We start from the raw sequence: 115,343 nt of genomic DNA on the forward strand, positions 1-115,343 counted from the left end.
TTGTGGGCGGCAGACCACCGCCATCATATAGCCTCCCCATAATATAAGGCCCCATCACCCGTCCGGCTGCACCAATACCCCCTACTAACCCAATGTAAAAGGGTGCCCCCCGACCTCCGTGATCCGACAAAAATGCCGGAACCGCAGGTGCGATCAGCATTTCTCCTAGGGTTGCCAAAACCATGGCGAATATCATACCCGTATAGTTCTGTGTGCCTAGCATGACGATGTAGGCTGCCAAATAAAATCCCCCGGCCCACTTCATTTGAGCCGAAGCGTGCCGGGCGTAGAGACGCTTGAGCCAGAAAATAATCGGCTGTGCAGCAAAAATTAGCACACCGTTCAGTGTCCATAGTAGCCCGTACATCGTTTTAGGCAAGCCCTGCTCAATAATATATGGAGATACGCCCGTATTCCAGATCGAATTACCGAACCATAAAAAGAGCGAGCCCAACCCGACGAAGAGATACAGCCTAGTATCACGGAAGAGCAGCCGCGCTGGTATTTCCTCTGTTCTTTTCTTCACGGACTTGCTGAGATGAACTTCCCCCTCTTCCCGATCGACCCTGCTCAGATAGGACCAGAAAAACCCGGCAAATACCGCAGAGGTAATCCCGTTCATGACAAAGCTAAGCTGATAGGAGAGATCGGCCAGAACGCCGCTCAGTCCCGTACCCAACGCCACCCCTATATTATTGGCAACATAGATAATGTTGAATAGCTCTCCACGGCGGTCAGCAAAGCGAAAACCTACAAACGCCTGAATCGCGGGCACAGATACGACATTAAAAAAGCCGATAAAGCCCATCATAATAACAAACGCAATCCAGTGACCGCTGGTAAAAGGAAGTGTGAGAAGTCCCAGCGCGTTCATTGCCAGCGAGCAGACAATCAGTTTTTTGGCCCCAATGCGGTGATAAAGGGCTCCTCCTAACACCTGACCAAAAATCCCGCCCAGAGACTGCACCAAAATCGCAATTCCCGCATCTCCCATGCTGCGGTGCAGCTCGTCAAACACATACATGCTAACCAACGGCCACATAAGAGAGCTCCCGGCGGAATTAATGAGACTGGCGACAAGAAACACTTTTACTTCCTTCGGATAAGAATCCAACCATTTCATATATTTTGTTTCTCCTTTAGCATCTGACACCATAACAAGACATTATCTCATTGACGCTTCACATTCACCACCGTTGAAAAGAAAGTAGCCCCCCGCCCCATATCCGACAGTCGGTCAGAGGTTAATACATTAGCACGCTGTCTGCGTCCTTTACCTTCCCACCATAACCCTTGGCTAATCACCGTACCAGGCAGCATCAGATCCGTGACTTTGGCTTTCAGCTCATACGTTCCCCGGTCGTTCCATACCGTAACCGGATCACCGTCCGCGATGTCTCTTGCCTGAGCATCCTCCGGATGAATTTGCAGCAAAGGCTCTCGTTCCAGCCGCTGATGCTTGGGTAAGTTTGCGAACGTGGAATTCAGAAAATTATGATTCGGTGGCGAAATAAACATCAGCGGGAACCGCTCGTCCGCTTGCGGCCGATGCTCTCCGTCGTATCCTTCGATCAGCGGCACATACGAAGGCATCGCGGGCAGACCCGCTTGCTTCATCTTTTCCGAATACAGCTCAATCTTGCCCGAAGGCGTAGTCAGACGATCCAGATAGGTAGCCTTCGGCGTCATGTCCAGTTTGACAAAAGGTGACTTTTTTAAGGCTTCTAAAGTCACACCGTTGAGATAAGGATTCGTCGGGTTATCAAGTGCACCCGCGATCATGTCCTCTTCACTTTCCGTGAAAGCAGCCTCATCAAAGCCCATGGCTCGTCCGAGCAGGCTAAACAGCTCATAGTTGCTTTTGCTTTCTCCGAGCGGAGCAATGACTGGCTTCTGCATCTGGACATAGTGATGCCAGTAGGATTTGTACAGGTCTGTACCTTCAAAAGAAGACGCAGCAGGCAGGACAATATCCGCATAGCGGGCCGTATCGGTGAGGAACAGGTCGTGAACGACCGTGAACAAATCCTCCCGTTCAAACCCCTGCGTCACCCGATCAGCATCGGGTGCTACGACAACCGGATTGCTGCAATACACGAACAGCGCCTTGATCGGCACGTCCTTCTGTAGCAGCGCTTCGCCGATTTGGTTCATGTTGATCACCCGGGCATCCGGGTTTTTACGCAAATCAGGACGGGCCAGATTGGCGCCGTTGAATTTGCCGTAAGCGCCGTTGGAGCGTGATGCTCCCCCGCCGTGCTTTAGCCATTGCCCGGTGAGCGCGGGCAAGCATGTAACCGCGCGTACATTCATGCCGCCATTATCATGATGCTGAAGCCCGTTGCCAATGTTGATATACGCCGCTCGCGCCTGTCCGTACATCTCCGCGAGACGGATAATATCTGCCTCCGGCACACCTGTAATACGTGAGACGCGCTGCGGGGTATATGCCCTCACATGCTCGCGCAGTTCCTCATGACCGACCGTATAGCGGCGCAAAAATTCATCGTCCGTCAGCCCTTGCTCGAACAGTACATGCATAACACCCAGCGCAAGCGCGGTATCCGTTCCCGGGTAGAGCGGAATGAACCAATCCGCCCATTGCGCTGTCCGGTTGCGGTGGACATCAATGACGATCACCTTGGCACCTTTTTTGCGTGCCTTCTCGGCCAACACCACCTGATGCATATTGGTGCTGATGACATTTCCACCCCATACAATAATGAGGTCAGCATCCTCTGTATCCTCTGGACTGGTGCCGCCCTTAAAACCCATGACGGATGCCCAGCCTTCATTCCCGGCCACACTGCAAATCGTCTGGTCCAGTTGGCTTGAACCCAGCGCATTGAAAAAACGGCGATCCATCCCGTCCACACTCAACACGCCCATATTGCCGTAAAAGCTGTAGGGGAGAATAGATTCCGGGCCATCCGTGCGAATCAGTTCCTTGAAGCGGCCAGTAATGGTATCGACTGCCTCCTCCCAGCTAATTCGTTCGAACTCCCCTTTCCCCTTGGGGCCTACACGCTTCAACGGATAGAGCAGCCGCTCGGGGTCATACACCCGCTCCGTCATATTGCGAACTTTGTTGCAAATAGCCCCTTTTGTAATGGGATGATCCGGGTTACCAGTCACCTTGACGATCTTTCCATCTTCCTTGTGAAGCAGGAGCCCGCACGTATCCGGGCAATCCAGCGGACATACAGCTGGGAAAATACCGTCCGTACGCTCCGTCATTCGCTGCTCCCTTTGCAAGTCTTGCTGAAGCACGTCCTCAGGAGGGGCGCTGTTGCGATGATCCATGGTGTTGATGCTCCTTTCCGTTACCGTTTCCAAAAATTACACTGTTCTTATCATATATACAGCTATGTCCTATGGCAAGAGAAGGATTTTGCCAACCCAAATCCGTCCAAAAGATTAAAAAATCCGCTTGCTGCTCACAGCAAAACGGATTTCAAATATTCTATATTATTTTTTTATCATACCTGTTTCAATATTGAATACCAAGGGTAAAAGAGATCAAGGCATTATGGACGAGAGCACACTCATCCTCCATGCCAAACCTTGGACCACTCCCAAAAGAATCCGCCATGACAGGTTTCGTTCCCCCGGACCTGCCATGGCGGATTTGCTTTGTTCCCATTTTTCTAAGCCCTGCTTAATCAGGCATGGTCACTCAACGGAGTCGTTGCAGTAGACGAGGGTGCCTGAGGTGATTCATTCACAGAATGTACAGCGGAATGAGGCTTTTTCAAATATGCCAACCAGTAAGCTCCAGCTACGAACATGCTTCCTCCCACCAAATTCCCCAGCCAAACCGGGATGAAGTTCATAATATAATCTGCCCATGAAAAATGACCTGCGAAAATAGCCGCTGGGATCAGAAACATATTGGCTACAACGTGCTGAAATCCGATAGCTACAAAGGCCATCGTCGGGAACCAGATCCCCATAATTTTGCCGCCGATCGAATCCGTGCTATACGCCAACCAGACAGCCAACGCTACCAGCCAGTTACATCCAATACCGGATATAAACGATTGCAAAAAGCTTTCATGCAGCTTGTGTCCCGCCATATCCACCACTTTGTCCAAATAAGGTCCTGTCTCGGTTAAACCCAGCACATGACCAAAGAAAAAGGCAACAAACAACGCACCCGCAAAATTACTAAGCGTAATAATTGCTAAATTACGGAACATCGCCCCGGTCTTGATCCGTCCTGCCCATCTCGCTAGAGGGACTGCCATCATATTACCGGTCAGCAATTCTCCGCCTCCGATCAATACCAATACCAGACCTACAGGGAACACGGCTGCTCCAATAAAAGTAGCAATACTCCCCCATTCTTTGGGCGCGCTTGCGATAACTCGTATATCTAGCAAAAAACCAAGCGCAATAAATGCACCTGCTAAAAATCCCAATACCACTGCCACAGTCCATGGATTGTTCGCTTTGGCCACTCCTGTTTCCACCGTCTTTTCAGCAATCTGCCCCGGTTTATAACTTGCCATATATTCCGCTCCTTTAACATCTTTTTACTACAACATTCTCTCACATATTTTATTTAAAATCAGTGGTTTTGTTTGTGAAAAAAATCACTTTAATGAATATTAAAAAACAGCCCTTGGATAAAGGACTGTTTTTCATGTATTATTACGTCTACTGCGCTACTATGCGCTTTACATTTAGTTGTATTCTTCCTTTTCAACTGCTCTTAAGAACCAAATAACTCCACCTAGGCCTACCAGCGCCACGGCTACAAGAAAAAGGATATAAAACAAATCCATAAGCTACTTACCCCCTAATCCTTATGCTACTCTATATTGTACTATAAGGATTCGTCCATACGTCTCAGATTGTTGACAAACTTATGAACAATGTCACAGACAAAATGAATTATACGGTAACTGGCTTCCGTTCAGATATCGGCGGCAATGCTTGCAAACCCGCTGCATTCAGGAAATTCCAAGGCTTGTTATAATGCGGCTGGAAGAAGAAATCCACAAAGGCCAGTTGGTCAATGGTCATATGATTTTGGATCGCCACCGACAGGGTATTAATCGATTGGGTCAAATCTACCTTCGACATAATTTGTGCTCCGACAATTCTCCGTGTCTCCTGCTCATATACAACTTTCAGCAGCACCTTTTCCGACGTTGGCATAAATTCAGGACGGTAGCTGTCCTCAATGGTTACAGCCTCTACGGCCATACCTTCGTCCGCTGCTGCCGCTTCCGTCAAACCTGTTCCTGCAATATTATCTTCATAAATTTTAATACCCGAAGTTCCCTGTGTTCCCATATAGGCAATGGTCGGTTGGACCAAATTGCGTGCCACCAGCGTGCCCATACGAACAGCGTTGGTTGCCAACGGAATATACGCTGTTTGGCCTGTCGGGTTATAGCGGATTGCACAGCTATCGCCTGCAGCAAATACGTCCGGGCAGCTGCTTTGCATAAAATTGTCCACAATGATCGCGCCGTTAGGCAGCATGTCTACCTGACCTTTAAGCAGATCCGTTTGAGGACGGAAGCCGATGCAGAGAATAACAAGCTCTGTTTCATATTCTCCTTGGGATGTCACCACTTTATTCACCTTGCCGTTATTTCCTTCAAAACGGCTTACTGTTTCTCCCAGCACCAGCTTGATGCCATGTTCCTTCAAGGAATCTTCAATTCGGTCTGTATATTCCGGGTCCAAATATTTATTCAAAATACGATCAGCGCTGTCAATCAGCGTTACGTTCTTGCCGTTCATTTGAAAAGCTTCCACCAGCTCAACACCGATATATCCGGCTCCAACAACTGTAATATTCTGTACATGCTTGGCTTTCTCAATGATGTCATTGGAATGATTATAGTTTTTGCAGAGCAGGATATGATCAAGCTCAATACCTTCCAGCTTCGGAATAATAGGCCACGAGCCCGTAGTAACAATCAATTTATCAAAGGTGTCCGTAAATTCTTCTCCTGTTTGGAGATTGCGTGCTTGCAGCGTTTTGCCTGCTGTATCGACATTCGTTACCTCATGAAGCATCTTGGTCACGACACCCAGCTCCGCCAGTTCATTCGGGGAAGAATAAAACAATCCGTGCGGATCTTTGACGACACCACCTACGTACAGTGCAATACCACAGGATAAAAACGAAATATTGTCATTACGCTCGTAAACGGTAATTTCTGCATCTGGATAACATTTGGCTGTGTTGACGATGGCTGCCGTACCTGCGTGTGTACATCCGATAACTGCTACTTTCATGTTGAATTCCTCCTTGGTGTGTGGGCATAAAATATATGATATTTGTGAATAGTTTCACGTAACCGCATTGTTGATTGTGATTTATTTCACTTCTTGTGCTTATTATAGTGTGATATTTTTCACATTACAATAGCTTTTTATGATATTCACAATTTGTCCACATTTTTAAAGTCAGGAAGATACAACGTCAACCGTTTGCTGCAACGCCACTTTGCTTCATTTAGCTTTTCCCATATGGGCCTTGGCTATGCCTTTATATCAGGCTTCCAAATGCTACTGCAACGAACGATACCACATGTAAAATACAGAAAGCACAAAAAGGCCGAATCTCGAAAAACAACGGAGATTCGACCTTATGTAAACGTATATTCCTAACTAAGTGGAGGCTATTATAGCAGTTGCTCGATGGCCGCTTTCATCGCCTCTGGTGATTCTTTAGGTTCAAAACGACCCACAGGTACACCTTCACGATTCACAATGAATTTCGTAAAATTCCATTGAATCGTACCATCTTCCTGCTCTCCAGGCTGCTGCTTTTTCAAATATTCAAACAGAGATGCCGTATCCGGGCCGTTAACGTCCACTTTAGCGAATACCGGGAAATTCACCCCGTAATTCAGTTGGCAAAATTCAGCCGCTTCCTCGCTGCTGCCCGGCTCCTGACCGCCAAATTGGTTGCAAGGAAAGCCTAATACAACCAGTCCCCGATCCTTATATTCATCATATAGCTTTTGCAAATCCCCATATTGTGGGGTGAGTCCGCATTTGCTGGCGGTGTTCGCGATTACCAGCACCTTACCGGTGTAGGTATCCAGAGGAACCTCCTGATTCGCTGGTGTTACAGCATGATGTGAATAGACGGACATATAGCATCCTCCTTTGTTTCGCTTGGTTTAAGTTTCATCACCTATTTTACCCAAAACGAGACGGACATGCCAATTTCCCTCGATACTAGCGAGACGCCACCACTTCGAGTCTGCGTTCTTTACGTTCTGAGGCGGACATCCTTGGACACGCAAAACAATACCGCTGGCCTCCGCCTGTTTTGTAATATTGGCAGCAGGACGGTTTCATATATGCCTTCTCACCGGGACGGTAAGGGTTATCCAGCTCAACGAGACGGACCGTAAACGGGTTTCTTTTCCGCCCGAACACCTCTCCCTCCAGCTCCCGCGTCACATAATAATAATCTTGTTCCAAACGCTCCACATCCTGTGGATCGGTTAGCGATGGCTGTACCCTGTCCTTAAAATACAGCAAAGTCAGCGGGAACTGTCCCCACATCTGTCCAACAGATGCACCTCCTGCCGAAGCCATCGCCTCCAGTATCGGTCTGATCTGCAAGCTGTAAAAGTCGCGCAGCACCTGCTGCGCTTGCCCGGATGAATGATGCTCGTCTTGCCTGTTGCTGTCCAGCTCTGTTTGGTCGATGACCTGAAAGCTGATGGCGGGATATTTCCCTTGATAGCAAATATGAAATCTGAGATTGGAAACCGACAGATCGAGACGGCGTTCACACAAAGACACCATAAAATGCTGGGCAAATACAAGACCACGCAACTGGTTCACAAAATAAACAGCTGTGGTCAAGCTGTCTTCCGCACACAGCAACTCACCATAATACTCCAGCACAGTGCGAAGCTTATCCGGTTCAAGCCATTCAGCCACGGGCCCGGAGTATACTGCATCTTCTGGTGTGTCTGTCACTATTCGCGCCAATTGCTCAAGCTGCTCATAATCCAATGGTTTCATTACGTCTCCTTTATCCTCTTGCCGCTACCTGTGGTCTGGCTTCACGCCGCTCGGAAACGGAGCCAGCTACATGATTCTCCTCCAGCTTCAATCCCTTTACGGCCTGGCTTACCGCTGGTTGTCCGGCCAAAGCATATGGAAGACACAGCGGTACACCTGTACGAGGATCTGTTACGATATCTGCTTCAATTCCGAACACCTCGCGCAGCACGTCAGGGGACATGACCTCGGTCGGCGTTCCTACAGCCTCGGCCTTCCCTTTTTTGATCGCAATCATATGCTGGGCGTACCGGGCAGCATGGTTCAAATCATGCACGACCATGACAATGGTACGTTCGGCCGAAGTGTTCAAATATTCTAGCAAATGCAACACTTCCAATTGATGCGCCATATCCAAAAAGGTAGTCGGTTCATCCAGAAACAAAATATCCGTATCCTGCGCAAGCGCCATGGCAATCCATGCACGCTGACGCTGCCCGCCAGAAAGCTGGTCGATCGGGCGATCGTGGAATTCGCTCATACCTGTCACCTGAATGGCCCACTCTACCATTTTACGATCATCTGCTTTCATGGAGCCAAAGCCTTTTTGATAGGGAAAACGTCCGTAAGATACCAGTTCCGTCACGGTCAACCCTTCTGGTGCAGTCGGATTTTGAGGCAAAATAGCCAACTGCTTCGCTACCTCCCGGGTAGATTGCTTATGAATGGATTTACCGTCGAGCAGAACGCTGCCGCCTTTAGGATTCATGATGCGAGCCATCGTCTTCAGAATGGTGGACTTGCCGGAGCCATTTGCGCCCACCAATGCTGTGATTTTCCCTTGCGGTATTTCAACGTTCAGATCCTCCACAATCAACCGATCTTCATAAGCAATATCCAGATTAGCCGTTTTCAGACGAAACATTCGGAATCATTCCTTTCCCTTATCTAATATATAGTTACGGGCTTAACGCACGTGATTCATCAAAACTTCATGCTATCTTTATATAATAAAGATATTGATAATCATTATCAAGTATTGATTGGCATATTCCCTTAGCATAGGAATCATTTCACGGAAAATGACCCCGAAAATTCACAAAAGAAGACCACAGCTCCTCAAAGCTATGGTCTTCCAATATCCGGCAGACAACATCAAGACTGTACAGAACGCAGCCCAAATGCTTCAGCCATGAGACGTATGGATTTCAACTTGGCGTCAAAGTCATGAATAATACTTGCGACCATGATTTCCTGTGTATGATAAGCCTCACTTAATTGCTCAATTTGGTGCTTCACTTGCTCAGGTGAGCCAACTACCATGCGCTTGCGATTTTCACGGATGCGCATCCGGTCATATGGCGTATAAGGATAGGCCAATGCCTTTTCTACGGAAGGTGTGCCAGCGGAACGCATTCCCTGCTCCAGCAACACCAGGGACAGATCCATACTGGAAGCCAACCGATTGGCTTCCTCTTCGGTATCCGCACAGATAGCAAATACAGCGACAAGTGAACGCGGCTGATCACTGTGCTGCGAAGGCTTGAAATGCTCCTGATACTCTTGCATCGCTCCTGTGCCGCCTTCGCCGTTGATGAACTGCGCAAATGCAAAGCCCACGCCACGTTCGGCTGCAAGTCCCGCACTGTCGCCGCTGGAGCCGAGCAGCCACATTTCTGGCACGGTTTCTACGAGCGGCATCGCCTGTAATGAGCCGAAGCGATGATCACTGCCCGTACTGTCATGCAAATAGGCTAGCAGGTCATCCAACTGCTCGGGGTACAGATCGACACCACCTCGCATTTTACCCTCCTGCAAGGCTCTGGTAGCGATTGGCATTCCTCCCGGCGCTCGTCCCAGACCCAAATCCATGCGCCCCGGGTACAAGCCCTCCAATACACGGAAGTTTTCCGCTACTTTATAAGCGCTGTAATGCGGCAGCATCACACCGCCTGATCCCACTCGAATGGTTGAGGTACGAGCGGCCAGATGCGAAATCAATACCTCCGGGCTGGAACCAGCAAGATTAGAGGCAGCATGATGCTCTGATACCCAAAAGCGATGATACCCCAAGCGCTCCGCCTCTATAGCAAGCTCAGCGGTCTTTTGTAATGCTTGCGCATGCGTCATGCCTTCCGATACCGGAGATTGGTCAAGAATGCTGAGTTTTATCATATAAAGTCTGACCTTTCTGTTTGGGAATAAGAATAGGCATTAATTATAGCACGCGAAGCCACAGTTACCCAAGAGGGGCCAATTTGATTTATACTGGAAAATTGATTTTACACCGGAATTGGAAATGTTTATTTTTCGTTGAGGCTCGCCTTCACTTTATCCGCTTCATAAAGATGTGAACGCTTTTTAAAGAAACTAAACAGATGTGTGACGATAACCTTCAATACAGCATAGCCCGGAACCGCCAGTATAATCCCTACCACTCCAAACAGATTGCCCGCCGTCAGAATGACAAAGATAATGGTGATCGGATGCACCCGGAGAGACTTGCCCATAATTTGCGGAGAAATAAATTTACCCTCAATGAGCTGTACGACTGTCCATACAATGACCATTTTGAGCAGCATAACCGGAGATGTTACCAAAGCTACAATTAATGCAGGCGTAATGGCAATCACAGGTCCCAAATAAGGAACAACGCTCGTAAAGGACGCAATGACAGCAAGCGTCAGAGAATAGTCCAGTCCGATGATCAAGTAGCCGATATACAACAGCACCCCGATACAGAAGCTGACAATAATCTGCCCCCGTATATATGAGCTGACCTGATGATTCATTTCGGTCATAATGCGATCAGTCTCTTTACGCAGCATAGGCGGGAACATTTTCAGAATCGTCTGTGGCAGCTTATGTCCATCTTTCAGCAAGTAAAACAAAATAAATGGAACCGTAGCGATCGCAAGCACCGTTTCTGTGACTACACCCAAAAAGCTTCCCAAACTTGCCCAGGCATTATTAATAAAGGCAGATAACTTTTCAGAAGCCTTGGAGGCCAGCTCCGACGGATTAATTTGAATAGTATTCTGGAACTGATTCACAAAGTCACTGCCAATTAATTTCTCAAACTGTTGTTGTACTTGCTCGCTGTATGCAGGTACATTTTGAATCAATCCCTGAATCTGATCGCGTATCACAGGCACTACCGATGTAATCACGACGGTAATAATCCCTATGATAAGCAAATAAAGCACAATAATGGAGTAAATCCGTTTGACCTTGTTGCGCTCCAGCACATCAACCAGCGGATTGAACAGATAGTACAAAACACCGGACAAAATGACAGGAAGAATGATCGTTTTGAGCAGCACAATAACGGGGGTAAATATGTACGAAATTTTGGTAAGCACCAATACGTTTAAGCCGATCAGCAGCAGTACCAGCAGGAATAACACAAACTTGTTGTTCAGAAAAAACTTTTTGAATCGGTCTTTCCATGCTGGAGTTGTTTCCACATGACATTCCCCTTCTCTTTAAGCAAATGAGTGTAAAGATCCTACATATTGTTAGGATATATTTTTAGATTAATATATACAAGGTTATACCCATATAACACAAAAGCAAACAAAGTCGTACGACAGCATACAGACTTTGCTTGCTTTGGAATGTTATGGAGTATCGTTTGTCTTGGTTGCAGCAGAATCCGTCGTTGTGGTCACAGGTTTGTTTTCTTGCTCAAACATATTTTGTACAAAGCTCTTAAGCTTTCTCTGGTCCACACCCAATACCTGTGCCCCCTTAACCGTTGTCTCTCGCACCAGCTCATTCGGTGGAATTTGCTGTTTCGCGATGGTTTTGGCGTCGATATTAAAGCCTAATGAAGCCAGTTGCAGCATTTCCGTTGTGCTCAGATTCGTTTCAATATATGGAGAGATGCTGTTTAAAATACTTGGCAGCTTAATCAGAGACGAGGTCGACTGGATTTTGCCACCCAGCTCGGTAATAAATTTGCGTTGCCGCTCCGTACGCGTAAAATCGGAAGTGGCATCATGACGAAAACGTACATATTGCAAGGCCGTTTTGCCGTCCATGTGCTGCATTCCCTTTTTCAGATCAATATCAAACTGGTGCTTGTCTGCTTTGGAAGTGTAGTACATATCCTTTTCGACATCCAGATCAATACCGCCCACAGAATCCACCAGCGCAATAAAGCCGTTAAAATCCGTGTATACATAGTATTGGATCGGTATGCCGAGCAGGTCGCTCACCGTTTGTCTGGTCAGGTCAGGCCCGCCGTAAGAAAATGCGGCATTCAATCGACCTTGCCCATGGCCCGGAATATCAACGTACGTATCACGCAGGATCGACATAAGCGTAGCCTTCTTCGTGACCGGATCAACAGAAGCAACCATAACAGAGTCAGAGCGTCCTGAATCCTCCCCGCGTGAATCGCCGCCCAGCAGCAAAATATTCACTCTCTCTTTTCCATCCCACTCCGGGGGAAGAGACACTTCTACGGGCTGTACATTTGTTGGGGACTGGCTTTGTGCTTGCGGCTTAAATTTCGAATCCTGACCAGTAGCGACCGAAATTTGATTTGTAAAATGATATATAGAGTAAGCATAATATCCGCCCACCAAAAGAACTGCCGCAGTCACAGAAATACCCAGCCATTTTAATATTTTTCGCATATTTTCGGGTAACCTCGCTTTTATTCAACATCTTTCAGCTTATAAAAGCATACCCTCCCTGCAAGTTATCTGTCAATTCGGGTCGTCTGTTCAGCATAGCACGATTGACCTGCGGCTAATGATTGTTTTCCTTGTCTGTCACGCTGTTATTCTTATGTTCTTGCGGCGCCAGGTTAGCATTGTCAGGGGTGTCCGCGTACCATGGATTAAGATGCACAAGCACCTCGTAAACCCTCGGCTCCTGCTTCATCACAGCCCCTTTGATCAGCCGGATAATATCATGTCCCTGCTGAATCGTCAGGGAAGCATCCACAGAAGCGCGGATGTCCACAATAATGTAATGACCGTGCTCACGGGCACGAATGCGGTCAATTCGCTGAACGTCGTCTACACTTAGGGCTGCTTCCGCATAGCTTTCGATTTCCTCGGTTGCGATCGCCTTTTCCATCAGTATATCTATGGATTCACGGCCCATTTCCCACGCCAGCCTCAGAACCAGCAATGCGACCACAAACCCTGCAATCGGGTCACCGTAGGATAAAATAGGAATGCTCCAATGCTCCCCGATCAGACCTAAACCAATACCTAGTACAGCAGCAGCGGAGGCGTACACATCCGCCAAATGATCCTTGGCCGTAGCTATAAGCCCCTGGCTGTTGGCTGCCCTTCCGATACGGATGGTATATATATACAGCCATTGCTTCCAGAGCAGGGAGATGATTGCCGCCACCAGTGCCAGTATATGTTCCTTCGGCATAGGCTCAAACAGCGCCATAATGGAATGATAGCCAATAAATATGCCGGCTGCGAATAAAATGACCGCCACCACGCTGGCCCCAATGACCTCTGCCTTGCCGTGACCATAAGGATGATCCTCATCCGGCGGAAGACTCGATATACGCATCGCTCCCAGTGCCGTTGCCGAGGCGATTACGTCCCCGGCGTTATGCACACCATCAGCAACCAGCACCTTGCTGTTGAACATGACGCCTGTAATGATTTTAATGCCGGTTAATAGGATGTTGCTGATCAGGCTGATCCACGCTGACAGCATAGCACGTTTGCCCATATCCTGTTCCTGCATGATGTATAACCTCCGTATCTATCTTAAAAACAACTGTTATCGCCAAGTTAATCAGTTGTTTTTAAGGCAGCTATGCTGCTGGTTTTTCTTCAGTTGCTCAAGGCAGCTATGCCGCTGGTTTACTTTGTTAGCTCAGCGCAGTAATGCTGCTTGTGTCATCATATGATGCTGCCGCATCAGCGGCATGGGTGGAGATTACAATAGCCCCGGAAGATGAGCCTCTCCGGGGCTATTATCATAACCATAGTTGAGCGTTCTATGAGAACGCTCTTGCTTTATCTGGACCGTCCGCGACGGCCCCCCTGTCCTTGAGCCCCGCGCGGGCCGCCTTTGGCCTGTCCACCGCGACCACCTTGGCCTGCGCGGGCGGAGCCGCCACTGCTGCGGTCATACCCGCCGCGTTCGCTGCTTTGCCCTGCGGAGCGACCTTGGCCCCCGCGCGCGGAACCACCGCTGCTGCGGTCATATCCGCTGCGTTCGCTGCTTTGCCCTGCGGAGCGACCTTGGCCTGCGCGAGCAGAACCGCCGCTGCTGCGGTCATATCCGCCGCGTTCGCTGCTGCGGCTAGAGCGACGTTCGCCGCCTGCGGAGGCTGAGCGTCCTTCGCGCGGCTGTTCCCGCTCGGTGCGGCCACGGCCTGCCTGTTCACGGCCGCTGCCCCGGCGTCCGCCGCCGGAACCGTTGCCGCCAAAGGAACGGCGGTCGTTTCTGCCTGAGCGGCGTTCTCCATCCTGCCGCTCAGATGTACCGGTAGCAGGTCTACGCTGCCCACCGCCCTCGCTGCTGGTGAATGTGACACCAGCAACCTTCTGGATGTTCCGAAGCTCTGGAACATCCCGTGGCGTGGCGAGCGTTACCGCCACACCTTTTCCTCCGGCGCGGCCAGTACGACCGATGCGGTGGATGTAGCTTTCGGCATCCTGCGGCATGTCATAGTTGAAGACATGCGTTACGCCTTCCACATCCAGGCCGCGTGCGGCTACATCGGTCGCTACAAGCAATTGAAGCTTCGCTTCACGGAACGCCTTCATTACTTGCTCACGCTTGTTCTGGGACAAATCCCCGTGAAGCTCGCCGCTCTCAAAGCCCATCTCTTGCAACTGCTCATTTAACGCAGCAGCGCGGCGCTTCGTACGGCAGAAAATAACAGCCAAATACGGACGATCCGCATTCAGCATATCCACTAATGCTTGCTGCTTGCCCCGATCCGTCGTCTGTACAACGACCTGACGGATTTGGGTCACCGGAACGGAAGAAGCAGACTTCACTTTTACATCCACGGGTTCGTTCATATATACACGAGCCAGTTTGCGGATCCCTGCTGGCATTGTAGCCGAGAACAGCATCGTCTGTCTCCGGTACGGAACTTCCTGAAGAATCGTCTCTACATCGTTCAGAAAGCCCATGTGCAGCATTTGGTCCGCTTCATCCAGCACCAGCATTTTAACACCGCTCAGATCCAGCGTGCCGCGTCTCAGGTGATCCAGCAGTCGTCCGGGTGTACCGATAATCAACTGTGCGCCACCCTTCAGCTTGCGAAGCTGACGCTCTACATCCTGGCCTCCATAAACAGCCAGCAACGACAAGCTTGGCTCCGTAGCAGCCAACACGTTCGCTTCCTGTGTAATCTGGAGCGCCAGCTCACGCGTTGGAGCAATCACAAGCGCCTGCGGATGGCGCTTGTCCAAATTCATTTTTTGCAAAATCGGCAGTAAAAACGCAAGCGTTTTACCTGTTCCCGTATGCGCCTCGGCAATAACGTCCTGGCCTTCCATCAACAGCGGAATGGATTCCCGTTGCACAGGTGTTGGTACTGTAATTCCCTGCTCTTTCAAGGCGTCTACCCAATGCTGCTCTACGCCTAATGCTGCAAAATTCTTCAAGTGATATTCACTTCCCTTATCTTTATTCAATATGTGTCACGTAAAATAGGTTCATGTGCCATATGACATCCATCGTTCCATAGTTCAGAATTCCCATTTTTGTATCGGTTCTCATTCAACCCTTTTCAGGAAGGGAGCTTATCCGTTATCGTTGATTCTGTTCATGTAACCCAAACATACGGCCGCAATGCGGCTCAGGCCGTTCCATATATGACTTTCCTAGTATACGCGAAGTTGAACGGGTTTCCAAACCATTTTAATGAACGGATGCAAAAGGTGAATTTAGTTGCCATGTCAGATATTATGAAATAGGAAATGCTCGAACAGAACACCCAGACATAAATTATGTTTTCCAGTCATGGACTTGTTTTTCTTTACCACAACCTTGAAAAATCCATTATACTAAACATCAGGAGGTTGAAACTTATGCATATTCAGGTTCAAAACGTTGAAAAAATAGAAAACGATTATCTCATTCATTACAAAGCAGGGGGCGCACTGCCGTTCGTTCCGCATGATATTGTTCTGATTCATGGCAAGCAATATTTTATCGGCACGATTGTGGAGGTAGGGGCGGAACAGGCTCTTGTACGGATCAATCCGCAATATGAGAGCCAGTTGGCAGGCTCCATCGGGCTTGAACTGGCTTTCTCACCGACCGTCTCCATTCAAGGAGCAGATAAAATCGTGGAAAAGCTCGGATATTTCCCTCCCTTTCATTATGACCACATTACAGCAGCCGATATCACAAAGGACCAGATAACATTGACGATTGAACTATCACCACCTACCGTACTGATACCCAAATCACCCGATCTGACGCCTTCCGCTGAGCAACCCTTACTTACTATGTCTTCAACGGAAAATGTATCCCGTTACGCGGTGACCTTTACTTTTTTAGAAACAAAGGAACATGAGTTGACGGCTATGGAAACGGAAAATATCATTTTACAGCTTGATTTCCGTTATGAAGAAGCGGACATGGTCATTGATATTGATGCAATAACCGGTCTGTCAGGCAGCTTCCTGTGCAGAGGCATCCGTACGGAGATTGCAGAGTTGAATGAATACACTGGAGGCTCGGTAGCTGATCCAGAGTGATGCATACATATAAGTCAAGGAAGCTGCCTTTGCGCTGCTATGCTCACATAAGCACCTGCCCTACGCACAACATGCCCTGAAGCAATTGCTGCAACATGAGCGTGTCTGCCCAGCGGGAACTGTCAAGATAATCGACATCCAAAGGAGAATCAACCTACTCATGCGAGTCAAAATATTTATATTCATACTTATTATCGGGGTAATATGTGTTCCCGCCTATTTCATCATGAGCAGCTTCGGGTTATTCCAAAATGAAAAGGTACTTGTACAGTACAAGGTTGCCGTGGACCTGGAGGGTGAAAAGTATGATGCCTGGCCAGTCATCAGCAGCTTTACCGCTATAGACAAAAAAGGCGACGACCGTCAGCTCTACTACCAGGCGGAAGGCGCGGGCTTGGAATACTTGTTTCAGTTAGCCTATGGACAATATGAACTCAAGCCCTCCAAAGAAAATCCTTTTATGGACGGAAGAATTCACTACACCATGGATCATCCCGATTACGTCCGGCAAGAGAAGAAATATAAGAACGCCAACGATTATAGTCAGTTGCAGCATTATTATAACCAGCAGGAACAGGTCATCTATACTTATAACCCCGAAGGCAGGCTTGACAAGACATATGTTCGCTCCATTATCACTACAGGTATGACTCGCAGCTCTGGTAGATCAAGCAGTCTTGTGAAAGATAACTACATCAATATCAGTAAACTGTTCAAGGACAAGCTGGGAATTACCATAAAATTAGACGTGGACGAGGACAATAAAATCGTTACTCTATCCATGATATGAAAAATAACCGTGAGAAAGGAAGGGGCTACTTATGACAGAACGTTTGGGACCTGCTTATTTGGAGGGATGGGCTGTACTTGGGATGATGAATTTTCAGACGATGTGAATGAGGATGGTCAGCTTGATTGAGCTGATCAACGGCAAGCTATGCGATTTTGAAGAGGCCAAGCGAAATGGCTTTGATTCGATTAGTATTACAATGACAAGCGCCAAAGGTCTGAAAACAGAAATCATTCAGGAAGAGCTGGCCTGACGAGGATGCGAAGAAGCGCCAGGCCATTTAAAAATATTACAAAATCTACAGCATAAGCAGGCATCGGAAGGAGGAATCTCTGAGCGTGAGCATACAAGCCTTTGATAGTCTCGAAGCGTTAGTTCAAGCGGTTAGCCACATGGATATGAATGAATGGGTATTCACCAATCTGGAACGTTTTCAGAGCAATCCTGTCAATACCACCTATTATATCATTCCGGAGGCAGAACTATGGGAGCTGGAGGATGCAGGTCTCACCGTCACCAATCACCGCGACGAAAGTATTCCCGCTTCCCTTCCCGATCACCACGCACAGACATGGCTGGAGATAGCGACCGTGCAGGATGTCATCGAAGTGCTACGCCGCAGCGGCAACGAGCCGGACATCCACCGCATCGCACAGGGACTTCAGTATTACCATAAATACGATGCTTTTATGGAATAAGAGAATCCAGCAGTGCTTTTACCTCAGGATCAGCCTGTTTCAGACTGCTTTTCAGCTTTTTCTCGCCGCCCCAAATTCGGTAAACGAGCAGCTCTTTGTCGTACTCCTCCAGCTTTTCAAGTTCCTCCACCAGCACCTGGGCCTGCTCTACGCTTTCGATTCCAGACGACTTCAACGGTTTGGCACTTTGGTTGCCTGCCAGAAGAATCGTCGTCCAAACTGGAATAGTGTCTGGCGTCAGTCCATGCGCTTCAGCAAAAACAGCCGCGTAGCCGTCCTGTACCGACTGATGCTCCGTGTCCACCAGCTTCATATAGCGAATTACCCACGGAAAATAGTCTGTTCCTTTCAGGCCCAGTCCCATCACCGCATAGGTGCCTGGCATCGCCGATTTTTCTCCCGGCTCCACATCGTTGTACCACTTGAACTCTTCCATCACGATATCTGCATATTCAGCCAATAGCGGGTAAAGTGCGGGATATTCCAGTGCATTGGCAAAAAAACGATGCAGCGCGGATTTAGCCAGCTTGGGCACAGGCAGTATATTTTTCACCTTGCTCTTGAGCTTCATACGATATTCCTTGGTAAAGCCCTTCTGTAAAATATCGCATACATATACGAGCGCTTCCCTGTAGCTCTCTTCTTCTTCTGAACGAATGTGAACCTCTAGCGTTTGCAAAATATCATTCGCTTTACAGGTGACACGCTCGCTAGTATATAGCGCTGGAATGCTACCTGATCCGCTCTTGAGCCACTGGGCGGCCTGCTCCGAGCCTAGCTGTGAAGCGATCTCCAAATATTTCTGCCGTGCATCGGCATCGGTCGAACCCACTCGCATGGCGGTGAGCAGGAACATCTCCATGGCTGGTGCAGGAATATCTGAAGGACGAATATCAGGCTTCACCGTATAATCCAACCCGTAGCTTTTTTCACGATCCGCATACCTCGCCAAAAATTCATCTTCGGCCCAACGCTTCAAGTCACCGTTAAGCTGATGTCTCCATGCTTCCTCACGATTTCGGCTCACCTTCACTTTTGCATCCATTCGATCCAGAAGGTCACCTACCCGTTCGGCATCTATAGGGTACAAATGACGATCGAGCAAGTGCCTCACAAAGAAAAAATCATCCTTTTCCTTCGGCACAGCTTTAGTGGCGGGGTTCAGCTTCTGTTCCACAAACTGTTGGATAGAGGCTAATAAATGCTGTCGTTTATCTTCGTTTAGAAGTGAAAATGTAAAATGGCTGGATTGCTTCTCCAAGACCACTTCCAGATGAAATTCCAGCCGATAACGAAAGAACATGGAACTAAATTTTTCAGACTTAAACAGCGTCTCTATCCGTTCCCTGATCACAGGCATCCATTCGTCCTGCACCTGCTGGAGCGTTACACCCTCCGTAAAATCAGGGATCTTCGTATCCGGTTTACGACTGTCCCAATCAAATAGCTCATAGATATCTACCCGTAGTCCGTTCTTGTTACACATGACGTTTAAGTATTCATGAATTCCTTCGTGAAGGACACTTTTGGTCTGGAATTCGGCGATTCGTTTTTGCTCAGAAGCGTATACCTTATCAATTGCCTCGAAAATCAGATTTATATGTGCTTGTACTCCTGATGCCATTATGATGTGTTCCTCCTCCATGCCTTCACAAATTGTAGTTCCTACGTAATTAAGATAGACTAATCTAAAACTATTTTATTTCCTGATTATAGCATATCTCTCATTTACTTTTGGACTCTATGAACAGAAAGTGAGAGCAATGAAGGTTTGTGATAAGATTCTAACATTCTTGCAGAAGCAGCATTGCCGGGTTTTAAAGTAAGAGGAGGACGAATGAAATGACGGCATATTTTGGGCAAATCCTTGATAGGCTGGGCAACGCTCTTCGCCCACTCCCATCCTACAACTAAACAGTTGCTTGAATGGCTATCCGATAGCGAGCTTTATCAGAAAATCACAACCGAAGCATTGAATATCATGATTCAACGGGATCTTCTTCTTCCTCTGGAAGCAGACACTTGGGCTAACATCTCAGACCTGCTTCATGCTTCTTTGCAGCTTCTTATGCTCAAAAAAGATAAACGCCGTATTGAAGCAGTGTTGGAGCAGCTTTCTGATTTGGGGCTTTGCTAAGCCTTTTGGAGTCGCTGCATCAGCAGCTTAACCCCTTGAAAAAGGTATCTATAGTGAATGAAATTAATTCATCATTCAAATTTGCTGTTGGGAAATCAAAACTCAGGAGCAGGGAAGTCAAGCCGTGCAGCATGCTTCACTTGGCGAATATTCGATCTGATCCGCAATTTTGCGCATAGAAACTTCGGCATACCCTTTCATATTCCAAAAAAAACCAGTATTGTAGCGCTTTCACTTGTCAAATTCCAATGAAGATGCTATCCTGCAAGTGGGATTGTTACTGAAAAGGCAAAACCCGAGTACATTAATGTACCCGGAGTTTGCCTTTTTTTGATTTATATCGATGCAGCATTATACAGTCAACCATCCCAAGCATGTGTAAGCGCTTTAAAAAATGACACCAAAGGAGATCAATTTCATGCAAAGAAGACGTTTCGCCCTTGTTTTACTATCTTTCGTGTTCCTGCTCACGATCGTTTTCCCGTCCTCCAGCTCTGCCGCAGCATCCGATGTACCAGCACCACAGGCTACCCTGCTTACTCAGGTACAGCCTTTGGGTGAAGTCGTTTCTGCCGTTGTACTGAAATACAGCACCAATATTGACGGGGCATCCTTATCCACTTCCAGCTTTCAGGTGCAATCTGTACTCAATGATGTATATACAGACAGAACCGTGACCGGTGTATATACCAATGATACTGGAGCTATTACCAACCGCAGTACTCATGGTAAATATGTCGTGATTGAGCTGGATAAGCAAGATAAAAATGCAAGTACCCTTACTTACGATGCAACGAGTGCAGTCAACCGCATCAACACGTTGAATTATTACATTAGTCAGAAGAAAGACATTGCAACTCAAAAGAAAGCAGTCATTCCTGCCTCTGCACAGACTGTAAAAGCAACCGATAAAGTTACACCTATCGTGGACGATTTTCAAAAAAACACCTTTGAAAATAAAGACGGCTTCAAGCTGAACTACTTTACGTTTGAGCCTAAAGTAGAGTCTGGCAAAACCTACCCGCTGGTTGTGTTCCTGCACGGAAACGGCGAGCGTGGTGACGGAAACGGAGTGAACCTGCTGGCAAATGCTGGTGCTGTTACTTGGGCTTCTCCTGAGCAGCAAGCCAAACACCCTTCCTTCGTAATCGCTCCACAAAGCCCGATTGATCTGGAACATAAATTCATTTGGGCGGATGAGCCGCGCAACAGCGCTGTAGCTGATCTGGTACGTGAAACGGCGTTAAAATATCCGATCGACACGAACCGAATCTATATCGTTGGTATTTCTCAAGGAGCTATGGGAACGTGGAGATTGTTGGAGAAAAATCTTGACTTGTTTGCCGCAGGTGTACCGATTGCCGGTTTGACCAACTATGAAAAAGCCGTTAACATGTATGCACCTGTTGATCCTAAACACGTCGAAGTGTTGAAAAACGTACCTATTTGGGCCTTCCATGCTGCAGACGACACTACGGTAAGTCCTAAAAACTCGCAAGAAATGGTAGCTGCTATTCAAGCGCAAAACGGAAATCTCATTCATTTTACTGAATATGAGGCAGGCATTATCAAACCTGTAGGACACTTCTCATGGGTTCCTGCTTTGCAAAATCAGGATATGATTGAGTGGCTATTTGCACAAAAGAAATAAAATGATGTTTGTATACCTCTAAAAATAAAGCGCCAGGCGGTTCGATACCCGTCTGGCGCTATTTTTCTATCTAAAAAAAGGCACCTGCCTTCCTGTGTACCACCATCAGGAGAGCAGGTGCAATATGAAATGAGGAGAACTGAAAAACTTGACACTGGTATTGCCATTTGCAGTTAAAGTTGAACCTACTACCTCGCTCGCTTCGCAGCTTTGATTGTTCTCAAAACTCGTCTGCGAGTTACCTTGTTCGGGCTTCTAAGCTCGCATGCACCTAAAGGATATTAGTAAATATGTAGCTTGCGTATGGTGGAGTTTATTTCACCCTTTTACGCTTCTGTGTTACATTATATAAGTAAAGCGAGAACAAAAATTCGAATCAGAATTTACGTTCGCCATTTTTTCATAGTCCTTTATTCCGAACTAAATCAAAGTCTATATCTTCCCGACATGTATTCCATAACAGTTCGTCTGTAAGAAAACTTAATGCATCCATGTTGCGCAATCGTTCGACCAATTCAGTAATCACATCTATGTCCTCACGTTGTACATGCCTTGCAAGAGTGATGCCACCTGTATCGCCGTAAACATATAGATGGGAATGATGTCTTTCCTTTTTTACATGTCGAAGGGTAAGCACGCTATTGTCGATCATCATGACGTAACGGTCCTTGATCAGATAACCCTCAAAAAGCTCATACATATGCGGAAGATCGCAGGGACCAAGAATGAGACTTACTTTTTCAAAATTACTTTTGTTCATTAGAATTTAGCTCCCTCTTTATGAAATTAGAGTATTACCATTAGGGCAGACCTATTAACAATTCATTAAAAAAGATATTCTTAAAAACAATAGTAAAACTTCTGAAGTTCATTTAATGTACTTTTATAATAATACTTCTGTAGTAAAACTTCAATGATTTTCGTGATTATTTTATTATAACGCGATCAAATTCATACTTTAGATACACAAGAGGAGAATTCAAATTATGGATGTTAAAAATAGATACCATTTTAAACTTGGCGACATCTTGGAAGAACTTGATATTACACGTAACAGACTGGCCGTAGAAGCGAAAATACGTCCGGCTACCGTCATTGACATGGTAAATGGAAAAACCAAAAGACTTGAACTGGAAACACTCGTCCACATACTTGATGCTCTGAACAAATTTGCCCGCCAACGGAGATTTACACGAACTATTACTCTTGCTGATATCGTAGAATACATTCCTGAGGATGAAATTGAGAAGCATTGATTCTGTCTGTGATATTAATATCAAAGTAGACAAATATAAAAAAACAAAAAGGCACTGTCCCAATACAGTGTCTTTTTGCGAATACGTCAGATCGTTCTTAAACGGGCCCCGTAACCTCTTCTCTACATACAGCATCCTCAATCAGTCCACTTTGCCGCCTTCTACGACCAATTGGTCTGTGAAGCCCTCTCCGTAAACAGGGGTCAGTGTGTCCTTGTAGGCTTGATGGACAAAGTTCTCTTTACCCAGCGTATCCAACTCGTTGTTGATCCAGTCCAGCAGCTCTTTATTTCCCTTCGCTACTGCGGGGGCAATGGTATCCTGGCCGCCAAAGGCCGGAATGGTTACGGTGAAGCCGGGGTTGGCTTTCGCCCAGGCGATCAGCTCTGTATTATCGTTAGCGATGGCAGCGCCACGTTTGTCTTTGAGGGCTGAGAAAATTTCCGTGTATTGATCGAATTTGAGCAACTTGATGTCAGGATAATTTTTCGTAAAATAGGTCTCAGCCGTCGTTCCTTTTGCGACAATCAGCTTCTGATCCGAATTTTTCAATTGATCAATTGTAGTGATCGGAGCGCTGTCCGGTGATACAATGCCAAAGGATAATTTCATGTACGGGTTGGAAAAATCGACCTTTTCTTTACGCTCGTCCGTTACGGTAAAGTTAGCCATGATGATGTCTACCTTGTTGGATTGCAAATAAGCGACCCGGCTCGCGGCATCCACCAGCACGAACTCTACCTTGGACTCATCGCCCAGAAGATCCTTTGCAAATCGTTTCGCAATATATACGTCAAAGCCCTGATTCTTCCCTTCCGAATCCACGTAGCCAAACGGTGGCTTATCCGCGAAAACACCAATTCGGATTTTGCCGTTCTTTTTAATGTCCTCAATTGAGGCAAATTTTGCCGAGCCAGAACTGCCATTGGCATTGCCGCCTGCTCCCGCGCAGCCCGTCATTCCGATAAGCAACAAGCTTACTGCCAGCAATAATACCGTTAACTTCAACCCTTTTTTCATCGTATTCATCCCCCTGTTTATGTAGTTTCATACTGAAATATATCCAGAAAGTGCTGGGCACGCTCTGTTTCCGGTTGGGTAAAAAATTGCTGTGGCGTGGTCATTTCGCATATTTGTCCTTGATCCATAAACACGATGCGATCCCCCACCGACTTGGCGAATCCCATCTCATGCGTCACGATAATCATCGTCATTCCCTGTCGCGCCAGTTCTCGCATCACATCCAGCACCTCCCTGACCATTTCCGGGTCCAAGGATGCCGTGACTTCGTCAAAGAGCATAATTTCAGGGTTCATACACAATGCGCGTACAATCGCAATCCGCTGCTTTTGTCCGCCTGATAACTCTCTCGGATACGCATCCTTGCGATCCAACAAACCGATCCGTTCCAATAATTGCTCCGCTTGCTTGAGCGCTTCCTGCTTGTTTCTCCGCTGCACTTTAAGCGGGCCTAGCAATATATTTTCCAAGACGGTCATATGGGGAAACAGCTCATAGTTCTGGAATACCATCCCGATATGCTGCCGTATCTCCCGCCAATTCACTTTGTTGTCCGTAAGATCCTGCCCTCTATATCGAATTTCTCCGCCTTGGACTGGCTCCAGACCATTGAGGCATCGCAGAAGTGTACTTTTTCCACAGCCCGAGGGGCCAAGAACAACTACGACCTCCCCCTTCGTTACCTCCAGATCAATCTGTTGGAGTACCTTTCGATCACCGAAGCTTTTATCAAGCCCTCGAATCTCCAGCAAAACCTCCACAGCCTCTGCCATTGCGCTCACCCCATCCTGCTAATTTTGCCATCTGCGTTCGAATCTTTTGGAAAGTCTGGACAACGGATAGCATACGAGAAAATATAGTATAAAAATAAAGCCGTACACCCAAAAGGATGCCGCTGGCGCTTTAATTACGCCAAGCTCAATAATCTGCTGTCCGACCTTTACCACCTCTACCACGCCAATCAGCACCACCAATGATGTTGTTTTGATCATCCGTGTTGCCAAATTAATAGAACCCGGCAGCATTCGGCGCACCGCCTGAGGAATGAGCACATGACGGTATAACTGTCCATACGTTAGACCGAGTGCTTGCCCGGATTCCACTTGATGCTTGGGCAACGATTCGAGCGCACCACGAACAATGTCACCGATCTCCGCCGCACCCCATAGGCTAAACACGATAATTGCCGTTAGCTCCCCGCTAATGTTCACATTCAGCAAAGGCGTGAAGCCGAAGTACACGACATACAGCCAAACCAAAATCGGAATGATACGAAACGTCTCCAGATAAAACCGTAATACGAATCGAATCGGTCCCGACTTTAAAGTGCGCAATAACCCCATCACGATGCCCAGCACTGTGCCGATCACTATCGAAATAAATGCAATTTCCATCGTAACGAGTAATCCACCTAACAGACGCTCAAAATTGGAACCTTCAAAAAGCACATTAATTCCCGAATTCTGCATATCGCACCTTCCTTTCCACCCATGTCAGCAGCATCGACAAAGGCAAAAGCAGGATAAGATAAGCCAGCACCAGCAAAATCAGCGATTCCGCCGTTTTGTAGTACATGCCGATCAGGTCTTTTGCCACATTCATAATATCTAGCAAGGCAATGGCGCCAACAATGGAGGTTTCCTTGAGCAGAAAAATCGCATTCGCACCCAACGATGGAACACTGATAGCAAAGGCCTGTGGCAAAATAACATACCGCGCCAGTTGCACCTTGGACAGTCCCAAGCTAAGCCCGGATTCCGTCTGAGTTTTACTTACCGCTTCAATCCCGCCACGGAACGCCTCTGCCATATACCCTCCGCCCAAAAAGGTCATACCGACGATGGCACAAGTCATTTCACTCATATGCAGACCTATTTTGGTAAAGCCATAATACAGAAAATACAGTTGTACCAGCAATGGTGTATTGCGGGAAAGCTCGATATACGCTGTAATAATGCCGCTAATTCCCTTCACCTTGTAATACAACACAATACTGCACAACAAACCGACGATCAGCGAAAAGAGGATGGCCCAAAAAGCAATCTTCAATGTAAGCCACATCGCCTCACCATACAGTGGTAAGCTCTCTACGATAAACTCCCAGTCTAGATTCATATGTACATACCTTTCAATTTTCGATTAATCCTATGTATTTTGTAAGTTTAATAACAATGATTGTATTCCAGCCCAATTATTACGTCAATACTTTGACAAAAATTTGTCATATTTATCTATGATTTAGGAAGAAAACCTTTATTTCATTTCAGAAATGCATGCAAAAAAGCCTGAAATGGTTAAATTCCATTCCAGGCTTTGATTTATTCTATACGATTTATCACACCAGTGGCTCCGTAACTACAGGACCGCCGAGCTTTTCCACAATCAAGCGGCTTTCCTCATTTAGTCCCCGTAGAGTAATCAATTTACCGGACTTCGTGTACTTTTGCAACACCTTTCCAATAGCCGTTACCGCAGAATGATCCCAAATATGCGATTGGCTGAAATCCACCACCACGCGTTTCGGATCATCCGAAGGTTCAAAATGATCGACAAAATGAGTCGTCGAAGCGAAAAACATCGGACCTCTAACATGGTACACCTTTTCATCGTCGTCCTCTGTTGCGCTGATGCGGATTTTAGCCATTTTCCAGCCAAAATGCAGGGCACTCAGCAGCACGCCCACAATAACACCCTTGGACAAATCATGCGTAGCCACCACAATGACGACCGTCGTAACCATGATAAATGTGTCCGCTTTGGGAACCCTGGCGATATTTCGGAGCGAATTCCAGTCCACTGTCCCGATACACACCATAAACATAACTCCCACCAGTGCGCCCATCGGTACTTCCTTCACAACCCCGCCGAGCACCAGCAGCAGAAAGGCCAGAAACACCCCTGCCGTGAAGGTGGACAAACGCCCTCTGCCTCCCGAGCTAACATTAATAACGGATTGTCCGATCATGGCACAGCCACCCATACCGCCGAAAAAACCATTTACAAAGTTGGCAATTCCTTGCCCACGGGCTTCCCGGTTTTTATTGCTTTTCGTTTCGGTCATTTCATCCAAAATACTGGCTGTCAGCAGTGATTCCAGCAGTCCCACCAGCGCCATCGTAAAGGAATATGGCAGCAAAATCCACAAGGTATGCAACGACCACTCAATCTGCGGCAAATGAAATGAAGGCAGTGAGCTGGTCAGCGTGCCGATATCGCCTACGGTTTTGACATTTAACCCGAGCGTATACGTGATGATCGTCATGATGACGATTGCCGTCAATGGAGCGGGAATGCTTTTCACAAACTTCGGCAAAATATACACAATGAGCAATGTAGCCGCCACCATCGCGTACATGATCCAATTGGCTCCGTGAAAGTGAGTGAGCTGCGCCATAAAGACGAGGATCGCCAGCGCATTCACAAACCCGGTCATAACCGGTTGGGAAATAAAGCTTATAAAGCGCCCTATTTTCAAAACACCCAGCAGCACCTGAATAATACCTGCCAAAATAGTAGCCGCAAACAGATATTCCACGCCATGATCCTTCACCAAACCGACGACCAATACCGCTACAGCCCCGGTTGCTGCCGAGATCATCGCCGGACGTCCGCCTGCAAAAGAAATAACAATTGCCATTGAGATGGAGGCGTACAGTCCGACCATCGGATTGACACCGGCAATGATCGAGAAGGCAATCGCCTCCGGGATCAGCGCCAGCGCCACGGTCATGCCCGCAAGTATATCGGCCCGGATATTACCGAACCATTGTTGTCTAAGATTCATACAGTATCTTTCCAGCCTCCTATATTAAAAGAGAACAGCGTGTTGGCTCGCAGCCCGGTGTCGTTCCGGGTCTCCGTCCAGCGGCCAATCGCATAGGCTCTCCTATGATTCAGTTCGTTTCTCTCACACGAACCCACCCGTTACATTCAGTCCATCATTATAACGTAAGGAGTTCGCAGAAACGAGTCAGGTAAGAGGCTGTTTAGAAAAAGAAAATAGGCGTTTCCTTGGAATATCGCCTGTTTTCTTCGTTTGATTCGTTTTCTTATATTTGAAATTTTCGCAATTCCTGTACAAGCTCCATTAGGGAGTCAGAGTTATCCGCTTCGGAGCTATGCTGGAGCATGCTCTCAAAGTCAGGCAATGCACGCTTCAATAAACGGTAGCTATAATCGTAATGTATCTAAAATCTTCCCGATTTAAAAATAGAATACAGTAAAAAGGCAACCATTAAGAGAGCGACGACAAAGCCAATCTCAATCGCAGGCACATTCCACAGCACAGTCGCCTGATGATTCAGCGATGAACCAATAATCAGGCCGACCATAATAATGCTGAACGCCAGCAGTACGATGCTGAACGACAGGCGATTACTGATTTGGTCCAGCCTGCGCAAGAGCATTTCCAGCTCCGGCACGGTGACCTCCAGCTTGAGCTTGCCTTTGCTGATAATCGAAGCCAGATGCCTTGCCTGCCCTGGGAGCTCCATCAGCGTCTCCACCAGTTCGGTCGCACCGCCCAGCAGCTTGCCCCGGATACGACGGCCGCTAAAGCGCTCCTTTAACAGCTTGTTGCCAAAAGGCTCCGCCAGCGCAAGAATGCTAAGATCAGGGTCGAGATGCTCAATGACCCCTTCCAGCGTCAGCAGCGACTTGCCGAGCAGCAAGACATCTGAAGGCAGTCCGATCCGGTGCCGCTGTGCTGCGCCGAACAGGTCGTTCAGGGCATCCCCGATGCTGACCTGTGAGAACGGAACGTCCGAGTAATCTTCGCGCATCTTATCCAGATCGGCACGCAGCGCGTTCATATCGGTATCTGGCTCAACCAGCCCCAGCCGTTCGATTGCCCGAACCATGGCATCGGTATTTTTGCGCATCAGCGCAATAATGAGCGAGGCCAGATGATTCTTCATCTCTTCGCTCAGCCGTCCGGTCATGCCGAAGTCCAAATAAGCAAGACTGCCATTTTTCAGGACAAGCAAATTTCCCGGATGAGGATCGGCGTGAAAAAAACCTTCAATAAATATTTGATGCAGCATACTGTTTACCAGCCGCTGCGCCAGATCTTTCAAATCATATCCACGACGTAATAGCTCTTCGCGATTGCCCAGATGGGTACCATCCAAAAACTCCATGGTTAACACACGTGAAGAGGTATGGTCCCAATATATTTTCGGAATTTGGATATGCGGGTCCTGCTCGAACTGGAGCGAGATTTTCTCCGTATTGCGGGCTTCATGGTTGTAATCCAGTTCCTGAATGAGCGATCTGCCCAGCTCCTCCACCATCTGGCTAAGCTGATAGCGTCCCACCCATTCCCAGCGTTTGACTGCTATTGCAGTCAGCTCCCGCAAAATATCCAGATCCCGACGAATGATGCGGTTCACGCCGGGGCGTTGGATTTTAATGGCGACCAGTTCTCCGCTGTGCAGCTTACCCAGATGCACCTGACCAATGGAAGCAGCAGCCAGCGGAACATCGTCAAAACGGATCATAATATCCTCCAATGACGTGTCCAGCTCCTGTTCCAAAATGCCGCGTGCTGTTTCAGCAGAAAAAGGCGGCACCTGATCCTGAAGCTTGACCAGCTCACGGATAATCGGCTCTGGCAACAGGTCTGCGCGCGTGCTTGCCAACTGTCCAAGCTTAATAAACGCAGGCCCCAGATCCTCCAGCACCAGCCGAATCCGTTCGCCCAGCGTTTTGGACTCTGGCGTTTCTCTCATCAGCCACTTACGGGGCAGCGATAATAGCTGGAACAGGCCCATTTCCTCCACCATATAGCCAAAGCCATGACGCACCAACGCCATGGCAATTTCCCGGTAACGACCGGCGTGCTTTATACGAACCGCCATTTTAATCCAGTTGGTTCCCTTCTTCAGCATCGCTCGAACCCGTAAGCGCCGCCTTTTCTTTTTCCAGCTCCGCTACCTGTTTTTCCAGGGATGCCACACGTTGCTCCAAACTTGCGACATCATTTTCAGTAGGTACGTCCAGCTCCTGCAAAATGCGGCTGACCTGCTCGCGGATCACCGTTTTGAATTGTCCCTGTTCCTCTGCGCCTCGTTCGATCAGACGATCAACCAGCGCTTTGGATTCCGATGGTGCAAGTTCTCCCCGGTTTACAAGATCCTCGACGGCTTTTTCCACCTTTTCTTTGCTGACAATGGTGAGGCCCCATCCCAATGAGATGGCTTTTTTGAACAAATCGCTCATGATATATCCTCCCCTACCTGTGATTTCCTATAGTATAACCCGAAAAGGGGAACCGCATAAAGTCCGCAGCTCCCCTTCCCTAATTTGACGTCATCAGTTATGCTAGCCTGGCAAGCGTCCGGCCCACTTGGCAGCCTGAAGAATCAACTTTCGATACCCTTCATGCTGGAAGCTTGGCTGATTGTGTCCAGGCATCAAGTAGACAACCCGGCCCAAGCCATAGGACAACGACCACGCTGCTGGCCACCATTGGCCCTCGTGTTCGTATTCCATCAACAGTGTTTTTTCAGTAAACGGATCAAAATCAAACCGATACGGCTCCTCCTCAATCTCAAACGGTTCAATCCCCTCCATAATCGGGTGGTCCGGCTCCGTCACCTTGAAGGACAACTGACCCGCAGCAGGATGCCGCAAAAAACGCGCCCCCATGAGCTGTGCAATTTCATATCGGCCTTGCAACGTAATTCCGTTATGCAGCACGAGCAGCCCACCCCCGCCACTGACGTAGGACAGCAACCCTGCTGTTTGTTGGGGAGACAGAACCTCCTTGCGGCTATCGCAGTAAGAGATGCACAAATCAAAAGAGGCCAGGTTTTCCTTGAGCAGCATTTTACGATTTTCGCTGCATTGTACCGTCATCCAATCCTGTAAAATATGGCTAATCTCTCCGTCCACCCCTTGTAGCGGGTGAAACTCCGGATACGTATAATCTCCTAACAACAATGCTTTTCTTCTTTCCATGATGAATCCTCCTTGCCTAATCTGTATATAAGGACTTTAAAGGCGATGTCCCGTGTCATTTTTTCTTAATTTGTGTGGTTTCTGGGCTCAAAAATTCCAACTAGCCCTCACCCGTTGCGCATAACACCGCCATCATCATCCGAGCTACGGCATATATAAATAATTCTACAAACGGGCTATTAAATCCTTTAGCAGAAGATTATAGCATATATATTCGATCGGAATAAACATATCCAAAAATTTATATGCGTGAACACTGGCGAATTCATCGGTTTATGGTATACTCGTAAGAAAAAAAGCGTGTTCATGTGTTTTCTAAAAAAGGCTGGATCGCTTTTTAGTAAGAAGTTTATGCTTGCGGTTATAGAATTGTTAAGCTCTTCTTAAAACTTATACATTCTATGAATCTTAAAAACCGGGGAGGTTGCATGAATGAAGAGGACTGGAATGACCCGGCCTTTGGACAGCTTGGGACGAATTGTGCTTCCTAAAGAGTTGCGCATGACGATGGAGATTGACATCGGCGATCCATTAGAGTTTTTTATCGAAGACCAGACACTCATGCTCCGTAAGTACAAATCAACCAATTGCATATTTTGCGGTGCGGTCGATACAAACACTTATTTTAAAGACCAGTTTATATGCGACGAATGTGCAGCAGCGATGAAAACGGAAGATTTGCTTCCGGTCACGGTGGCAGAAACCAATTTGGCCCCAATCAAGCAAAATATGCATATGAAAAAGATTTATCAGCGTACAGATGTTATTCTGGAAAAAATGCGAGAGCTTATGGAAGAGCATCCAGCATCCTCACAAAAACAACTTGCTTCTATGCTAGGCGTGAGTCAGGGAAGGATTTCCCAGTTGAAGAAGCTCATGTGAGCGAATCACCATAAAGTAATGAATACGCTTCCATGTCATGTAAGGTTGATTCTTGTCTAAGTTTAGAAAGGCTGGACCCTTGTCAGCAAGGGTCCAGCCTTTTTTGCGTACCTATGAAGTTGTTCTTCTATCCTGTTAGGAACTACAGTTGCGATGGTTGCCAGATGGCAGATTACTGACCGTATGCCCTACACTTTTCCACCCAGCGTGCTGCCGCCTTGGGAAGAGAGGCAAGGTGAATATGCGTGTAGGCTGCCAACAGGTTACCCTTCGCATAGCCTTCGCTCTGGAGCCCGCGCATCCCCTTGGTTTGATAGGCATAAGGGTACGGGCAGACCGATTCATCATAGGCCATCACGGAATAATGAAACTCATGTCCCCGAATGTTCTCACCGGCTTCCAGCAGCAAACAATCCTGTAATGCAGTTGCTTCCCGATATCCGAGCGCGGCCCGCTTTTCCTGCATTCGCACATCGGACGGTATTACCCCCGCCATGACATGTACGGTACCGGAACGATCTGTAAGCGTGCGCGCCAGTACCATGTAACCACCACATTCGGCGAATACAGGCATATCCCGGCTCACCGCGTTGCGGATATCTTCCAAAAAGCCCGTATTCGCAGCGATATCTGCAGCGAACTCTTCAGGGAAACCACCGCCCAGGTATAGGCCGCTTGCCTGCTCAGGTACACGTTCTCCCGCCAGCGGACTGAAAAAGGAAAGTACCGCTCCCGACTGACGCAGCAAATCCAAATTTTCCGGGTAGTAAAAGTTGAACGCCGCATCTCTGGCAACGGCAATGATCGGACGTTCTCCAATGTCAGCTTGTGTCTCCGACGAAAGCCGATCCGAGGCAAATAGCTGCTGCGCTGGCAAAGACAACGGCGGAGCCGAGTCCGCCAGTGCCCGCAGCGCGGCCAAATCCGTGCCTGTGCGGATTAGCTCTGCTGCCCGTTGAAAAAGCGGCTCCAGCTCGCCGCGCTCGACAGCCGGGACCAAGCCCAGATGACGCTCGGGGATGTCCAGCCCATCGTCGCGTTGGAGCCAGCCAAGCACGGGGAGACCACACTCCTGCTCGATTGCCTTTTTGACGATGCCGTAATGCCCTTGGCTTCCGCAGCGGTTCACGATCACACCCGCAATGCGCAGCTTCGGCTCCAGACGCTGGAAGCCAAGTACAATAGCGGCTGCGCTTCGTGCCATACTGCGTACGTCAACGACCAGCAGCACAGGGCTATCCGTCAGCATGGCGATTTCGGCGGTGGACCCGGTGTTGCTGAGCGGGTCCTTGCCGTCATACAGCCCCATGACGCCTTCGATCACGGAAATATCCGCACCCTCGGAGGCGCGGATAAAGGTTTCACGCACCGTGTCCGGCGAGGTCATCCATGAGTCGAGATTACGCGAAGGCGTTCCGGTCGCGGCGGTATGATAGGTCGGATCAATATAATCCGGCCCGCACTTAAAGCCCTGCACCCGCAGGCCGCTATCGGCAAAAGCTTTCATCAGCCCAAGGGTAACGGTCGTCTTGCCCGCGCCGCTGCCTGTTCCAGCCACGACGATACGGCTTCTCCGCGCGCCAGCGGCTTGATCCGTCTGCACATCCTGCTTATTGCGGTCAGTCATAAGATACCCGTGCTACGGAAATGGTCATGTTACCGCTTTTCTTCTTCTCCAGCAGCCAATGATCTGCACCGGAAGACAAGAGAGCTGAAGGCTCACTAACGCCATACGCTCCTGTGTACTTGAAGACCGTTTCCGATGGATCGGGAAGCTTCACAGTGTTTAGCTCTGATGGCGTGTACGTCACCAGCTCCCAGCCGTATTTGGCGCAAAGGGCAAGCAAGCCCTCTTCATCCTTTTTCAGATCAATGGTCGCAATATTGCGGACGCTTTTCACAGACAAGCGAAGCTCATTCAAGGTGTCCAGCACGCCAGCCTCCAGCTCCTCCACAGCAGTCCCCCGATTACAGCCGATGCCGAGCACCAGACTTTTCGGACGATACAGCACGCCATTAGCCAGAAACCGTTCCTCTTCCTCAGTCTCCAGCAGACGGTCGCTAACGACCAATGCGGCATTGAACGGCTCTTGTGAAGCTTCTGCCATCGAACCATATACCTTGATATGGGCAGGCACAGGCTTGTCATAACGCCACCAGTTCCGTTCGCCTGTCTCTTGCACGAGCGCCACAGGCTCCTCATTCACAACAGCCGCACTCACCGGAGTTGCCTTGTCGAAGCTGTCGACCACCCAACCCAATTCCCGACCGAACATGTCCACCGGAATCGTGCCCTGCACATCCGATGCAGTCGTAATTACCGGGCGTGCGCCGAGTACAGAAGCCACATGACGGGTCAGTTCATTGGCACCGCCCAAATGCCCCGACAGTACGCTAATGACATGCTCCCCACGATCATCAATCACAACCACCGCCGGGTCTACCTTTTTATCCACCAAAATCGGCGCAATCATACGGACGACCGCACCGAGGGAAATAAATAAAATAATACCGTTATATTGCTTAAATAAATCCGGCAAAATCAGCTTAACCGAGCCTTCAAACAATTGAATGCCGCGCTCCTGCTCGTCGCCGCGCTCAAACTTGGACATGTAATACACATCCGTTCCCGGAAAGCTGGCTCCTAAATTACGAACCATCTCTACTCCGTGCTTCGTGATCGCCACAGCGGCAAATGGATTACTCACCAGGCTTCACTCCCTTCCGGTAGCCGTGGGTGAACGACTTATCATACAGCTTGGAACGATGCGCGTCCTTGTCCACCAGCCCCGGATCGAGCGCCCAGCCTGCCAAAATCATGGCATGCATCGTAATTCCCGCTGCGCGCAGATCGGCAGGCAACTGAGCAAGCGTCGTGCGCACGATCTTTTGGTCCGGCCAGGTTGCACGTTGTACAACCGCTACAGGTGTGTCCTCGCTCCAGCCAGCCGCCAGAAACTCGACAACGACCTTCTTCGCCAACGTTGCACTAAGGAACAACGCCACTGTACAGTGATGGGATGCCAAGTCGCGCAGCTTTTCCCGATCCGGTACAGGTGTGCGGCCTTCGGCACGCGTCAGGATGACGGTCTGCGTCAGGTCAGGCACAGTCAGCTCTGCGCCAAGCACGGCAGCAGAAGCGAAGACTGAGCTGACACCCGGCACGATTTCGTAAGCAACTCCGCGCTGCTTCAGCAGCACCATTTGTTCCAAAATCGCGCCGTACACTGCCGGGTCCCCCGTATGTACACGAGCTACACTGCGTCCAGCCTGCACAGCTTCGCTCATAATTTCGACCTGCCGCTCCAGATCCATGCCTGAGCTTTGCAGTACCTGCGCCGCCGGCTTGGCCGTGGCAATCAGCTCGTCGTTCACAAGTGAATCCGTATACAGAACCACATCTGCTGTACGTAAAATTCTTGAGCCCTTGACGGTAATCAGCTCGGGATCGCCGGGCCCCGCTCCTACGATATATACTTTCGGCTCCAAATTCATTTGCTCACCACCATCAGACTCAAATATTCAAGCTCCTGTCCGCGCAGCTCACGTGCGTTACGCCATACCATTTCATAAGGAGAAGTGACCTTGGTAATGACAGACGCACGATCCCCCAGATTCAGTTCATCCAGCACATCCAAAATCAGATCCAGCACCTTGGCAACCTTGATGAACACGACCGTATCGTGATTTTCAATCGCCCGCTTCATCGCTTCTTTATCATGGGTAGCGGGAATAATACCGACCTGCTGATCTCCGTCTGCCAAAGGCAACTCCAGCGCCGCCGCTGCTCCCAACACGGAAGAAATGCCTGGAATGGATACAATCGGCACCTCGGGATGAAGCTCCTTCATGAGACGCGCCAAGTGAATAAAAGTACTGTACAAATTCGGGTCCCCCTCGGTGACAAAGGCTACATCCTTGCCTTGACTCAGAGCCTCCCAGCAGGCAACCACCGTTTTGTTCCACTCCCGTTCCAGTACAACCGGGTCCTTGGTCATCGGGAAAATGAGCCCCAGCATTTCTTTTTCCTCCGGGTTTACGTACAGCTCCACGATTTCATGGGCATACGATTTGCCTCCCCGACGTTTCTTCGGATAAGCCACAACTGCGCATTCTTGAAGCATGCGGTACGCCTTGACCGTAATCAGCTCGGGATCACCCGGCCCCACGCCTACGCCGTAAAGTGTTCCTGTTGCCGCCGTATTCATGCTGTCTCTCCCCCTCTTGATCTACCAAATTACTCCCCTGCTGCCTCGTCAGTCGCTTCCACCGACGGCCGCCCTGTAATAACATATATCGGATTTAGTCCATCAAAACGCGTCATATTCAAAATCGGCTTGCTACGCGCTGTTTGCAGTAACGTCACCGAGGTTTCCAGCCCCGCTTCTTGCATCGCCTTCATGCCGTCATGCAGCGTCTCAATCGTTGCGGCATTCACTACAATTCGTCCATCCGTACGCAGACGGGAAGCGCACAGCCGAATCAGCTCCGCCAGCTCTCCCCCGCTCCCGCCGATAAACACCGCATCCGGGTCTGGCAGCTCTTCCAGTCCGGCAGGCGCTTTGGCGTGAATGACCGGAAAATCGGTGCGGAATTTGATCTTGTTCGCTTCCACATTGGCAAGATCGCCTTCATTCTTCTCAATGGCAAATACTTGCCCGTACTTCGCCAGCCGTGCACACTCCACAGCTACAGAGCCGGACCCTGCGCCAATGTCCCATACGATGCTTCGCTCTGTCAGACGCAGCTCGGACAGGCTGAACACGCGCACTTCACGCTTCGTAATCAGCCCTTTTTCCGGCTTGCGCTGGTGAAATTCCGCATCCTCAAAACCAAATCCCCGACGAATCGCAAGCACGTCCGCACCCTTACGGCGGCGCAAAATAACCACATTCAGTGGTTGGAACGTTCCCTGCGCCATCTCTTCCAGCGTATAATGCCGATACGTCTCATCCGGTCCGCCCAAATGCTCGCCAACAAAGGCATCATATTCCGTCATGCCGTAATGCAGCAGATAGGCAGCGACTGCGGCGGGATGATTCCGGTCGTCCGTCAGCAGCGCGACCTTGTGCTGTCCGTCGATCCGCTGTGCCAGTCCGGTTATCGGACGGCCATGTATGCTTTCCAGCACCGCATCCTGCCAGCTCTCTCCCAGACGTGCAAATGCCAACTGAACCGAGCTGAGATGCGGCAAAATATCCAGATGCTCAGCCCCCAGCTTGGCGGACAAATACCCTGCGATGCCAAAAAAAAGCGGATCGCCTGACGCAAGCACGACAATATCCTTGTCCTCACGCAAACGTCCCAATTCTTCCACCACGGCGGAAAAGCCGCTCTTTAATGTCCGTTTTTCCCCTGCGGCTGTCTTGAAAAAGGCCAGTTGGCGCTCTCCGCCAACCAGCACGTCCGCACGCTCGATTCGCTCCAGCGTCTCCTGCGACAGACCTGCCGCTCCATTTTCACCGATACCAATGACACGGATCACTCTACTCACCGACTCTCGCCCTCCCCAGCACATTCCCTTTCATCGTTACCAGTACCATTTCTACGACGATTCCACCATCTGCATGCTCCAGACAATGCTGACATCCATAGGTGCACAGCTTTTCAAAAAAGCTCAGCGCATTCGCCTCGGTCATCATATCCGCCACCTGAGTAGCTGTATTTGCCTCGGCCACCGCTGCTGCAAGCGACTCGTCCACACCCGCTTCACGCGCGACCTCCGCCAAAAAGCCAAAATCCACCGGGGCGCTCTTGGAATGAACCATCATGACACCTTGAGCGACCTTCGACAGCTTGCCGGGCATACCGACGAGAATAATTTTCTTCATGCCTAACCGTTTTCCGTGCTTGATCGCAAAGCCGACAAAATCGCCCATCTGAATAAAGGCTTCTTCCGTGAGCTGATCGTACATTTGCATTGCATATTTTTCACTGCTGCCGCCTGTGGTTAGGACAATTTCCTTGCAATCCATCGCTTGCGCAACCGATATGGCCTGCACGACACTGGCTTTATAAGCTGATGTGGAAAATGGAACCACCACACCTCGCGTACCCAGTATGGAGATACCCCCAAGAATACCAAGCCGCCCATTCAGCGTCTTCTTGGCGATTTCTTCGCCGTCCGGCACGCTGATAACGACACGGACACCTTTGGCCGATCCATGCTCCTCAAGCACGCCTGTGACGACCTCCGTAATCATTCGACGCGGCACAGGATTGATCGCTGCTTCGCCGACAGGCACAGGCAGACCGGGCTTCGTCACCCGGCCCACGCCGATGCCGCCGTCGAGTTCAATGCCCGGCTCCTCCCGCCAACTGACGGACGCGATAATTCTCGCCTGATGCGTCGCATCCGGGTCATCGCCGCCGTCCTTGATCGTCGTGCAGGAAGCTTCGTCCGCGTTCAGCACCGGCTCGATCAGTTCGAACGCATGATCGAAGCCCGCTGGCAGCGATATGACCGCTTCCTTCGGCGGAATGCCCGTGATGAGCAGTTGCACCGCTCCCTTGGCAACCGCAGCCGCGCAGGCTCCAGTTGTAAAGCCTGACCGCATCGGCTTGTCCGGCGCGGGAGCTTCACCGCTTTTCATCCGTTTGGGCCTGTCGGCGGACGCCGCTTCCTTTTCCATACCCATTCCTCCTTAACCTCTCATGCTGTTCATGTTCCAATTCATTTCATGATACAGCAAACGGGCAACCGCATCTAGCGGACAGCCATTAAGGAGATTGCATTCAATGCCGCCACGACAATCGTACTGCCGCCCTTGCGCCCAATGTTCGTAATGAACGGAATATCCAGCTTGCGAAGCTCGTCCTTCGATTCTGCCGCCGATACGAAGCCGACTGGCATCCCGATAATCAGGCCGGGCTTGGCCGCTCCTTCTTTCACCAGACGAATCAGCTCCAGCAGGGCTGTCGGCGCATTTCCAATCGCATAAATACCGCCTTCGCCTGCCTGAATCGCTTTGCGCATCGAAATAATGGCGCGAGTCGTATTCAGCCTTTTCGCTTCCTCCATCACGTCCGGGTCCGAAATGTACACATGCACATCTCCGCCAAACTGACGGATACGATCCTTGCTCAGACCCGCCTGTATCATTTGCACGTCCGCAACGACCTGCTGCCCTGCGCGAATGGCTGCAACCCCCGCATCAATCGCTTTCGGATGAAACACCATGCTGCGGCCCAGCTCAAAATCAGCAGACGCGTGAATAACGCGCTGTACCACTGGATATTGCGCTTCTGTAAAAGGATGCTCTCCCAGCTCCTCGGTGATCATCTCGAAGCTTTTACCCTCAATCTCCTGCGGCTGCACCGTTAACGGTTTAAAATCTGTTTTAAAATCCATCGTTTCGACCACTCCTTTAGGGAAAATTAGTTTTGAACATTCAAAGTTACCGACTGTGCCACCACACAGTGGGATGGTACTTCCCATCGCCACCGCTGCGCTTGCACAACACCATTCAGACTACTCCGTTTTGATGTGAATTTTTAAAATTCAGCTTATATACGTATTTTAAGATGACTATATTTTAAATACACGCCAGAAAAAGCTCTGTATTTATCGGATTGACTAGGCTGTTAATTACCCGATCGACCAGATTCACAGGGTCATCTTTTAGATCGAAGGGGCCACTTTGGTTGTACGCAGTGCGTCGATCACTCCGTTGAAATGATCAAATACGGTGCCAAATTCCACTTCTGGTCTGGAAATCAAAATCACATGAATGCCCAGCTCCAGCGCAGATTGAACCTTTTCATCCACCGCTCCCGTGCGTCCGCTTTCCTTGGTCACCATCACTGTCGTGCTGAAGTGCTTGTACAATGCTTCGTTCATCTCGCGGGAAAAAGGTCCCTGCATGGCGATAATATTTTTTTGCTCCATGCCTAGCTCGCCGCATTTCTCCATATTGTCCAGACGTGGGAGCATACGTGCAACCAAACGAATCTCCGGGTCTTCGAGCAAATGCTTGGTGAACGTGCCGAGCGTCTTGCTGCCTGTGGTAAGCATGATAGAGCCTTTAAGCTGCTTCGCTTCCAATGCGGCTTCCTCATAGGAGGGTACGATGTGAAGCAACGGATGATTGTCATACACCAGCCCTGCCCGCTCATAGCGAACATAAGGAACCCCGGACTCGCGTGCGGCTGTCATGGCATTCGCATGAGCTTCTTCTGCAAAAGGATGACTGGCATCAACGATAGCCTGTACTCCCTGTTCCCGAACCACTGCTGCCATTTCATCGGCTGTCATTCGGCCTGTGCGTACGTCCAGACCTACTTCGGACAAGCTGTTTGCCGCGCTCTCTGTTACGACGGAGGCCAATACTTTGAAACCATTGTCCCGGATTTGCAGCGCCAATTCCCGAGCATCGCTCGTTCCACATAGCATGAAAATCATGAGCCACTCACCTGCCCGCTACCTGAAATCCCGTTTCCGTTCACAACAGACGGCGTATGTGCATGATCGTGGTGATGTTCATGATCATGGTCATCATGGCTGTGTGCATGTACATGCTCATGCTTGTGGTCATGGTCGTGGTCGTGGTCGTGGTCATTCTCATGCTCGTGCTTGTGATCATGCAAGTGATCCTCATGATGATGCTCGTGTCCATGTGCATGGTGGTCATGGTCGTGATGATCATGATGGTGATCATGATGGTGATCATGATGGTGATCATGATGGTGATCATGATGGTGATCGTGATGATCGTGGTTATGTCCGTGATCATGGTCGTGGTGATGATGGTGATGCTCCTGCGCCTCCAGACGGAACTGGCAGTTATCGCAATTGGCCATAACCTTGCCGACTAAACCTTCATTGGCACGCTCCAGCACAAGCTCAACCAATTGCGGATGGAAACCAAAGTACCCTCCAATTTCCACTTGCAAATCAGGATGGGCCTCGGCAAATTCCTCTGTCATTTCTCCAATGCGCTTAATCAGCACACCTGTGAACAGAAAGTATGGAAGCACGATGATTTTTTTGGCCCCCAGGCGCAGGCAGCGTTCCAAGCCATCTGGAAAAGAAGGCTGAGTCACACCGATAAAGCTGCTCTCCACCCACGTATACGGAAGTTTTTCCCACAGCATACGGGTAATTTTGAAAAAGTCGCTGTTCGCATCCGGATCGCTGCTTCCGCGTCCCAGCACCAGCACAGCCGTTTCTTCGTCCGTCACCTCGGCAGAAGACTGCGCATCGCTATCCATACCCGCTGGAACCGCAACCGGACGGGCCTCTTTCAAGCGGCTTTGCAGAATGCTGACAATTTTTTCGTGAACGCCAATCGGACGTCCATATACAAATTCAACCTGAGGATACTTAGCCTTCGCACGATCAATCGCCATCGGAATATCAATTTTGGCATGTCCCGCTGCGAACAAAATAATCGGAACAAGCACGACCCGCGTCGCCCCTCGCTCCACACATGTCTGCACACCTTCAGCAATGCTGGGCCGTGTCAGCTCCAAAAAACAGGTTTCCACACACATATCCGGCACCCGATCTGCCACCGCCTGTGCAAATTCCAGCAACTCCCGGTTTCCCTCCGGATCCCGACTCCCATGTCCAACCAACAATATTGCATTCACTGCTATATTTTCCTCCTCATAAATAGGTATAATATACCAATAAAACCTATTTTATCTATATGCATGCATCTATAAAAACAGGCTTTCTAGCCTATTAATCACCGCAGATGGCATTCACTTCTACTGTTGCAGGTGCATCTTCATGCCGAAAACCTGCCACAACGCCCACACGTTTGAAAAATTTATGAAAACGCTCGTTTGGATGCCCTTTTTCCTTATATTCAGCAATGACATGCTCAACGATATCCGTAATCTGATCCCCCGGAATGCCCTCTGCCACAGGTTGTGCAGCATGAGCGTTACGGCCAAATTTTTTGCCGCCTAGAAACAAATCGTATCCTCCCTTGCGGTACACAATCCCGATATCTTCCAGCACCGCTCCATAGCAGGCCATACCGCAGCCGTTCAAAGCAATGCTCGTTTCCTTAGGTGCCTGCAATCCGCCCAGTACAACCTGTAGATGCTCCGCCACAGGCACAGCGTCATCCTTCTCCATATTGCAGAAGTCGCACGCCTTCACCTTAAACACATCGCCTATCGGCATCACGATGAATCGTTCATCCCGTAGCCGCCCTACCAGCTCCTCCGGGTCCGCGCACGGCACGCGCAGCACGATCTGGTGATCCGGCGTATACTCCAGCTCGCCTTCATCACCCGCTACCTCCGCGAGCAGCGCCATCTGGCGAGCGGTGAACTTCTTGTTTCCCACGCCGGGGGAAACGCCCACCTCAAACAGCGCAGGCTTGCCAAAGCTGCCTATCGCTGTCCCGGCCGTAGCTGCCGTTCCGGCGGCGCTCACGGCGGGCGCTTGCCCGTTCCAGCGCGCGCTGGCTTCGCCCGGCAGCTTGCCGCCCGCAGCGAGGCGGCTCAGCGCCTCCGCTGCCAGCGATGCCGGGGCCGCACCGGCTTGCGCCGCAGGCGCGGCCTGCACGGCAGCCACCGCTTGCGGGCGTGCCTGCGTTGCCACCGCAGCAGCACCGCTCGCGGAAGGCGCGGTCCCGCCAGCTCCCGCAGGGGCTGGTACTGCGGGAGCTGCGCCTGCCTGCGACGCATTAAGCGCGCGATCCTCTTGCGCGCCCAGCGACCACGGCTCCGCTTCCGTACGGAGCCGCTGATGCGGCTTGAGCGCCTGCTCGGACGCATCCAGCGTATACTTGCGCTGATACCCGCGCGGCGTCACGATCAGACCGTCATACACCATCGTCGAGGAATTACCGATGATGACGGTCGTCAGCATACCGATATCATGGTTCAGCATGTCCTCCAGCGTCGTCACTACGACTTGCTGACGGTCACGATAAGCACTCTTGACCAGCCCTACCGGAGTCTGTGGATCACGGTAGCGCAGCAAAATGGACTGCGTCTCAACTATCTGGCGTGTACGCCGACCACTGCGCGGATTGTACAGTGCAATGACAAAATCCGCCGAAGCTGCCGCTTCTACACGTTTCACAATCGTTTCCCAAGGGGTTAAATGGTCACTCAGACTGATCGTGCATGCATCATGCATGACGGGCGCACCCAACAGCGAAGCACAGGACTGAATCGCCGATATTCCCGGCACGACTTCTACCTCAACCCCGTCCTCACGACGCCAGCCCTTTTGCATCAGCACTTCGTACACTAGCCCGGCCATGCCATATACGCCTGCGTCTCCACTGGAAATGACGGCTACCTTCTTGCCCATCTCCGCCTGTCGAACCGCCTCCTGCGCACGGCTCACTTCCTCTGTCATGCCTGTGCGCACAATCTCCTGTCCGTTCAACAACGGACGGATCAGGTCCACATAGGTGTTGTAGCCGATAATGACCTCACTCTCGGCCAGCGCGTCCAGCGCTCGTTTTGTGATATGTTCCATATCCCCCGGTCCGAATCCAATCACGAGCAATTTTCCTAATGGGCTCATCGTTATCCTCCTTCTTAAATCTAGGCTATGTTTTCCACGCTTCTATCTATTTCACTTATATATGGACATCCTGTAACTCAAAAAAACCCATCCTGCCCGGATGGGTTTCCTATGTACGCATCGTATTATCAGACAACACAACATAAGAAGACACTTCTTGTCTTCCGCCATCATGCCGCTGCTTTCCATCTGCCTGTTCACGCTTGAAACGCTTCTGCACGTTCAGCTCCACGCAAACCTGTAACCAACATGGAAAAAGCAGCGTGCGCCTGATTTCCTGATTTCGTACACCCATCCTCTCCGCGAAGGTTAACGGTGCATACAGATCAAGGTAGGTCTCCTGGCTCGGCATCAACAGATTTTTTCGTCTTCCCCGGTTTCTCACGAGTGACATCTGAAAAAATCCTCTTCCTTACAGTGGCGGGACCGCTCGGGACTTGCACCCGATTCCCTGTTACCCTTCGCTATCACAAAGGCACCTTGTCTGTTCGCTATTTGATTATGGGTCTTATCATAACCTTGGCTCAATCAGTTGCGCAAGCATGAAAAACGCTTTATTTCAAGTTCTCCGCCTTATTTTTTAGCATATGCAACAATTCGTCCGGGTCCGCAGAGATACTCAGCAGCGTTGGATGGTCAACTCCGGTAAAGCCCTCCTGCACACTATGACGCACCATTTCCGCCAACGGGTCAAAATATCCGTTCACATTCAGCAGCCCGATAGGCTTGCGATGAATGCCGATTTGCGCCCAGCACAGTGCCTCAAATAGCTCCTCAAAGGTTCCCAATCCGCCTGGAAGGGCAATAAATGCGTCAGCCTTTTCGCTCATCACCGCTTTGCGTTCATGCATGCTCGCCACCTCAATAAATTCAGTAACTCCCCGGTGAATAATCTCTGCATCGAATAACAGGGTCGGCATAATCCCGGTGACCTGACCGCCCCCTGCCAGCATCGCATCCGCGACCTCGCCCATCAGCCCCTTGCTGGAGCCTCCATAGATTAAACGGACATGGTGTCTCACCATAGCCTCTCCAAGCTTACCTGCCTCCTGAAGATATACCGATGAATGTCCGGGTCTGGACCCGGCAAAGACACAAATGGAATTCATAACGTCTCAGCTCCTGTTCTGGTATCCGCATCGAGGCTTTTTCATTATATTAAATAAATATTTTCGCTATAACAAAAACTTCTGTCGATGCATATCCAACAAAAAAAGATAAAGACCTTGTAGGCCCTTATCTTCATTTTACCCTTTATCGCAAGGATATGGGTTAGTTTTCAGTTCACAACTTCCAGGCCGCAGCCGTGCGCCGAAGCGCTATGCTCAAAATATCTTCCCAGCTCCACCATCATGGCGCCCATACGTTCCTCCACTGGAAAGACAATCCGTTCAATCCCTTCCTCCAAAATGGACTGCGCCGTCACCTTGCCTACCGACACAGCGATCACATCCTGGCGAAAAGCTTCCAGCACGTCTTCCATCTGCTTCTGTTCCCTCGCATATTGAGCCAAAAAGCGGATTTGCGGACCGCTGGTGAACGTAACTGCATCCACATCGCGGTTCAGGATATCCTGCAGCAATGCTTGCAAATTTGCTGCCTCCGGCGGAATATGCTTATAGGGAAGCACCTGCCGGGTAACTGCGCCTTGCTCGTCCAGCCACTTCACCAGCCGGGGAGCCGGATCACCATGTAGCTGCAACAGCACTTCCTTCCCCTTCAGATCATACGGGGCAAATGCCTGCGTCAACCCGATCAAGCTTCCGTCCTCGTCCCGTACAACTGGCGTAAAGCCACGCTTTTTGAGTCCATTGACCGTTTTGTAGCCCCGTGCTGCAATGTTCGAGGAATGTAATAGCTCCATAATCTGTTCTGCTACTTCCATATCCTCCGCCATATCGAATAGCGCGTCCAGCCCCATGCCTGTCGTGAAAATGTTCCAGTCCGGCGGCTGCTTCACCCACGATACAATAGCGTTACGCAGCTCGATATCGTCCAGAAAAACCGTGCCCTGGGCTGGACGCAGCACCGGCTCGCCCCCCATTTTTGTAACCAGCAGCGCCATTTCGTCTGCTTTACGAGGGCCGGCAAGGGCGACTCGCTTGCCTGCCATGCGTTGGGCCATCTTGTTCCCCCCCCTTGTAGAAGTCGTACTCCTTTCTACCAAGTATACAATCAAGGGACTAAAAGACAAATAAGAATTACTTTTCCGATGAATATAGTGAGCTTATAAATCGACTTGCCTTGACTTACTTTCCCTCTGGTTTTCCTGCTGACTCGTGCTATCCTGTTTCTCTTCCGATGGCTTAGGATCGCCGCTATCTTTTTTAGGCTTGGGTCGGAGTAGCAGCCATAGCACCAAGGGCATGAAAACAAAGAAAACGATCATCACCACGGTCCACTCCCGGCTGAAATCATAAATTTGGATGATATTAGAAAACAGCATAAAGGAACAGACGTAACCCAACAGACCGACAGGCCATACAATTAAACTCCCCCAGGCAGGAGCAAACATACGCTTTACAGTCAAACTGATAACGTACAGATCGAACCCCATCTTTGTAAGCAGGGTTGGCACGGTAAGAGCGACTATAAACAAATCAAACCGATCGAGAAAGTCCGTTATCCGCAACTGACGCGCCAGTTCATAAGATGGATAAAGCAGCCTTGACATGATAGGAACACCAATAACCAACTCCTCTAGCAGCACCAGCATGATCATAAAAGCGGTTCCGATACAATGTCCAAGCCACACACTGCGGCCATTAAAGCTCCGTCCAGAAATCGCCAAGGGCAGCAGCAAGATATCTGCCATATAACCAAGCATACGCCAGCTACCCTGGATAACTCCCCCTATATTCGGGTGCAACAGCGGTCTCATTACAGAAAAATCCATATTATTCCCGAAAAAAAGCGGCATGGTCAGCAACGTCAAAAGCAACCACGGTACAAAAAGCTCCGCCATGTTCACTATGGTATTGATCCCCCCTTTAGCCATAAACGTCAAGGTCAGCAGCAAAATAAGGGATACGACGACAATCGGAGTTATCGGCAAAAGAACGATCTCTACAAAATCAGTCATAATTCTCAAATCCCTCGCAAAAAGGATTAGGAATAAAATAAGATAAGCCACAAGCAGCATACGCCCCAGCACGGGATGGGAGCTGACTATGGTCTGCAGCAGGTCCTGATCGGGAAAACGCTGCTTAAGCCTCAGCATCGCCCAGATCGGCAAGCATATTACGATGGCCGCTATCGCACAGGTCCAATAGGCATGCTGATGTGCGTAATCTGCTGCCTGCGCCGGAGCATGTACAAGGGTAATACTGATCTCCATCAGCACACCAAGCATTATGATTTGTCTGGTTGTGAATTGCTTCATGCAGGTACATCCTCCTTTTGCCCGCAAGCACTCATTACATACGCCACAATACAGCCCGCATGTACATATTAATGAACCGGATCATTTCCAAGTCTTGCTTTATTCTCCATTCCCTGCTCCTTACCTTTATTGTTGGGCCGTAGCAGCAGGCATAGCACCAAGGGCATAATGATAAAGAACATAATCATCACCATCGTCCACTCCCGGCTGAAATCATAAATTTGAATACTGTTTGAAAAAATAATAAAGGAGCTGACATATCCCAGCAAACCCACAGGCCAAACCATCAAAGCACCCTGTACATGAGGAAATAAGCGTTTAATTGCCATGCTGAGAACATACAAATCCATTGCTAATTTAATCAGCGAGGCAGGTATCATTAATCCCCCTACAAAAATATCAAACCGATCAAGAAAATCTGTTAAATACAGCTGACGTGCAAGCTCATAGGAGGGATAAAATAATCGCATCAGAATCGGAACACCTATGACAACCTGCATGAGCGTAACCATCAGAATCATGAAGGCAGTCCCTATCAAATGCCCCCACCATGCACCAGAAGGGCGATAGTTTTTCCCTTGAAGTACAAAAGGGATCATCAGAATGTCCGCCATATAAGAAAACATATACCAGCCCCCTTTCATGATTCCGGTCATGTTCGGATGCAAGAACGGTCTGAGCTCTGAAAATTCCATATTGTTGCCAAAGAAAAACGGCATCGTCAGCAGTGTCAATATGGATATCGGCATAAAAGTCTCACTCAGGTTCATGATGGTGTTAATACCACCCTTGGCCATAAAAACAATACTTAACATCACGATCAGTGAAATTATAAAAAAGGGTGTTAGCTGTAATAAGATTGTCTTCGTCAAGTCAGTAATAATCCACAAGTCTCGGCTAAACAAGATCAAAAAGAGGACGAAGTAGGTTAGCAGCAGCATTCGCCCTATCAATGGGTTAGAGCTAACCATGGTCTGAAACAGATCTTGATTGGGAAACCGCTGCCCCAGCTTCAAATATGCCCATATGGGCAGGCATAACACGATGGCTGCAACTATACAGGTACAATAGGCATGTTGTCCTGCGAACGCCCCCGCCTGGGAAGGAGTATGTACAAAGGTTATGTTAACCTCCAGTAACACACTGAGCAGTATGAGTTGTCTGGTTGTAAACTGGTTCATGCAGAATATCTCCTTTTTCCACAGACATCTTACTCTACAACGCAGGAGGGAGCCACATATCAATGAAACGGCTTAGCCATGCAGCTACATACACAGAACTCTTCGTCAATGTCCCGTAGATCCAGATGCCAATGCTAATGACATACAATGTGAGTGAGACCCAGCGATTGACAGCAGGTGCAGCCTTCAGGCTTTTGCGGTCGATCAGATACATGAAAAGCATAGCCAGCATCAAGGGAAACAAAAATACTTTATTCATTCTGGATTTGCTCCTTTTCGATCCCGAATGGTTTGGTGACCGAACCGATATTCTCAATATGCACATTCGGATTTATGGTGACCTCCACCTTGGGATACATTTGGTCCCATTGAGGCTTCATTCGTTCCCATTCATTCGGAAGATTCATCATGATCGTCCGGCCGAAACCAAGCACGTCTGAATGATACTTTTGCTGAATAACCCGTACAGCCTCACCCAGTTCCTTTCTGATCCTTTCTTCAACCTGCTGCTCCAGCCACTTCAAATTTCTCTCATTGGATATATCAAAAGTGGTTTCATTCTCCCTTACATTCCCGTTGCAGCTCATACGAATGGTCATTCGAATGTCATTCCCTCGAACATAGGGCTTGATATGGACATTATTTTGGATGAGATCTACAGACAGATAACCAGTGCCCTTAGGAGGAGTGATAAATATCTCCGTCTCCTTGGCCTCCTCCATACCCATTAGCAGAAACCGGCTTAGATGGTTATCAATAATTCCCGTTAATCTGTCTTTATGAAATACAGCCAGCCCATCTACCTGAATATTTGTCTTCTTATCCTTTATATTCGCGGGACCATTTTTCACCAGGGACATCAACGGCACAGCCGCGTCCATGCCGTCAGCTAGAATTGAATTCACCAGCAGCTTAATGGAGAGAGGTTTTCTCATATAAGAATAGTTGAGCTCGCGCACCATCTCTGCCGGATATTGCTCAATCGGGGCATCTGCCTGAAGCAGATCCAAGGTTGATCCCTTCGTAATGACAACCAGCGAAGACAGGCGGTTCTGCGGAATACGCGCCAATACATCCATCATTTTGCTGACCCCCTCCCTTGCCAGTTCCTCGCTGAACAACAGCACCCGTCGATGGGAGTAATTCAGCGTTCGTGACACTCCCCGCTGTTCCTCGATGCTTGCGGCACGGAAACTTGGACCTATCTTGGACTCCAGATAATAGGATTTCGTTCCCCTAGTGCCTCCCCCGCCTCCTGTGCTTCCCGAAGAACCGAGCTGCCCGGGAAGAGCAATCTGCATCGTTATCCGGTATTGATCGCCTTCCTTATCCAGCCCGGTTCCCATCACAAAGGCAACATCGTTCACCTCACGGCGATCCCAGCATCCCCCTAAAAGTACAGAACAGAGCACCAGACAGCTAAGTACAGCCGCTTTACGCATTTTCCCTGCATCAGACCATTGGGGCTTCATCACCATCCCTCCTCGGTTGTCGGCGATCCATTCATCTTTTCTTTCGCTCGTTTGTTGTTACCTTTTCCAATCCAGGAAGGACGTTTGGTCATTTTCCACCAAGGCGCACGAACGACGAGATCCTTTTGGTCCATGTGATTGTATGGGCTATACCCGCTCATGTAAGGCACACCAAACGACGTTAGCTTGGTTAAATGTGTAGCGAGCAGTGTGGTCGCGATAATGATTCCAAACAGTCCGAACACCCCCGCCATCAGCATGATCGGAAACCGCAGCAGACGAACCGTAATCGCAAAGTTAAAACGCGGAATGGTGAACGAAGCAATACCTGTGAGCGATACGATAATAACCACAGGTGCCGATACAATTCCCGCCTGTACAGATGCTTGCCCGATAACGAGCGCACCGAGGATACTGACAGCCTGGCCGACCGTTTTGGGGAGACGAATCCCCGCTTCTCGTAACGCCTCGAAGGAAATCTCCATCATCAATGCTTCAACCAAGGCGGGGAAAGGGATCGATTCACGCGCCGCAGCAATACTTAAGATAAGTGTCGTCGGCAGCATATCCTGATGATAGGTCGTGACCGCCACATATAATGCAGGCAGGAAAAGAGCCAGGATGAGAAAAAGGTAACGAATCCAGCGCACTACATTACTGATGAAAAAACGCTCGTAATAGTCTTCGCTCGCTTGCATCATCTGCCACATCGTGACTGGCCCAATCAGGGCGAAGGGCGTACCGTCCACAAAAATGGCAAACCGTCCTTCCAGCAATTGCGCGGTGACCGTATCCGGACGTTCCGTATATTCCATTTCCGGAAACGGTGAATACGGGTGGTCCTCAATCAGTTCCTCAATGTACCCCGTCTCCAGCACACCATCTATTTTGATATCGCTGAGCCTTTTTTTTACATCCTCCACCAGCTTCGGATCTATGATGCCCTCGATATAGGTAAGTACGACGCTCGTTTGGGTTTCTGTCCCGATGGTCATGCTTTGCATCTTGAGCCTGGGGGTCTTCAGCTTGAATCGCAGCAAGGCCGTATTCACGCGAAGCGTCTCGGTAAATCCTTCACGCGGCCCGCGAATAACCGCTTCGGTCTGCGGTTCCTCCACTCCACGGCGGACGCCTCCCTTAGCGCTGAAAATATACGCACGAGGCGTACCGTCTACGAACAAGGCCGCATTGCCGTCCAGTATCGCCGCCGAGACCATTTTCCATTGATTCATCGTTTTGGTCTGGGACATGGAAATCCGAGTTTCATCCAGCGGATCTAATGTTCCGTTTACCTCGGGGTCCTTAAGCATCATGCCCAAAATGAAAGGTCGCAGGATATGATCCTGCAAATCCTCCGATTTCACCGTGCCTTCAATATAAGCCAATAGCCCTTTTCGTTCAGGGGAAATCATCAGCTCCCGATAGACAACATCAGAGCAATCCTTGAAAATATCACGCAAAGCAGTCAAATTGTCTTCCAGACTGCTCCGCAGCGGCTGTTCCAACCATGATGATTCAGGCAGTCCTTTAAGAGCATCGTAATTTCGTGTCTTGCGATCTGCAGCCGGAATCGTGCGCCGGCTCCACGGTAATCTCGGCAGCTTGGGAAAGTGTACTTTCTTCATCGTTATCCCCCTCTACGAATGGCCGATCAGGTATATGACATGTAGGATGTACCAGCCTGCACAGGATTATGTATCCAATAAGCACAAAAAGAAGACTCCAGTTCCACTTTAAGGTGGTTTTGAAGTCTTCTTTTAATCCGAGCTTAAAAGTTATCTATTGCGCCACTGCGCAGTCGGATGGTGCTTCCCATCGCCACCGCCCTGCTCTGCCGATCAATTTAGGTTAGCAGAGCTTTTTTTATTTCTCTCGTTTTGACAATGTAAAATTGATTATCTCTCCAGTTACAGTTCCAGTGAAAATAATATAAAACATCATAGCATTCAGCTTATATCCCAGTGCATAAAAAATTCCTATGCCTATTGTATAGCCTAGCAAAATACCCGCATAACGTTTTAAAAATTTGTTCATGGAGTACACCCGATAGGGACAACAGTAGTTATTCGATGGGTGTCGTTTTTAAAGTTTGTTGTTATAGTTACTTCTCCACGGTCGGTCTGAGTAACTTCGGTTTGAATCTGATTTTCCTCTGACTCAGTCAATTGCTCCGCACTACTTACTGAAGGTAAAATAGTTGCGCAGAGTAATACCGATGCCAAAGTGGGTACGAATACTTTATTGAAAATTCCCATAAATAAATCTCCACCTATACAAATATTTCAAACTTGAGTCTGCGAAAACAAAAAATGTGCTAAATGGCAACCATTTAGAGGGGAATAAATGAAGAATATATTTAAAATTGCCATGTAACCGTAAACGAGAGCATCTCGGATGTTGGGCAGTCACTCACCCCCCCAGAATCAATTTCAGACGGAACAAAATGACCGTTCCCCCAGTAGAATACCGGGAAACGGCCGCAGCTTAAAGTTGTCTGTTTTGTTCTGTCTAATTGACAGGAGTTTGATCAGATTGGCGACTTCTCATTTAGCACAAAGGTTGGTTTCCATTGTTATAGGAATTCACCGTTGCTCTCAATAACTTGTTTATACCAGGCAAACGAGTCTTTGCGGTATCTTTGCAGTGTTCCGTTCCCGGCATTGTCCTGGTCTACGAAAATGAAACCATACCGTTTCTCCATTTCGGATGTGGAGCAGCTAATGATATCGATCGGTCCCCAACTGGTGAAGCCCATCAATTCTACGCCATCTGCTACCGCTTCCTTCATTTGCTCGATATGGCGACGCAGATAGTCGATTCGATAGGTGTCATGAATGGAGCCGTCTTCCTCCAGCTTGTCGGTAGCCCCCAGGCCATTCTCAACGATGAACAATGGCATCCGGTAGCGGTCGTACAAACGGTTCAGCGCAATGCGAAGACCGATTGGATCAATAGGCCAGCCCCATTCGCTCAGCTCCAAGTGAGGGTTTTTCACTTGACTTACCAGTATGCCGGAATTGCTGTTGTCATTCGGATCGTATTTTCCGATATAGGTCATATAATAGCTGAATGCAATGAAATCGACCGTGTTGTCTTTAATAATCGCATCATCCTCAGGTTCCTTCACCAGCTCGATTCCATTTTCTTTAAAATATCTTTGCATGTAAGATGGATATTCGCCTCGTGCCTGAACCTCCGGATAGAACAGATTCATTTGATCTTCCTTCATGGTTTGCAGCACGTCCTCAGGCTTGCTGGAGGCAGCGTAGGTTTCCAAACGGCAAATCATGCAGCCGATTTTGGCGTTTGGCATCTTCTCCTTACCGCTTTTTACAGCCAGCGCGCTCGCCACAAATTGGTGATGAGTCGCTTGATAAGCAACCTGTTCCTTGCTGCCCTTGATTTTATCTTCAAGGATGCCGCCACCTGTATACAGGCTCGTAAGCATCATGTTCATCTCATTAAACGTAATCCAGTATTTCACTTTATTTTTATAGCGGTCAAACAGCGTGTTGGCGAATTTCAAATACAGATCAATCAGTCTGCGGTCTTCCCAGCCATTGTATTTTCGAGACAGCTCCACAGGCATTTCGTAATGGGAAATGGTCACCAATGGCTCAATGTTGTATTTCAAAAGCTCATCCAGCACATTGTCATAGAAGGTCAGTCCCGCTTCATTCGGAACCTCTTCTACCCCTGTAGGGAAAATGCGCGTCCAGGCGATGGAGATCCGAAGCACTTTGAATCCCATCTCGGCAAATAAGGCGATGTCTTCCTTGTAGCGACGGTAAAAATCCACTCCGTTGCGTTTCGGAAAATAAACTTCCGTGTCTCCGCTCAGGTATTCCTCAAGCTGAACAGAATCGACGTCAAAGGTAAAATCTTTGCCGTTGCGGAGCTCCTTGGGTACGAATGGAGCCATGTCCGAGGTGGACAGCCCTTTCCCGTCGGCATCAAAAGCTCCCTCCAACTGATTGGCCGCTGTTGCTCCACCCCATAAGAAGCCTGCTGGAAATGCTTGTTTTTTTTGTTGTTTTGTCATGATTGTTGTGCTCCTTTTTTTATAAAATATATTGAATTTGTGTTGAGTTCACTTCATATGATAAATTTGAAGATCATTTAGCGAACGGTGACGAGAAGCATTTCTTTCATTGAAATCACCCCCTTCACATGCACTGGCACGACATCCAGGTAATCCGGTGTATTTGTCACAATGACGGGAGAAACGATATCCAGCCCCGCTGCCTTGATGTTCTCCAGGTCGAATTCAACGAGCAGATCGCCCAAGCGCACTTCCTGACCCAGCTCCACTTTGACATCAAAGAATTTTCCTTTGAGCGAGACGGTATTCAGCCCGACGTGGATGAGAATGTCAATGCCGTCCGTGGAACGAAGCATCACTGCATGCTTGCTTTTGGCGACCATGGTGACTGTTCCTTCGAAAGGCGCGGTAACTTTGCCTTCGGTCGGTCTGATTGCGATTCCTTTGCCTGCCAACTCGTCCGCGAATGTTTTGTCCGGAAGATCTGCTAATGGAACAAGCTCGCCTGTCAGCGGACTCTTCACTTCGCCCTTCTTCCCTTCGATGGAACGAATCGTTATTGGCAACTCGTTCTCTTTGGACGAGGATTCAGGCTTGCCTTCCGAAGGCTCAGAGTCTGGTGCAGCCGATGGCTGGGGCTCCGAATCATCCCATTTCAGCATCATGGTCAAGACAAACGAAACAATAAAGCTGATAGCGACACCGATCAACGCATACCATAAGTTCGACATTCCTCCATTCGGGTCAATATATAACGGCAGTGACAGTAGACCAGGAACGGCAAAGCCGAAACTTTTCAGACCGACAGCTGTAATAAATCCTCCGCCTGCGGCTCCCCCAACAAGCGATGCGTAAAACGGTTTTTTCAACTTGAGGCTAACCCCGTACAATGCAGGTTCTGTAATGCCCAGAAAAGCGGAAACCCCGCTCGACAGAGCAATCGACTTCATGCTCCGGTTTTTCGTTTTGAGGAAGACTGCCATCACAGCACCGGCCTGGCTCAAGTTCGTAACCAAGTTAATAGGCAGCAAAAGGACGTCATAGCCAAGTTTGCTCAAGTTTTGCAGCGTACTCGGGAAGAAAGCATAGTGCATCCCCGTCATGACGATTAATGGCATCAATCCACCAAGAATAATCCCCGTTAAAGGCCCGGAATGGGCAAAGAGCCACGATGTGCCAATTTCCAAATAAATGCCGATGTAATTGCCGAGCGGCCCTATAGCAATCAGCAGAACCGGAACCGTAATCACAAGAACGATCATGGATGTGAAAATGACTTTAACCGGACCTGGAATCACTCGGTCAACCCAGCGATACACGTAGCTTAGCAGCCACACACCCAAAATAATGGGAATGACGGACTGCGTGTAATTCACGATCGACACGGGAAGAGAGAGAAAACGAATCGGTTCAAGATGGTTGGCATTGTAAGCATCCAGAATGGTTGGATACAACAAGGTTCCTGCCAACGTCAAAGCGATATACTCGTTTACCTTGAATTTGCGTGCAGATGACACCGCCAGCAGGAAAGGCAAGAAATAAAAAGCAGCATTGCCGATGGACGCCAAGACCTGATATTCGCCGCTTTTTTCGTGCAACAGCCCCAATGTCACCAGCAGTGCCAGAATCCCTTTGAGCATTCCGGTGCCCACAATAGCCGGCAGAATCGGTGTGAATATGCCGGAGATGGTATCCAAAACTGCGTTGATGCCTCTGGAACGGGATTCCTGTTTGTTTGGTTCCACCGAGTTGCGCTGCTTCAGTTGTTCCTCAATTTCCTCATACACCGCAGCTACATGATTCCCGATGACAACCTGGAATTGATCGTTCTGAAACTGGGCGCCGAGGACGCCATTCAGCTTCTTGATTTGTTCCAGTTGAACCTTCTTCTCATCTTTAACGTTGAAGCGGAGCCTGGTGATACAGTGCCAGGCTTGGCTGATGTTCTCTTCCCCTCCTGTTAATTGGATGATCTCCTTGGACAACTCCCCGTGGTTCATGCTGACTCCTCCTCTGTTTTGGGCGAAAAAAAAACCAAATGCTAAACCGGTCCGCCGCAAGTGCAAAGTCGGTAACATTTGGTGGTGCCTGATCGAATCAGTAACACTCCATATTTAAATCATATTCAAACGCGATGTTCAGTCCGCATCGGAATGCGACGTCACTCTCTCGATATGAATCATTAGATAAACCATCTCGTCAGGAGTAATGATGAACTCATGCTGCTGTTCCATAAACACCTTTATTTTTTGAGCACATTGGAAGCTGGAGGGATACCGTTCCGACAACATGTCATACAAAAAATGCTGATCCTTGAACGAGATAACTTCCCGGTTCAATTGACGAACGATGAAGTAGCGCAAATGGGTGACAAATCTGGAATAGTTCACAGCTTCCTGATCCAGCGCAATCCCGAAATGAACGGACATGATCTCCAGGATGTCATTGATGATTTTCGTAATTCTGATCGTTTGGTTCATGCTGCCTGAATCGAACTGCGAATTGACGAAGTGAAGTGCGATGGAGCTTGCTTCGCCATGGGACATGGTCACATGAAAAACTTCGTTAATGCGGTTCACGGCTTGTTCACCCACACGGTATTCGACAGGATACAAATGACGAATGTCCCAGTGAAGAGGATTCTGAACGTCCAAACCACTTTTAAGGCGTTCCAGTGCAAAATGGATATGATCCGCAAGGGTCAACAAAAGCGAATCGTTAAGCTCTTTCCCAATCATTTCTTGACCCATTTCAATAATCTGATCGGTGATATCTATGACTTGCAGAGGAATGTCGTTGAAAAATTGCTCAATCCGCTGGTATTTGTCATTCTCTCCAATGCGGAACGTTTTTTGGATATGGTCTCGATCAATCCATTGCCCTCTAGCCTTTTTGAAACCAACCCCCGTGCCAATGACAATGACCTCGCAACCATCTTGATCCTCCGCAAGGGCGATGTTGTTATTCAGCGATTTTTTGAATTTCATGCTCTCGTTCACCCCCTGTAGGCAAAAAGCACCACCATAGCTTTCAGTCACAAGTGTACAACTTGTGAAATCCAGACTGTGGTGGTGCCTGATCGAATCAGTGACACTCCTTATTTATCTGCATTTTACAACATTCATGTAATCGCTGTCAAATAAATAATATATGTGACTTTAATCATCATCTATATGTTCTGCGAGCGGGAAAGAAATCCAATGACTCAATCATGAACGTCATAGTCATGCCTAAGAAGCCTTATAGGAAAGTGTGTGTGAAGGTACAAACAGAGAGCCTTTTTCATCTGCTGCACCGGCCCCGAAATAATCCAGCACAGATATGTTGTTGATCGGGTATTGCTCTGGAAAATGGATGCCGGATGCAGGGACGCATACAACCAATGCTTCGTTATCCAGTTCGTACTCGATGGAAACCATAAACCTTCGTGGTCCGCTTCTTTCCTGTTCGATGCCATGCTCGGCATTGTCCAGTTCAAGGTCCTCGGAAGTGTGGCCGATCCACAAATGTACATATGTGGGGTAATGCGACAGTCAACACCCTTTCCAAGCCTTTTTCGACAAATTTCGAGGTGCGAAGGACCCGGGGTTTTTATGTGAGCTTCACATTCGCACCTTACTTGGACAGCCACTTCAAAAATTCAATATAAAATGGTGTTAATCTCCCCAATACTCCTCGGGATGATATTCAATTTCAGAACCGGCTTGAAATGTAAGCTCCCCGGTTTGCTCATCGTATTGTACGCTTTCCGCGGTGACGTAATACCAATGCTTCACAATGGTTCCGTCCTCCGGCGTTACAAATCGGAATACATTCAGTTCCCTGCTATAACGCACAATCTCCTTCGCTGCCTCATGCGGCAGCTCTTGAAACGTGAAGCGAAACACGCCGTCTGCCGATGCCAAACGGCAATCGAAAATCTGTTTGCGGCTGTCAGCAAAGCTGCGACCCGTGACGGCATGCTTGATCAGCCATGTTTCCTGCTGCGCCATTGCGCGCACCTCCTTATTAGGGCAAATCAATCAGCATATAAAAGACAGGCTCCTGCGCCTCCAGCGACAGCTTCGGCTCTTGCTCAATACGGGCCGAATCACGCACGTCTAGCCTATGTTCACCATTCACACGCAGCGAGCCTTCGATAACAAGCAAGAACACGCGTCGCCCTTCAGACTGTGCGAATTCCACACGCTCGCCGGGCTGAAGCTTGCTTAGATAAATCGTTAAATCCTGATGGATCGCAGCTATTTCACCCTCCGTGCCTGGAACACGCTTCCCGGCAACGACAGGCAGAAGCTGACCGTGCAGACGCTCAGGGTTGAACGCTGTAGCTTCATAAGATGGTTCCAGTCCTCTCGTAATCGGGCTAAACCACAATTGAAGTAAACTGACATCCTCCGTTTGCGAAGCGTTGTGCTCCGTATGGATGATCCCGTGGCCCGCAGACATCCGCTGGATACCTCCAAAATTCGTCACCGCCACATGCCCACGGTTGTCCTCATGACGCAGCTCGCCGTACAGTACGATGGAGACAATCTCCATATCACTGTGAGGATGCGCCCCAAAGCCCCGGCCCGGTGCGATCACGTCGTCATTACAGACACGCATGGGACCAAAAGCTGTATTGTTCTCATCCTGATATTCCGCGAATGAAAAGCTGTGGCTGCCCCGCAGCCATCCCTTGTCGAAGCTGAAGCGGGAAGCAGCCGGATATATTGTGAACATAGTAGCCCTCCTTCAGGAAGAAAAATGAGATCAAATCTTTGTTTCATTGTACCCGAGCCACAACGATAAAGCTATGCCCCTGTCTGAGCGATAATTTCGTCCATAAAAGACTGCAAGGTACTGGTTACATAGGCTTCCTTGCGGCGGATAAACACCGTTGTCACTTCATTGTACGGCTCAGGCATTACGTGACAATGCACCAGACCTTGGGCCGCCAGCCCGCTGATCGAGGATTCGGGGAAAACCGTCATTCCAATGCCAGCCGCCACGCTGCCGATAATCGTCTCGAATGTCCCAAATTCCATAATCTGCTTGGGGATAATACCCTCCATCTTGAGCCAGGCTTCCAGTCGCCCACGGTAGCCGCAGCCTTTTTTATATAAAAGGAGCGGACGGGTTGTTACATCCTCAACGGAAAAATCATCCCCTTGGGAAACAAGGACCAGCTTTTCCTGAAACACATCCAATTGTTCAATAAGAGGATGCTTCACTGGCCCGGTCACAAACGCTCCATCCAACCTCATCTCCGCAACCTCCTGTACCAAGTGCTCGGTAACCCCTGCCTTGAGGGACAGCTCGACATCCGGGTACTTGCTATAATAAGCATGTAAAATCGCCGGGAGCGCAATCACCGTCTCCACAATGCCAATCTCCAGCACTCCCGAAGGCGCAGAGGTACTCTGAAACGCAAGTTTCATTTCCTCAAATTGGGACAAAATGCTTTTCGTATATTGCAGCAGACGCTTGCCCTCCGCGTTGAGGATCATGCCCCGCTTATGTCTATAAAATAAAGGCGTTTGCAGCTCCTTTTCCAGCAGCTTGATTCTGGCCGTTACATTGGACTGGACATAGCTAAGCTCGGCTGCCGCCTTGCTGACACTGCCCTGAGCAGCCACCGTCTGGAAAATGTTTAAATCGTTCAGATCCAATACTGCTCCCCCTTATCGTGAAGGGCAAGGCTATCAAAATTGACGAGCCTTGTCACTTATCATCATTTTAAATGATGTTAACGTTTATTTTCAATCATTTTACCAACAGCTCCCTGTCCATTATGATGTGTCCATAAGATATGTCCGCTGTGGTCGGCAAGGGGGAGCTTTTTTTCACCATGAATAGACAAATCATGACCGGATCTTTATTGTGCCTGATCGCCAGTATGTCCTGGGGGGCCATGTTTCCGGTTTCGCACATTGCATTGCAACAAGTCAATCCGCTGTACTTTTCATTTTTACGTTATTTTTCGGTTACGCTCATATTAATTGTGCTATTGTGGCTCAAGGAGGGACGGGCTGCTTTTCGCTTTGAGGGCAAGGGCAAGACATTGCTGTTCTTTGGTACGATGGGATTTACCATTTATAATATGGCCGTTTTCCAGGGTCAGCACGCGATGGGTGCAGCAGGTACCATTGTTGCGTCAATTATGGAAGTGCTGATGCCGATGATTTCCATTGCGATGATATGGGTCATGACCCGTAAAATGCCGCCAAAATACACATTGATCAGTATGATGATCGCACTGGCTGGAGCTATACTCGTGATTACGAACGGAAAATGGACCTTCTTCACACTCGCCGGACAGCACTTGCTGCCGCTGCTGCTCATTTTCGCAGGGGTGATTGGATGGGTCGTGTATTCCATGGGAGGCAGCCATTTTGCAGGCTGGTCCACCCTTCGCTACTCTACCTTAACCTGCCTGCTCGGAACCCTGGTTTCCTTCGTAGTCGTCACGACGGCCTCCGCCTTCAACTGGGTTGCGGTGCCTGATTGGCAGCATGTATGGTCAGTCAAGTACGAAATGAGCTTTATGATCCTGCTTCCGGGGCTGGCGGCCTTGCTGAGCTGGAACGCGGGAATCCGAATGCTGTCACCGTTGAACGGAATTTTATTTATTAACTTTGTACCAATTACCACGCTGGTGCTTATGTATTTCCAAGGCTATACCATCAGCCGATTTGAGCTGTACGGGACAGTGCTGGTCATCTTCGCGCTACTGCTTAACAATATGGTTCAAAGAAGCTCTCTACGCCCTTCCAGCAATCCGCGCCGCCTCCGTTTCCGCTTGGATCGGCGTAAATCATTTCAAAGATAGTACCTATATACAAGCCATACAATGTGTGGCAAAAAGCATAAAAGCGCATAGACAAGGAGGTAAACTCCTGAATCTGTGCGCTTTTATCCGTTTATTATTTCTCTCCGACCTGGAATCGTCCAACTAGCCCACGCAGTTCCTCAGCCATTTGGCTCAGATCCGCTGAGGAAGAAGCAATTTCCTCAATAGAGGCGAGCTGCTGCTCAGCGGCAGCTGAGATTGACTCCGTGTTGCCCGCTGACTCGTTGGAAATATGGGAAATATCGCTCATAATACTCACGACACCTGACGCACCCCGAGCCATTTCCTGTGTCACTCCGGTAATGTCATTGATATGCCCCATCGCTCGTTCGACAGCCTGGCTAATTTCCGCAAAGGATTGCTCAGACGTGCTTACTGAATCAATGCCTTCTGTAACCCGCGTCCGCGCTTGATGCATAGCCGTCAAAGCGTGGTCCATATCCGCCTGCATCGCTTCAATACGCTCTGAAATCAAGGTCGCCGATTTGGCCGATTCCTCGGCCAGCTTGCGTACCTCCGTAGCAACCACGGCAAATCCTTTACCATGCTCACCAGCGCGTGCCGCCTCAATGGATGCATTTAGCGCCAGCATATTCGTTTGTTTGGCAATACCGGATATAACGCTGATGATACTTTCAATTTCGCCGGAGCGTTCACTCAGGGAATCCATCGCATGTCCAAGCTCGTTAACAGTCTCGTCGATATCATGCATCTTCTGTACTGCTCGCGTAGCTGCCTTGCTACCTGCCTGTGCGGACTCAGCGTTTCTCTTCACATGCTCAGATACGCCCACCATACGCTCGGATACGTTCACTGCCTGCTGAGCAAGCTCCTCCATACTTACGGAGCCATGTTTGACGCTTTGAACCTGCTGCTCGCTGCCCACCGCTACTTCCTGAATAGCTATGGTGACATGCTCAATGGCTTTGGTCGTCTGATCTGCACCCGCAGCCAATTCCTCTGCCGAAGAGCTTACCCGATCTGTAGTTTCGTGTACGCTTCGAATCATCGTGCGCAAACTATCCACCATGGTTTGGAAGTGAGCAGACAACTGACCAACCTCATCGGTTTTTCCCGTTTCCAAATCGCCTGTCAAATCTCCTTCACTGATCTGCTCTGCCGATTTTTGCAGTCTGCGAATCGGCACCAGAACGGAACGGGTAATCAGGATAATGGCAACAAGCGCAATTATCAACGAGGCTACCAGCACGAGAATAGTTACGTAACGCATAGCAGCGGTGGCATCGTTAATTTCGGATTGAAAGAAGGTTCCTGCAATTTTCCAGCCGGTATCCTTATTTGTTACATAGGTCAGATACTTCTCTTGACCTTCATACACATGTGTATACTGCCCGCTCGGCGCAGCATACATATCATTAACAAAGCTTGCATCAAGAGATGTACCCGGCTTAGCGGTAGGGTGGACCACAATTTTTTTCGTATGATCCAAAATAATGATATATCCCTCTTGCCCCACTTTAATGGAAGCCAGCTTACGTACACTGTCCAGATTTAGAGAGATCCCGAGAACACCGGACTGGTCGGAGAGCGTTTGAGATACCACGACAACAGGAATACCCGAAGAATTGATGATGACAGGGGTGATTGCCACCTTGCCAGGCTGCTTCATTGCTTCGATATACCAGTCCCGCTTGCGGGGATCATATGTACCTTCGTCCTCTTTAGGCACCCCCCGGATCATCAAGCCCTCTGTTGTACCGACAAAAATATCGGTCGCATCCTCGTGCAAACCTATGTATTGAAACAGCTTGGGCTGAATCAGCGGACTGTTTCGACCATCAATCATGGAGCTGTCGAGTACCTTAGCTAAATAACCCACATCTTTGATTTTACTGGCAAGTGCATATTCAATAACCGAATTAGCCGTCACTACTCCCTGATTTGCACTGCTGTAGAGCTGTTTCTCCATAGCATTAAATGATGATTTATAGGTCGCGATAGATATACTTAAGCTCGGGACCAATAGAATAAGCAGAAAACCTAGAATAAGCTTGTTCCTGAGTGTCCAAATGGTTTTTCTCTTTCGTATTTTTCCCATGTGTTTTTCCCCTTTACTGAAAAGCTATGTTTTTGAAATTACACTCGATGGTAGTTATATCGGTTAAATAAAGCAAATGATTCACATCCAATTTTCGTAAATGAGCAAAACAAAAAAAACGCGCCCTGAGACTAAGGACGCGGTTAATATGATCATTTAGACCTGTACGTTACTGCCTTCATGCTTTTTACGGCTGAACAACTGATCGAGCGAAAGAAAACGTGCGCCGACCAACGCTTGCTGAAGACTGGCGAACAGAACCAAAAGATCGAATTCAATTGAGCCAAAAGGTTGTCCTTTTTTAGCAGTTAACAGAACACCGATCATGACGATCGTCAATGCTGCTCCGGCGATTCTTGTTCCGATACCCAGAACCAGTGCAATACCTCCAACCAGCTCAACCGCAGCGACCACAGGGGCCAACCAGCCGGGAAGCCCGATACTTTGGAAGAAACCCGAGGTTCCGTCTAATCCCTGAAATTTTTGTGACCCGTGAACAATAAAAATAACCCCTGTAAAGATTCGTACCAACAGTAATCCAATATTCGTAAGTGTTTGATTCATATGCTCATCTCCTTTTAATTTGTGTACAGATTAGATAACCAACACTACAAAATGTAGTGTACTATGCATCAATAATCGGTAGCGCATAAAGCGCCACCCATTAGGATATATCTTGACAAACTACATTAACGCCAGGGCAAACATAAGCGTCAGCATCACTAGCACATAGCTGGATAACATAATCGAACGCCAGGGCAGTCGGATTACCGGCTCTTGCTGAGGGTCTAGAATACGCGAGATCCGATAATTAATGGACGTTTCTGCAAAAGAGGAACAAGCGGCGGAATTAACCAAATGGGCATTCGCGGGCGTCATACTCAGCAGTTTGAGCAATGCACTTCCAATTCCCATTGGTGAACCTGTGCGTTTAATTGCTTCATTGTCAGCCAAAATTTCACGGGCTATCTTATAATGGTTGGTAATATGACGTAGCACCGGCAAGTAGAACAGCAGTGTGGCGCACATTTGCAGCAACCATGTCTTTAATGGATCATAATGCTTCATATGATACGCTTCATGGTATATGACCGCCTCTTCCTCGTACTTGTCCAGTAGGGACAGCAATGAGGAGGATAATACAATGCGAGGCTTCCATAATCCCATGGTGAATGCGGCAGGCTTGGCATAATCAATGACCCAAATCCGGTCGGCTCCCAGTTCACGATATCGTTCACCCAGTGCCTCCGTCAGCGGCAGGTCACGCATCCGGCGCAGTCTGCGGAAAGCCGCCCTTGTGGCCATACACTGCCGTATCGCTTCTACACCAGCAATGCCGAAGGTAAGGAAGACCAATCCACTGAGTGCATCCACCATGTAACCAATCCCGTAGTTTTGCAACAGACTTCTACAAATCTGAAACACGTTAAAATCCAATTTCCAGCCGAAAATATGCTGCCCGGCGTACATACCCATTTGTATAAGGGCGAAACCCGAAATAAAGGCGCCTGCTGTAAACAGTAATTTAGAACGTGTTTTCCACATCGTCTATATATCCTTTTTCCATTGTTTAATTTTTTGTTCCAGACGTTCGATCAGCATAGGATCAGCCACCTCCAGAGCATCAATCATATGATTTACAGCGAGTGGACCGAATTCATCCACCAGTTCGTGGCTTAACTCCTTGGACTGTTCATCCCTGAATTCTTCCCTGCTCAAAACCGGTCGATACAAAGACGTTCTCCCACGTATACTCTTACTCAGTATTCCCTTTTCCACCAGACGATTCATCACGGTCATCACCGTATTGAAATTAAAGTCCCGATCCCCCTCCAACGCGGTCTGCACTTCTTTAATGCTCTGATCCGAAGTGGACCATAAAATATCCATAATTTTGGCTTCCAGAGGTCCGAAAAATCGGTTGAGTCCGGTTTCGCCAGTTTTAAAATTCAGTCGTTTCATAAGAAGCACCTCACACTACCGATTGTAGTGTACACTTCCTGATAAAGTCAACCGTCACACGTTATGTCAGTTTCTTTAAAGGGATTTATCTTCATCCGCCGAGTGTCTCCATCCGGCGGCAATTCATGGCCTGATCCGCTTCAGCTCAATCCGCCAATCTGTAGCCTACACCTCTTACCGTTGCAATATATTCAGGCTCCGCAGGCCGGTCGCCCAGCTTCTTGCGCAAGCTTTTGACATGCACATCCACGACATTGCTGCCACCTACAAAATCCGTCTCCCAGATATCATGCATCATCTGTTCACGAGAAATAACTTTGCCTTGAGCATCCAGTAGCTTCAAGAGCAAGTCGTATTCCGTTTTGGTCAGATTTAATTGATTCTCTTCTTTATATACTAACATTTTATCACGGTCAATCCAGATGTCCTTGAACACCGTACGACGGCTACCTTGCGTTGCCTGACGGGAAGTTGCTGGATGACGTACAATCATCCGTTCAATATCATGCACCATATGATTGGAAGCCGCTGGCCATACCAGCACCTCTTCCGAAGGAAGCAGCTCATGCGCACGCACAGCCATCCGATCCTGTATCACATACATGACCGGTGTATCTTTCATCTGTTCCGCCTCAAGACGATTACGGATATCCAGTAATTCACTCCGTGTATCGGTAGCGGTCAAATCATAAATCAGCAGATCGCTTCCCAGATGACGTTGTACTTCAGGCTCCCAGCGGTGGAACACCATCACATCAAAGCACGCATCTGACAACGTACGCACCAAGCCGTGAACGACACCTGGAACCGAGCTGATCAGAACGATGCGACGCGTCGTTGGACAGTATAAAGGCTCATTGGAAGGAACCGTCTGTAACGCAGGGGCAGAAGGAGCTGACAGCATAGATGTCCAGATGCCCTTTACCCGTCTCGGCATATCTGCCGCTTTGAGCCGACTCGTTACCTGATTCGCTTGCTTTGGCATTCCTTACACACTCCTCCGAATACGACATGGGCATGGGCAATGGTATACCCCGTTTCATGCGCAACCGTCTCAATCCATTCGTGTGGAACCTCGCTCATCACTTCATCTACCCGGCCGCATACCTCACAAATAATATGCTGATGATCGTCCATCCGACCGTCATAACGACTGGCAGCTTCCCCCAGTTTCAATTCCCGGATTAATTCCTTATCCGTCAAATAACGCAGTGAATTATAGACCGTTCCATAGGCCAGATTATATCCGCGCTCCATCAACCGATTCATAACATCGGCCGCAGTAGGATGATCGTGGGCCTCACGAACCACATCATACACCGCCTGGCGCTGCGAAGTTAAATTTAAAGTTCTCATACCGCATCTCCCTTAACGAACGCAGATTATATTTATTCTCAACTTATAATTACAACAATAAATTAATTTAGAATAAGTATAAATCCTAATTCATTTCAAGTCAATGGGATCGGATAAATTGAGCCACTTTGCAACACAATGTAAACAAGATATACGTTCAGCTCATACACACGGGGAGGATATGTTATGAAAATACTATGGATATTCACACTCTTTATGCTACTCATGCTCGGAAACAACCTGCTGATCAACTGGATATTTGGTGTCCGTATTCCTTGGCAGCCTATGTTACTAGCTCTTCGCACCATGCGTCCATCCGAATATATTGTCTTGGTAGGCATGCTACTGTTATTCTTGTTATCCGTCGGCAAAAAGCAAATTGGACATGCAATTCGCTTCTTTTTTTCACAATGGTCACGTTTTCTGAGAGTTCCCGCTTCTTCCTCTGTCTCCACCTCTGCTTCTACGCCTGAGAGCGATCAGAAAGAGCAGAAAGGGGACAATGTAAACAAATAATGGATGGATAAATATTAAGGACTGTCGCCCAAATTCAAAATGCTCGCTCAAGTTGGACGTTTCGATTTGGGACCATAGTAAAATAATGATACCGCAGGAAAACAGCGTTTTTCGGTATGGTAAACCAAATATATCGGAGATCCCTATCGCAGTTGCATAAAAGAATAGTGCCACTTTAAAAAAATCCCCGATGATAACGGACATCAGTATAATGACATCGGGACGCTGCACGTATTCTGAAAGCTGTACGTTAGCAAACGTGCTTAATAATGGAAAAATAGAACGTTCTGTAATATCTGCACCCAAGACGGTTACGTTTAATATTGCTGCTTCAACCAAAACGATGCCCCCAACTAAAATGCCCACATAACCTGCTCTGGTGATCTGCGAAGGCTTGCGTACACAAGGGATAAACATCATGAAACAGATCATTTCCCCATAAGGAAAGGCCAAATGTTCTCTAATCACTGCGTGGAGTATAGGCTTAAAGCCCTCATTCATTACGGGCATCAGCTCTTCCAGATGAATGCTGCCTGACAAGATTAATAATGTATTTCCAAAGAAAATAACGAGCACCACCACCATAAGAAATATCTGCCCGGTGCGAGCCAACACTTCAAATCCAAGCCAGAGGACATAAATCACACATATAACCATCAGAAAAGCAACGATCAGACTCGGCGTTTTTTCCAATACGTTGACACGAACCAGTTCAGTCTCGTCACGCAGATTTCGGCTGGTCAAATACATAAAAAACAGAATATACATCATCCCAATCACTGTACCACCCGTATTACCGACCAATTCACGAGCATAGGTGGTCAACGATTGGCCGGGAAACATCTCGGCCGTGTAAGTGTACATTCGAAACAACATCATCCCGGCAACCATGGCAATGAGCTGGACAATCCATGTATTCCGTTCAACTTCACTATCCAAGTTAATAATGACCGCATTTCCCAAGAGAAAATGGAACATGAGAATGAGTATCTGCCCAGTACTGACAAGCCTTACGTGCCCAAGACCGTTATTCACGAAGCATTTTCCTTCCCTTTTTTGTTTTCGGGCTTTCTGAACCAAGACATCATAAGCAACAGGAGCGGAAAAAATATAGAAAATATGGGGAATATCCATTTCAACACGAAATCTCCTATTTTAATATGCTCCTGATAGCTTTGAGCCATCAGCACCGAAGATATGAGCATAATTATTCCGAATGGCAGCAGCAACTTGCGGCTAGAAATGTTAAATACGTCTTCTGCTGCCTTTATCGCCGCATAATAGAAAATAAAGATCTTAAAAAAATCAAAGATAATGACGGTCATGACCCCAATAACATCCACCCTGTCGATGAAATTCGATATTTCCACCTTGCTGATCGTGGATAGTATCGGGTACGTGGCGCGCTGGAACACGTCCTCTCCGAGTGAAAGGACGTTTACCATTGCAACTATGGTCAGGATGATGCCTCCCAGCAGTACAGCAGAAATACCAACGCCGTTGGCACGATAGTCTTTCTTTAATGTGGGAAGAATCATCGTAAAGGAAACCATCTCACCAAACGGCAGCATCAAGGCCTGTGAATAAATCACCCGCCATATCGGCTGCCAGCCATGCTGGGCAATAGGCAGCAGATTACCCCAATCCAAAATGCCGGACAACACGAGCATTACATTCGTTGCGAGCCCTAGTACCAACATAAAGGCCAGCAGCCAAATTGCTGTTCGCCCTGCCACTTCAAGCCCTAAATGCATCACATACATTACAAGCGCGATCATCAGAGCACTGATGATGATTAACGGTGTATGCGGGAGTGTCCGATTGGCAATTAGCGTCCCCGTATCTTGAAGATCACGTGCCCCACCGTACATAAAAAAAACAATATATAAAAAAGCAATCACGCCTCCTGCCTTTCTGCCCATGATAACTTTGCTGTATTGCGTCATAAGCAAATTGGGGAAGCGCCTGTGAAGGCTGCCGTAGCACAGAAAAAGCAGAGCCCCAAGCCCTGTTGCGCTGAGGATAGCCAACCATGCATCCTTGCCCGCTTCCCTCCCTGGAATGGACATCACAGACGTTCCCAATTCAAATAGAATCATGAGGGAAATCACCTCAATCGCATCCATTTGTATTTTTTTCATCGCCTTCCCTCCTCCCCCTATTCAACTACTCGGATTCACCCCTTGAGTACGGGTTGGTCCGTGTCTGCGTATGCTTCAGTACCGAAGTGACCTGAACACGAACAGTGCCTTCTGCAAAATAACGGTCCCATTGACTAGAAAGCCTTTTCCATTGCGCAGGATGGCTTCTCTCCAGCTCAAGGCCGAAACCGAGTACATCGCTACGGGTACGCTGAACCTCTCTAACCGTTGATGAAACCAATTTTTTCGTTTCCTCTGCCCATTGCCCCTGCAAGCTTTTCATCACCTCTGGATTTTTCAAGTCAATCGAACACTCAACCTCCTGTATCGCTCCGGCTTGCTTTAAGTCAATTACAAAAACAGGCTCTCCTTGCTCCATCAGGGTGCGTACTTTTGCCTTAGAGAACAAGGTTTCGATCCCGATGACTTTGCCTTTCTTGCCGCAGCTCAATGTTGATTGAGCACTTTTCACTTTGTTGTTCACGATAGACATTCCAATCGCCTGGCCATCTTCCAACCAGTGTATGAGACGTTCCTTTCGGAACACTCCCATCCCAGTAATGTGCACGAGCGCTTCCGGTAAAATATTGTCCACATTGTTCTTACGGGGAGCCTGCTCTAGATTCCCTTCCACTTTTACACCCGTAAGAACTGGGCCCCCGCCCTTATTGGACATGCTGCGAATGACATCGTCGAGACTCACGGCGTAATCCCCAGCGTACAGACGCTCAGATGTTTCCAGCTTTCCTGCAATATCATTAGCGGGAATACGACCGATCGCAGTCATGGTTGCCAGTACATCCTTCCCAGTCTCACCGCGCGCTACCAGCATTTTCATCGTGAGCCGGGTTTCCGTATACCTTTCCAGAAAATCCAGTGTATCTCCGATTCCACGCCGCGCCAGATCTTCTCCAATGACAACCAATCTTGTATGGGCCAGGGAAATTTCGCGTGGAACCTTCTGTGAAGCTTTACGGATGGCTTGAAAAAGACTGTTCCCCTTTTCCTGAAACAACACGATAGGGGTATCTCCTCTAGCTTTAGCCCCGGCGATTTCGTCTGCCACGATAACCTGCAGGGAAACCTCATAATCCGTCTCTCCAGCTACATCAATGCCTATTGCCGCTACAACTGCTCTCTGATTTAGCTCTACTGAATCCCAGCAACCAGATAGAAGGGACATCAATAGTAGCCCCACCAGACTCAGAGCCCACATTCTTCCCTTGAAGGTTACTGTGTTCCGCTCATTCCCCTTTCCCTGATACACCTTCGGCTCCCCCCTCCTGCATCGGTGTCGTTTTATCGGAAGAGGAAATTCCACTTCCATCCTTCATTCGTGTCTGGTTAGTAGATGTAATACTTTTAGGACGTGTCCGCATCATCCAGAATGGGAGACGCAATACAGCATCCTTTTGACTCTTCAGTACAAAGGGGCTGAAAGGGGCCATGTAGGGCACCCCAAAAGAACGTATGCTGTTCATATGGGCAATCAGCGCAATCAGCCCCAATGTAATGCCATACAGTCCCATAAACGCTGACAGTATCATAAAAACAAATCGGAACAGTCTCCCGGCCACCGCCATGTTATAGGCTGGAATGGCAAAGCTGGCAATCCCCGTCAGGGCTACCACAATCGTGAGCAGCGGGGTGACGATCCCGGCCTCCACAGCCGCTTGTCCCAAAACAAGCGCACCAATAACGGATACCGTTTGTCCACCCACACGTGGCATTCGAATACCTGCTTCACGCAAGATCTCGAAGGTAACCTCCAAAAGAAGCGCCTCCAGAAATGCTGGAAAAGGAACGGATTCCCGCTGAGCCAGTATGCTGATCAGCAGCGGGGTCGGTATCATTTCATAATGGTAGGTGGTTAAGGCAATGTAGAGAGAGGGTCCCAGAATTAGAATGATAAAGCTGATATATCGAATGAGTCGGACGACAGTCGCCATATCGTAACGTTCCTCATAATCCGAAGCACTCTGAAAGAATTGGGCAAATACGGTAGGCATCACCAGTACAAACGGATTTCCATCTATGATGAGCGCCACTCGGCCCTCCATAATATTGCTACTGATCGTATCGGGTCTTTCCGTGTTATAGATCGTTGGGAATGGTGTAAAATTATGGTCCTGTATCATTTCCTCTACCATACCGGATTCAAATACGGCGTCGATATTGATGTTTTTTACCCGTTGACGAACTTCATCTACGACACTTGGATCTGCAATATTCTTCATATACAGCATGGCTACATTTGTGAGGGACGTGCTCCCTACTTTGAACATCTCCATCGTAAGATCGGAGCTTTTAATTCGTCGTCGGACAAGAGAGAGATTCGTGAACAGGGATTCCACAAATCCCTCTTTCGGCCCCCTGACGACAGACTGTGTGCTAGGTTCGTTGACCGCACGCGTCTCTCCTCCACGTGTACCGCACGCAATGGCCTTTTTACAGCCTTCCAGTAAAATGATCGTATCTCCCATCAATAGCTGTTCCATCATGGAATTCCAATCATCGCATTCCTTCACTTCACCAAGTTCAAGTGCATGGCCCTGTATCTGACTGAATAGCCTTTCTGCACTTTCTACCTCAGCAGCCACCTCGGCGGACGGTCGGCCAAGCAACGATTTCATGACAAGTTCATTCACCGTGTCCGTCTTGACCATACTATCCAAAAATACAATGGCGGCAGGAATGTCCGCTTTCAGTCCCACACTAAAGCGACGAATCAGGAAGTCCGGGCTGTCTGACGTCAACTCCTTGATCTGTTGTAAGTTGGCTTCCACATTAACTTCAATCTTGAAAGAACGTGAAGACTTTCCATTATTCTTGTCCGCACCCGCCTTTTTATTATGTTTGCGATAGGGATAACGAATCATGAGCAAACCTCATCTCCAGAAAGGTAGCAATAGACACCACCTGTTTTTCCTAATTCTTGTATGTTTGGAGTATGCTCAATCTATTCCCAGTTATGCACTACATGCAAGGACGAAACGTTATAAGTCACACTAGCGTATTAAATTTCAAATAATTCTGCATTTTCAAGCCTAACATTCGTTTTTTTGATAATATGAAGTAATATGCCTCTCGGGAGGGTTAGCATCTTGTTTAGTACGTTTTTTGTAAATACCTGTATCCTTGTTACCTTTCTGTACATAACCGGTGTCATATCGCAAAGATATAAAATACGTCTCCAAAATTTAAAACGTAAAGCTCATTGGATCGGAGGCGCTCTTTTTGGGTGCTATGGCATTGTCTTGATGTGCTATTCGATCCCAGTTGGTTTTAATACCATTGCCGATCTTCGTCATCTGGCTATCGTAGCTACGGCGGCTTACATTGGCGGCCCGGCAACACTCATGGCTACCCTATTTATATGCTTAGGCAGATTATTGCTGTTTGGTGTCACCACTCAAGCCATTGTGGGGGCTTTTTTTATGATGCTCGTGGGCCTGGGTTGCGCTTTGCTGTCAAATCTGTCCTGGTCACGTTTAACGAAGCTGATGATGATGAACGTTTTCGCTTTGGGCATTATTTTCTGCTCTCTCTCAATTAATTTGAATGATATTGATGATGTTCTGAACGTTTATCCGCTCCATTTCGTTATTTCTATGGCAGGTGGATTTCTCCTGTATCTCATAGCCGAGTCCATCAACACGTCCAATGAGCTGTTGCTTCGTCTGGAGCATACCTCCTTTACAGACTATCTCACGAATCTGAGCAACAGAAGACAGCTTGAATTTTCACTGGAAGAGAAGCTTCCCCAAGCTCGTCAACGCCATGAGCATCTATCTATACTTGTATTGGATATTGATCATTTTAAAGAAGTGAACGATACCTACGGTCATGCGGCGGGGGATGCGGTGCTGCGCCAGCTAGGTCAGATTTTGAGGAAAAAATGTCGCTCCTTTGATGTGGTAACCCGCAGCGGCGGGGAGGAATTCACCGTACTTCTGCCGAATTGTGCTTTCCGGCAAGCGTTACGTATAGCGAATCAGATCCTTGGCGGGGTAGATCAGTACGAGTTCGTTGTATCAGACGGGCTTATACTCAAAGTCACAGTGTCTATCGGCGTAACGACCTTTCCCGATAACGGGGAGGATATGTCCGGAGCGGCTCTGCTGGAACAGGCGGATAGAGCACTATACGAAGCTAAAAATGCAGGGCGTAATCGGGTCTGCTCCTATCAGGCATAAAGCTCGGCATTCTTTTCATTTACGATTTCGCATCATATGAGTACCCTGCAGAAATAGCCGATACATCCCTCTCTTGGAAGAGTCGTATCGGCTATTATCCGTTTTGAAAAAAATGTGTTAATCCCCTTTGGAAGAAGCCTTGGCATCCTCGCCTTCATTACGGATGCTGCCGCCCACCACCAGCGTTGTACGCTTGGCGAGTGAAGCCAGCGTATGAGACTCCCATACCTCCAGCATACGTCGTTCGCTCTCGACCAAGATTTCGGATACGGCGGTTGCAAGCTCCCCACAAAAGGGGTTCGTCTCTGGTTCATGCATCATACCTGGAAAAATCGGATCACATATTTCAATGGCGTGGTATATATCGGCAAGTGTAATATGCTCCGCCGAACGGGTAAGCACATAGCCTCCCTCACGGCCTTCACGTGCTGCTATTAATTCTGCCTGTACAAGTCGCGTCAGCACCCTGCGCACCAAGGTGACCTCACAGTCGATAGAGCGGGCAATAGATCCGCTGGCACAGAGCTCTCCATGCTTTTCCAAATAGACAAGCGCCTTTACCGCCACCCCAAGCCATCTGGGCGTTGCGGTGCGTAGTCTTTTTTCACTATTCAAATGAAATGACACCCCTAAGCTGTAGAAACTTCGTTGAATGCATTGTACGTGAAGTCAGAAGTAAGTTCAACCCTGAAGGCTTGAATCTCCTGTAGCACAAGCGCTCAAAGTAAAATAACTTAGCCGCACTTCGCCACTCAACCACAGGTACACATCATGTGTACCCGAGACTGGACCCAGTGCTTCTGAGAGCGTCATCCATGCTTGCGCTCCTCCCGTATGACCAACGCTTATACGTGCTGCAACTTCGCTGTCCGGCGTATCCAAACGAAGCTCAATTGCTGCATCGTGGCTATTGCCTGACACTCGGCATTGAAGTTTAACCACGCTCATCGTATCTAATTCTACGCCATGAAAGGCAATCCAGCCGGGACGTTGAGGTGAACGCGGACGTACACAAGCCTCCTTTTGCTCCTTGCTTTCATCCAGCAGGACATGGGAACAATCATCAAAGTTTTCAGCGCGAATGCTTTGTCTGGCTTGCCGGGGCGGGATAACTTCGCCTAGAACGTTCACAGGGTGCTCCAGCCGGATATCCGCTGAAGAGGCACCTGCCAGCAAGGTGTACTCGCCAGCTTCAACGCAATAGCGATCCCGTGTAACATCCCAAATCGCCCAATCCCTCACTCGCATTGTAAAAGAAATCGTTCGCGTCTCCCCCGGCTGTAAGCAGATGCGTTGAAATCCACACAATGTCTTCAGCGCTCGTTTTACTCGCGAAGCTCCGGGCCGTACATATAGCTGTACAACCTCCTCCCCGGCAGCTATGCCCCGATTCGTAATGTCCACCGATACATTCAGGGTATCCGTAGCATCTAGAGCACCCAAAAAGTTCACACTACCTTCGGGGACGGACCTATCGTTGGGATTGGGCCCTTGGGCATCTGTGCGCAGATGGCTGTACTCAAATGGCGAATACGTCAAACCGTGGCCGAACGCGTACAAAGGTTCACCTTCAAAATATTGATAGGTACGTCCGCCGCGAATAATATCGTAATCTTTGATATCACCCAATTGCTCCTCCGCCTGGTACCATGTCATATTCAAACGACCCGCTGGCGCATAATCCCCAAACAGCACATCCGCTACTGCCGTGCCATGCTCTTGTCCGGCATGAGACGTGTACACGATCGCCGGAATATGCTCCTGTACCCAAGGGATGGCAAACGGATAGCTGCCCGTCAGAACCACGATCGTATTAGGGTTAACCCGATACACTTCCTCGATGAGCCGCTGCTGGGAGGCTGCCAGCTCCAAGCCTGGACGGTCATTCTCTTCCTTGCCGTTAATCAGCGGGTGATTGCCGACGAATACAATCACTGTATCTGCTGCTTGCGCAGTGGCTATCGCTTCCACTAAACCGTCCGACACCGTCTCTAACCGGAATGTTGTATGGTCTTGGTTAACAGCTTCCGTTACCTTCAATGAACCCTCTGTCCCTGTGATCACAGGCTTGCCGTTCCATGTCGTCCAGAGACACTCCCCCTTGTCAACAGGGGTCAGTCCAAAGACTTCTTTGACATACCAGCCATACGCTTCCTTAGCTGTCACACGAAGCGTTTCCTCATCGCTCGTCACATAGGTACCCAGGCGCTCGTCGGTCAACGTGACGCTGCCGTAGCCCCAATCGTTCATGGTCAAAACCGTTGGTTCGGCATCATGGGACAACCGCATGTCACCGGAGGAATCAACCGTAAGCCTCGCTCCGTCATTCGCCGCCGCGAAGGTCACGCGATCCTTGGCATCGCGGTATACGACGCGCTCCTGCGCGTCTTTGCTTTCCAGCTTGGCGCGAATCGCTTCAAGCGGTGTCACAAAATATGGAAGCGTGCCGGAATACCAGTCGCGGTACACCTCATTGCCAAGCGCCCCGATCACCGCCACCTTGCCGCATCCCGCAGGGTCGAGCGGCAGGAGCGAACGCTCATTTTTCAACAGTACGATCTGCTCTCTCGCTGCACGCAACGACAGTTCACGGGCTTGCTCTGTCATCAGAGCCTCTTCCCCGATCAGGGCATAGGGATTGTCTGCCGCCGGATCAAATTCCCCCAGTCTAAATCGAACACGAAATGTATGGAACAACGCCTGATCCAGGTCCGTTTCTTGCAGCGTTCCTTGCGCCAAGGCATCACGAATGGCCTGCTTGGACAAATCCGCATCATCCGTAATGCTGTCGATCCCCGCGCGAATGGATTCAGCCACACCCGGTGTGTGGGAGTCATAATACTGATGGTCCTTTACGATTCCCATCACATCACCAGCATCACTGACGACAAAGCCGTCCATTCCCCATTCGCCCCTGACAATATCATTAACACCGTGATACAACGTAGCGGGCGTTCCATTAATCAGGTTATAAGAGGTCATCATGGATTGGGCTTTGCCTTCCGTAAAAGGCTTCTCAAAGGCTTTCAGATAGTATTCACGAAGGTTTCGCGGGTCTATGCTGGAGGAATCACTTCCCCGGTCCACCTCGTTATTGTTTCCGAGGAAATGTTTCAATGTCGCAACCGCTTTCAAATATATCGGATGATCGCCCTGTATGCCTTTAACCAATTCCTTCGCCAGTTCTCCCGTTAAATACGGGTCTTCTCCATACGCTTCCTCATTACGCCCCCAGCGCGGATCACGTTCCATATCTACGGTTGGTGCCCATAACGTCAGTCCGTTTAGCGCCGGGTCACGGCGGTAGTATACACGCGCTTCATCTGAAATAACCGAGCCGACTTGTCGCATCAGTTCCGTATCCCACGTACAAGCCAACCCCACAGGCTGTGGAAAGGAAGTCGCCTCACCTAACCAGGCTATACCATGTGCTGCTTCCGTACCATGCTTGTATGCGGCGACTCCCAATCGTTCAATGGCAGGCTGGTATTGCAGCATAGATTCAATCTTTTCCTCCAAGGTTAGGCGGGACACCAAATCCCATACACGCTCGTCCAGATGAATCTTCGGATTTTGAAAAAAATATTCTAAATCCGTTGTTTCATGACTCATATCCATCATCTCCTTCTCTCCATTTAAAATATCATAAAAGGCTGTTATGAAAGCGTTTTAATATATCATAGCGAAAAAGGAGTACCCCGGCAACAATTGCCGCTGCTCACCATTTGGCTCCGTTTCTTCATTCAATACTGGATAGAGCAGCGTCGCCAATGGCGTGGATATCGGATGTTTGTTAGGACATGAGCGTACAATCACGAATTGTAGCTTCGTCTGCGTCTTCTTGCATAACCACTCAGGAAGCTTTTAGCCAATGTGCCTGGTTAGTAGCAGTGTGCAAATTAAAAAAAATGTATATTTTCTTCAATAAACAAAGCAAAAAATAATATTTTTTGGTATAATCAGGATATATAATCGAAGGAGGAAGGGTTTATGAAAAATACCGGAATGACACGGCCTCTGGATCAATTGGGGCGAATCGTGCTTCCCAAGGAAATGCGCACCACGATGGATATCAATATTGGTGATTCGCTCGAATTTTTCGTGAATGAAGAAGGATTTGTATTAAGGAAATATACAGGTGTATCCTGCAAATTTTGCGGCGCAGTTGATCATTTGACTTATTTTCGTGATAGCTTTATTTGCGCCGATTGCATTCAGGTATTAAAGACAGAGGAAAATGTACACCCCACCAGCACCGAAGCCATCCAGGCTCAGGAACATACCAAGCCGGTTCGTAAGCATACAACCTCGCAGCCTAAACAATCCAGAGTACAGCAAGGAGAAATGGTAAAAAAGCTCCGAAAGCTGATTCAAGAACATCCCAACCTGCCACAAAAGGTATATGCTCAAATGCTCGATATCTCGCAAGGTCGGGTGTCCCAACTGAAAAAGCTGCTTTAAATGATCCCGTAATTTATTACAAAATATACTTAGATCCAATGGATTGCCATCCTATTGTTTTCCGTCAAATATTCATTCGTCAGGTGTAGAGCAAGGAGCGTATTCGTTAATGTGTTCCTGACTTTTCATCTGACTTTTTTGTCGTTCTCCTCCCCTATCAACGTGACAATAATCACATACTCTCCATCCATCCATATATACAATATATAGACTGAAACAATTGTTTAGTACACGATATCGTCAATATATTGTTTTTGGAGAATAATATATATTTTACTATATGGAGGTTTTTGCAATGAAGGTGTTGGAGGAACATCAATTATACAGCATCGGCGAGCGGGTCATTGGAGCACAAGACCTGGACATGCTGCGGGAGAATGCAAATTTGAATGGAGAATCGTTCAGTGGCAAAATGAGCAAGCTTGGCTCCGAGTACGCGAAGTGGTATGCGCGACTACGTGTGCTTCCGCCTGAACTGACAGACGCGATCGACCACGGGTATGTGTATGTTCACGATTTGGACCAATATGCGCTCGGAACTACGAACTGTATCTTTATTCCTTTTGGTCGCCTGCTGCGAGATGGCTTTAATACAGGCAACGGCTCTGTGCGCACCCCGCAAACTATTATGTCTGCTATGGCACTGGTGGCTATCATATTCCAGTCTCAGCAAAACAGCCAATTTGGAGGTGTCTCTGCCAATAAAATAGATTGGGACCTTGCTCCTTACGTGGCCCGGTCCTTCCGCAAGCATCTGCGCAAGGGATTGCGCCTGTTCGGAGAAGAAATAGAATCGGCGATGCCTGATGACGAATTACATATAGCCAACAGTCTATTACATGAGGTCTGCCCTCGTTCATACGCATTCGCACGTGAAGAAACGGAGACGGAGACCCGCCAGGCCGCTGAATCCCTTATTCATAACCTGAATACCATGAGCAGTCGGGCAGGTGGACAAATTCCGTTCACCTCACTGAATTACGGAATGTGTACTTCTGCTGAGGGGCGACTTGTTACACTGTCATTGCTGGAGGCCACTATCCGTGGCTTGGGCAGCGGGGAAACCCCTATTTTCCCACAGCATATTTTCCAATGCAAACAGGGAATTAATCAGTCCGAAGGCGATATCAACTATGACTTGTTCCTGCGGGCGGTTGAGTGCTCCAGCAAACGTATGTATCCCAATTTCGTTAATGTGGATGCTACCTTCAACCTGCCCTATTACCGCGCAGATGATCCGGATACCATTATTGCGACGATGGGCTGCCGTACCCGCACCATTGCTGACCGTTTCGGCAGAAACCGTCAAAGCGGCAAGGGTAATCTCTCATTCAATACGATTAATCTGGTGCGTCTTGGCATTGAATACGGTATTTGCACAGGCAAGCGCAAGGTACCTGACCGGGATGGCTTTGATACCAGACTGGAAGAGGTTATGCGCATTGCCGTGGATGGACTGATCCATCGCTACCATATACAGACCAACCAGCCGGCAAAAGCCTCAGACTTTATGATGCGCGAAGGGGTATGGGAAGGCGGAGAAGAGCTGGAGCCGGATGAACAGGTGGGAAGCGTACTAAAGCACGGTACGCTTTCTATGGGGTTCATCGGGTTAGCTGAGTGCATGAAGGCACTGTACGGCAAACACCACGGGGAGGATGACGCTGTATACCGCGAGGCGGAGCGAATCATAGCTTCCATGCGTGTCTACTGCGACCGGATGAGTGAATTGCATAACCTTAATATTACGCTGTTCGCTACGCCTGCCGAGGGTCTATCCGGCAAATTCACGTTGCTGGATCAGCGTGATTTCGGAGTCATTCCCGGTGTGAATGACCGTGAATACTACACGAATTCTTTTCATATTCCCGTGTACTATACGCTTCCGGCTGCCCGTAAAATCAGCCTCGAAGCCCCATTTCATAATCTGTGCAACGCTGGTGCGATTTCGTACATAGAGCTGGATGGTAATGCGCGGAATAACCCGGAGGCGTTTCTTAAAATTGTACAATACGCGCTCCATCAAAACATTGGGTACTTCTCCATCAATCATCCGGTAGACCGCTGCACAGAATGCGGCTACGAGGGCATTATCGGGACAAGCTGTCCCCAATGCGGTGCTGATGAAGAACATACGCATTTTCAGCGTTTGCGCCGGGTAACGGGATATCTGACAGGTGATTATACCGTTCGCTTCAACGCCGCGAAACAGGCTGAGGTGCGTGACCGGGTGAAGCATCGGTGAATTTGTGCGGCTACATTCCAGAATCTCTGAACGAAGGGCATGGCCTGCGTACCGTCGTATTCATTAGCGGTTGCCGCCATGCCTGCCCCGGCTGCTTCAATCCCTCGTCATGGAGCTTCCGCGCAGGTGAACCGTTCACACCTGAACGGCAGCAGGAAGTCATCCGTGACATCGCAGATAATCCACTGCTGGACGGGTTAACCCTTTGCGGCGGAGATCCTTTTTTCTCAGCAGCGGAATGCTCGCAGTTTGTGCGCAATTTCCGCGCAACCTGCCCGGACCGAACCGTGTGGGCCTATACGGGCTTTTGCTATGAGGAGCTGCTTACGGATCAGGCACGCCGGGAGCTGGCGCTGCTGTGTGATGTGATTGTGGACGGTCGTTTTGTAGAACAGCAAAAGGATCTGACCCTTCCCTTCCGGGGAAGCCGCAATCAACGACTGGTGGATGTGAAAGCCAGCATTCAGGCAGGATCTATAGTTACATTAGCCTAAGGCGATGTTATACTCGCATAAGCTGTTATGCCCTAAGACAAGTCCATTCCCTATGGGGAGGGCTTGTCTTTTTTGTGTGTAATGGAGAAGGCCTGTACTTCAAGATGCTTCAGATCGGGGACACCAATAGCGTACTGATGATCAGAACGCTTTTAATAAACCTTGAATCAGCTTCCATGAACTTAATCATTTCATTACAGGTTCAAACGGAGTTTCTATTGCGTATCCCGCAAGTTTCACTTATGATGGTGAACAAGTATACGAGTGCATAAATATTCGTCATACCACAATCGCATAGCTTGGAGATAGGTGCCTGTTCTATTCAGTTCAGGCTTAAAAGGGAAGCCGGTGCAAGTCCGGCGCGGTCCCGCCACTGTAAACGGGGAATTTTCAGCTGTTGGTACACCCACTGGTCCAAAGACCGGGAAGGAGCGCTGAAAGTCATGATCCGTAAGTCAGGAGACCTGCCTATTTTAACAACATCGCAAGTACCTACGGGAGATAGGGAGGTGTTAAGAGCAGTCGCCGAATTTTTATTTTTAAATAACGGAGACATTCTTTCCCATACTCATTTTTACACCCGGGGAGGAATGTCTTTTTTTGTACGCAAAAATAAACTGGCTACCAGCCTAGGAGGAAAAGTACATGTCATTTACTCAAGTGCCTGAATTGCCTGGCCTGACCAGCAGTAGTCTGGGATATCCGCGTATCGGCGGAAACCGGGAATGGAAAAAAGCACTGGAACGCTTCTGGAACGGCAGCATCGATGAGAGCGAGCTGCATACCGAGATGAAACGATTGCGGCTGGAGCATCTGAGCAAGCAGCGTGACAAGGGAATTGATCGAATTCCGGTCGGAGACTTTACCTATTATGATCACATGCTTGATACATCCGTGATGTTCGGTCTGGTGCCGGAACGGTTCAACTATCGTCCCGACGGACCTGTTCCCCTATCCATCTATTTCGGGATAGCCCGTGGACAAAAGGGTGCCACCGCCAGTGAAATGACCAAATGGCTGAATACCAACTATCACTACATCGTGCCCGAATTGGCCAATGCAACCCCGGTGTTCACCGAGAATAAGCCGTTGCAGGCTTATCGTGAAGCGAAACAGGAACTGAGCATTGAGGGTAAGCCCGTCATGATCGGTCCTTATTCGTTCGTTGCTCTGTCCAAAGGCTATGACCGCAAGGATTTGGCCGCCATCGTGAGAAGTTTCCTGCCACTGTACACCCGCGTCCTGTCTGAGCTGGCTGCGGAAGGCGTTCAGTGGGTGCAGGTGGATGAGCCTGTCCTGACCACCTCATTCCCGGCAGAGGATTTGGACATTATTCAGGAGGCCTATGAGGCTTTGGCCCAAGCGGCTCCATCCTTAAATATCGTGCTGCAAACCTACTTTGGCAGTCTGGATCATTATGAGCGCCTGTCCACGCTCCCGGTACAGGGAATAGGTCTTGATTTTGTGCATGATGATGGCGAAAACCTTCAGCAGGTACTCCGCCATGGCTTCCCCGCAGGGAAAACACTAGCCGCTGGGGTCATTGATGGGCGTAATATATGGCGCTCCGATCTGAACGTCGTGGCGGCGCTGCTTGGGCAACTGGCGGAGCAAACAACTGCTGCGCAGCTCATCGTGCAGCCATCATGCAGTCTGCTGCATGTGCCAGTCAGTCTGGAAGCCGAACACAAGCTGGACCGGGAGCTGATGCAAGCGCTGGCCTTTGCTGATGAAAAGCTGGAAGAAATCGCAGCTTTGACCGCTGCGCTTGGCAAACGCGAACCCTCGGCACTTGCCAAGCTTGGGCAGAGTGCGGACGCGGTAGCCCGCTTCAACAGCTCAGCGGCACGAGTACAGACCGCTGCCGATATGGCGGCTCTACTGGCGAAAGAGCCGCAGTCACGCAGCGTTCCCTTCGCTGAGCGTCGTGTGATCCAGCAGGACAAGCTGAAGCTGCCTCCATTGCCTACGACGACGATTGGCAGCTTTCCGCAAACCGCCGAGGTTCGCAAAGCCCGTCTGCATTATCGCAAAGGGGAGTGGTCTGCTGAGCAGTATCGGACGTTCATTCAGCAGCAAATCAAGGAGTGGATTGATATTCAGGAGGACATTGGCATTGATGTGCTCGTACATGGGGAATTTGAGCGGACAGACATGGTTGAATTTTTTGGCGAAAAGCTGAAAGGCTTTGCCTTTACACAAAACGGGTGGGTGCAGTCCTACGGCTCCCGGTGTGTTAAACCTCCGATTATATACGGAGACGTGTCGTTCGATCAACCCATGACCGTGGAAGAAACGGCCTTCGCCCAATCGTTGACCTCCAAGCCAGTCAAAGGAATGCTGACAGGTCCGGTAACGATTTTGAATTGGTCCTTCGAGCGTAATGATATTCCTCGCAGTCAGGTTGCTTTACAGTTAGCACTGGCCCTGCGGGCAGAGGTAGAAGCACTGGAACAAGCGGGGATTGGCATGATTCAGGTCGATGAACCCGCGATCCGTGAAGGGCTTCCACTGAAAAAAGAACAGCAGCAAGCCTATCTGGCGTGGGCGGTTCAAGCCTTCCTTGTTACAATAGCAACCGTTGATCCCGCCACCCAAATCCATACGCATATGTGCTATTCCGAATTTCAGGATATGATCCAATCCATCTCCGATATGGATGCCGACGTCATTTCTATTGAAACCTCGCGTAGCCACGGTGAACTGATTGTCAGCTTTGAGGATCAGGTGTACGACAAGGGCATCGGTCTGGGCGTATATGATATCCATAGCCCGCGCATTCCCGATGTGTCTGAAATGCTGAGTATGATACAGCGTGCCCTGCGCGTACTGCCTTCTGATTTATTTTGGGTCAATCCAGACTGCGGCTTGAAAACCCGCACCAAGGATGAATCCGTCGCCGCATTGCGGCAAATGGTGCTGGCCGCTCAAGCAGCCAGAGATTCGTTGGCTGCATCCAGCTAATTTCTATACCCTCCCCTTCCCGGCTCCCTTTTTCCCTCGACGCCGGAAGGGGATTCTATTCCAAATCATATAATGTGTATGCCCCTTGAATATGCTCGGGTGTTCCCTGCTTCATATGTACACCCAAGCCATGCTCTCTATCCCATGAACAGCTAAAATTCAAATACAGCTCATCCTCTTCCTTTGAGTCAGGAACCAGTATAGACACGGGCTGTAGCCGTTCCAGCAGTTGTTCCAAGCGTTCCACATAAGGCGCATATTCATCCGGGTCTTCTCCCCATGAGATATAAGCATTCCGGTATTTTTCCACTACATCTACATAGTAATGGTGTATCGCTTCCAGCACATGAGGATGAATGTCTGACCCATGTGCCATATATTGCTCCCATGTCTTTTTTTGTTCCTGCTTAGGCTCTCTTACGGCCTGTGCTTCTTCCTCGGAATCGGCAGAAACAATAAACTCTATCTCCACCTCCGAGTCCTGTCCGCAAAAATGGAGTTGTACCGTGCCCCGAAGCACGACTTCCTCTGATACATCCCAAGTCTCATCATCCTGATCCAGCTCCGTATACCAGCGTTCCCAATTCATCCTTTGCCCCATCCTTTCCACAAGAAATGATCTTCAACTCTATGGATCCTTTTATTTGAGCATTTTGCAACAATCCCAAAAGCGATTTCAAATCAGCCATATATAGATTGAAACGGTTTAGTTCGTATATCTATTGTACTTTCGAGCGTTGGGAATCGAATGTTGCAACATGCTGATATTACAATTTAACATTCTTAAGAATGAAATTAAAGCGGTCCCTTTTCCACAAATTCCCCAAGATTCGGCGTTTTTCTAAATAGAACTACTTTTTTCAACAACATTCGCTATCTTATTGACTCTAAAAGCGAAAGAAAGCTCCTAAAATAAGCCCGTACATTTATTTTTAAAATTTTAGAACCTTGCATTAAACAGTACATGATGTTAAATTATACCTGACTACTGATTTATGATTAGTACCTGAATTCATTTATGCTCAAGCACACATTTCTCCCCCCATACTCCAAACGACACCTATGAAGCAATGATAACATCCAGGAAGGGAGCACCGCTCATGAATGTGAACATCCAATTCAAAAAAGGGGTGCTGGAACTGTGCGTTCTTGTTTTAATTGGGCGTAGGGACCGTTACGGCTACGAACTGGCTCAGGCCGTCTCCCGTCATATCGAAGTAGCCGAAGGAGCTTTATATCCGCTGCTTCGCCGTCTGGTATCAGAGGGATACTGTACAACTTATTTACAGGAATCGACCGAGGGACCCCCACGTAAATATTATCGGCTGACCGATGCAGGCAGCAATTACACGAGCATACTTACACGGGAATGGAATGAATTTGTCCATCATGTCGCAAGCCTACTGGAGGAAGGAAATTCCGATGAATAGAAAACAGTTTCTCACAGAGGTAGAGCAACGTCTCTCCCCTCTCCCCGCAGAGGAACGTAATGAGCTGCTTGGTGACTTAAGCCAGCATTTTGACTATGGGTTGGTGAATGGAAAAAGTGAGGCCGAAATTGCCATCGAACTGGGCAACCCCGAGGATATCGCTCGCGAAGCGCTGGATGATCCCAATGCAACCTGGAATACTTCCCCTCCTCCGCTTCGCCAGGGAAACTTCGCACGCAATCTATTTACTTTCTTAGGTCTGCTGTTTCTCAATTTATTAATCTCCATTCCTGTCTTAGCCTCTTTGTGGGCAGTATGGGTTTCGTTAGCCGCAACAGCGGTCAGCTTGATAGTGGCCCCCCTTCTCGCTGTCGCAGATTATGCGCTGAACGGCAACTTTTATCCCGCTAAATTCTTTTTTGCCATCACGTTGACCGGGATTGGCCTATTGCTGCTGCCTGGAGTACGCTACCTTCTGAACCTTCTGGTCAGAGGTACGGTTCGATACTGGAAATGGAATCAGACTACCCTGAGGGGAGCTAACGAGTAACATGAGTAAAAACTGGTTTGTTGCAGCGGGTCTATGTATCATCATCGGTGTGGCCGGGATGGTAGCCTACGGTGCTCCATGGAACCAACAAGCGATGCGGGAAATAACAGCTATTGATAAAAAGTGGACATTCACACGTGGACAGCTACAGGATCTTAAAGTGAATAGCTCCGATGATGTCTCTATTGTCTTTGCTCCCGGTTACGGCGAGCAGGGCACGATACGCATGAGTGGAGAAGTTCAGACGCAAGTAGCCGACCAGATTCATAATGCCCGTATTGAGAACGGTAAGCTTTCTATCCAATCTGAGCCAGCCCTTTCCTTGTCATTCTTCTCTATCTCTCCTGATTTGGAACAAACGATCACGGTAGAAATGCCCGCTGGTGAGATCCTAAAAGGGCTACAGGCAGATGTACATTCGGGGAGCGTAAAACTCCAGGATGCCTCCATTCAAAACACAACCATCACAGCCACTTCAGGCAATGCCGAGATTTCAAATCTCCAAAGCACCCGCTTGGTCGCCAAGTTAACATCCGGCAGTTTTATGGCTAGTCAGGTTACAGCAGATATGGAATTGCACCTCACTTCAGGGGATGCCACAATTCGGGATTATAGCGGCAATGGTCAAGTTTCCCTGACCTCCGGTATTACGAATATCACACAACGTACCGCAGCCAACCTGAAAGTTGATTCACACTCCGGTGATGTGAGGATTAAGCAGGCTCCTGATTTTAAAGGTATTTATAATGTTCGCTCCCAATTCGGAAGTATAGATACTCCCGAATCCGTTCCCGGTAGTATGAACGTTATGAAGGTCGAAACGACTTCGGGCAATATTGCTATTTCCAAATAAGCCAACATGACCATAACAAGAAGTTTCCCACTTCAGATCGCAGCCAAGCAACTTACGTGACCTGACTGGAGTTGAAGTTTGGTTCGGGGAAATGAAATCAGTATAATATAACCATGTGCTTAAATGCACAACTATGAATACCATAAGGAGGAGAATGGATGGAACTTAAAAATAAAACAGCCATTATTACAGGCGCTACCAAAGGCATTGGTAAAGCCATTGCCGAGGCCCTGGCCAAGGAAGGCGTCAACCTGGGATTAATCTCACGCACACTACCTGACCTGCAAAAGCTGCAAGATTCACTGGGGAGTACATACGGCGTGAAGGTGGTTAGCGCTGTTGCTGATATATCTGATCGCGTACAGGCCGCTGCAGCCGTAGCCTCGCTGGAGCACGATTTGGGCGCTGTCGATATTTTGATTAACAATGCAGGAATTGCTACATTCGGCACAGTCGCAGACATGGACCCGGAAGAGTGGGAACGCATGATCCGCGTGAATTTGCTAGGAACCTATTATGTCACACACGCGGTTCTTCCCAGCATGCTTGCTCAGCAGAGCGGCAACATTATTAATGTATCCTCCACAGCAGGGGAACGAGGCTTTGCCACAGGCTCGGCGTATTGCGCCTCCAAGTTTGCTTTGATGGGCTTCACGGAGGCACTGATGCAGGAGGTTCGCAAATCCAACATTCGCGTTACCGCGCTGACTCCAAGCACAGTCAATACGGAACTGGCGGCAAATGCAGGTTTGCCGATTGGCGACGAGGACCGCATGCTTCAGCCGCAGGATATGGCCGATCTGACATTGGCGGCGTTGAAGCTGCCTTCGCGGGTTCAATTAAAAGTAGCCGGTATTTGGACAACCAACCCACAATAATTTGACTCAACATCTTAGATTCATTGGGCTGTACCACGCTCCGGCAGACGTCATTGTTCGTCATGCTGGAGCTTCTTTTTTGTTCATAGCTAATACAATTCAAACTGCAATATACGCGCTTTGTACTTTACAACATACATAACCTACGATTTTTGCACCGATAAGCGCAATTATGAAAGGGGAAATGAATAATGAAAAATACAGGAATGACACGACCATTAGACCATCTGGGCCGCATTGTACTGCCCAAGGAGCTACGCAATTCTATGAATATTAATATTGGAGATGCCCTTGATTTTTTTATTACACCAGAGGGCCTGATGATCCGTAAATATACAGGGGTATCTTGTTATTTTTGCAGTGCCGTAGATAACCTGAGCTACTTCAGAGATCATTTGATATGCAACGATTGCATTGAGAAGCTAAAGAGCGATAATCCCTCCAGTCATTCAGGCGAAGCACGTCCTGCTCAGCCCAAGAAAAGAAGAAATTACAGAAATCAGACTGAGCTCCTGCACAAACTAAAACAGCTCATGGAAAAGCACCCTAATGTTTCACAAAAAGAATTGGCCGAGATGCTTGAATTGTCTCAGGGACGCGTGTCACAGCTAAAAAAACTTCTACTTTGAATCGTTCCAATGACCCGCATTTGATCTCGTCACACAAAAAAGAGCCTGTCGGATCTCGGATCATCTTCCTTATGCAATGTCAGACTGCTCCAGGACCGGGACCCGATAGGCGAACAAGGACTCGTCAATAACGGCGGAAATGAACGTTGTCTCAATCTCCGGCACCAATTCGAGCGCATAGTTCCATGCGTTTTCTTCAATTTGCAGCGCAAGCCGTTGCCTGGTCCCTAACTCACTCTCCTGTTCCATAGCATCGGAGAGGTCAGGCAGCTCAGAATCAGCGGCGTGTCCAATCTCATGCGCAAGCACAATCGTAAAGTATTCCTCGACTCGTTCGACGCTGCCAAACATCAGAATGCATTGTGTTTCAATCGTGTCCGTATACATTGTAATGGCGTGAGTATTCATGGCATATTTACCCCCAATCAGCCGCCCGCCGGGAAACCGTTTCTCCAGCTTGACCGTCACGCCCATATCTGCCCGTTGCAAAAGTTTAGAGACGATGCGCTCTGCCTGATTTCTTTCCAACTTCGCCTCGCTCCTCGACCTTATGATATGAAAAAGCTGAATTTACTCTATTCAATATAGAATAGGAACCTGAATCTGATAATTAAAACTTTCTATGAACATATCAAGAATGAAAAGGGCAGCCTTGGGGCTTCTTCTGCATATACGGCTTTTCTTGAACTCCGAAATTTGGCTTTACAAGCCGATTATCGTAGGAACTGTGAAATATATGCGTTGTCGCCGGGGATAACGGCGGGATCAGCCATGTCCAATCGCCTGTGAGCGCACGCCCCGCCCGGGCTTCCCGCTCCTCAAACAGCTGGAATTGTGCAGCTGCCGTATGGTGATCGACAATGCTGACTCCCGCTTTTTTAAAAGAATACAGCACTGCACTGTTCAACTCCACCAGCGCCCGATCACGCCATAACGTCGTTTCGCTTGAGGTATTCAGCCCCATCAGCTCAGCTACCTGCGGCAGCATGTTATAACGGAAGGGATCGGCAAAATTACGCGCACCAATCTCTGTCCCCATATACCAGCCGTTAAAAGGAGCTGCGGTGTAGATGATACCTCCAATCTCCAACGTCATATCCGAAATCATAGGCACAGCATACCAACGCAAACCCAACGAAGCCAACCCCGGAAGTTCCGGGTGTTCAATAGGTACCTCCTGCACCAAATGTTCGGGAATATCAAACAGCTCAGGAGGCTGTCCACCTGCTTCTACAATCAGCGGCAATACGTCAAAGGGAGTCATGGCTCCTTGCCAGCCCATGCGGCGGCACGCATTTGTGAATTCTACCGAGATCGGGTCCCCGATCACTCCTTCAGCGCTCTCATAGCCGGCATACCGAATCAACTGATGATTCCAAATGCGAATATTCGGTTGCCCCGGCTTGGACGAGCGAAACACGGTAAGCGTCGGCTTGATTTTACCGCCATTTGTCCCTATTCGTATATGCTCTAACAGCTCATGAACCACTTCCACTGTACCTGAGGCGTCGCGAGCATCCCTTACCAGAAGCTTATCCCAAAACAAACGACCGATACAACGATTGCTGTTACGCCAAGCCATCTGTGCCCCATGCTCCAGCTCATCATAGGTATGATCATACGTTCCCGTAGTATCTATGTCATGATGAATTTCAAGAAGCCGGGCCTCCGCTTCATCGCGGCTTCGGCCCAGCTCCTCATAACATGTATATATAAACTGCTTCGCTTCACGCAAAAGCTGTTGCTTCACTTCCATACGTGCACCCCATCCCGGCAGCTCTCAATACTTATGAGCCCGCTGTCTTTCACGCCTATCCGTCATTATACTCCAGCGGCGCTCTGGAACCAACGGGATGTGTGTCTTGTTCACCTGATCTTCATATATATGGGAATTTATCCCAAAGGATTATCCCAAATATGCTTTGAGCATCCAGATATGTTTATCCACCGCTTCTCTCAAACCATTAAGAAGATCCTCAGTCGCTTTGTCATGTGCCGCTTCCGCTGCTTCCATGCCGTTAGCCAGCTCAGTAGTGATGGTGTTGAAATCCATAACCACGGATTTTACCATATCCTCGGCTGTCTGCTCACCTGCTGACTCCTGAATAGTTGACAGTTGCAAATGCTCCTTCAAGGTAGCGGCAGGACGGCCTCCAATGGCCAGCAAACGTTCAGCAATCATATCCAGGTTAGCTGTCGCTTCATTATAAAGCTCCTCAAATTTTGCATGCAGTGTGAAGAAATGAGGTCCTTTTACATACCAGTGGAAATAATGCAGCTTCGTGTACAACACCGACCAGGTAGCTACCTGACGGTTCAAAGCCTTATGCAATTCTTGAATAGCCTCTTGTGTAGGTTGGACGTTCGTGTGATTTAATGTACTCATGTGTAATTCCCCTCTCATGATCATCAATAGTATAGTTGGAGTGAAGCCTGAAAAATTCCTGTGACATTAGTGTTTGATTAACCTGTAAATCCCATACGTGATTCCAATAAATACTCACTTATTTATTTAGACTTAATCTAAATCCTGTTTTAATTATAACATTAGGTCAGTTATTTGCAAGAGCTTATTAGGTCTTAATCATGAAGATTACGTGAAGTATCATATCCTTTGAAAATTCACTTCGTCTTCACTCCGTTCAATGCCTGCAGAAACGCACGCAGTAGCACCGTATCCCCGGCCTGTGTTCCACGTAATATACCAACTACTCCTTTACCAAAATGCTTCCCGACTTCTGTCTGTACCTCCAGCCCCCAGCTTTGGAGAAGCTCCGCTATGTACGCAGCCGTCCGTTCCACCTCAAACAAAACTTCCGGGTAACGATGCAATTCCCTTCGAAATGCAATCAAATCTGTTTCCAACGCGTCCGGCACTACAAGACCATCAAAAGCACGAGTCATTATTGACCCCCCCCTAAAATCCAATCGGAATATTTGTAGTATATATCCAGCCTAAATGTAGTCTTTATCCCGCAAGCCGTCAACGCGTTATACATAGGTTACATTAATACGAGTATAGAAGATGTTAATTTTGTCTGCTAAAGCTTCGCCATTATCACTACCTTGTTCACAATCGTGATGTATGTGAGTTATGGCTTACGTGGTATAATAGAATATAAAATGGGGTTGATGTACATGACAGAGCTACTTGATCCTCGAAATGATTTTCTGTTTAAACGTATCTTTGGAAGCGATGAAAATCGGGATGTGCTGCTGACTTTCTTGAATCATACGTTTGCTGAAGCAGATAGACCGCAACTGACTGAGATTATTTTACTTAATCCTTATACAGATAAAGATGCGCCTCGTGACAAACAATCCATTCTGGATATCCGAGCCAGAACATCCGAAGGCGAATTGATTAACGTAGAAATGCAGCTATTTAATAAATATGATACCGATAAAAGGACTCTATTTTACTGGAGCAAGCAGTATGCTGGTCAACTACAGGAAGGCCAATCATATAAGTTACTTCGAAAATGCGTTACCATTAATATTCTGAACTACTCCTTTTTGCCTAATGATCAGTATCATAATGTATATCATCTTCGGGAAGATCGAACAGGTATCTCACTCAGTGATGATATCGAACTACATTTTCTAGAACTACCCAAGCTTGACCATCGTACTGTACCGATGGAGGGCGGCGGATTGGTAAACTGGCTTTTGTTTCTAAAAGGAGCGAATCCATCACAATGGGAGGTGCTGACCATGAACGAGCCTGTACTGAAAAAAGCGATGAATACCTTGGAATTCCTAAGTCAGGATCGGGAAGCCCGTCTTCAATATGAAGCAAGACAACGGTATCTACATGATGAGGCATCCATGATTGAAGGAGCAAAAGAAGAAGGCAAGGCAGAGGGTAAAGCAGAGGGTAAAGCAGAAAGTCGGGCTGAAATTGCACGAAATATGCTCCGTTTAGGCTTAGATATAGATATTATCGCCAAAGCGTCCGGTTTGTCGGAAGCTGAAATTCGAGCCCTTCAATCATAAAACTGACCATGACAAAAGAGCGGACCCGCAAGAGGGTCCGCTCTACTATTATTCTTTTATCTCCAAGGGATCCACAATCAAAGGTACAACCTTGCCCGCGTTTACATCAATCAGGCCGTGATCGGTAATTTTCAAAGCCGGGCTGACTGGCAAAGAATGAGTGCTCAGCGACATGATTGGATTGTAATGGCGATAGCCGAGCGAAAGCAAGGCAGAACGCAGCTCTTTTACGTGGGCCGCTACCATTTCCAACGGTCCTTCTGTTAGAATCCCGCCTACGGTTAACGGCAAATGGGACAGCACCTTGCCATTTTCAACTACGCAAAAGCCGCCTTGACTGGAAAGCACCGTATTCGCCGCCAATATCATATCCTGCTTGTTATGCCCTACGACCAGCAAGTTATGGTTATCGTGCGAATACGTGGTTGCCACCGCTCCGCGCTTAATGGTATCTCCCCCGATCAAACCATAGGCACGGTTGCCATTCTTACCATACCGCTCAAAAGTAGCGATAAGCCCATGTTCGCTCTGTTCCCACATCAGCTCACCATCCGCCACTTGCTCAGGTGCAATACGTTCGCTTGTAAAGGTCGATCCGTCCTTCACCATCATAATACGGCAATGATGTGTACCATCCGCTACATCCAGCTCTACGGTAAAATCCTGCTCTGTGAGCGGCTTCAGCTGTACACTTTGGTAAAAATGAGGTGGGAAACGGCAGCTTAACGAATCTTGATGATACTCTTCAAATTTATCGAATACCTTTTGCCCGTTCTTGTACACCTGCTCTACTTCAAAATGGCTCAGGTCAGACAACAAGACAAAATCAGCTATTTTCCCCGGTGCAATCGTGCCCCGGTCGTGCATACGCATCCGTGTCGCAGGCGTGAACGTAGCAGCATAGACCGCATTCTCAGGCTTCATGCCCATCCCGATTGCTTTGCTTACAATATGGTTCAGATGCCCACGCTCTACGAAGGAATCCGGCATCACATCATCCGTTACAAAGCAAAAATGCTGCGCCACGTCTTCCTGAATCAAATACTCCATCACTTCAGGGGTCATGGATTTTTCCTGAATCTCGATGAACATCCCCGCAGCCATACGAGCCTTCATGCCTTCAATACTTTGGTGGGTATGGTCAGAGCCAATTCCCGCGTAGATTAACTGATGCAGGTCCAGATCAAGCAACTGCGGCGTATGTCCTTCAATGATCAGCTCCGGGTAATGCTCACGAACATGGCGTAAAATACGGTTGGTCTTGCCCTCTGGATCACGAATCACATCCACATAGTTCATAATTTCACCCAAACAAATCATCTCACCGGTCTGCAGCAGTGCGTCAATCTCGGGAATATCAATTTCGCCTCCTGAGGTTTCAAGTGGCGTTGCCGGGACAGAGCTTGGAATACCGTAAAACATATCAGCCACGCAATCCTTGCTGGCCGCCATCATTTCCTGAATGCCTTCCAATCCAAAAACATTCGCCATTTCGTGCGGTTCCGGTACAATCGTCGTCACACCGTTGCGAATGAGTCCATAGGAAAAGGTCGCCGGTGTCACCATTGTGCTTTCAATATGGAGATGAATGTCGATCAGACCGGGAATCATATATTTCCCGTGCCCTTCTACAATTTCATTCACTTCAAACGACTCCAGGCCACGCTGACCAATATACATAAACTTGCCGTCAAGTATAGCAACATTGCCTTCCTCGAACGTCTTGTAATAGCTGTTATACACTTTAACTTGTAAAATCATTTTGTCTGCACGCATGATGTATCTCCTTCATCGAACCCGCTGATTATTGGACCAGCACCATTTTATCTGCCGGAAAATGTAAGGCAACCCGTTGACCGCTCAGGTACGGCGTGTCCATCTCCTGATTGGCGGTGAAGCTTCCTTTCGCCGTTTCTACCACATACTGATAGCTGCGCCCCAGGTAAGTGCTCACCTTGATAATGCCGGGAAACTCATTTTCTCCCGTCTCATTGCCTGCTGTGCGGATAACCAAATCATCCGGACGAATAGCCCCCTGACGGGCACCCGGCTGGACTGTACCCTGATTACGGGCCACACTAAACGAAAGATCGCTTGTACTCAGGAGAATTCGTTCCCCCTCCTCAACGCGTTCGTCAAAGGACAAGAAATTATTGAATCCGATAAAACGGGCGACAAATTCGGTGGTTGGATATTTAAAAATCGTCGATGGCGCATCCAACTGCTCGATATTCCCCTTGTTCATAATCGCAACCCGGTCAGAAATCGAGAAACATTCCTCCTGATCATGCGATACGTATACAGTGGTAATCCCCAATTCCTGTTGAATACGGCGAATTTCAACACGCATATTCACACGCAGGTTCGCATCCAGATTACTCAGCGGTTCATCGAACAGCAGCAGGTCGGGTTCAATCACAAGTGCCCGTGCAATCGCAACACGCTGACGCTGTCCACCGGACAGTTCGCCGGGGAACCGCTTTTCAAAGCCCCCCAGACTGACTATATCCAGCATAGCCATAACACGGCGTTTTATATCATCTTCCTTCACCTTACGCAGCCGCAGTCCAAAGGCAACATTATCAAAAACGGATAAATGCGGGAAAAGCGCATAGCTTTGGAATACAAAGCCGAAATTCCGTTTGTTCACCGGAACCCGGGTGTAATCTTTATCGCCAAACAAAAACGTTCCTTGTTTAGCTTCGAGAAATCCTGCAATCAGGCGAAGCGTGGTCGTTTTTCCACATCCACTCGGTCCGAGCAACGAGAGCAATTGCCCCCGTTCGAGCTGCAAATCGAAATCCTGCAAGATCAGTTGGTTGTCATAAGCGACCGATACACGATCCAGAGTAAGCAGTGCCATATGGTTGAAGCCTCCATTACCTTTTAGTGAAGTAAGACAATCCCATCAGTCGTTCAATCAAGAACATTAGAATACCGGTCAAAATCATCAGCATTACCGAAATTGCTGCAATCGTCGGGTCAAAATAATTTTCGACGTAGGTCAGCATTTGAATAGGCAGGGTGCTGAAGCCCGGTCCTGTCATGAAGACGGAAATGTCGACATTGTTGAATGATTCCAGAAAGGCAATCAGGATAGCCGCAATAATACCCGAACGGATGTTGGGCAGGACCACCTTGAAAAAGGTTTCCAGTCGTCCGGCTCCCAAGCTGAGCGCTGCTTCCTCAATCGCAAAATCAAAGTTGGACAAACTGGACGCAATGACCCGTATAATGAACGGCAGCATAATCACCGTATGTCCGATCAACAGTCCTGCGTATACCGGCAAATGATAAACAATGATCAGATAACGCAGCAGCGTAAAGCCCAGTACAATACCCGGTATGAGCAGCGGGGAGAGGAACAAAGCATTCAGCGCATCCTTCCCTCGAAACGTAAAACGACTAAGCGCATAAGCGGCAGGCATACCGATCAGCAGCGCCAGGATGTTACCTAGCAAAGAGACAACAATCGACGTTTTGAACGTGGACATAAACAGATCCACTTCAAAAATATTTTGGTACCAGCGCAAGGAAAAGCCCTGCGGAGGAAATTTTAATACCGTGCCCGGCTCGAAAGAAGTGACCGATATGATCAACAGCGGACCGAGCAGAAAGACGAAGACCAGCAGGCTAAAGAAGCCTAGTCCGTAATGTTTCTCCCGCATATCCACCTACCCCTTCGGATTGAGTTTATGGGCCGCCTTATTTAAGAGACCGACCACGATAAATGTAATGACAATCATAATCGTTGCAATAACAGAGGCGAGAAACCAGTCATTCAGCGTCATCGCGTTCTGATACAAAAATGTAGCGATGACACGCTGTTTTCCTCCAAGCAGTGCTGGTGTCGTATAAGCCGTAAGGCTGCCCACGAAAACGAGAATGCTTCCGATAATCAGGCCCGGCACAGACAGAGGAAATACAATTTTACGGAATGCGCTGAATTTGGAGGCACCGAGACTCTGAGCCGCATGGACGAGATCACCGTCGATATTTTCGAGTACACCGATCAGTGAAATAATCATCAGCGGTAAAAATAAATGAACCAGACCAATAATCATCGCTGCCGGGGTATACAAAATATTGAGCGGCTCATCAACGAGTCCTAAACCGATGAGTAAGTTATTCAACAGCCCTTTACGACCCAAAATGACCATCCAGCTAAATGACCGCACCACCGGACTGGTCAGCAAGGGAAAGATAGCCAGCGCCAGCAAAATCCCTTTATGGCGTGGTGCCTTTTGCGAAATATAATAAGCCGTCGGGAAGCCGAGTAGCACGCATACGAGCGTTGTAACGACACTAACTTCCAGCGTAGTCAGCAATATTTTCAGAAAATAAGGGTCCTTGAAGAAATGGAGATAGCCTTCTAGGGTGAATGAGCTGTTCTGTACGAAGGTCGAGCCGATCGTTAACACAATCGGAATGACCATGAACGCCGCCAGAAAGAGCAGACCTGGCAGCAGCAGCCAATACAAGTATGTTTTCTTCATGGGTAGCTCCTTGCGGTTATCAATATGTTATTCCTTGTTCAGCACCTGAATAAATAGCTCCAGAAATGCCTCGCTGTCCACCTGTTCGCACACGTTCATGTTCGGGCCATGATTGAGACGGTTCTGTACATCGCCCACCGTTTGTCCGTCACATATACGGCTGGAGGTTTCCACATCGACATACATTGGCGAAGTTTCCACCAGCCTCGAATTCAGCGCAACGCCCACGGCAAGCGGATCATGAAGCGCACACGCTTTTACTCCGTTACGTTCCTCATAACGCTTGGTATAAATGGCCGTGCTTTCAGCCACATAGCTGCGAATCGCCGGATCTGTGAGACGGGCAATGTGGTCCGCCGTTAGCAGCGCCTTCCGTGTTACATCCAGTCCCACCTGGATCAACCGCCCAAATCCGGCATGAAATACGATCCGCGCCGCTTCCGGGTCAGCATACATGTTATATTCCGCTACAGGCGTAATATTGCCGCATCCGTGAATAACACCACCCATAAAAATGACCTCTTTGATGTATCGCGTCAACTCCGGGCATTTCAGAAGCGCCAATGCCAGATTCGTGAGCGGCCCGGTGCAAACCAGGGTCACTTCTCCACGGTGAGCCATGACTGTATCAATGATGATGTCCGGCGCAAAACCCTCGGACGCAGAAATAGTAGGGACAACCTCACTCAATGCGCCGCCAATGCCGTCTTCTCCATGAATCCGATGCTCATGCAATCCTTTACGGATCAAGGGAGCATCGGCCCCCCGATAGACCGGAATATCCGGTCTATCCAAAAGGTCGAGGATTTTGCATGTGTTCAATGTTGCCTGTTTAAGCGATACATTACCGCACACGGTAGTAATCGCTGTAACATCCAGTTGGCCGCTTTTGGTGGCTAATAAAATACCCAGCGCATCATCAATACCAGTATCTACATCTAATATGACTTTTTTCATTATTGAGCAACTTCCCGGTTCCAGCGATCCGTCCATGCCTTGATATGGTCATTGACGAATTTCATATCCAGCTTGGTCAGCTTGTTGACCACATCTGCACCATACGTAATTCCTTCTGTATCCGCACCGGACAGCACTACCTGCGTATTCACCGGAGAATCAACCTTCGCCTTGGCGGACTTCTCTTGAACTTCCTTGCTCAGCTGCCAGTTGATAAATTCCTCAGCCAATTCTTTTTGGTCGGAGCCTTTCACCACGTTGATTGTGTTCATTACTGCATAAGCACCTTCACTTGGTGCCACAAATTTGGCTCCAGGCACAGCTGCCTGCAAATCTTTGAAGTACATCTCCATAATCGGTCCGCCCGCGATTTCCTGCTGACTGAACATGTTGACGAACTCGGAGGTTTTGCTATAAAACTTAACGATATTCGGACTCAGTTCTTTCAGTTTCCCGAATGCCTGGTCTTCATTAAACTCTTTACTACCCGCTACCTTGGAGGCCGCGTCTACAACCATCGGTCCAGCCGTAGCCGTAATGTTCGGCAGGGTCACGTTTCCTTTGAACTCACTGCCCCACAGATCAGCCCAGGAAGTCACATTCTTTTTAACCAGCTCCGGGTTGTAAGCAATACCGAGGCGCCCAATCGTATAAGCAGGGCCATACTCCTCACCCAGCGGTGCTTTGGCAATATCATAAATTTGATTCAGGTTCGGCATTTTGCTGCGATCCAGCTTTTCAAACAAACCCTGTTGAATCCCCTGTTGGGCATAATAATCAGACAGATAAATCAGATCGACGTCTGTGCTTCCTTGACTAATTTTGTTCAACCGTTCTGCGTTATTCCCAATCTCTACTACAATATCAACGTTATGTTCCTTCTCAAAAGGCTCGTATACTTCTTTGTTAAAGAAGTCCTCGGAGAAGCCCCATGTGGAAATGATTAGCTTCTTCTTGCCATCAGCCGAGCTGCCTTTTCCATCTTCCTGACCTCCAGTAGCATTGCTGCCACAACCTGCAAGCACAACAGATGCCAAGGTCAAAGCCATGAACCCTTTAAACCATTTTTTCATTTGAAACTCCCCCTATTTATTCATTCTGAGAACCTGATAACACAAAAAAGAAAAGTACTCTTGTAAAACAAGAATACTTTTCTTCGTAAACAAAGAATAAGTTGATCCCGCTGCGCGTTATAACAGGTTCTCCCCTCAGATAGATCCGAAGCGAAAAGCCGAATATCCAATTGTATTAGGATTCCTTCAGTATGATGTTCGTGATTGCCCACTGCGTTGCTGAATCATAGTCACGCAGTAGAGCTTCAATATCGAGCCCCATATCCTCAATCAGCTTCTCGCGAAGTCTCTTCTTATACAGCATGGACATTCGGAAATCCACTTCCAGCTTCAAGCCGGGGGCTTCCACTTCCAATGCCGCCGAGCGTGGAGAACGCCGGTGCTTCGCCACAAAGGTAACAATGTTGTTCTCAACGGTGGCCCGCAGTAGCGTGGTCCCGAAGCCGAACAGTTCCTTTGAAATTTCGTTGTAAATCTGGCACATCCGCTTCTTGCTTTCATTACTGTCGAGCAGCGTCATGAACCCACCCTCATCAGCATATTACGTACAATCAATCTTTCAACACGATAGATTATACATAAATATATGATAAATAGCAATAAAAATCCCTAATACAATAACATATGATGCGAAAAAGCGAACAATATGTCGAACTTTGTAGAGCTTTAGAATATTTTTGTGCATTTTTTCGGCTGAGATATCATAACCCCTGGATAGGCAAGTAACGTTAAGCCATAAACTTTACCGTTCTTCACTTTTGGTACGATGCTGAGTTACATAAATAAAAGGATATTCGCCTTTGCTTATTTTACGTTTCCACTCTTGAATCATATCCTCTTGGGTTGGGGGGTTCCCATTTACGATAGCTCCAGTAGTTTCTTTAGCCATACTTTTTATCCTCTCACGCTAGATTTAGTTATTGCGTCTTTATCTTTTCTCCGGTCATTTTGATGTTACCATCCATTTCCACCAAACTCGTTTTACATTTTAAACCGATGGCATCCTTCGCCGTGACTTGTATTGTGTTACCCGCATTGAATACCAAGTTTCCATCAGCCTTAACACGGATGTCCTTTTTACTCCGTAATTCAATTCCGTGGTCATCCAGCAGTCGAATTACCACTTCATCATCGTTCCCCGTGATTAAAATTTCATTTTCCTCAAATATAATGGCTTTGCGGTACTTGGTCATAAATATCTTCGTCGACGGGTCCTTAATAAAGTCACCGCCTTTGGATCTCTTTCGGATCGAGTGGGTTACAATAGCGTCTTTTTCTTTATTGGTCGGAAAGTAGATATCTACAAAATCAAAAAGCTCCGGCATGCAGTACCATCCCGTATTCCCTTCCGATGTATAAAATGTAGCAGTTGGAAAAGCAAAGGTTTCCTTGGCGTTCGGCTTGACCTTATCCATTTCATAAAAGAATACCTTTACATGATCCTGTTCAATTCCAATCACTTTCGACTTCAATGATATGCCACGAATGTTCTCGTTTACAATCAATTCCTGCTTCATTCCATCAGAGGTGGTTAGCACATATTCATGCCATAAGGTATTGTGTCGTATAAACGCAACAGACTGCAAGACATATAAAGCTTTCCCTTTGAATTTAACCTCAGTCCCAATTTGTAGCAGGACATCTTTCGGCCCCGTCGTTTGTACTTTATAATACAACAGATTGTCGTCTTTGCTTGCCCCTGGTTTGGTCTTTCTGGTCATGGAGTAGTTATACTGCTTCAGCTCACCTTTATGGACACCATCGGGTAATCCAAAATAAAACTGAGGGTTCTCTCCTATCGGATCAGGGATCAGTCCCCAACCAAGCCGAGAAGCCATACGTTTCAGAAACGACCAGTCCGTTTCGTCGAATTGCATCGTAAACTCCTGTAAAAGCTGCCCTTTTAAGCGGCTCGTACAATTGGCTTTAGGATATGATTTGAGTACATGTTCAAGTAATGCCTGTACCTTCATTTTCACATTTTGAAAGGATTGTCTATGAGGCACTTCATCCAGCTGACTTGTATAGGATAGGGCTTCGACGACCAAATGGGCTACATTGGAAACCATCTTGATTCTGAACTGCGTGACTAATCCCCTAAACAACACAATCTGTTTCTGATCATCATTCAGGTAAGAAACAACTAACTTAGCTCCTGCCTCCATATGTTCCGTATACTCTTTCATTTGAGTGCCGGTTAACACACCCGTTAAAAAGACTTTCACATGCTCATTCATTTTCTGCATAACTTTAACCTTCGGATTTTGAAGAGATAGAACCGTTCCGTTATACTTTATGATTGGATATCCCATGATTCTGCTCCTTTTGTCGGTTAGTTTACGTCTATACGTTGTTTGCCTACGTATTGAATGACATTTTGTAGCGTTCGATTGTGGCCTGTTTGATTGATATTCTTAACCAATTCAGGCAAGGTAATGTACGTATTATCCTTTTTCTGAAAGTAAATCCCCGTGACAGGTAGGGTTTCTATTCCGTGTGCATTTACCCCTGTAATATAATCCGCAATTATGACAATGTCCGTACGCCCATCCTGATTTAAATCCTTAAAGCTTACTGCTTTAATCTTGTCAATCATCCTACCGTTGTTACCATAAAATTCGGGAAATTCGTATAAAATCTTGTTATCCACATACTTTTGGTTGTTAACTTCCAAAAAAAACTTTGCTTGTATCAGATTATTCTTTTCCTCATCTTTTAAAGTAGATACAAATCTTACTTTTCCCCACCCACTAAGAATAGTGGTAAAAGACTGTCCTTCTTGAATAGTAAATGGTTCCAGATCAGGGTCGGGCTGAGCATCTTCATCTACATAATCAGCGCTGCGTTGCTGTTTTATGGATTTCTCCATGTTATATTCAATGGAAATATTATTTACTTTCTCTGATTTAGTATCCCACAGAATCCTCAAATGCAAGCCGTTTTTGGAGTAGAGCAGACTCCCATTTGTGATGATACTGGGCTGCCCATAGAGTTGTAGTACTTTGCCAAGTGTATCACCGATCTTCAATCCTCTTTTCGTTTTAAGCTTGGAATTTTCCAAGCTCACAGCTACTAGATAGCTTTCACCATCCACCAATTCCTCACCTTCAAGCTCAATCTTAGATAAGACTACAAATCTTATTTCTGGATTCTCATAGTTAGGATAAGATAAGTTCCATCTTCTGTAAGTCCCGTTCCCACTAATATATCCTCTATTGGAACTATCGTACCCCTCACCATAACCCCACTTATAAATAAGTTCTTTAATATCTGTTTTTTTATCAATTTTGTGCAATTGATATGAAATCTCAAAGTCCTCTTCCTGCAGGGGCTTAGGATCGGCAGATACAATATTTTTGACTTTGTCTGTCCTTTTATCTGGATAGTAGCCCATGCTTTCTTGCTTAACTTTAGCAGTAGCTGTTTTCTCATTGTTATAAGTATTAATGTCTGAAAGACTACATGCGGTTACTCCTAAAACCAAAAAAATCAACATAATGAAATAACAGTAACTTGGCTTGTGCATTTCTTTTCCTCTTTTCGAATTTCAGCTTATCGTTTGCCCGTTACCGTCCACTTTTTATTCGCTTTACCATAACTATCTTGTGCATTTTGGAGTGCCTTGAAGGTAACATCAGGAAGTTTTATACCTTCTGAGCTAGCAACATTTTGAGCTGTGCTTTTACTAATATTTGATAGATATAAGTCATAATTATCTGATTCTTTATTACTAAGTTTGTCATAGATGGATTTTACATTCTCGCCCCATTCACCATGTCCGGCATACGGACCATAATCTACTCTTTTCGAATTCATCCTTACAATTGGGGTTACCCAATTGCAGTATTGATATATATCACCCTTACCTTTAATTCCTTCTAAGTTATTGTTTTTAACTACAATTTGTCTGAACTCTTTGCCGTAATAAATATATCCTAATATTTTACCGAATATTAAATTATGTGCCTTTACTAAATCCTTTGCATAATTAGTCTCAACCCCATGCTGACCATCAGCTGCTCGATTTGTACTGCTTGTATTAAAGCTTCCCGTTCCTTCCTGAATAATAATAGCTAACAAAAGACGTGGATCAATCTGAATATGATATGTTTCTTGTATGCTTTTTGTAGCTTCCCACAAACTGTGTAACTTTTCTTGGCTCCATTTTTGTTTAGTGAAATTTAATGAGCGCTTTTTGAAATATTTTTCAGCTTTAGAACTACCATTATACTGGAATTCAGCTGGTATCCATTTTCCAGCAGGGGTCTTTACATTTGTGCCTACAGGTTCGTCTTTCGATTCGTTGGTAACGGGCACTTCTGTTGGTACTTTATCAGTGGTATCAATCATACCCAACTTCTCTCGTATAGCTCGTCCTGCCTTCTCAGCAGCTAACTTTTCCCTGATATTTCCGCTTGCCTCAGCAGCCATCCAGCGGATTGTTTCTTTTTGCATCTGCTCTTGAGCCCACTTGGGGAACGTGGCCATTTCGCGGAGCTTGATTCGAAGTCCCTCTGCCAGCTTTTGCGCTTTACGCATCCCGACCTCGTCGCCGTTGGCTTTAGCGATATACCAATCCTCTTTGTATTTACGCATCCAGGTCTGGGCCCAATCAGGATAATTCAGTTTTTGTTTTTTCTGTTCTGCCACCAGATCAAAAGCCTTTGCTTTCCTGTGTGCATTAGCGGTTGTTAATGCTTTCAACATAGGTGTTGCACCAAACGTTGGCTCTTTCCACTTCATAGGCTATCTCCCTTTTGTAAGAATGCTAGAAAAGCCGTACATCGGAAATACATGTATCCTGATATTTCGTTCCACGTTCAACTGATAAAATAGTAAGTTTAATAAATGAGGTATTAATAGGCTCTTTAAATTTTTTACGTGTGTTAAAATCATTCATTTCTAGGGAAGAACCATCCGAGAATTGCAGTTTTAGCTTCTGAACTCTGTTATTCTCCCGATAACTTTTTTCGGATTTAGCATATCCGTTAATCAACTCGATACCCTTTACCTTCTGTGATGATCCCAGATTTAACAGTATAGTTTCCCCCTCCCCGTTGCCTTTCACGCCTTCACACCATGCAGTAGATGTATCTCCATCCACCAGATTTTTGGCATCATAAGTCTGCATGCCTTTACTTGGCAGAGTGGAGGAAGCTTTGATTTGATGCACTTTTATTTCGCTATCATATTCGGAAAAGTCATTAACGGTATAAAACCATTGCACAGGTGTTGCCATATTTCCATCAACTGTAGTGAAGGATGGGGCTTTACTTTCCAAACCTGTATTTATATTTAGTTTATAATTGGACGGCGAGTCTACCTTTTCAAACCATAACTCCGATCCATCACGAGACATTAAGAGTCGTTCCATCCCTTGGCCTAAAAGGCGCCCCTCTCCATTGCTTAAATTTAACAGGTACGTTTTAGTCACTGACATAGAATCAAGGGAGTAGATTATTTTATCTTTCTGATTCCATTGGTTGACTATCGCCATACCAGAATCTATATGGATTTTCTTAATGATTTTATGAGTTGATACATCAAATACGACAATATTCTGCTGGCTGTCAGTAAAACAAAACTGGGTACTGTCTGGAGAAAATTGTCCTTGATGAATGTCATCTACATCGATAGAACTTCCATCTAATTGAATAGCTGTTGATTGATTAGTTGACGTGTCATATATATACGTTTTATCTTTATCCTCATATAAATACTTCGTTAAATCAGAAGAAATTACTGGGTGGTTATAAGGCAGCATAAATTCATTTACTTTTTTACCCGAATCTAATTCATAAATCTGTATTATTAATCGCGCTTCTTTAAATAAATCTAATACGAATGCGATTTGATTCCCATCTTCTTGGATTCTCCCTACATCTACATAAGAATCTCGATATTTCTCTTTATCCTCCTTCGACTGTAGGAGACTAATCAGTTTCTCGGCACTTAAGTACCGTTCAACTTTTGACCCTTCCAACTGAACTAAAAATTCTGCAGGGTCTTCTTTACCTTCTTCTACCGTTAAAGCCCATTCTTTCTTGCTATTCTCTTTAGCAACCTCCGTTTTATCATTTTTATTAGATGGTTCCAACACTTCTGAAGCCATATCCACCGTTTTCGAAGAAAAGGAAGTAGGAACTTTTTGAGAAGCATTACATGCTGACAACACGATTAAAAAAAGAATGATTAATATGTTTCTGATCATCTTCACTTTGATCTATCCTTCCGATCAAGAATAGCTAGCCCTTTTACAGGATTAGGTTTTTCATCCAATGAATTTTTCACCACGCCTACTGAACTCAAAAATCTTACATACTCGTCTTTATGGACTGTAATACAAGCTGTTGAAGTCGGCCTACCTTTAGTATCATTATTGTAGCCCTTGTGTATATTTACGCCTTCTGCTGTAGTATCCTTTTTTTGGCTTCCTTTGGTTGCTGGAACTGCTGCACCATCCCGAATACGCAAAGCAGGATAAGAGCCCCGATGCAACCCTCCTACAAACTCATACACTCCATCTTTAACAGTTTTATCCTTGCTCTCATAATCAGGAAGTGTGCTGGCGTTTTTGCTTGTATACTTAATTTCGCCATCTATCACCACAATTGCCATAGCTCCATATCGACCTTCCGGGTGATCTCCTTGTTTATAACTATATGAGCCGTCTCCTTCAAAGAAAAACACGAGTGGTGCTTTACGGTTCGAAGACAGCTTCTTTTGAATGATACTGTTATTGGTGTAATCATTTATTCTATACAGAGCTTGAGCTTGATTACCTTTTATGCCTTTATTACTTATATAATTTTCAATCTTTTTCACCGCTACCAATCCATCTTTATAATCCTCAGGATTTAATGGCTTCGTTTCTTCCTTCGTCGGCTTTTCAGGAGTAGTCGGCGTCTTCTTGCCCGGTTCCGTTTTCGTTGTTGGAATAGTCGGCGTTGCAGCCTTATTAACCTTAGGCCATGGAAGAATGCCGTTGGCTACTTGATGCAGATACACTGCGAGTACATCACGACCATAGCCCTTATTCTCCAGACCGTATTTTTTCGCAAAATCTTGCAGTGCCGCGTTAAGCTCCTTATCCCAATCGCCTGTAGTTGGCAGCTTGTACGAGAAGCTGTCTGGATACTTCTTGGCAAGCTTGTTCAAATTCTCTCTGGCCAGCAGGCTGTTCACGCCATACTTACTCCGCAGAGCGGCGGCTTCCTTGGCTATGGCCTTTTGATCAGCAACAGTCAGCTTATGAGCCGCATCTGCGTATTGTCCAGATAGCTCTTCTAGCCGGTTCGCATCGAGATAGGAGCTGGTAGAATGTCCGCGAATCAGCTCGTTAATTAGCACATTGTCACGCAGCTGGTTCGCAAGAAGATGCATCTGCTTTTGCTTGGCTTTGTCATTTGCGCCGTGGGCTTCCCACCACTGGGACGTGTATTCATGCATTTGTGCTCTGGCCCAGGCAGGCATACGATCTATTTCTGCCACCTGCTGACGTAATTGTTTGGCCTTGGCTGCCGCTTCCTTAGCACCCTTTTTGTCCCCTGCTGCCATGGCTTTATAGTAGTCCTTTTTAAATTGAAGCAGCAAATCCTGCACCCATTGTGGATATCCCTTTCCCTTCAATTCTTGAATCAGCGATTTATAGGCTTTCAGTTCTGCATCAGGCACCTGATTTTTCATAAACTTACTAGCCTTAATATGAAGCGTTCCGTCGGTTCTGATATAGCTGGTCTTGCAAGCCAGAGATATTTCGCGAGTAGCGGTCATCTGTACCTTTTTGCCGTGAAGCACCAAGTCTGTATCTGCTTGAAAGGTAATGTCATGATGGCTATACACATGAATACCGGATGCAGGATTTAAACGTACAAGTATCTTGTCTTTCTGGGTGGAGAGAGCTACTTCTTTATCATCGAATCTCGCCACTTTTTGAGTTTTGGTATGGAACAGCTTTCTTGTCGGCTTGCTGATTTCATCGCCTTTGTAGTCTCTCTTACGGATAGATTGAACTACGCGAGCTTCCTGTTCTTTATTGGACGGAAAATACAAATGGACATGATCCCCAAGCTCGGGCATGCAGTGCCAACCGATTCCACCACCGGTATACAAGGTCTGGTAAGAAAACCAGCACCCCTCAGCTTTGGACTGCACAGCATCCACGGACAAGTGAAGTTTAACCGACTCTCCTTCACCATTTAATTCAATAACTTTCCCTTCAATGGAGGCACCTTGTATGAGTTGATTATATATAACCTCCCTCGGAATGCCTGCTTCTGGAACAAGCGTATAGTCGTATGTCATGATACCCTGCTTCATCTCTGCATTCACCTGATCCATAACCCAATGCTTTCGTTGAAACACGACGACATCTCCAAGTTCAAAGCGTTTCGTATCCTCCACTTCAGCATATGTATACTGGGGGCCTGATTTTGTTTTTTGGAGGGAAAAGTTAATGCTACGCAGTTCACCTTTCACCTGATCTTTCGATGTACCCAGCCATAATCTCGGAAACTTTGATGTAATCTCGGCGATCAGTCCAGTTTGCAGATGAGAGGCCATTCTTTTTAGAAACTCCCAATCACTCTCCCCATACTGAATCGAAAAGCCGTCCAGCTTTTTATCGCTGTCAGTCAGATCAATAAAATCCCCGTGTGGATAGGCATCTATGATTTCGCGGAACAATTGATAATATGTCAAGTTGCTGTTTTGAAACGAACGATTTTTCCGTTGTTTATCCATCAAATATGTAAAAGAGGCAGCCTCTATGTACATGTGATATACGCCATTTTTGAATCCAATGCTAATATTAGTAACTATTCCTTTAAAAATACTAACCGTCCCTCGATCTTCATCCGTCTCATATACCTCCAGCACATCCTCATCATGTGCTAAACCGTCATACTTAGCATGATCCTCATCCGGTATGAGAGCAGTGATGTACACCTTGCCGTGCTCATTCACCTTCTGCGTCAATTCGAAATCCAGCAGCCGGACAATTTCATACGGTGCATTCACTCTAATATTTCCATAAGTCAGCACAGTTCCTGCCAGTCCCATCTTACTCCCCCCATTTGTCTTTCCATATGATGTCACTTCCTACAATCAGTAGCTAATCCTGCCCGTCTGTCGCGAATGAAATTTTTCCACACCACATGCATAAATTTGTGGAGCAGCTCATAAGAGCCGGAGATTGATCTACGTATACATCCTTCTTTCCATTCAACCAAGGCATAGAAACGCTCGGTTTGCAGGGCTGCGGAATGATTTTTCCGGAATTCCCTTTGTTAGCAGAAGAAACTATAGGGTTGTGCATACTGCGGCACATTCCGAATGAAGGAATATGAGTCTGCGTGTGAAAATCCTGAATATTCCCCTGCATTTTATCGCCAATACGAATCCCTCTGTTAGCTGAAACACTAAACCTCCCCGTATGACTTCCATAGTTACACTGTATCTGTGCCCCATCCACTACATAGCTCTCACTCATTCTTGGACTCTCCTTTGTATAGATGGCCCTCTGTATCGACCTTTTGTAATTTCAAGCCTGCCAAATTGAACCTTAAAATACATTCAGCCACATCAAGATCCACAACGATATGATGATTGGCATCCTGAACCCTGAATATCTTATGATTCTCCACTGCATATTCATCTAAAATGATTTTCCTCAGTGTACCGTCTCTATGATATTCACTAAGTGGTGATAAACACATAAGGCTAGGCAGGTTAGCCAGCCAATACCTTGTTTGCTGCATTCGCTGCATATTGGCAAAAACAACCAACTTCCAGCTTAATCCGGCTTGATATATATCAAATATTTCCTTTAGTTGTTCAGAAATTATGGATACAGGATGCTCTATAAAATCAATATAGTCCGCATCACCTGAAACATAAAATTGTAAAATAGATTCTTCATCCGTAAATGATGAGCTTTCTGCCCATTCCAATAACTGTCTGCGATTCGTCTCTACTGGATACATATACTCTGTAATACGATTATCCTGTTGAATCATGTAGTACTCCATAAGCTGTTGAATACACCGCCTCACTGATTCCTTTATACTCCCCTATTCTTACTTCCAATTCATCCTCGCATTTCAACGCCTTGAATTCAGGTAGTTGTGTAGCCTGTGAAATAGCATCCTTAGCCAACTTCACAATATAAGTATGGAAATGATCCGCCGCTTGGAGTACAAAACGCTCGACATCAGGCTCAATAATTTTATTCATATAGGGTTTTCGGAGCTGATTCAATTCATCCTCCAGCTCTCCCAGATAACTAAATGCCCATCCTGTATCATAAAATCCCTGACATGGCCGGGGATCGAAGAACCAGCTTTTATCGTAGGCTTCGATGACATAGTTATAGTTTCGATCCATCAGATACGTGCGTCTCATAGAATAAGTAATGTATCCGATCTTTGCTTTTGCCGTGTCTAGATGATTGGCTTGCAAGCAAATCCGCTGGAAGGATTGAATGAAGGATTGCATTAACTCTTCTTTTCTTTGTTCATACAAAGACATTACTTGGTGTAGTTTCTGATTCAGCACTTCTTCTGCATAGGTCTTTTGAAAGTGTTCTAGTGCTTCCAGTCTATTCATAATCCCACCTCTGAACCTATTATATAGAATATTTACATGATATTACTGGTTCTATCCTCCTATTTAATTACTCTTTTTTCATATGATGAGATTGAAAATGAATGTATAAAAAACCAAAAAAATCATTAAATAATTTCATAAATATGTATTCGTATATCCTATATCTCTCAAAAAAACTCCTCACTAGACCTACGAAATGAAGGTTTGCGCAAGCGAATAGGTAAATGGAAGTAGAAAATCGCGGCCTACAATGAAATAATCATGTATAGGGGCAGTACCAGCGAATGTGACACCACCCGCAAAGTAGTTACCACCAATTTCCACATGTTTGCACTTCATGACAGCTACGTGGTTCAAATTGCGCCTTGGAAACCACGTTGAACCAGAATAACGAGTGCAAAGCAGAACTATGGTTCCGATGCCAACAAAAACCGGAACTTTTCACTGGTTTACTTTACGGGTTGTGACAGCTTCGCTGGTACTACCCCGTATAATTCATGCTAGACTCCAACAAGGCTAAAATCCGGCGATGCTGATCAATTGGGTAGACAACGCGGTGAAGTTTACAAACGCGGGGGAGGGTCACTCTCTCTGCTGCCACCCAATTGTATGATCATTCAAGCATTTGCTTAAAGCAGAGGCTGGATTCTACTCATGCATGGCCTAAAAGGGCACAAAAACCCGTGACCGATATCGTCACGGGTTTTCATGTCATGGATATTTGCTAATAGTAGTAATGCCACTCTCAACTTACGTATACGTGCAGGGCTGAGCCTAATAACGCTTGGGAGCAGCCAGCTTGGCCAAATCCGACATATACGTAAAAAAGGCTTCCGGGTCTGTGTCATATACCAGATTGACAGGGCGGCCTTCCGCCTGCTCCACGGTTCTGCCCTGACTCGGGCCGTCTGCTATAACGCTGCAATGTACCGTCTTTTTCTTTACAATATCTGGACGTCCCACCGATGCGGTGGTCAGCACATCCCACAGGTAGTAGGTCGAGTTCGTCTCGCTATAGACGAGTGGCGGACAGCCTGCGTAGCAGTTACCCAGAAAATCCACGCCCTCATAGCGGCGCTCGGCAGCCCAACGTTTACGTACGGCTGGCGTTAATGGCACTTTGCTTGTGCTTTCCAGTGCCACCAGATCAATGGTAATGCCGCTTTGCCATACCCGATATGCGGCTTCTGGATCCCAGAACACATTCCATTCTGCTGTGCCATCATGCTCGGGCTCCTCTACATTCCCTTTTTCAAAGGTACCGCCCATCCATACCAGCTTGTCAATTTTCGCTTCAATATCCGGTGCCTCATCCAGAGCGCGTGCCAGATCGGTCAGCGGTCCAGTGAACAGGAGCAGTGTTTTGCCTTCGGCTCCACGTACCTTTTTGATCAGATGCTGATGAGCCGGCAGAGCTGAAAGCGGCGCTTCCATTTCTCCCGATTCATTCAGCACTGGCAATGCATCTACATAAAAGGAATGTAAACGCCAAGCGGCAGGAAATGGATTTTTACCGCGTGAATTAGATTTAGCGACTTCCACAGGCCCTTTATTTCGCCCAAAACGATCAATAATTTTACGGCTGGCATCCGTCGCAGGCTCCAGGTAACCATCTGCTGGAATAACCGATACTCCGGTCAAATGAACTTGCTCCATCTGAAGCAGCATAAACAGGGATACCAGATCATCCACTCCACCATCATGATTAAAATAAACGTTTGTCTGACTCATCTGTCTCTTCCTTCCTTATATCCCCGCGTAACAGGCATGTTCTCATCGGCAATCATCCTTAATTATGCCTGATCGCTTCGCTGGAGTAAATGTGCTATACTATTTTACATCAACAAAAAAATGACCTATATTTACCATTAATGTATAATTCAAATTTTATGCAATTACTTTTATAATCTAATGAGCAGCAGGGAAGAAGGTGCAGCCTATGGTATCCAATCTGAATGCAGCCGGGGATGGTTTGCTTGCCATCATTGAAGAATTGCGAAGCGAGCTTATTACAAAGGCACAGCATGAAGCCTTTACCGACCCTTCCATTGTGGAGCTAAGTCAACGTCTGGATCATTATGTAGTCCTTGCCCAACAAAGAAAAAAGAAAAGCTAATACCTCTTTGGTCCCCACCACAAAATTTTCCCCCTCTCGGGTCAGTTAACATATAAAGCACCCATTCCCTGTCCCGGCCCTGATCCTCAGGTTCTGCCGCTGGAGCAGGGATTTTTTTGTTTACTCCGTGCTTTTACCCTTCCACCTTCGCTCCATAGGATCGGGCTACGGCTACCGCCTGCTGGATATCGAGCTTGGCTCCGGTGATATCCAAATCTTTAAAATTCACGCCATCCATCTTCGCACCACGCAGGTCCGTTCCTTTAAGCTGAGCCCGGTGCAGCCTAACTCGGGTAAGATCCGCTTCCCGCAAATCTGCCTTTTCCAGATTACATTCGGATAAGTCAGCTTCCTTGAATCGTATTTTTCGCAAATCCTGTTTTCTTAAATCTGCATGACGCAAGTTCGTGTATGACCAATCTCCGCCTGTAATCGTGATACCATCCATATTCGCCCCCGCGAAATCTGAGCCTACCAGCTTGCAGTTATCAAACCGGGCCACAAACAGATTGGCACTGGTAAATAGACAATTCGTAAAGGCAGACTCCTTGAAATGAGAGGCATTCAGGATGGCTCCGGTAAAATCACAGTCCACAAAAGTACAGTCTTCAACAAGAGATTCATTCATCTCTACTCCCCGAAAGCGACAGCGGATAAACTCACAATTTCTCCACTCGCCTTCCCGGGCATCCATCGGACCAAAATCACGCGCTTCATAGACCTCATCTGTATAAAAAAACATGTCATCTCCCCCTATTCTTTATCCCTTAAATCAGGAACTCAGCATTTCGGCAAGACCCTTCAAAACCCCTTTTCATTTTACAGAGCAAGCCCTTCATCATCTCATGATCCTCTGTCGTAAACTCGGCCATGCATGCACAGATCAGCTTGGTGTAATACGGCACAACCGTCGCCAGCAACTCTCGTCCGGCCTCCTTTAGTCCGACAGTTACCATTCGTCCATCGCTCTCGTGGGCCACTCGTTCAAGCATGCCATCCCGCTCCAGACCATCAATTAGCCCCGTCATGGTTCCCCGCGTTACATCGGCCTTTTCTGCCAGCTCTGATGGTGTCATCCGGTACGGCGCATGACAATGCAGCAGGCTAAGTACGATAATCCGACCCTGAGAGGCACCCAGCTTGGCCAAATCCATATCCATTTCTCTGAAAATATCGTTAGCCAAACGCGCAAATGTCACAAAAGTCTCCATATTGCCCACTTCTGCTTCCTCTTGCCCAAAACTACGCAGCACCCCGCGTATAGAGTCATTATGAAAATTAAAATTCATGGTCTGTCCATTCCTCCCCTGATCTCGTTTCTTCCGTCAAACGATAGCTCCTCCATTCCTCCGGCAGTAAAGAAGCATACGGCTCCTTGGCGAACCGGTCGTCTACCAGCACTAGCAAGCCTTCGTCGTATTCTGTACGGATAAGCCTGCCCCCTGCCTGAAGAACCTTGTTCATCCCCGGATACACATAAGCATAGTTAAAACCATTCCGTCCCTGTTCCGAAAAATAATCCCGCAGCACATCGCGCTCTGCGCCAATTTGCGGCAATCCTACACCAACCACTACGACTCCGTTCAAACGATCACCCGGCAGATCAACACCTTCCGCAAACACGCCACCCAGTACGGCAAAGCCGAGCAGGGTACGCTCTTGTCCCGGCTGAAAAGCCTCCAGAAAGCGGTCCCGCTCCGGTTCGGTCATGCCTGGACTTTGTACCAGCGTATCCGCGGACACGCCCCGGGTCATAAATTCCTCATATACCTCTCGCAGATACGGATAGGAAGGGAAAAATACGAGCATATTCCCTTGGCGCTCCTCAGCCAATCCCGCCAGCATATTTGCAATGGCTCCCTTTGAGCGCTCACGATCCCGATAACGGATAGAGAGCGGCAGCAGGCGTACATCCCATTGCTCCTGATGAAAGGGAGAAGGAACCTGCAAGGTGTAATCTTCTTCTCTCGCTCCCAGCATGTCCCGGTAATACGCAAGCGGTGTCAACGTCGCAGAAAAGTAAATCGCCGAGCGATAGCCCTTCACAGCCTGTCCTAGCAAATGCGAGGGATCTAGGCAGAACAGCTTGACCCGCACTTCACTGCGTCCCGCCTCAATATAGGTAACGTAGCGTTCATCGTACAAAGCTGCAATTCGCAGCATGTTTTGAGCGGCAAAATACGTATCCAACAGCAACGTATAGGCCGCTCCCGAGTTACTCGTACTACCGACGCCCGCTAACAGCTCACGTTCGGCTGCCTCTACAAAAGATGTCAATAGATCCAGCACCTCATGCGGTGCCTCCGTATTTACTGCTTTTCCTGTATCCGCGTACAGCTTGCGCAATGCAATCATATGCGCGTTAACTGCACTAGCCGACCCGGCAACCTCCGGGCTTAGCAGCTTGAACTCTTTTTTCAATTCCAAAAAAGACGATTTCAACATTTCCGCCGAAAACATATCCCGACCGCGTTCCACCAGATTATGCGCCTCATCCACCAGCACGACACCTTTTCGCTTGTGCTCCTCCAGCAGTCTTTTCAGGGAAATACGCGGATCAAAAACATAATTATAGTCACTGATTATACCATCCGAGGCATACGCCACGTCCAGTGAAAATTCAAAGGGACATACCCTGTGTTTGCGTGCATAATACTCGATTACCGCTCGGGTCATCAATGTCTCGTTCGCCAAAATATCGGACACCGCACCGTTGATCCGGTCGTAATATCCCTCGCACATGCTGCACGCTCCGGCATCGCAATCATTTTCATCCTTGAAGCAGATTTTATCCTTCGCCGTCAAGGTTACTACATGCATATGCAGCCCTTGGGCCTGCATTTTGGCATACGCTTCTTCTGCTGCTGCGCGGGTCGTGGTACGGGCCGTCACATAATATACCCGGCTCACCAGCCCTTCACCGAAGGCCTTGATTGCAGGAAACAGGGTAGATACCGTTTTACCGATACCCGTAGGCGCTTTGGCAAACAGATTGACCCCTTCTGCAATCGTCTTGTATACCGAACCCGCCAGAGGCCGCTGGCCTGAACGATACGTGTCAAAGGGAAAGGTCAGTGTTGCAATACTGGCGTTACGCTTCTCTGCATGTGCTCTCAGCAGGAATGCATACGGCGCATAACCCTCGACCATCCTCAGCGCAAAGCTCTCCAGCTCTGCAAAGGATAACTCCCGTCTGAAGCGCCGAATTTCTCCACTGTGTACCTGCACATAAGTAAGCTGGGCTTGCATGGAATTGCGCTGCTCTCCTCGGGCAATCATATAGGCGTACAGAAACGCTTGCGCCCAATGCACGGGTTGACCATCCCCCGGAATATCTTCGAGAGGAATGGAAACCGACTTGATTTCATCAACCGTCCATATGCCGTCCAGCTCAATCAGTCCATCACAGCGGCCCTCCACGATAAATAGAGCACCCTCATATGGAATTTCTGCACGCAGATGCACCTCTTTGCGGTCATGCTCCTTATAGCTTTTTTGGATAAGCTGATGCACGCGTGTTCCTTCCAGCATGCTGCTGTTCGAGCGGAAACCACCGTGAATGCTGCCGCTCCGATGCACATATTCCACAAGGGGACGCACCGATATGTAAATGGGTTCCTTCATACGATCACCCGTTCCAGTCATTAGTCCTTTCACTGTATCACGTAGACAGACGAAACGTAAGAGACATAAGGATTGTTTGTCATCTAAACTGGTATTCACTCATGACCTCTTTTTTCCGAAATATAGAAATAGGGCTTTTAGCTTTCACATCTTAACGACACTACATCTCAAATTACAATCATAAGGGATAGGGATATGTTAAAAGAACTAATCAATAATTTTGCGTTATTAACGAGTTTCTTATTCTTTGGAAATTTACTTTTGCGAAAATATGAACGTTACCTGGAAAAACATATATTCCTTTACCGGATAATGAATGGCTTTATGCTAGGCCTGTTTGGCATTCTGTTAATGACGACTGGTTTAATCAGCGGAAATTTTGTAGTCGACCTGCGCCAATTGGCTATTATCATATCCGTTTATATGGGAGGACCGATATCCGGTCTGTTGACCACCCTGATCATAAGCCTATACCGAATTTACCTCAATGGTGGTTGGACAGATATTTCTCTGACTGCTACTGCCAATAGCATCCTGACACTGGCTATTTCCCTTGCCTTTATTCGAGAACAAAACTTGAAATTCGGAAAATGGATGTTGGCCGTGCTTGGAGCTGTTGTCGTGTCGCTGTTAGCTACTTTCTATCTGATTGAGCATCCCAATCCTGAATCTACAATACTGTTCGCAACCATTACGATGCTTGGCGGCCTGTTCACTTATTTTATGGTGTCCCATATCAAAAAAACAGAACGGGCCATTCATCTACTCAAAGAGGCCGCGAATCGGGACCATTTAACCGGATTATACAGTCCGCGTGCTTTTGATGCGCTATTTGAAGAGGTCTTTCATACTTCCAAGACGACAAAACAACCCTTTGGGATCGTGATGTTGGATATTGACCACTTTAAAAATATTAATGATACGTATGGTCATTTGAACGGTGACACCGTCTTAAACCAATTAGGGAATTTGTTAAACCGGGAGTCTACAAGGAGGACATACCCCTCACGTAAAGGTGGAGAAGAATTTGCCATTCTGATTGGAGATTGCGACAGCCAGAAAGCAGCAAGCTTTGCCGAAAAGATTCGAAAGGCTGTGGAAAACGGTCCCTTTCAACTAAATGACGGAACCATCCTTCCTCTGACGGTATCTATCGGAGCAGGCAGCTTTCCTACCATTGCAGCGGATAAATTATTGGAGAAGGTGGACGACGCTCTATATGAAGCCAAACGCTCAGGACGC

The 115,343-nt window shown here is 47.8% G+C and carries 108 protein-coding genes and 2 riboswitches (2 of these 110 running past the window's edge); of the genes, 24 read left to right on the forward strand and 84 right to left on the reverse strand.

The genetic code is table 11. The features are described from left to right. Together NST83_RS23235 and NST83_RS23240 are read right to left on the reverse strand one after the other, a co-directional pair. Window positions 1-1,123 carry the 5' portion of an MFS transporter gene (locus tag NST83_RS23235; RefSeq protein WP_342415808.1) on the reverse strand. It extends 131 nt beyond the left edge of the window, so only the first 1,123 of its 1,254 coding nucleotides appear in the window; the start codon lies at window positions 1,121-1,123; its stop codon lies off the left edge, out of view. Window positions 1,124-1,170: 47 nt separating this feature from the next. Continuing rightward, window positions 1,171-3,303 (reverse strand): molybdopterin oxidoreductase family protein, encoded by a 2,133-nt coding sequence (locus tag NST83_RS23240; RefSeq protein ID WP_342415809.1) that lies wholly within the window; start codon window positions 3,301-3,303, stop codon window positions 1,171-1,173. Here NST83_RS23240 and NST83_RS23245 point away from each other — a divergent pair. Beyond that, on the forward strand, window positions 3,295-3,513 hold the full coding sequence (locus tag NST83_RS23245; RefSeq protein WP_342415810.1) for a hypothetical protein: 219 nt from the start codon (window positions 3,295-3,297) through the stop codon (window positions 3,511-3,513). The genes NST83_RS23240 and NST83_RS23245 overlap by 9 nt on opposite strands. A 149-nt stretch (window positions 3,514-3,662) precedes the next feature. Here the strand turns inward: NST83_RS23245 and NST83_RS23250 are convergent, their stop codons facing one another. The 10 genes from NST83_RS23250 to NST83_RS23295 all read right to left on the reverse strand — a co-directional run bounded on the left by NST83_RS23250 (window position 3,663) and on the right by NST83_RS23295 (window position 15,599). Next, the gene (locus NST83_RS23250; protein ID WP_342415811.1) at window positions 3,663-4,511 is read right to left on the reverse strand and encodes a formate/nitrite transporter family protein; all 849 of its coding nucleotides are present in this window, start codon (window positions 4,509-4,511) and stop codon (window positions 3,663-3,665) included. Between the two features lie 385 nt (window positions 4,512-4,896). After that, on the reverse strand, window positions 4,897-6,258 hold the full coding sequence (locus tag NST83_RS23255; protein ID WP_342415812.1) for an FAD-dependent oxidoreductase: 1,362 nt from the start codon (window positions 6,256-6,258) through the stop codon (window positions 4,897-4,899). A gap of 389 nt (window positions 6,259-6,647) precedes the next feature. Then, window positions 6,648-7,124, reverse strand: coding sequence for a glutathione peroxidase (locus tag NST83_RS23260; protein WP_342415813.1), 477 nt, complete (start codon window positions 7,122-7,124; stop codon window positions 6,648-6,650). A gap of 85 nt (window positions 7,125-7,209) precedes the next feature. After that, on the reverse strand, window positions 7,210-8,010 hold the full coding sequence (locus NST83_RS23265; protein WP_342415814.1) for a hypothetical protein: 801 nt from the start codon (window positions 8,008-8,010) through the stop codon (window positions 7,210-7,212). Between the two features lie 10 nt (window positions 8,011-8,020). Continuing rightward, window positions 8,021-8,914, reverse strand: a complete 894-nt coding sequence (locus tag NST83_RS23270; RefSeq protein WP_137060616.1) for an ABC transporter ATP-binding protein — start codon at window positions 8,912-8,914, stop codon at window positions 8,021-8,023. A 230-nt stretch (window positions 8,915-9,144) separates the two neighbouring features. Continuing rightward, window positions 9,145-10,164, reverse strand: a complete 1,020-nt coding sequence (locus NST83_RS23275) for an LLM class flavin-dependent oxidoreductase (protein WP_342415815.1) — start codon at window positions 10,162-10,164, stop codon at window positions 9,145-9,147. 128 nt (window positions 10,165-10,292) lie between these two features. Then, a complete protein-coding gene (locus NST83_RS23280) occupies window positions 10,293-11,456 on the reverse strand; it encodes an AI-2E family transporter (protein WP_137060618.1) in 1,164 nt (387 codons plus the stop codon). A gap of 153 nt (window positions 11,457-11,609) precedes the next feature. Next, window positions 11,610-12,632, reverse strand: a complete 1,023-nt coding sequence (locus NST83_RS23285; RefSeq protein WP_342415816.1) for an LCP family protein — start codon at window positions 12,630-12,632, stop codon at window positions 11,610-11,612. 115 nt (window positions 12,633-12,747) lie between these two features. Then, window positions 12,748-13,716, reverse strand: a complete 969-nt coding sequence (locus tag NST83_RS23290; protein ID WP_342415817.1) for a cation diffusion facilitator family transporter — start codon at window positions 13,714-13,716, stop codon at window positions 12,748-12,750. Between the two features lie 275 nt (window positions 13,717-13,991). Beyond that, the gene (locus NST83_RS23295; protein ID WP_342415818.1) at window positions 13,992-15,599 is read right to left on the reverse strand and encodes a DEAD/DEAH box helicase; all 1,608 of its coding nucleotides are present in this window, start codon (window positions 15,597-15,599) and stop codon (window positions 13,992-13,994) included. A 426-nt stretch (window positions 15,600-16,025) separates the two neighbouring features. Between NST83_RS23295 and NST83_RS23300 the strand changes: the two genes are divergently transcribed. The 4 genes from NST83_RS23300 to NST83_RS23315 all read left to right on the forward strand — a co-directional run bounded on the left by NST83_RS23300 (window position 16,026) and on the right by NST83_RS23315 (window position 18,188). Then, window positions 16,026-16,700, forward strand: coding sequence for an immunity 50 family protein (locus tag NST83_RS23300; RefSeq protein WP_342415819.1), 675 nt, complete (start codon window positions 16,026-16,028; stop codon window positions 16,698-16,700). 160 nt (window positions 16,701-16,860) lie between these two features. After that, window positions 16,861-17,490 carry a hypothetical protein gene (locus tag NST83_RS23305; RefSeq protein WP_342415820.1) on the forward strand — a complete coding sequence of 210 codons (630 nt, stop codon included), beginning with the start codon at window positions 16,861-16,863 and terminating at the stop codon, window positions 17,488-17,490. A gap of 121 nt (window positions 17,491-17,611) precedes the next feature. After that, window positions 17,612-17,743: a hypothetical protein gene (locus NST83_RS23310; RefSeq protein WP_342418048.1), complete on the forward strand. Its 132-nt coding sequence runs from the start codon at window positions 17,612-17,614 to the stop codon at window positions 17,741-17,743. A gap of 85 nt (window positions 17,744-17,828) precedes the next feature. Further along, window positions 17,829-18,188 (forward strand): hypothetical protein, encoded by a 360-nt coding sequence (locus NST83_RS23315; RefSeq protein WP_342415821.1) that lies wholly within the window; start codon window positions 17,829-17,831, stop codon window positions 18,186-18,188. Here the strand turns inward: NST83_RS23315 and NST83_RS23320 are convergent. Beyond that, the gene (locus NST83_RS23320) at window positions 18,178-19,812 is read right to left on the reverse strand and encodes a DUF6138 family protein (protein ID WP_342415822.1); all 1,635 of its coding nucleotides are present in this window, start codon (window positions 19,810-19,812) and stop codon (window positions 18,178-18,180) included. The two genes, NST83_RS23315 and NST83_RS23320, sit on opposite strands and share 11 nt — an antisense overlap. 231 nt (window positions 19,813-20,043) lie before the next feature. Here NST83_RS23320 and NST83_RS23325 point away from each other — a divergent pair, with 231 nt between their 5' ends. After that, on the forward strand, window positions 20,044-20,325 hold the full coding sequence (locus NST83_RS23325) for a hypothetical protein (protein WP_342415823.1): 282 nt from the start codon (window positions 20,044-20,046) through the stop codon (window positions 20,323-20,325). 418 nt (window positions 20,326-20,743) lie between these two features. Beyond that, complete coding sequence (locus NST83_RS23330) at window positions 20,744-21,976, forward strand: PHB depolymerase family esterase (protein WP_137060627.1); 1,233 nt, start codon at window positions 20,744-20,746, stop codon at window positions 21,974-21,976. Between the two features lie 400 nt (window positions 21,977-22,376). Here the strand turns inward: NST83_RS23330 and NST83_RS23335 are convergent, their stop codons facing one another. Then, complete coding sequence (locus NST83_RS23335; RefSeq protein ID WP_342415824.1) at window positions 22,377-22,736, reverse strand: hypothetical protein; 360 nt, start codon at window positions 22,734-22,736, stop codon at window positions 22,377-22,379. 226 nt (window positions 22,737-22,962) lie between these two features. Here NST83_RS23335 and NST83_RS23340 point away from each other — a divergent pair, with 226 nt between their 5' ends. Then, window positions 22,963-23,232, forward strand: coding sequence for a helix-turn-helix transcriptional regulator (locus NST83_RS23340; protein WP_342415825.1), 270 nt, complete (start codon window positions 22,963-22,965; stop codon window positions 23,230-23,232). Between the two features lie 141 nt (window positions 23,233-23,373). Here the strand turns inward: NST83_RS23340 and NST83_RS23345 are convergent, their stop codons facing one another. From NST83_RS23345 to NST83_RS23380, 8 genes are all read right to left on the reverse strand, one after another. After that, entirely contained in the window at window positions 23,374-24,252 is an 879-nt protein-coding gene (locus tag NST83_RS23345; RefSeq protein WP_342415826.1) for a cysteine ABC transporter substrate-binding protein, read from the reverse strand. 17 nt (window positions 24,253-24,269) lie between these two features. Then, window positions 24,270-25,025 (reverse strand): amino acid ABC transporter ATP-binding protein, encoded by a 756-nt coding sequence (locus NST83_RS23350; RefSeq protein ID WP_342415827.1) that lies wholly within the window; start codon window positions 25,023-25,025, stop codon window positions 24,270-24,272. Window positions 25,026-25,043: 18 nt separating this feature from the next. Beyond that, window positions 25,044-25,721 carry an amino acid ABC transporter permease gene (locus NST83_RS23355; RefSeq protein WP_025683078.1) on the reverse strand — a complete coding sequence of 226 codons (678 nt, stop codon included), beginning with the start codon at window positions 25,719-25,721 and terminating at the stop codon, window positions 25,044-25,046. Further along, the gene (locus NST83_RS23360; RefSeq protein WP_137060632.1) at window positions 25,702-26,367 is read right to left on the reverse strand and encodes an amino acid ABC transporter permease; all 666 of its coding nucleotides are present in this window, start codon (window positions 26,365-26,367) and stop codon (window positions 25,702-25,704) included. The genes NST83_RS23355 and NST83_RS23360 overlap by 20 nt, the downstream gene beginning before the upstream one ends. Window positions 26,368-26,587: 220 nt before the next feature. Continuing rightward, window positions 26,588-28,036: a SulP family inorganic anion transporter gene (locus NST83_RS23365; protein ID WP_342415828.1), complete on the reverse strand. Its 1,449-nt coding sequence runs from the start codon at window positions 28,034-28,036 to the stop codon at window positions 26,588-26,590. 403 nt (window positions 28,037-28,439) lie between these two features. After that, window positions 28,440-30,110 (reverse strand): AarF/ABC1/UbiB kinase family protein, encoded by a 1,671-nt coding sequence (locus tag NST83_RS23370; RefSeq protein WP_342418029.1) that lies wholly within the window; start codon window positions 30,108-30,110, stop codon window positions 28,440-28,442. A gap of 1 nt (window position 30,111) precedes the next feature. Next, the gene (locus NST83_RS23375) at window positions 30,112-30,471 is read right to left on the reverse strand and encodes a phasin family protein (protein WP_342415829.1); all 360 of its coding nucleotides are present in this window, start codon (window positions 30,469-30,471) and stop codon (window positions 30,112-30,114) included. A 102-nt stretch (window positions 30,472-30,573) separates the two neighbouring features. Then, the gene (locus tag NST83_RS23380; RefSeq protein ID WP_025683072.1) at window positions 30,574-31,212 is read right to left on the reverse strand and encodes a ThuA domain-containing protein; all 639 of its coding nucleotides are present in this window, start codon (window positions 31,210-31,212) and stop codon (window positions 30,574-30,576) included. A gap of 432 nt (window positions 31,213-31,644) precedes the next feature. Between NST83_RS23380 and NST83_RS23385 the strand changes: the two genes are divergently transcribed. Beyond that, complete coding sequence (locus NST83_RS23385; RefSeq protein ID WP_137060636.1) at window positions 31,645-32,094, forward strand: AbrB/MazE/SpoVT family DNA-binding domain-containing protein; 450 nt, start codon at window positions 31,645-31,647, stop codon at window positions 32,092-32,094. A 172-nt stretch (window positions 32,095-32,266) separates the two neighbouring features. Here the strand turns inward: NST83_RS23385 and NST83_RS23390 are convergent, their stop codons facing one another. From NST83_RS23390 to NST83_RS23510, 25 genes are all read right to left on the reverse strand, one after another. After that, window positions 32,267-33,721 carry a cobyrinate a,c-diamide synthase gene (locus NST83_RS23390; protein WP_342415830.1) on the reverse strand — a complete coding sequence of 485 codons (1,455 nt, stop codon included), beginning with the start codon at window positions 33,719-33,721 and terminating at the stop codon, window positions 32,267-32,269. Continuing rightward, window positions 33,714-34,802, reverse strand: a complete 1,089-nt coding sequence (locus tag NST83_RS23395) for a cobalamin biosynthesis protein (RefSeq protein ID WP_342415831.1) — start codon at window positions 34,800-34,802, stop codon at window positions 33,714-33,716. The genes NST83_RS23390 and NST83_RS23395 overlap by 8 nt, the downstream gene beginning before the upstream one ends. Further along, window positions 34,795-35,589: a precorrin-4 C(11)-methyltransferase gene (gene cobM / locus NST83_RS23400; protein WP_342415832.1), complete on the reverse strand. Its 795-nt coding sequence runs from the start codon at window positions 35,587-35,589 to the stop codon at window positions 34,795-34,797. The genes NST83_RS23395 and cobM overlap by 8 nt, the downstream gene beginning before the upstream one ends. Continuing rightward, on the reverse strand, window positions 35,586-36,302 hold the full coding sequence (gene cobI / locus NST83_RS23405) for a precorrin-2 C(20)-methyltransferase (protein ID WP_283653664.1): 717 nt from the start codon (window positions 36,300-36,302) through the stop codon (window positions 35,586-35,588). Before cobI ends, cobM begins: the two co-directional genes overlap by 4 nt. A gap of 29 nt (window positions 36,303-36,331) precedes the next feature. After that, window positions 36,332-37,588: a precorrin-6y C5,15-methyltransferase (decarboxylating) subunit CbiE gene (cbiE, locus tag NST83_RS23410; protein WP_342415833.1), complete on the reverse strand. Its 1,257-nt coding sequence runs from the start codon at window positions 37,586-37,588 to the stop codon at window positions 36,332-36,334. Beyond that, the gene (locus tag NST83_RS23415; protein ID WP_342415834.1) at window positions 37,581-38,726 is read right to left on the reverse strand and encodes a cobalt-precorrin-5B (C(1))-methyltransferase; all 1,146 of its coding nucleotides are present in this window, start codon (window positions 38,724-38,726) and stop codon (window positions 37,581-37,583) included. The genes cbiE and NST83_RS23415 overlap by 8 nt, the downstream gene beginning before the upstream one ends. A gap of 74 nt (window positions 38,727-38,800) precedes the next feature. Next, on the reverse strand, window positions 38,801-39,445 hold the full coding sequence (locus tag NST83_RS23420; RefSeq protein ID WP_342415835.1) for a precorrin-8X methylmutase: 645 nt from the start codon (window positions 39,443-39,445) through the stop codon (window positions 38,801-38,803). Between the two features lie 270 nt (window positions 39,446-39,715). Next, window positions 39,716-40,495 carry a precorrin-6A reductase gene (gene cobK, locus NST83_RS23425; RefSeq protein ID WP_342415836.1) on the reverse strand — a complete coding sequence of 260 codons (780 nt, stop codon included), beginning with the start codon at window positions 40,493-40,495 and terminating at the stop codon, window positions 39,716-39,718. Continuing rightward, entirely contained in the window at window positions 40,492-41,685 is a 1,194-nt protein-coding gene (locus NST83_RS23430) for a sirohydrochlorin chelatase (RefSeq protein WP_342415837.1), read from the reverse strand. The genes cobK and NST83_RS23430 overlap by 4 nt, the downstream gene beginning before the upstream one ends. Window positions 41,686-41,779: 94 nt before the next feature. After that, window positions 41,780-43,591 (reverse strand): precorrin-3B C(17)-methyltransferase, encoded by a 1,812-nt coding sequence (gene cobJ / locus NST83_RS23435; protein WP_342415838.1) that lies wholly within the window; start codon window positions 43,589-43,591, stop codon window positions 41,780-41,782. A gap of 109 nt (window positions 43,592-43,700) precedes the next feature. Continuing rightward, window positions 43,701-43,946, reverse strand: coding sequence for a hypothetical protein (locus NST83_RS23440; protein ID WP_342415839.1), 246 nt, complete (start codon window positions 43,944-43,946; stop codon window positions 43,701-43,703). Continuing rightward, window positions 43,904-44,089: riboswitch (cobalamin riboswitch) on the reverse strand. It overlaps the preceding gene by 43 nt. Before the next feature lie 56 nt (window positions 44,090-44,145). Next, entirely contained in the window at window positions 44,146-44,700 is a 555-nt protein-coding gene (locus tag NST83_RS23445) for a TIGR00730 family Rossman fold protein (protein WP_342415840.1), read from the reverse strand. 170 nt (window positions 44,701-44,870) lie between these two features. Continuing rightward, window positions 44,871-45,716, reverse strand: coding sequence for a uroporphyrinogen-III synthase (locus tag NST83_RS23450; RefSeq protein WP_342415841.1), 846 nt, complete (start codon window positions 45,714-45,716; stop codon window positions 44,871-44,873). A 102-nt stretch (window positions 45,717-45,818) separates the two neighbouring features. Further along, the gene (locus tag NST83_RS23455) at window positions 45,819-46,973 is read right to left on the reverse strand and encodes an endospore germination permease (RefSeq protein WP_342415842.1); all 1,155 of its coding nucleotides are present in this window, start codon (window positions 46,971-46,973) and stop codon (window positions 45,819-45,821) included. Between the two features lie 68 nt (window positions 46,974-47,041). Further along, entirely contained in the window at window positions 47,042-48,154 is a 1,113-nt protein-coding gene (locus NST83_RS23460) for an endospore germination permease (RefSeq protein ID WP_342415843.1), read from the reverse strand. 34 nt (window positions 48,155-48,188) lie between these two features. Further along, window positions 48,189-48,413 carry a hypothetical protein gene (locus tag NST83_RS23465; RefSeq protein ID WP_342415844.1) on the reverse strand — a complete coding sequence of 75 codons (225 nt, stop codon included), beginning with the start codon at window positions 48,411-48,413 and terminating at the stop codon, window positions 48,189-48,191. Beyond that, a complete protein-coding gene (locus NST83_RS23470; protein ID WP_342415845.1) occupies window positions 48,406-49,626 on the reverse strand; it encodes a Ger(x)C family spore germination protein in 1,221 nt (406 codons plus the stop codon). The genes NST83_RS23465 and NST83_RS23470 overlap by 8 nt, the downstream gene beginning before the upstream one ends. Further along, window positions 49,626-51,251 (reverse strand): spore germination protein, encoded by a 1,626-nt coding sequence (locus tag NST83_RS23475; RefSeq protein ID WP_342415846.1) that lies wholly within the window; start codon window positions 51,249-51,251, stop codon window positions 49,626-49,628. The genes NST83_RS23470 and NST83_RS23475 overlap by 1 nt, the downstream gene beginning before the upstream one ends. 947 nt (window positions 51,252-52,198) lie before the next feature. Further along, on the reverse strand, window positions 52,199-53,668 hold the full coding sequence (locus NST83_RS23480) for a family 1 glycosylhydrolase (protein ID WP_342415847.1): 1,470 nt from the start codon (window positions 53,666-53,668) through the stop codon (window positions 52,199-52,201). 77 nt (window positions 53,669-53,745) lie between these two features. Then, window positions 53,746-55,668 (reverse strand): beta-glucoside-specific PTS transporter subunit IIABC, encoded by a 1,923-nt coding sequence (locus NST83_RS23485; RefSeq protein WP_342415848.1) that lies wholly within the window; start codon window positions 55,666-55,668, stop codon window positions 53,746-53,748. 138 nt (window positions 55,669-55,806) lie between these two features. Next, window positions 55,807-56,655: a PRD domain-containing protein gene (locus NST83_RS23490; protein WP_342415849.1), complete on the reverse strand. Its 849-nt coding sequence runs from the start codon at window positions 56,653-56,655 to the stop codon at window positions 55,807-55,809. Between the two features lie 243 nt (window positions 56,656-56,898). Further along, window positions 56,899-57,174 (reverse strand): DUF5696 domain-containing protein, encoded by a 276-nt coding sequence (locus NST83_RS23495; protein WP_342415850.1) that lies wholly within the window; start codon window positions 57,172-57,174, stop codon window positions 56,899-56,901. A 150-nt stretch (window positions 57,175-57,324) separates the two neighbouring features. Further along, a complete protein-coding gene (locus NST83_RS23500) occupies window positions 57,325-57,660 on the reverse strand; it encodes a hypothetical protein (protein WP_342415851.1) in 336 nt (111 codons plus the stop codon). Window positions 57,661-57,676: 16 nt separating this feature from the next. Next, on the reverse strand, window positions 57,677-58,390 hold the full coding sequence (locus NST83_RS23505) for a pirin family protein (protein ID WP_342415852.1): 714 nt from the start codon (window positions 58,388-58,390) through the stop codon (window positions 57,677-57,679). A gap of 71 nt (window positions 58,391-58,461) precedes the next feature. Next, entirely contained in the window at window positions 58,462-59,319 is an 858-nt protein-coding gene (locus NST83_RS23510; protein WP_342415853.1) for a LysR family transcriptional regulator, read from the reverse strand. Window positions 59,320-59,498: 179 nt separating this feature from the next. Here NST83_RS23510 and NST83_RS23515 point away from each other — a divergent pair, with 179 nt between their 5' ends. After that, on the forward strand, window positions 59,499-60,479 hold the full coding sequence (locus NST83_RS23515; RefSeq protein ID WP_342415854.1) for a DMT family transporter: 981 nt from the start codon (window positions 59,499-59,501) through the stop codon (window positions 60,477-60,479). A gap of 94 nt (window positions 60,480-60,573) precedes the next feature. On the opposite strand, the gene NST83_RS23520 is transcribed toward NST83_RS23515, so the two are convergent. The 10 genes from NST83_RS23520 to NST83_RS23565 all read right to left on the reverse strand — a co-directional run bounded on the left by NST83_RS23520 (window position 60,574) and on the right by NST83_RS23565 (window position 71,413). After that, window positions 60,574-62,559: a methyl-accepting chemotaxis protein gene (locus tag NST83_RS23520; RefSeq protein WP_342415855.1), complete on the reverse strand. Its 1,986-nt coding sequence runs from the start codon at window positions 62,557-62,559 to the stop codon at window positions 60,574-60,576. 156 nt (window positions 62,560-62,715) lie between these two features. Continuing rightward, window positions 62,716-63,123, reverse strand: a complete 408-nt coding sequence (locus NST83_RS23525; RefSeq protein ID WP_342415856.1) for a DoxX family protein — start codon at window positions 63,121-63,123, stop codon at window positions 62,716-62,718. A gap of 120 nt (window positions 63,124-63,243) precedes the next feature. After that, window positions 63,244-64,104 carry a M56 family metallopeptidase gene (locus tag NST83_RS23530; protein ID WP_342415857.1) on the reverse strand — a complete coding sequence of 287 codons (861 nt, stop codon included), beginning with the start codon at window positions 64,102-64,104 and terminating at the stop codon, window positions 63,244-63,246. A gap of 3 nt (window positions 64,105-64,107) precedes the next feature. Next, window positions 64,108-64,521, reverse strand: a complete 414-nt coding sequence (locus NST83_RS23535) for a BlaI/MecI/CopY family transcriptional regulator (RefSeq protein WP_137060660.1) — start codon at window positions 64,519-64,521, stop codon at window positions 64,108-64,110. A 145-nt stretch (window positions 64,522-64,666) separates the two neighbouring features. Beyond that, window positions 64,667-65,506 carry a winged helix-turn-helix domain-containing protein gene (locus tag NST83_RS23540; protein ID WP_342415858.1) on the reverse strand — a complete coding sequence of 280 codons (840 nt, stop codon included), beginning with the start codon at window positions 65,504-65,506 and terminating at the stop codon, window positions 64,667-64,669. Further along, window positions 65,482-65,877 (reverse strand): transcriptional repressor, encoded by a 396-nt coding sequence (locus tag NST83_RS23545; RefSeq protein ID WP_137060662.1) that lies wholly within the window; start codon window positions 65,875-65,877, stop codon window positions 65,482-65,484. The genes NST83_RS23540 and NST83_RS23545 overlap by 25 nt, the downstream gene beginning before the upstream one ends. Window positions 65,878-66,291: 414 nt before the next feature. Then, a complete protein-coding gene (locus NST83_RS23550) occupies window positions 66,292-67,428 on the reverse strand; it encodes a GerAB/ArcD/ProY family transporter (RefSeq protein WP_342415859.1) in 1,137 nt (378 codons plus the stop codon). Beyond that, window positions 67,425-68,534, reverse strand: coding sequence for a GerAB/ArcD/ProY family transporter (locus NST83_RS23555; protein WP_342415860.1), 1,110 nt, complete (start codon window positions 68,532-68,534; stop codon window positions 67,425-67,427). Before NST83_RS23555 ends, NST83_RS23550 begins: the two co-directional genes overlap by 4 nt. Window positions 68,535-68,559: 25 nt before the next feature. Next, the gene (locus NST83_RS23560; protein ID WP_342415861.1) at window positions 68,560-69,801 is read right to left on the reverse strand and encodes a Ger(x)C family spore germination protein; all 1,242 of its coding nucleotides are present in this window, start codon (window positions 69,799-69,801) and stop codon (window positions 68,560-68,562) included. Further along, window positions 69,779-71,413, reverse strand: coding sequence for a spore germination protein (locus tag NST83_RS23565; protein ID WP_137060665.1), 1,635 nt, complete (start codon window positions 71,411-71,413; stop codon window positions 69,779-69,781). The genes NST83_RS23560 and NST83_RS23565 overlap by 23 nt, the downstream gene beginning before the upstream one ends. Before the next feature lie 225 nt (window positions 71,414-71,638). On the opposite strand from NST83_RS23565, the gene NST83_RS23570 reads away from it, so the two are divergent. Continuing rightward, window positions 71,639-72,730: a diguanylate cyclase gene (locus tag NST83_RS23570; protein WP_342415862.1), complete on the forward strand. Its 1,092-nt coding sequence runs from the start codon at window positions 71,639-71,641 to the stop codon at window positions 72,728-72,730. Between the two features lie 117 nt (window positions 72,731-72,847). Here the strand turns inward: NST83_RS23570 and NST83_RS23575 are convergent, their stop codons facing one another. Both NST83_RS23575 and NST83_RS23580 read right to left on the reverse strand, forming a co-directional pair. Further along, window positions 72,848-73,345, reverse strand: coding sequence for an Rrf2 family transcriptional regulator (locus tag NST83_RS23575; RefSeq protein WP_342415863.1), 498 nt, complete (start codon window positions 73,343-73,345; stop codon window positions 72,848-72,850). Window positions 73,346-73,411: 66 nt separating this feature from the next. Beyond that, window positions 73,412-76,342, reverse strand: coding sequence for a glycoside hydrolase family 3 C-terminal domain-containing protein (locus NST83_RS23580; protein ID WP_342415864.1), 2,931 nt, complete (start codon window positions 76,340-76,342; stop codon window positions 73,412-73,414). Between the two features lie 378 nt (window positions 76,343-76,720). Between NST83_RS23580 and NST83_RS23585 the strand changes: the two genes are divergently transcribed. The 5 genes from NST83_RS23585 (at window position 76,721) to metE (ending at window position 82,894) form a co-directional block, all read left to right on the forward strand. Then, entirely contained in the window at window positions 76,721-77,191 is a 471-nt protein-coding gene (locus NST83_RS23585; protein WP_342415865.1) for an AbrB/MazE/SpoVT family DNA-binding domain-containing protein, read from the forward strand. A gap of 295 nt (window positions 77,192-77,486) precedes the next feature. After that, window positions 77,487-79,436, forward strand: coding sequence for an anaerobic ribonucleoside triphosphate reductase (locus NST83_RS23590; protein WP_342415866.1), 1,950 nt, complete (start codon window positions 77,487-77,489; stop codon window positions 79,434-79,436). Then, window positions 79,433-79,930 carry an anaerobic ribonucleoside-triphosphate reductase activating protein gene (gene nrdG / locus NST83_RS23595; protein ID WP_342415867.1) on the forward strand — a complete coding sequence of 166 codons (498 nt, stop codon included), beginning with the start codon at window positions 79,433-79,435 and terminating at the stop codon, window positions 79,928-79,930. The genes NST83_RS23590 and nrdG overlap by 4 nt, the downstream gene beginning before the upstream one ends. A 290-nt stretch (window positions 79,931-80,220) precedes the next feature. Beyond that, window positions 80,221-80,417: riboswitch (cobalamin riboswitch) on the forward strand. Continuing rightward, on the forward strand, window positions 80,374-80,598 hold the full coding sequence (locus tag NST83_RS23600; RefSeq protein WP_342415868.1) for a hypothetical protein: 225 nt from the start codon (window positions 80,374-80,376) through the stop codon (window positions 80,596-80,598). It overlaps the preceding riboswitch by 44 nt. Continuing rightward, window positions 80,576-82,894, forward strand: a complete 2,319-nt coding sequence (gene metE, locus NST83_RS23605) for a 5-methyltetrahydropteroyltriglutamate--homocysteine S-methyltransferase (RefSeq protein ID WP_342415869.1) — start codon at window positions 80,576-80,578, stop codon at window positions 82,892-82,894. The genes NST83_RS23600 and metE overlap by 23 nt, the downstream gene beginning before the upstream one ends. 55 nt (window positions 82,895-82,949) lie before the next feature. On the opposite strand, the gene NST83_RS23610 is transcribed toward metE, so the two are convergent. Next, a complete protein-coding gene (locus NST83_RS23610) occupies window positions 82,950-83,483 on the reverse strand; it encodes a hypothetical protein (protein ID WP_342415870.1) in 534 nt (177 codons plus the stop codon). Between the two features lie 511 nt (window positions 83,484-83,994). Here NST83_RS23610 and NST83_RS23615 point away from each other — a divergent pair. The 5 genes from NST83_RS23615 (at window position 83,995) to NST83_RS23635 (ending at window position 87,234) form a co-directional block, all read left to right on the forward strand. Further along, entirely contained in the window at window positions 83,995-84,324 is a 330-nt protein-coding gene (locus NST83_RS23615; RefSeq protein WP_137060684.1) for a PadR family transcriptional regulator, read from the forward strand. After that, entirely contained in the window at window positions 84,317-84,874 is a 558-nt protein-coding gene (locus NST83_RS23620) for a DUF1700 domain-containing protein (protein WP_342415871.1), read from the forward strand. The genes NST83_RS23615 and NST83_RS23620 overlap by 8 nt, the downstream gene beginning before the upstream one ends. A gap of 1 nt (window position 84,875) precedes the next feature. Beyond that, window positions 84,876-85,727, forward strand: a complete 852-nt coding sequence (locus NST83_RS23625; protein WP_342415872.1) for a DUF4097 family beta strand repeat-containing protein — start codon at window positions 84,876-84,878, stop codon at window positions 85,725-85,727. A 158-nt stretch (window positions 85,728-85,885) separates the two neighbouring features. Beyond that, on the forward strand, window positions 85,886-86,605 hold the full coding sequence (locus NST83_RS23630; protein ID WP_137060687.1) for a 3-ketoacyl-ACP reductase: 720 nt from the start codon (window positions 85,886-85,888) through the stop codon (window positions 86,603-86,605). A 191-nt stretch (window positions 86,606-86,796) separates the two neighbouring features. Then, window positions 86,797-87,234 (forward strand): AbrB/MazE/SpoVT family DNA-binding domain-containing protein, encoded by a 438-nt coding sequence (locus tag NST83_RS23635; RefSeq protein WP_137060688.1) that lies wholly within the window; start codon window positions 86,797-86,799, stop codon window positions 87,232-87,234. A gap of 69 nt (window positions 87,235-87,303) precedes the next feature. Here NST83_RS23635 and NST83_RS23640 read toward each other — a convergent pair whose 3' ends face one another. The 4 genes from NST83_RS23640 to NST83_RS23655 form a co-directional block, all read right to left on the reverse strand. Then, the gene (locus NST83_RS23640; protein WP_342415873.1) at window positions 87,304-87,762 is read right to left on the reverse strand and encodes a hypothetical protein; all 459 of its coding nucleotides are present in this window, start codon (window positions 87,760-87,762) and stop codon (window positions 87,304-87,306) included. Between the two features lie 103 nt (window positions 87,763-87,865). Further along, window positions 87,866-88,990 (reverse strand): nitric oxide synthase oxygenase, encoded by a 1,125-nt coding sequence (locus tag NST83_RS23645; protein ID WP_342415874.1) that lies wholly within the window; start codon window positions 88,988-88,990, stop codon window positions 87,866-87,868. Window positions 88,991-89,140: 150 nt separating this feature from the next. After that, window positions 89,141-89,620 (reverse strand): DNA starvation/stationary phase protection protein, encoded by a 480-nt coding sequence (locus NST83_RS23650; protein WP_342415875.1) that lies wholly within the window; start codon window positions 89,618-89,620, stop codon window positions 89,141-89,143. A gap of 236 nt (window positions 89,621-89,856) precedes the next feature. After that, window positions 89,857-90,138 carry a hypothetical protein gene (locus tag NST83_RS23655; RefSeq protein ID WP_342415876.1) on the reverse strand — a complete coding sequence of 94 codons (282 nt, stop codon included), beginning with the start codon at window positions 90,136-90,138 and terminating at the stop codon, window positions 89,857-89,859. Between the two features lie 234 nt (window positions 90,139-90,372). Here NST83_RS23655 and NST83_RS23660 point away from each other — a divergent pair, with 234 nt between their 5' ends. Next, window positions 90,373-91,230 carry an Rpn family recombination-promoting nuclease/putative transposase gene (locus NST83_RS23660; RefSeq protein ID WP_137060692.1) on the forward strand — a complete coding sequence of 286 codons (858 nt, stop codon included), beginning with the start codon at window positions 90,373-90,375 and terminating at the stop codon, window positions 91,228-91,230. 48 nt (window positions 91,231-91,278) lie between these two features. On the opposite strand, the gene NST83_RS23665 is transcribed toward NST83_RS23660, so the two are convergent. The 17 genes from NST83_RS23665 to NST83_RS23745 form a co-directional block, all read right to left on the reverse strand. Continuing rightward, complete coding sequence (locus NST83_RS23665) at window positions 91,279-93,006, reverse strand: adenine deaminase C-terminal domain-containing protein (protein ID WP_342415877.1); 1,728 nt, start codon at window positions 93,004-93,006, stop codon at window positions 91,279-91,281. Between the two features lie 28 nt (window positions 93,007-93,034). Further along, window positions 93,035-94,093: an ABC transporter ATP-binding protein gene (locus NST83_RS23670; protein ID WP_137060694.1), complete on the reverse strand. Its 1,059-nt coding sequence runs from the start codon at window positions 94,091-94,093 to the stop codon at window positions 93,035-93,037. Window positions 94,094-94,109: 16 nt separating this feature from the next. Next, window positions 94,110-94,898: an ABC transporter permease gene (locus tag NST83_RS23675; protein ID WP_137060695.1), complete on the reverse strand. Its 789-nt coding sequence runs from the start codon at window positions 94,896-94,898 to the stop codon at window positions 94,110-94,112. A 6-nt stretch (window positions 94,899-94,904) separates the two neighbouring features. Further along, window positions 94,905-95,726, reverse strand: a complete 822-nt coding sequence (locus NST83_RS23680) for an ABC transporter permease (protein ID WP_342415878.1) — start codon at window positions 95,724-95,726, stop codon at window positions 94,905-94,907. 27 nt (window positions 95,727-95,753) lie between these two features. Further along, window positions 95,754-96,683 (reverse strand): nucleoside hydrolase, encoded by a 930-nt coding sequence (locus tag NST83_RS23685; RefSeq protein WP_342415879.1) that lies wholly within the window; start codon window positions 96,681-96,683, stop codon window positions 95,754-95,756. After that, a complete protein-coding gene (locus tag NST83_RS23690; protein ID WP_342415880.1) occupies window positions 96,683-97,756 on the reverse strand; it encodes an extracellular solute-binding protein in 1,074 nt (357 codons plus the stop codon). Before NST83_RS23690 ends, NST83_RS23685 begins: the two co-directional genes overlap by 1 nt. Window positions 97,757-97,931: 175 nt before the next feature. Continuing rightward, complete coding sequence (locus NST83_RS23695; protein WP_014278613.1) at window positions 97,932-98,276, reverse strand: hypothetical protein; 345 nt, start codon at window positions 98,274-98,276, stop codon at window positions 97,932-97,934. Between the two features lie 222 nt (window positions 98,277-98,498). Further along, window positions 98,499-98,645, reverse strand: a complete 147-nt coding sequence (locus NST83_RS23700) for a hypothetical protein (protein WP_342415881.1) — start codon at window positions 98,643-98,645, stop codon at window positions 98,499-98,501. Window positions 98,646-98,673: 28 nt separating this feature from the next. Then, the gene (locus tag NST83_RS23705; RefSeq protein WP_342415882.1) at window positions 98,674-100,068 is read right to left on the reverse strand and encodes a hypothetical protein; all 1,395 of its coding nucleotides are present in this window, start codon (window positions 100,066-100,068) and stop codon (window positions 98,674-98,676) included. A 20-nt stretch (window positions 100,069-100,088) separates the two neighbouring features. Beyond that, window positions 100,089-101,282: a hypothetical protein gene (locus tag NST83_RS23710; RefSeq protein WP_342415883.1), complete on the reverse strand. Its 1,194-nt coding sequence runs from the start codon at window positions 101,280-101,282 to the stop codon at window positions 100,089-100,091. 26 nt (window positions 101,283-101,308) lie between these two features. Then, window positions 101,309-102,499 (reverse strand): hypothetical protein, encoded by a 1,191-nt coding sequence (locus NST83_RS23715; protein ID WP_342415884.1) that lies wholly within the window; start codon window positions 102,497-102,499, stop codon window positions 101,309-101,311. Between the two features lie 25 nt (window positions 102,500-102,524). Continuing rightward, window positions 102,525-103,967 (reverse strand): discoidin domain-containing protein, encoded by a 1,443-nt coding sequence (locus NST83_RS23720; RefSeq protein WP_342418030.1) that lies wholly within the window; start codon window positions 103,965-103,967, stop codon window positions 102,525-102,527. A 2-nt stretch (window positions 103,968-103,969) separates the two neighbouring features. Then, complete coding sequence (locus NST83_RS23725) at window positions 103,970-106,816, reverse strand: contractile injection system protein, VgrG/Pvc8 family (protein WP_342415885.1); 2,847 nt, start codon at window positions 106,814-106,816, stop codon at window positions 103,970-103,972. A 52-nt stretch (window positions 106,817-106,868) separates the two neighbouring features. Then, window positions 106,869-107,246 carry a DUF4280 domain-containing protein gene (locus tag NST83_RS23730; protein WP_342415886.1) on the reverse strand — a complete coding sequence of 126 codons (378 nt, stop codon included), beginning with the start codon at window positions 107,244-107,246 and terminating at the stop codon, window positions 106,869-106,871. Next, complete coding sequence (locus NST83_RS23735; RefSeq protein WP_342415887.1) at window positions 107,239-107,772, reverse strand: hypothetical protein; 534 nt, start codon at window positions 107,770-107,772, stop codon at window positions 107,239-107,241. The genes NST83_RS23730 and NST83_RS23735 overlap by 8 nt, the downstream gene beginning before the upstream one ends. Further along, window positions 107,756-108,361 carry a hypothetical protein gene (locus NST83_RS23740; RefSeq protein ID WP_137060706.1) on the reverse strand — a complete coding sequence of 202 codons (606 nt, stop codon included), beginning with the start codon at window positions 108,359-108,361 and terminating at the stop codon, window positions 107,756-107,758. Before NST83_RS23740 ends, NST83_RS23735 begins: the two co-directional genes overlap by 17 nt. Before the next feature lie 774 nt (window positions 108,362-109,135). Continuing rightward, complete coding sequence (locus tag NST83_RS23745) at window positions 109,136-110,092, reverse strand: nucleoside hydrolase (RefSeq protein ID WP_342415888.1); 957 nt, start codon at window positions 110,090-110,092, stop codon at window positions 109,136-109,138. 208 nt (window positions 110,093-110,300) lie between these two features. Between NST83_RS23745 and NST83_RS23750 the strand changes: the two genes are divergently transcribed. Further along, window positions 110,301-110,477, forward strand: coding sequence for an aspartyl-phosphate phosphatase Spo0E family protein (locus NST83_RS23750; RefSeq protein WP_082067086.1), 177 nt, complete (start codon window positions 110,301-110,303; stop codon window positions 110,475-110,477). A gap of 133 nt (window positions 110,478-110,610) precedes the next feature. Here NST83_RS23750 and NST83_RS23755 read toward each other — a convergent pair whose 3' ends face one another. Genes NST83_RS23755 through NST83_RS23765 form a run of 3 tightly spaced genes read right to left on the reverse strand, consistent with a single transcriptional unit; the run spans window position 110,611 to window position 114,122 of the window. Further along, complete coding sequence (locus tag NST83_RS23755; protein ID WP_342415889.1) at window positions 110,611-111,219, reverse strand: pentapeptide repeat-containing protein; 609 nt, start codon at window positions 111,217-111,219, stop codon at window positions 110,611-110,613. Between the two features lie 25 nt (window positions 111,220-111,244). After that, a complete protein-coding gene (locus NST83_RS23760; RefSeq protein WP_342415890.1) occupies window positions 111,245-111,766 on the reverse strand; it encodes a MarR family transcriptional regulator in 522 nt (173 codons plus the stop codon). Then, window positions 111,756-114,122: an ATP-dependent DNA helicase gene (locus NST83_RS23765; RefSeq protein WP_342418031.1), complete on the reverse strand. Its 2,367-nt coding sequence runs from the start codon at window positions 114,120-114,122 to the stop codon at window positions 111,756-111,758. Before NST83_RS23765 ends, NST83_RS23760 begins: the two co-directional genes overlap by 11 nt. Before the next feature lie 174 nt (window positions 114,123-114,296). On the opposite strand from NST83_RS23765, the gene NST83_RS23770 reads away from it, so the two are divergent. Then, a protein-coding gene (locus NST83_RS23770; RefSeq protein WP_342415891.1) for a diguanylate cyclase crosses the window boundary here: on the forward strand, window positions 114,297-115,343 show its 5' portion. The gene runs 27 nt beyond the window's last position; 1,047 of the gene's 1,074 nt are visible here — the first part of the coding sequence; its start codon is at window positions 114,297-114,299; its stop codon lies off the right edge, out of view.

This window comes from Paenibacillus sp. FSL R10-2782, from assembly GCF_038592985.1.
Lineage (GTDB): Bacteria > Bacillota > Bacilli > Paenibacillales > Paenibacillaceae > Paenibacillus > Paenibacillus terrae_C.

Coding starts and splice junctions, on each gene's coding strand:
- NST83_RS23245 (WP_342415810.1), top strand. CDS start 3,295: ATGATCCATGGTGTTGATGCTCCTTTCCGTTACCGTTTCCAAAAATTA.
- NST83_RS23240 (WP_342415809.1), bottom strand. CDS start 3,303: ATGGATCATCGCAACAGCGCCCCTCCTGAGGACGTGCTTCAGCAAGAC.
- NST83_RS23250 (WP_342415811.1), bottom strand. CDS start 4,511: ATGGCAAGTTATAAACCGGGGCAGATTGCTGAAAAGACGGTGGAAACA.
- NST83_RS23255 (WP_342415812.1), bottom strand. CDS start 6,258: ATGAAAGTAGCAGTTATCGGATGTACACACGCAGGTACGGCAGCCATC.
- NST83_RS23260 (WP_342415813.1), bottom strand. CDS start 7,124: ATGTCCGTCTATTCACATCATGCTGTAACACCAGCGAATCAGGAGGTT.
- NST83_RS23265 (WP_342415814.1), bottom strand. CDS start 8,010: ATGAAACCATTGGATTATGAGCAGCTTGAGCAATTGGCGCGAATAGTG.
- NST83_RS23270 (WP_137060616.1), bottom strand. CDS start 8,914: ATGTTTCGTCTGAAAACGGCTAATCTGGATATTGCTTATGAAGATCGG.
- NST83_RS23275 (WP_342415815.1), bottom strand. CDS start 10,164: ATGATAAAACTCAGCATTCTTGACCAATCTCCGGTATCGGAAGGCATG.
- NST83_RS23285 (WP_342415816.1), bottom strand. CDS start 12,632: ATGCGAAAAATATTAAAATGGCTGGGTATTTCTGTGACTGCGGCAGTT.
- NST83_RS23290 (WP_342415817.1), bottom strand. CDS start 13,716: ATGCAGGAACAGGATATGGGCAAACGTGCTATGCTGTCAGCGTGGATC.
- NST83_RS23300 (WP_342415819.1), top strand. CDS start 16,026: ATGCATATTCAGGTTCAAAACGTTGAAAAAATAGAAAACGATTATCTC.
- NST83_RS23305 (WP_342415820.1), top strand. CDS start 16,861: ATGCGAGTCAAAATATTTATATTCATACTTATTATCGGGGTAATATGT.
- NST83_RS23320 (WP_342415822.1), bottom strand. CDS start 19,812: ATGGCATCAGGAGTACAAGCACATATAAATCTGATTTTCGAGGCAATT.
- NST83_RS23330 (WP_137060627.1), top strand. CDS start 20,744: ATGCAAAGAAGACGTTTCGCCCTTGTTTTACTATCTTTCGTGTTCCTG.
- NST83_RS23335 (WP_342415824.1), bottom strand. CDS start 22,736: ATGAACAAAAGTAATTTTGAAAAAGTAAGTCTCATTCTTGGTCCCTGC.
- NST83_RS23340 (WP_342415825.1), top strand. CDS start 22,963: ATGGATGTTAAAAATAGATACCATTTTAAACTTGGCGACATCTTGGAA.
- NST83_RS23345 (WP_342415826.1), bottom strand. CDS start 24,252: ATGAAAAAAGGGTTGAAGTTAACGGTATTATTGCTGGCAGTAAGCTTG.
- NST83_RS23350 (WP_342415827.1), bottom strand. CDS start 25,025: ATGGCAGAGGCTGTGGAGGTTTTGCTGGAGATTCGAGGGCTTGATAAA.
- NST83_RS23355 (WP_025683078.1), bottom strand. CDS start 25,721: ATGCAGAATTCGGGAATTAATGTGCTTTTTGAAGGTTCCAATTTTGAG.
- NST83_RS23360 (WP_137060632.1), bottom strand. CDS start 26,367: ATGAATCTAGACTGGGAGTTTATCGTAGAGAGCTTACCACTGTATGGT.
- NST83_RS23365 (WP_342415828.1), bottom strand. CDS start 28,036: ATGAATCTTAGACAACAATGGTTCGGTAATATCCGGGCCGATATACTT.
- NST83_RS23370 (WP_342418029.1), bottom strand. CDS start 30,110: ATGGCGGTTCGTATAAAGCACGCCGGTCGTTACCGGGAAATTGCCATG.
- NST83_RS23375 (WP_342415829.1), bottom strand. CDS start 30,471: ATGAGCGATTTGTTCAAAAAAGCCATCTCATTGGGATGGGGCCTCACC.
- NST83_RS23380 (WP_025683072.1), bottom strand. CDS start 31,212: ATGGAAAGAAGAAAAGCATTGTTGTTAGGAGATTATACGTATCCGGAG.
- NST83_RS23385 (WP_137060636.1), top strand. CDS start 31,645: ATGAAGAGGACTGGAATGACCCGGCCTTTGGACAGCTTGGGACGAATT.
- NST83_RS23390 (WP_342415830.1), bottom strand. CDS start 33,721: ATGACTGACCGCAATAAGCAGGATGTGCAGACGGATCAAGCCGCTGGC.
- cobM (WP_342415832.1), bottom strand. CDS start 35,589: ATGAATTTGGAGCCGAAAGTATATATCGTAGGAGCGGGGCCCGGCGAT.
- cobI (WP_283653664.1), bottom strand. CDS start 36,302: ATGAATACGGCGGCAACAGGAACACTTTACGGCGTAGGCGTGGGGCCG.
- NST83_RS23415 (WP_342415834.1), bottom strand. CDS start 38,726: ATGGAAAAGGAAGCGGCGTCCGCCGACAGGCCCAAACGGATGAAAAGC.
- NST83_RS23420 (WP_342415835.1), bottom strand. CDS start 39,445: ATGGATTTTAAAACAGATTTTAAACCGTTAACGGTGCAGCCGCAGGAG.
- cobK (WP_342415836.1), bottom strand. CDS start 40,495: ATGATTTTCATGCTATGTGGAACGAGCGATGCTCGGGAATTGGCGCTG.
- cobJ (WP_342415838.1), bottom strand. CDS start 43,591: ATGAGCCCATTAGGAAAATTGCTCGTGATTGGATTCGGACCGGGGGAT.
- NST83_RS23445 (WP_342415840.1), bottom strand. CDS start 44,700: ATGAATTCCATTTGTGTCTTTGCCGGGTCCAGACCCGGACATTCATCG.
- NST83_RS23450 (WP_342415841.1), bottom strand. CDS start 45,716: ATGGCCCAACGCATGGCAGGCAAGCGAGTCGCCCTTGCCGGCCCTCGT.
- NST83_RS23455 (WP_342415842.1), bottom strand. CDS start 46,973: ATGAAGCAATTCACAACCAGACAAATCATAATGCTTGGTGTGCTGATG.
- NST83_RS23460 (WP_342415843.1), bottom strand. CDS start 48,154: ATGAACCAGTTTACAACCAGACAACTCATACTGCTCAGTGTGTTACTG.
- NST83_RS23465 (WP_342415844.1), bottom strand. CDS start 48,413: ATGAATAAAGTATTTTTGTTTCCCTTGATGCTGGCTATGCTTTTCATG.
- NST83_RS23470 (WP_342415845.1), bottom strand. CDS start 49,626: ATGAAGCCCCAATGGTCTGATGCAGGGAAAATGCGTAAAGCGGCTGTA.
- NST83_RS23475 (WP_342415846.1), bottom strand. CDS start 51,251: ATGAAGAAAGTACACTTTCCCAAGCTGCCGAGATTACCGTGGAGCCGG.
- NST83_RS23480 (WP_342415847.1), bottom strand. CDS start 53,668: ATGACAAAACAACAAAAAAAACAAGCATTTCCAGCAGGCTTCTTATGG.
- NST83_RS23485 (WP_342415848.1), bottom strand. CDS start 55,668: ATGAACCACGGGGAGTTGTCCAAGGAGATCATCCAATTAACAGGAGGG.
- NST83_RS23490 (WP_342415849.1), bottom strand. CDS start 56,655: ATGAAATTCAAAAAATCGCTGAATAACAACATCGCCCTTGCGGAGGAT.
- NST83_RS23500 (WP_342415851.1), bottom strand. CDS start 57,660: ATGGCGCAGCAGGAAACATGGCTGATCAAGCATGCCGTCACGGGTCGC.
- NST83_RS23505 (WP_342415852.1), bottom strand. CDS start 58,390: ATGTTCACAATATATCCGGCTGCTTCCCGCTTCAGCTTCGACAAGGGA.
- NST83_RS23515 (WP_342415854.1), top strand. CDS start 59,499: ATGAATAGACAAATCATGACCGGATCTTTATTGTGCCTGATCGCCAGT.
- NST83_RS23520 (WP_342415855.1), bottom strand. CDS start 62,559: ATGGGAAAAATACGAAAGAGAAAAACCATTTGGACACTCAGGAACAAG.
- NST83_RS23525 (WP_342415856.1), bottom strand. CDS start 63,123: ATGAATCAAACACTTACGAATATTGGATTACTGTTGGTACGAATCTTT.
- NST83_RS23530 (WP_342415857.1), bottom strand. CDS start 64,104: ATGTGGAAAACACGTTCTAAATTACTGTTTACAGCAGGCGCCTTTATT.
- NST83_RS23535 (WP_137060660.1), bottom strand. CDS start 64,521: ATGAAACGACTGAATTTTAAAACTGGCGAAACCGGACTCAACCGATTT.
- NST83_RS23540 (WP_342415858.1), bottom strand. CDS start 65,506: ATGCCAAAGCAAGCGAATCAGGTAACGAGTCGGCTCAAAGCGGCAGAT.
- NST83_RS23545 (WP_137060662.1), bottom strand. CDS start 65,877: ATGAGAACTTTAAATTTAACTTCGCAGCGCCAGGCGGTGTATGATGTG.
- NST83_RS23555 (WP_342415860.1), bottom strand. CDS start 68,534: ATGAAAAAAATACAAATGGATGCGATTGAGGTGATTTCCCTCATGATT.
- NST83_RS23565 (WP_137060665.1), bottom strand. CDS start 71,413: ATGATTCGTTATCCCTATCGCAAACATAATAAAAAGGCGGGTGCGGAC.
- NST83_RS23580 (WP_342415864.1), bottom strand. CDS start 76,342: ATGAGTCATGAAACAACGGATTTAGAATATTTTTTTCAAAATCCGAAG.
- NST83_RS23585 (WP_342415865.1), top strand. CDS start 76,721: ATGAAAAATACCGGAATGACACGGCCTCTGGATCAATTGGGGCGAATC.
- NST83_RS23590 (WP_342415866.1), top strand. CDS start 77,487: ATGAAGGTGTTGGAGGAACATCAATTATACAGCATCGGCGAGCGGGTC.
- NST83_RS23600 (WP_342415868.1), top strand. CDS start 80,374: ATGATCCGTAAGTCAGGAGACCTGCCTATTTTAACAACATCGCAAGTA.
- metE (WP_342415869.1), top strand. CDS start 80,576: ATGTCATTTACTCAAGTGCCTGAATTGCCTGGCCTGACCAGCAGTAGT.
- NST83_RS23610 (WP_342415870.1), bottom strand. CDS start 83,483: ATGAATTGGGAACGCTGGTATACGGAGCTGGATCAGGATGATGAGACT.
- NST83_RS23615 (WP_137060684.1), top strand. CDS start 83,995: ATGAATGTGAACATCCAATTCAAAAAAGGGGTGCTGGAACTGTGCGTT.
- NST83_RS23620 (WP_342415871.1), top strand. CDS start 84,317: ATGAATAGAAAACAGTTTCTCACAGAGGTAGAGCAACGTCTCTCCCCT.
- NST83_RS23625 (WP_342415872.1), top strand. CDS start 84,876: ATGAGTAAAAACTGGTTTGTTGCAGCGGGTCTATGTATCATCATCGGT.
- NST83_RS23630 (WP_137060687.1), top strand. CDS start 85,886: ATGGAACTTAAAAATAAAACAGCCATTATTACAGGCGCTACCAAAGGC.
- NST83_RS23635 (WP_137060688.1), top strand. CDS start 86,797: ATGAAAAATACAGGAATGACACGACCATTAGACCATCTGGGCCGCATT.
- NST83_RS23645 (WP_342415874.1), bottom strand. CDS start 88,990: ATGGAAGTGAAGCAACAGCTTTTGCGTGAAGCGAAGCAGTTTATATAT.
- NST83_RS23650 (WP_342415875.1), bottom strand. CDS start 89,620: ATGAGTACATTAAATCACACGAACGTCCAACCTACACAAGAGGCTATT.
- NST83_RS23655 (WP_342415876.1), bottom strand. CDS start 90,138: ATGACTCGTGCTTTTGATGGTCTTGTAGTGCCGGACGCGTTGGAAACA.
- NST83_RS23660 (WP_137060692.1), top strand. CDS start 90,373: ATGACAGAGCTACTTGATCCTCGAAATGATTTTCTGTTTAAACGTATC.
- NST83_RS23665 (WP_342415877.1), bottom strand. CDS start 93,006: ATGCGTGCAGACAAAATGATTTTACAAGTTAAAGTGTATAACAGCTAT.
- NST83_RS23670 (WP_137060694.1), bottom strand. CDS start 94,093: ATGGCACTGCTTACTCTGGATCGTGTATCGGTCGCTTATGACAACCAA.
- NST83_RS23675 (WP_137060695.1), bottom strand. CDS start 94,898: ATGCGGGAGAAACATTACGGACTAGGCTTCTTTAGCCTGCTGGTCTTC.
- NST83_RS23680 (WP_342415878.1), bottom strand. CDS start 95,726: ATGAAGAAAACATACTTGTATTGGCTGCTGCTGCCAGGTCTGCTCTTT.
- NST83_RS23685 (WP_342415879.1), bottom strand. CDS start 96,683: ATGAAAAAAGTCATATTAGATGTAGATACTGGTATTGATGATGCGCTG.
- NST83_RS23690 (WP_342415880.1), bottom strand. CDS start 97,756: ATGAAAAAATGGTTTAAAGGGTTCATGGCTTTGACCTTGGCATCTGTT.
- NST83_RS23695 (WP_014278613.1), bottom strand. CDS start 98,276: ATGACGCTGCTCGACAGTAATGAAAGCAAGAAGCGGATGTGCCAGATT.
- NST83_RS23700 (WP_342415881.1), bottom strand. CDS start 98,645: ATGGCTAAAGAAACTACTGGAGCTATCGTAAATGGGAACCCCCCAACC.
- NST83_RS23705 (WP_342415882.1), bottom strand. CDS start 100,068: ATGGGATATCCAATCATAAAGTATAACGGAACGGTTCTATCTCTTCAA.
- NST83_RS23710 (WP_342415883.1), bottom strand. CDS start 101,282: ATGCACAAGCCAAGTTACTGTTATTTCATTATGTTGATTTTTTTGGTT.
- NST83_RS23715 (WP_342415884.1), bottom strand. CDS start 102,499: ATGAAGTGGAAAGAGCCAACGTTTGGTGCAACACCTATGTTGAAAGCA.
- NST83_RS23720 (WP_342418030.1), bottom strand. CDS start 103,967: ATGATCAGAAACATATTAATCATTCTTTTTTTAATCGTGTTGTCAGCA.
- NST83_RS23725 (WP_342415885.1), bottom strand. CDS start 106,816: ATGGGACTGGCAGGAACTGTGCTGACTTATGGAAATATTAGAGTGAAT.
- NST83_RS23730 (WP_342415886.1), bottom strand. CDS start 107,246: ATGAGTGAGAGCTATGTAGTGGATGGGGCACAGATACAGTGTAACTAT.
- NST83_RS23735 (WP_342415887.1), bottom strand. CDS start 107,772: ATGATTCAACAGGATAATCGTATTACAGAGTATATGTATCCAGTAGAG.
- NST83_RS23740 (WP_137060706.1), bottom strand. CDS start 108,361: ATGAATAGACTGGAAGCACTAGAACACTTTCAAAAGACCTATGCAGAA.
- NST83_RS23745 (WP_342415888.1), bottom strand. CDS start 110,092: ATGAGTCAGACAAACGTTTATTTTAATCATGATGGTGGAGTGGATGAT.
- NST83_RS23750 (WP_082067086.1), top strand. CDS start 110,301: ATGGTATCCAATCTGAATGCAGCCGGGGATGGTTTGCTTGCCATCATT.
- NST83_RS23755 (WP_342415889.1), bottom strand. CDS start 111,219: ATGTTTTTTTATACAGATGAGGTCTATGAAGCGCGTGATTTTGGTCCG.
- NST83_RS23760 (WP_342415890.1), bottom strand. CDS start 111,766: ATGAATTTTAATTTTCATAATGACTCTATACGCGGGGTGCTGCGTAGT.
- NST83_RS23765 (WP_342418031.1), bottom strand. CDS start 114,122: ATGACTGGAACGGGTGATCGTATGAAGGAACCCATTTACATATCGGTG.